Here is a 115,343-nt window from a genome sequence, read left to right as displayed (position 1 = left end):
GGCCTGATCGTTCACCCGCCGATGCTGTACATGGGTTATGTGGGCTTTTCGGTGGCCTTCGCCTTCGCCATCGCCGCGCTGCTGGGCGGGCGCCTGGATGCTGCGTGGGCGCGCTGGTCGCGGCCCTGGACCATCATTGCCTGGGCGTTTCTCGGCGTGGGCATCACCTTGGGCTCCTGGTGGGCCTATTACGAACTGGGCTGGGGCGGCTGGTGGTTCTGGGACCCGGTGGAAAACGCTTCTTTCATGCCTTGGCTGGTGGGCACGGCACTGATCCACTCGCTGGCGGTGACGGAAAAACGCGGCGTGTTCAAGAGCTGGACCGTGCTGCTGGCGATTGCCGCGTTCTCGCTGAGCCTGCTGGGGACGTTCCTGGTGCGTTCCGGCGTGCTGACCTCGGTGCATGCCTTCGCCTCCGACCCTTCACGTGGCGTGTTCATCCTGATCTTCCTGCTGTTCGTGGTCGGTGGTTCGCTGACCCTGTTCGCCCTGCGTGCCCCAGTGGTCAAAAGCCAGGTGGGCTTTGCCCTGTGGTCGCGCGAGACGCTGCTGCTGGCCAACAACCTGGTGCTGGTGGTGGCGGCTTCGATGATCCTGCTCGGCACCCTCTACCCGTTGGTGCTCGATGCCCTGACCGGGGCCAAGCTGTCGGTGGGTCCGCCGTACTTCGATGCCTTGTTCCTGCCGCTGATGGCACTGCTGATGGTGGTGCTCGGCATCGGTGTGGTGGTGCGCTGGAAGGACACCCCAGGCAAGTGGCTGGCGAGCATGATGACGCCGGTACTGATCGCGAGCGCAGTGCTGGCGCCAGTGGCCGGGTTCATCGTCGAGGACTTCGACTGGCCGACCCTTACCGCTTTTGCCCTGGCAGCCTGGGTAGTGCTCAGCGGGTTGCGCGACATTTTCGACAAGACCCGCCACAAGGGCCTGGCCAAAGGCGTGCGTGGCCTGACGCGCAGCTACTGGGGCATGCAGCTGGCGCACTTGGGGCTTGCGGTGTGCGCCCTTGGCGTGGTGCTGTCGAGCAACAACAGTGCCGAGCGTGACCTGCGCCTGGCCCCGGGTGAAAGCGTGGAGCTGGGTGGTTATCAGTTCCTGTTCCAGGGCGCCAAGCACTTCGAAGGGCCGAACTTCATTTCCGACAAGGGCACCGTCGTCGTCAGCCGCGATGGCCGTGAAGTGACCACGCTGCACCCCGAGAAGCGGCTCTATACCGTGCAGCAGTCGATGATGACCGAGGCCGGCATCGATGCCGGTTTCACCCGCGACCTGTACGTTGCCTTGGGCGAGCCGCTGGACAACGGCGCCTGGGCCGTGCGCGTGCATATCAAGCCTTACGTCCGCTGGATCTGGCTGGGCGGTCTTCTGACCGGCCTGGGCGGTTTGCTGGCGGCCCTCGACCGGCGCTACCGCGTCAAGGTCAAGACCCGGGTGCGTGATGTCCTGGGCGTGTCTGGAGCAGCTGCATGAAGCGTTGGATCATGGTGGTGCCACTGGCGGTATTCCTGCTGTTGGCCGTTTTCCTCTACAAGGGCCTGTTCCTCAAGCCCGACGAGCTGCCCTCGGCAATGATCGGCAAGCCGTTCCCGGCGTTTTCCCTGGCCTCGACCCAGGGCGATCGCACCCTGACCCAGGCCGACCTGCAAGGCCGCCCGGCGCTGGTCAACGTATGGGCCACCTGGTGCCCGTCGTGCAAGGTCGAGCACCCTTACCTCAACCAGCTTGCCGGGCAGGGCGTGGTGATCTACGGCATCAACTACAAGGACGACAATGCTGCCGCCCTGAAGTGGCTGGCCGAGTTCCACAACCCGTACCAGCTGGATATTCGCGACGAGCAGGGCAGCCTGGGCCTGGACCTGGGCGTCTATGGCGCGCCGGAAACCTTCCTGATCGACGCCAAGGGCATCATCCGCTACAAGCATGTGGGCGTCGTCGATGCCACCGTGTGGCGCGAGCAACTGGCACCGCTGTATCAGGGCCTGGTCGACGAGGCCAAGCCATGAGGCGCTGGCTTGCGGCCGTTGTACTGGGTTTGAGTGTTGCCGGCGTGGCCAGGGCGGCCATCGATACCTACCAGTTCCGCGACGACGCCGAGCGTGAGCGTTATCAGCAACTGACCAAGGAACTGCGCTGCCCCAAGTGCCAGAACCAGGACATCGCCGACTCCAACGCACCGATTGCCGCCGACCTGCGCCGCGAGATCTTCCGCATGCTGGGCGAAGGCAAGAGCAACCAGCAGATCGTCGACTTCATGGTCGACCGCTATGGCGACTTCGTGCGCTACAAGCCTGCCCTCACTGGGCGTACCTGGCTGCTCTGGTTCGGCCCGGGCATTCTGCTGGTCGGTGGCTTTGCGGTGCTGGCGGTGATTGTCCGCCGCCGCCGTGTGCCGGCTACCCAAGGCTCGCACGAGTTGTCTCTCGAAGAACGCGAGCGTCTCGCCAAACTGCTGGATAAAGAACAGAACCATGACTGAATTCTGGCTTGGTGCGGGCCTGCTGCTGCTCGCCGCCCTCGGCTTTCTGCTGATCCCGACCCTGCGTGGCCGTCGCCAGCAGCAGGAAGAAGACCGTACTGCGCTGAACGTGGCGCTGTATCAGGAACGTGTCGCCGAACTGGCTGCCCAACAGGCCGCCGGTGTGCTGGATGACGCGCAACTGGCCAGCGGCCGCGATGAGGCCGCCCGTGAACTGCTGGCCGATACCGAAGGCGCCGAAGCGCCGCGCCAGGGGCACTTGGGCAAGGTGCTGCCACTGCTGGCCGCAGTACTGGTGCCGGTGGTGGCGCTTGGTCTGTATCTGCACTTTGGTGCTGCGGACAAAGTGGAGCTGACTCAGGAGTTCGCTGCTGCGCCCAAGACGATGGAAGAAATGACCACGCGCCTTGAGCGCGCCGTCCAGGCTCAGCCGGATTCGGCCGAAGGCCTGTATTTCCTGGGCCGCGCCTACATGGCCGAGCAGCGCCCGGCAGATGCGGCCAAGGCCTACGAGCGCGCCGTGGCCCTGGCCGGTCGCCAGCCCGAATTGCTCGGCCAATGGGCCCAGGCCCTGTATTTCGCTGCCAACAAGCAGTGGAGCGCACAGGTGCAGGCGCTGACCGACGAGGCGCTCAAGGCTGACCCGAACGAAGTGACCAGCCTTGGCCTGCGCGGCATTGCGGCCTTTGAGGGCGAGCGCTACCAGGAAGCCATCGACTACTGGAACCGCCTGCTGGCGCAGTTGCCTGAGGGCGATGCCTCGCGGGCGGCTTTGCAAGGCGGCATCGACCGTGCGGCAGAGCGCCTGGGTGGCAATACCGGCAAGCCCGAGACCCCGGTGGCGGCACGCCTGAAGGTGCGGGTAGAGCTGGCCCCGGCGCTCAAGGACAAGGTCAAGCCCGACGACACTGTGTTCATCTTCGCCCGCGCCACCAGCGGCCCGCCCATGCCGCTGGCGGCCAAACGGGTGACCGTTGCCCAATTGCCGCTGGAGGTAGAATTGTCTGACGCCGATGCGATGATGCCGCAGATGAAACTGTCCGACTTCGCCGAAGTCCAACTGGTTGCAAGGGTATCGCGCGCCGGCCAGCCCACCCATGGTGAGTGGATCGGCCAGGGCGCACCGCTGCCCAGCAAGACCCAGGCCACCCAGCTCCTGACCATCGACAGCCCCGACCCGTAAGAGAACCCTGCCATGCGAAACGCCGTCCGCCTGACCCTGATCACCCTGGCCCTGGGTTTGTCTGCGTGTACGGTGCGTGAGCCGTACGAACAGCCGGCGCCACCGATCGAAACGGTGCCGCCGCACAAGGGGCCGGTGGTCAAGCCACTGCCTGGCGGCCAACCGGCCACGCAGCCGAGCAAACCGGCAGCGACCCCCAAACCGATGCCGCGGACCTCCGCAAGCTTTGCACCGCCGCCGGGGGGCGCCAGCCATTGGGATCCGAAACTGGGTGTTTATGTATTGGAGAAGAAGCCCAATACGTTCTATCGGCAGCGCACCTACTACCGTTATGACAATGGCTGGAGCTGGTCTTTGAGCCCGGATGGCCCGTGGCAGGAGACCGACAGCAGTGGTGTACCCGGTGGGCTGGGCCGGGCGTTCGCTCAGTAATGGTTTTGCCGTTTTCGGCCAACCGATACAGTACAGTTGACCCGCGATTTACAGATTGACTGTACCGCCCGCCGACTCCGCATAATGCCCCTTCGAATTTGAGCCGGAGGGGTGCATGAGCAAGACAGTCCTGGTGTTGGTGGAAACCGTCGATGATTACCTGCCCCTGCTCGAACAGGCCGGCTACCGGCTGATCCGTGCACCGTCCGCGCCACTGCGTGCCGACGCCATCCAGCGCCAAGGCGCTGAGATCGATGCGGTGCTTACCCGCGGCCCGCTGGGCCTGACCGCTGTGGAAATCCAAGCGTTGCCCAACTTGCAGATCATCTGCGTGATCGGCGCCGGTTACGAACACGTCGACCTGGCCGCCGCCGCTGCCCGTGGCATTACCGTCACCAATGGCGCGGGTGCCAATGCCGCCGCCGTGGCCGACCACACCCTAGCGATGCTGCTGGCCCTGCTGCGCGACATTCCCCGCGCCGATGCCGGTATCCGCCGCGGCGAGTGGCACCGGGTCATCAGCCCCTCGGTTAGTGGCAAGCGCCTCGGCATCCTCGGCCTGGGCGCAGTTGGCCTGGCTATCGCCAAACGTGCCAGCCTCGGCTTCGACATGAACATCAGCTACCACAGCCGCACACCGCGCCAGGGCGTGCCTTACACCTGGTACGACAGCCCGTTGCACCTGGCCGATGCCGTCGACATTCTGGTCGTGGCCACCCCGGGCGGTGCCAATACGCACCATCTGGTCGATGCTCGGGTGCTCGAGGCTTTGGGCCCCGAGGGCTATTTGGTGAACATCGCCCGTGCCAGCGTGGTGGATACCCAGGCCCTGGTCGGCGCGCTGCAGCGCGGGCAACTTGCGGGTGCAGCACTTGATGTGTTCGATGACGAACCGGCCGTGCCCGATGCCCTCAAGGCCCTCGGCAATACGGTGCTCACCCCGCATGTGGCCGGGCAATCCCCTGAAGCGGCGCGCGACACGGTGGCCTTGGTCCTGCGCAATCTACAGGCCTTCTTTGCCGGCGAACCGGTACTCACACCAGTCCATCCGTAACCTTCGTTTTAGTTTCTGCCCGGCGCTGCCCGGGCCACAAGGAGTGTTCGCATGCAACTCGAGATCTTCCAGGTCGATGCCTTTTCCGCCGAACCGTTCGGTGGCAACCCGGCAGCAGTGATCGCGCTTGAAAGCTGGCTGCCTGATGACGTGCTGCAGCGTATCGCCGAAGAGAACAACCTCTCCGAAACCGCCTATTTCGTGCGCAATGGCGAAACCTTCGACCTGCGCTGGTTCACCCCGGCGGTGGAGGTCGAGCTGTGTGGCCATGCCACTTTGGCGTCGGCCTATGTGCTGTTCGAGCAGTTGGGCGAGCAGGCAGAAGTACTGCGCTTCAACACCCGCAGCGGTGAATTGCGGGTTAGCCGCGGGGCCGACGGCTTGCTGGCCATGGACTTCCCGGCCAAGCAGCCGCTGGCCGTCGAGGCGCCCGCCGGTTTGCTGAAGGCGCTGGGGTTGAGCGGGGCGAGTGCGGTGTATCAGTCCGACGACTATGTCGTGATGATCGATGACGCCTCGCTTTTGGACCCGCTGCAGCCTGACTTCGTCGCCTTGTCGGCCTTCGATGTGCGTGGCATCGCCGTGACCGCGCCCGGGCGCGGATACGATTTCGTCACGCGCTGGTTCGGCCCGCGAGTCGGTGTCAACGAAGACCCGGTCACAGGTTCTGCGCACACCTCGCTTGCGCCTTTGTGGGCGCAGCGGTTGGGCAAGCGCACCCTGACCTGCGAGCAGGGCGGCGCGCGCAAGGGCCAGCTGCACTGTGAGGTGCCAGGTAATGGCCGAGTGATCATCAGCGGGCGGGCGGCGTTGTACCTGCGCGGTACTGTCTACATCTAGACGTTTGTGTAGTCCACTGTAGGAGCGGCCTTGTGTCGCGATGGGCTGCAAAGCAGCCCCCTGGTTTAATGATGATTGCGTAACTCGAGAGGCCGCGTTGCGGCCTGATCGCGACACAAGGCCGCTCCTACCGGGCATCTATAATTGCTGGCCCAATCCTCGCTAATGGAGCACCCCATGGTCATGGAGAAACAAGGCGCCTGCCTGTGCGGCGCCACGAAGCTCACGGTCACCCTCGACAACACCCATATCAGTGCCTGCCATTGCAGCATGTGTCGCAAGTGGACCGGTGGGCCGTTGCTGGTCGTTCACTGCAGCCAGCCGCCGGTCATCGAAGGGCGTTCGCCCGGCGTCTACGATTCATCCGACTGGGCCCAGCGCGGCTTTTGCGGGCGCTGCGGCACTCACCTGTATTACCGGCTCAAGGCCAACGATTTCTACGCGGTGCCGGTGGGCCTGCTGGACGGCGATGAGGCTTGGGATTTCGACCTGCAGATATTCGTCGAGCAGAAACCTGCCTGGTACTGCTTCGCCAACCAAACCAAGGAATTGACTGGACAGCAAGCCTTCGAGCAGTTGGGTTGAGCCTGGCGGCTTGCCAAACCCGTGCATTCCTGAGAAAAGGGCGGCCTTGAATTTCAGCGTTGGAGCATGCCCATGAGCAGCGAACTGCAAATCACCGACCTCGTCGAAGGCGACGGCAAGGCCGCCGTCAAAGGCGCCCTGATCACCACCCAGTACACCGGCTGGCTGGCCGATGGCAGCGAGTTCGACTCGTCCTGGTCGCGCGGCAAACCGTTCCAGTGCGTGATCGGCACGGGCCGCGTGATCAAGGGCTGGGACCTAGGCCTGATGGGCATGCGCGTGGGGGGCAAACGCACGCTGCAGGTGCCGGCGCACCTTGGCTATGGCGAACGAAGCGTGGGCGCGATCCCGCCGAATTCGGACCTGACGTTCGAGATCGAATTGCTCGAGGTGTTGACGCGGGATGACTGAGTGTCGGATGCGGCCGGCAGGCTTTACATAATTCGGCAACATGTATGCCTTAACGTAAGTCTTGCCCAGGGAGGAACCAAACGCGTTGAGGGCACTCTGACCCCTACTCGTTGGCCAGGGATGGCATTCACTACAAGGTTGCCTTGCGGCTTGAGCCTCAGGGCAATGTGGCGGGTCGACCCGAAACTGTCTGCCACAAGAGCCTGCCTACATGAAGTTGCCACCGTTTGTTCGCCGTAGTCGCCACCTGCTGCTGAGCCTCGCACTCGTCGCTGCGGCGGTGCCCTTGGCACTGGAAGTGGTCGAAAGCCGCGCTCAACCGGTCGACGGCACCCAGACCCTGGTGTTTCTGCGCCATGCCGAGAAACCCGGCGAAGGGTTGGGGCAGTTGAACTGTCAAGGCCTCAACCGTGCACTGGACTTGGCCACGCTGCTGCCCGAGCGCTTCGGCAACGCCGATTTCGTCTTCGCAGCCAACCCGACTCGAGAGGTCGAGGAAGGCAGCAGTGACCAGAGCTACAGCTACATCCGGCCACTGATGACCATCACCCCGAGTGCGATACGTCTCGGCCTGCCGGTGAATATCGATTACGGTGCAAACGACACCGATGAGCTAGCCGATGAATTGCTCAGTGGCAAGTACCGCAACGCCACCGTCTACACTGCCTGGTCCCATGGTTACCTGCCGGAGCTGATCAATACTGTCGCCGGCAAGGCGCTGGGTGAGGACCGGGTGATCACCGAAGATTGGCAGGGCGATGACTTCGACACCCTGTATGTTCTGACCTTGACCTGGCGCGACGGCAAGGCCAGCCTGCTCAGCCGCAACATACGCCAGGGCCTGGATGGCGGTGCGCATAGCTGTCCGACCTGATCTGCTGTTACTGTCTTGGCAAGCAAGCCGACTCCCACTGGGTTGAGCTGAATTTGAGAGCAGCGGGGCAACCTGTGTGAGCCGGCTTGCCGGCGATAGGGCCGGCGAAGACCCCTGAGGCTTTACCGCCCGAACCGCATCGGCCAGCCCACCACTTTCTTCGCCCGCGGGGTGGCATAGGTCCGCACCTTGGACGTGCTCAGCCCCATCCGCACCAACGATTCGGCAATGGTCACCGCCGCGCTCACGCCATCGACCACCGGCACCCCGGTACGTTGGCGAATCTGCTCGTCCAGCCCGGCCATGCCGCCACAGCCAAGGCAGATCACCTCGGCCTTGTCTTCGCGCACCGCCCGTTCGGCCTGTTCGACGATGGCCTGTACCGCACGCTGCGGGTCTGCCTCCAGTTCCAGCACGGCCAGGCCACTGGCGCGCACCGAGGCGCAGCGGTCGTATAGCCCCGAAAGCTTCAGGCGGTCTTCGATAAGTGGCACGGTACGGTCCAGGGTGGTCACCACCGAGTAGGCGTGGCCCAGGTACATCGCAGTGCTGGCGGCGGCATCTGTGATGTCCACCACCGGCACGTTCAGCAGTTCCTGCAGACCTTCGCGGCCATGTTCGCCGTAGCCGGCCTGGATCACGGCATCGTACGGGCCCTCGTAGGCCAGCACGCGGTCCATCACGGCAATGGCGGCCAGGTAGCTCTCGAAATTGCCCTCCACCGACTCGGCACCGAACCATGGGGTCAGACCGATGATCTGCGTGCCGGGCGACGCCACGCTGCGGGCCTGTTCGGCGATGGCCTCGGTGATGGCTTCGGTGGTGTTGACGTTGGCGATCAGAATACGCATGAACACTGCTCCTTGATCAGTGGCTGCTGTGGTCGACGGCGATGCATTCGCCGCTGACATCAGCGTAATGGCGGTTGCGCGGGGCGATCAGCAGGTACAGCGCAGCGGCGATGCCGGCACCGATCAGCCAGGAAAAAGGCGCGATGGCATGGAAGTTGGGCACCAGCGCCAGGACGATGGCCAGCAGCGCGGCCGGCAGGAACGCGGCGACCGCCCGCAGGTTGATGCCCTTGCTGTAGTGGTAGGCCCCGGCCGGGTGTTCGCTGTACAGCTCCGGCACGTTGATGCAGCCTTTGCGCAGCAGCCAGTAGTCGGCCATGATCACCCCGTACAGTGGGCCCAGCAGGGCGCCCAGGCCGGACAGGAAGTAGACGATCACCAGCGGGCTGTTGTAGAGGTTCCATGGCAGGATCAACACGGCGAGGGTGGCGCTGATCAACCCCGCGCGGCGAAAGTTCAGGTGCCGCGGCGCCAGGTTGCTCAGCACGAAGGCCGGGGCGACGAAGTTGGCCATGATGTTCACCGCAACGGTGACGATCAGGAAGGCCAGGCAACCGAGCACCAGGAAAGCGGTGTTGGGGATGCTGGCAACGATCTGGGTCGGGCTGTCGATGATCTGGCCATTGATCTGGAACTGTGCGCCGCACAGCACCACGGTGATGACCGCGAAGACCAGGATGTTCACCGGCAGGCCCCAGAAGTTGCCTACGCGGATGGTCTTGCGGCACGGCGAGGAACGGGCGAAGTCGCAGAAGTTGAGCACCAGGGTGCCGTAGATCGCCAGCCACAGCGCGCCGCCGGCGAATATGTTGCGCCACATCTCGTAACCGGTCAGCGGCTCGGCCACCGACCAGGCGATGCGCGCATCGGCCTTGAAGTACATGAACACCGCCAGGCTGGCCACGGTCAGCAGGATCACCGGGCCGGCGAATGCCTCGTAGCGGCGCACCATCTCCATGCCGTAGGCGAGGATCACCAGTTGCACCAGCCAGATCGCCACGAAGCACACCCAGCCCAGGCTCGACAGGCCGAGGATGCTGTCCTGGTCATAGCTGGCGAGTTGCGGCCACACGGCCGTGAGTAGCACGCGCAGCACTACAGAGGCCAGGTAGGTCTGGATGCCGAACCAGGCGATGGCAATCACTGCACGGATCAGCGCAGGGATCTGCGCGCCATGGATGCCGAAGGCGATGCGGCTGATCACCGGGAACGGCACGCCGGTCTTCTGCCCCATGTAGCCGGACAGGTTCATGAAGAAGTACACCAGCGCGGCGCCGATCGCCAATGACAAGAGTATCTGCCAGCCGCCCAGGCCCAGGGCGAACAAGCCCATGGCGAATGAGTAGTTGGCAATGTTGTGCACATCGTTGGTCCACAGCGCGAAGATACTGTAGCGCCCCCAGCGGCGGCCCTCTATGCGCGTCGGGGCAAGGTCGCGGTTATGCAGGCGCGGGCTCAGTTCAAGTTGTGGCGCATGGCCGGCCAGGGAGGAAGCGGGGGTGGTGCTGGCGACGGATAGTTCAGGGGCAAGGTCGAGGCTGGTACTCATTCCGGCAGGCTCCTGATGCACGTGGACTGCGATGAGCGGGCATGCGCACGGGCTCGCCATCTCGTCAGTGCAGCGTTGGCATCACTGGGTTCTGGGCGCGGCGGCCGGTTTGGGGCGGCGTCGCGGGTTCTTGTGTATTTATGTTCTGTTTAACTTGTATACAAAACACGAACACACAAAAGCGAGTTCCATGCCACTCAAAAACCGTACTTCGAGTTGTCACTATCTCGAATCTATCTCTCTGAAAGCTAAGTTGATGAATTAAAGAAACTATAAATTGACCAATTGAACAGGTTTAATTTTTTGTTCGGATAATTAGTTGATCATTTGGTCAGATTAAGTTGCGCGAACTGTGTAACGTAATGGGGCATTGCTAGCACTTATGCACACAAAAATGGCACCTAAGGTGACATTTATGTGTACAGAGGTGGGTCAGGTTTTCCAGGCGCCTCAGTCCATCGGCGGCAAGCGCCGCTTTACCGGGCTCTTCTTGATGATCGCCGTGTTGGTGTCAGCTAGCACATTGATACGGTCAAGCAGGGCGTCGAGCTGTTCCATCGACCGCACATGCAGCCGGGCAATGAAGCAATCCTCGCCCGTTACCTTGTCGCACTCGGTGAACTCGGGAATCGCGACAATCTGCCGTTCCACCTCCTGCAACTGCCCCGGCAGCGGGCGAATGCGCACGATGGCCTGCAATTGGTAACCAAAGCTGCGCGCATCGACATCCACGGTGTAACCCCGCAGCACGCCGCGCTCCTCCAGACGGCGCAGGCGCTCGCTGACGCTGGGTGCAGAAAGGCCACTGATCTGCGCCAGTGCTTTCAGTGAGCGGCGGGAATCTTCCATCAGGGCATTGATCAGGAGTTGGTCGATGGCATCGGTCATATACGCCTCATTAGGTTAAGGAGAGATTTCCCCTTGATAGTAAAGGCGCACTGGCCATTTTGCCTTGGTTATCCGCTGGTAGGCTAACCGTGAGCCTCTGCATACTGTGGCCATCATCAATGGGAGGTGTGAGATGGACAGTTCGTTGCGCCGTGGCTCGCTGGAAATGGTCGCTGCCATGCTGATTTCCGGGACCATTGGCTGGTTCGTGCTGGTATCCGGGCAGCCGGTGCTGGACGTGGTGTTCTGGCGTTGCGTGTTCGGTACTGGCACGTTGCTGGTGATCTGCGCGGCGTTCGGGTTCCTCAAGCCCGGCGTGATCAGCCGCACGGCTTTGCTCTTGGCCATTGCCAGCGGCGTGGCCATCGTCGGCAACTGGGTGTTGCTGTTCGCTTCCTATTCGCGGGCGTCGATCGCCATCGGCACAGCGGTGTACAACGTCCAGCCGTTCCTGCTGGTGGGGCTGGCGGCAGTGTTTCTGGGCGAGAAGATCACTATGGCCAAGCTCACCTGGCTGAGCGTGGCGTTCCTTGGCATGCTGGCCATCGTCAGCGCCCATGGCGCAGGGCAGGGCAGCGGTGAAGAGTACTTGGTGGGCATTGCGCTGGCGCTGGGGGCGGCGTTTCTGTATGCCATTGCCGCATTGATCATCAAGCACCTGAGCGGCACGCCACCGCATCTGATTGCCTTGATCCAGGTAGCGACCGGCGTAATGCTGCTGGCGCCGTGGGTCAAGCTGGGCGGGTTGCCTGGCGAGCCTTCGGCGTTGGCCAGCCTGGTGACGTTGGGCATGGTGCACACGGGGCTGATGTACGTGCTGCTGTACAGTGCCATCCAGCGCCTGCCCACGGCGTTGACCGGTGCCCTTTCATTCATCTACCCGATTGCCGCGATCCTGGTCGACTGGGTGGCCTTCGGGCACCGCCTGGCGCCACTGCAGTGGCTCGGTGTGGCGCTGATCTTGCTGGCGGCGGCGGGCATGCAGCAAGGGTGGTGGTTCCGTTCGGCGCCGATCATTGCCAAAGGATAGTGAGGACGCTGAATGACCTATCGCCGAACAAGCCGGCGATAGGGCGCGCAGCGGCCTCGCGGGGTAGAATGCTCCCTTTTATCTGCTTGCGACCCGCCATGACTTCGCCGATCCACACCCTCGAACAGCATCTGCTCACCGCCCTCGACCCCGCCCCGCAGGAAACCCGCCGCCTGTTCCATGGTCGCGGCCGTTGCTGGCCGGGGCTGGAGCAGGTCACCGTCGACTGGCTGCAGGGCGTGCTGTCGGTAGCGTTGTTCCGTGAGCCACCCGAAGGCCAGCTGGCAGAGCTAGAGGCCATGCTGCGCAACTTCGCCGAGCGTCCACAGTGGGCCGGCCAAGCGATCCTCATCCAGCACCGTTACCTGCCGGACAGCCCGGGCCAGTGGTTGTGGGGCGAGCCGTGCCAGCAGCGCGAGGTGGTCGAAGATGGCCTGACCTATCTGCTCGACCTGGGCGTGCGGCAGAACAACGGCCTGTTTCTCGACATGCGCTACGGCCGACGCTGGGTGCGTGAGCAGGCGGCGGGCAAGCGCGTGCTGAACCTGTTCGCCTACACCTGCGGCTTCTCGGTGGCAGCGATTGCCGGGGGCGCCGAGCAGGTGGTGAACCTGGACATGGCCAAGTCGGCGCTGTCCCGTGGCAGAGACAATCATCGCCTCAATGGCCACGATGCATCGCGGGTGGCGTACCTGGGGCATGAACTGTTCAAGTCGTGGGGCAAGGTGCGCAAGTACGGACCCTACGATTTGATCATCATCGACCCGCCAACCTTCCAGCGTGGCAGTTTCGTGCTGACCCAGGATTACGCGAAGATCTTGCGGCGCTTGCCAGAGTTGCTGACCGAGGGTGGGACTGTGCTGGCGTGCGTGAATGATCCGGCGATCGGGCCGGAGTTTCTGATCGAGGGCATGGCTGAGCAGGCCCCGGCGTTGGCTTTCGTCGAGCGTCTGGATAACCCGCCGGAGTTTCCGGATGCCGATCCGGCGGGGGGCTTGAAGGCCTTGGTATTCCGCAGTAAATCACCAGCCTGATGCTGGGGAACCTTCACTTGGGCGCAATGGTGGCGCACAAGTGAAGGTAGAACTCAATTACTGACCGGTATAGATCTGGTCGAACACCCCACCATCGTTGAAGTGGGTCTTCTGCACGGTGCGCCAGTCACCGAAGGTTTTCTCCACCGACAGGAAGTCGACCTTCGGGAAGCGGTCGGTGTACTTGGCCAGTACGGTTGCATCACGCGGACGCAGGTAGTTCTGTGCGGCGATTTCCTGGGCTGCCGGCGACCACAGGTACTTGAGGTATTCCTCGGCCACGGCCTGGGTACCCTTCTTCGCTACCACTTTGTCGACCACACTCACCGGTGGTTCGGCTTCGGCCGACACGCTCGGGTAGACCACTTCGAACTGGTCGCGGCCGAATTCGCGGGCGATCATTTCGGCTTCGTTCTCGAAGGTCACCAGCACATCGCCGATCTGGTTGGTCATGAAGGTCGTGGTCGCGGCGCGGCCACCAGTATCGAGTACCGGTGCCTGTTTGAACAGCTTGCCGACGAAGTCCTTGGCCTTGTTCTCGTCACCGCCCTGCTTGAGCACATAACCCCAGGCCGACAGGTAGGTATAGCGCCCGTTACCTGACGTCTTGGGGTTGGGCACGATGACCTGTACACCATCCTTGAGCAGGTCAGGCCAGTCTTTGAGTGCCTTGGGGTTGCCCTTGCGCACGATGAACACAGTGGCCGAGGTGAACGGGGCGCTGTTGTTGGGCAGGCGTGTAACCCAATTGTCCGGCACCAGCTTGCCGCTATCGGCCAGCGCATTGATGTCGGTGGCCATGTTCATGGTGATGACATCGGCCGGCAGGCCATCGATCACTGCACGTGCCTGTTTGCTCGAACCGCCGAAGGACATCTGCACGTTGACCTTCTCGTCGTGCTCGGCTTCCCAGTGTTTCTGGAACGCTGGGTTGTAATCCTTGTAGAAGTCGCGCATCACGTCGTATGAAACGTTGAGCAGGGTCGGAGCGGCCTGAGCGAGGGTGCCGAACGCCAGGCCGGCGGCCAGCAGCGAAGCAGTGAAGAGTTTTTTCACGATGCGTCCTTGTTCCGGAGTGTTTGGTAACTTATGCGCGACTATAGCGTTTCGTTATTGAACGACTAAAGACCAAATGGCTCTTTGCTTATTCTGTTTTCGGGAACAGCAGGTTACCGCAGCGCGAGCAAAATGCAGCGCCGTGTTCATGGGCCTTTTTGCTGCACCTTGGGCAGTCGTGCTGCAACTGTTCGGCGCGCATGGCATTGGCCAGTTCGGCGGTGAAAATCCCTGTGGGCACGGCAATGATCGAATAACCGGTGATCATCACCAGTGAGGACAGCACCTGGCCCAGCGGTGTTTTCGGCACGATATCGCCAAAGCCCACGGTCGTGAGCGTGACAATGGCCCAGTAGATGCCTTTGGGGATGCTGGTAAAGCCGTGCTCGGGGCCCTCGATTACATACATCAAGGTGCCGAACACAGTAACCAGGGTCGACACGCTGAGCAGAAACACGATGATCTTCTGCTTGCTGCCACGCAGTGCCGCCATCAGGTAATTCGCTTGGTTCAGGTACTGGCCGAGCTTGAGCACACGGAAAATCCGCAGCATGCGGATCACCCGGATGATCAGCAGGTACTGCGCGTCGCTGTAGTACAGGGCAATGATCCCCGGCACGATCGCCAGCAGGTCGACCAGGCCATAGAAGCTGAAGGCGTAGCGCATGGGCTTGGGCGAGCAGTAAAGGCGAGTGATGTACTCGGCCAGGAAGATCGCGGTGAAGCCCCATTCGATACCGGCCAGCAGGCCTGCGTAGTTCTGGTGAATCTCGTCGATGCTGTCGAGGATCACCGTGACCAGGCTGGCCAGGATGATCAGCAGGAGGGTCTTGTCGAAGCGCCGGCCGGCGACGGTGTCGGTCTGGAATACGATGACGTAGAGCCGTTCGCGCAGGCTCGCAGGGTTGTTCATGGGCTCGTTCCACAAAAGCGATGGGCTGAGCCTAGGGGTTGCGTTTCAGCTGTGCAAGCGCCTGGCATTGCGCTGCCTGGGCTGGGCCAGGTGGCTGCCCAAGTGCATCAGCCAGCAGGCGGCGACGAACGGGGCGGTCAGGCCGGGCACCGGTAGCAGCTTGAACAGCGGTTGCAGCAGTAGAGCCAGGGCAATCGCCAGCAGGGTCACCCAAGGCTTTTCACCCTGCCTGCTGAAGGCCAGCGCCGCCAGTGCCGCGTTGAAGCCGTACAGACCCAGCCAGGCAGATTGCGCTTCGGCAAACAAGGCTACGCTGCCACCGATGGCCGAGCCGATCACCGCCCACATCGCGGCATAGGGGTTGGCGATGAACATGCCTAAGATGATCAGCAACCCGGCCAATGGCTGGTCGAGCAGGAAAATCTGGCCTACGCCCCGCGCCAGAGCATACAGCGGGTCGGCTTCGACGAAGCCGCTGGGTGAGGGGCTGGCGAGCAGCAGTGTGCCCCAACCCAGCAGCACGAAAGGGGCGGTGTAGGCGATCAGCAGTTTGCCCCCGCGCTTGCGCCACTGGTGGGTAATGATGCTGGACAGCCCACCGGCAGCGATGATCAGCGGCGGCATGATTGCCGACCAGGGCAGTACCGCGCAGATCAGGATGCCGATCAGCACGCCGTTATAGCAGTAAAGCCCGGCCTGGCGGTCGGCGCGGTCATAGCCGCGGCGCTGGGCGGTGAGCAGGCCGGCGAGGGCGCCGAGCAGGGCGCCGCCGACCAGGTCGGGGGCGGTCAGCAGGATGGCCAGCAGGCAGCACAGGCCGCACAGGGGGCTGCGCAGCAGCAGTACCTGGCTGAAGCCGTTGAGTAGCGCCGTGGCCCAGTCGGGGCACGGGTTGACGAAATTTTTGGTGTACATGGGCAGTCGGTAAGGTTGATGGAAGAGCGGTGGGCCTCTTTGGGCCTCGGTTTTCCGCGTGTCTGTTGTTGGGGTGCAAGGGGAGGGCTTTGCCCTCCTTTCGCGACGCAAGGCCGCTCCTACAGGGTTTCGCGTTCGCCGGTAGGAGCGGCCTTGTGTCGCGAAAGGGGCGCAAAGCGCCCCCGGCAATCTCAGACCAAGGTCTCGATCCGCAGGCTGTTGGTCGAGCCTGGCTTGCCGAACGGCACACCGGCAGTGATCAGCAATGTGTCACCACGGCTGGCCATGCCTTGGGCCTGGGCAATTTCCAGTGCGGTGGAGACCACCTCATCTACCTGGCGCAAACGGTCATTGACCACCGAGTGCACGCCCCAGGTCACGCTCAGGCGGCGGGCAGTGACCAGGTTCGGCGTCAGGTTGAGGATCGGCGCCCGTGGCCGCTCGCGTGCGGCGCGCAGGGTCGAGGCGCCCGACTCGCTGTAGTTGACCAGCACCGCCACCGGCAGGATGCCGCTGATCCGGCGGATCGCGCAGCTGATGGCGTCCGACACGGTGGCTTCAGCTTTGGGCCGGCCAACGTCGAGCTGGGCCTGGTAGTCCGGGCCGTTCTCCACCTGGCGGATGATCTTGCTCATCATCTGCACGGCTTCCAGTGGGTAGTCACCCGAGGCGGTCTCGGCCGACAGCATCACCGCATCGGCACCTTCGGCAACGGCATTGGCGACGTCGGTGACTTCGGCGCGGGTCGGGGCTGGCGAGAAACGCATGGATTCGAGCATCTGCGTGGCCACCACCACCGGTTTACCCAGCTGGCGGCAGGTGCCGATGATGCGTTTCTGGATCTGCGGCACGCTCTCGGCCGGCACTTCCACGCCAAGGTCACCGCGGGCCACCATGATCGCGTCTGCCAGTTCGGCGATGGCTTGCAGCTGTTCGACTGCCGATGGCTTCTCGATCTTGGCCATCAAGTAGGCGCGATCGCCAATCAGCTGGCGTGCTTCGACGATGTCCTCAGGGCGCTGCACGAACGACAGGGCCACCCAGTCCACGCCCAGTTCCAGGCCAAAGGCCAGGTCGCGGCGGTCCTTTTCAGTAAGCGGGGAGAGGTCGAGTACTGCCTGCGGTACGTTGACGCCCTTGCGATCGGACAGCTCGCCACCGTTCAGCACTTCAGTGTCGATGGCGTCGTTGTGCTTGGCGGTTACGCGCAGCCGCAGCTTGCCGTCGTCCAGCAGCAGGTCCATGCCGGGCTCCAGCGCGGCGATGATCTCCGGGTGCGGCAGGTTGACCCGGCGGCTGTCACCCGGGGCCTTGTCCAGGTCCAGGCGCAGTGCTTGGCCGCGTTGCAGCTGCACCTTGCCTTCGGCAAAGCGGCCAACGCGCAGCTTGGGCCCTTGCAAGTCCATGAGAATGCCCAGCGGGTAGTTCAGCTGTTGCTCGACCTCGCGGATCCACTGGTAGCGCAGGGCGTGATCGGCGTGTTCGCCATGGCTGAAGTTGAGGCGGAAGATGTTCACCCCGGCTTCTACCAGCTGGCGGATATCGTCGATGCCGCTGATCGCAGGGCCGAGGGTGGCGAGGATTTTGACTTTTTTATCAGGCGTCATGATTGTGCAGTCTCAAGGATCAGGATGGCGCGGAAGTCGTTGACGTTGGTGCGGGTCGGCTCAGTGACGATCAGCGCATCGAGTGCGGCGAAATAGCCGTAGCCGTTGTTGTTGTCCAGCTCGTCACTGGCCGACAGGCCCAGTGCCTCGGCGCGGGCGAAGCTGGCTGGCGTCATGAAGGCGCCGGCGTTTTCTTCCGAGCCGTCGATGCCGTCGGTATCACCAGCCAGGGCGTACACGCCCGGCAGGCCCTTCAGGCTTTCGGTGAGGCTGAGCAAAAACTCCGCATTGCGCCCGCCACGGCCATTGCCGCGTACGGTGACGGTGGTTTCGCCGCCAGAAAGGATCACGCAAGGTGCTTTGAGCGGTTGCCCGTGCTGGACGATCTGCCGGGTGATACCGGCATGCACCTTGGCCACTTCACGCGATTCACCTTCCAGGTCGCCGAGGATCAGCGGGCTGAAGCCGGCCTGGAGGGCTTGCACTGCAGCGGCTTCAAGCGATTGCTGGGGCTTGGCGATCAGCTGGAAGTGGCTGCGGGCCAGGGCCGGGTCATCGGCCTTGACGGTTTCCGAGGCGGGGTTGTTGAGCCAGTCGATGACGGCCTTGGGCGCTTCGATGTTGTAGCGCTTGAGGATCGCCAGGGCGTCGGCCGAGGTGCTCGGGTCGGCCACGGTAGGGCCGGAGGCGATGACCGTAGCCAGGTCGCCGGGCACATCGGAAATGGCATAGGTGTAGACAGTGGCGGGCCAGCAGGCTTTGGCCAGGCGGCCGCCCTTGATCGCCGAGAGGTGCTTGCGCACGCAGTTCATCTCGCCGATGGTGGCACCGGATTTGAGCAGCGCCTTGTTGATCTGTTGCTTGTCGGCCAGGGTCAGGCCTTCGGCTGGCAGCGCCAGCAGGGCCGAACCACCGCCAGAGAGCAGGAAGATGACGCGGTCGTCTTCGTTCAGGTCGCTGACCAGTTCCAGCACACGTTTGGCCACGGCCAGGCCAGCGGCGTCGGGGACCGGGTGGGCGGCTTCGACCACTTCGATCTTCTGGCAGTTGGCGCCATGACCGTAACGTGTGACCACCAGCCCGGACACTTCACCCTGCCAGCTCTTCTCGACCACTTCGGCCATGGCCGCTGCGGCTTTGCCGGCGCCGATGACGATGACCCGGCCGCTACGGTCGGCGGGCAGGTAGGGTTCGAGGACTTGACGGGGGTGGGCGGCAGCGATGGCTGTGTCGAACAGGTCGCGGAGAAGTTTTTGCGGATCGACCGACATGGCAGGCTCCCAATTATTGTTGTTCTGCAGAATCGAAAACGCCCCTGGAACTGCCTCCGTGCAGGCCGAACCAGGGGCGGTCCCCAGAGCTGCAAGCTTCAAGCTACAAGCCGCAAGTAAAAGCAGACCTGCTTTTGCTTGCCGCTTGAGGCTTACAGCTTGAAGCTTATTTCTCGCCGCGGATCGAGAAGTTGGCCATGTGCTCCAGGCCTTTGATCAGCGCCGAGTGGTCCCAGTTGCCGCCGCCCAGTGCCACGCAGGTGCTGAACACTTGCTGGGCGTTGGAGGTGTTGGGCAGGTTGATGCCCAGCTCCTTGGCGCCTTGCAGGGCCAGGTTCAGGTCTTTCTGGTGCAGATTGATGCGGAAGCCTGGGTCGAAGGTACCTTTGATCATGCGCTCGGCATGCACTTCGAGGATCTTCGAGGAGGCGAAGCCGCCCATCAGCGCTTCACGCACCTTGGCAGGGTCTGCACCGTTCTTGGCCGCGAACAGCAGAGCTTCGCTGACGGCCTGGATGTTCAGGGCGACGATGATCTGGTTGGCGACCTTGGCCGTCTGGCCGTCACCGTTGCCGCCGACGCGGGTGATGTTCTTGCCCATGGCTTCGAACAGCGGCAGGGCGCGTTCGAAGGCGTTCGGGCAGCCACCGACCATGATGCTCAGGGTCGCGGCCTTGGCACCGACTTCACCACCGGACACTGGTGCGTCGAGGTAGGCGGCACCGGTGGCCTTGATCTTCTCGGCAAAGGCCTTGGTGGCGGTCGGCGAGATCGAGCTCATGTCGATCACCACCTTGTTCGGGCCCACGCCTTCGGCGACACCGTTCTGGTCGAACAGTACGCTTTCGACCTGCGGGGTGTCCGGCACCATGACGATGATGAACTCGGCTTCCTGGGCAACCTCTTTCGGGTTGGCCAGCGCCACTGCGCCAGCGGCGATCAGGTCAGCCGGTGCGGCCTCGTGGTGGGTGGAAACGAAAATGCTGTGACCTGCTTTTTGCAGGTTCTGAGCCATGGGCTTGCCCATGATGCCGGTGCCGAGGAAACCGATTTTAGCCATGAGAAATTACCTCTTTTATATTTATGTAAGCAGGCGACTCGGCCCCCTGTAGGGGCGGCCTTGTGTCGCGAAGGGGCGCGCAGTGGCCCCTCGATCTCAGTTGCGCAGGCAATCTGCCGGGGCTGCTTTGCAGCCCTTCGCGACACAAGGCCGCTCCTACAGCAGGTTCTGCGAGCGTTCTTAGATTGCGTTGTGTGTCTTCAGCCAGCCCAGGCCTGCTTCGGTGGTAGTCAGCGGCTTGTACTCCGCGCCTACCCAACCCTGGTAACCGATGCGGTCCAGGTGTTCGAACAGGAAGCGGTAGTTGATCTCGCCGGTACCCGGTTCGTTACGGCCCGGGTTGTCGGCCAGCTGGATGTGGTTGATCAGTTTCAGGTTGGCTTCCATGGTGCGAGCCAGGTCACCTTCCATGATCTGCATGTGGTAGATGTCGTATTGCAGGAACAGGTTGTCGCTGCCCACTTCGGCCTGGATTTCCAGGGCCTGCCGGGTGGTGTTCAGGTAGAAGCCCGGGATGTCGCGGGTGTTGATCATTTCCATGACCAGGCGAATGCCAGCGGCTTTGAGCTTGTCGGCAGCGAACTTCAGGTTGTCGACAAAGGTCTTGCGCACGTCGGCGCACTGCAGGCCTTGCGGGCGAATGCCGGCCAGGCAGTTGACCTGGGTGTTGCCCAGTACCTTGGCGTATTCGATGGCCTTGTCGACACCGGCGCGGAATTCTTCGACGCGGTCGGGATGGCACGCGATTCCGCGCTCACCTTTGCCCCAATCACCGGCCGGCAGGTTGAACAGCACCTGGGTCAGGCCGTGGGCGTCGAGCTGCTGCTTGATTTCGGCAGCGCTGAAGTCGTACGGGAAGAGGTATTCGACGCCGCTGAAACCAGCATCGGCGGCAGCCTTGAAGCGGGCCAGGAAGTCCTGTTCGGTGAACAGCATGGACAGGTTGGCAGCGAAGCGAGGCATGATGTGTCTCCTTGCGATGAAGGCCCCCGGCGCCCCCAGTTAGGGCGCAGCACGGGGGCGTCAGGCGATCAGTCCAGCATCGAGATGGCGGTTGGCGCGTCGTTGCCGACCAGCGCCAGGTCTTCGAACTCGTTGACCGCGTTGATCTCGGTGCCCATGGAAATGTTGGTCACACGCTCCAGAATCACTTCCACCACGACCGGTACACGGAACTCTTCGGCCATCTTCTGTGCCTTGAGCAGTGCCGGGGCGATTTCACCCGGCTCGAAGACACGGATGGCCTTGCAGCCCAGGCCTTCGACCACGGCGACGTGATCGACACCGTAGGTGGCGGCGTCGGTGGAGTTGATGTTCTCGAACGCCAGTTGTACACAGTAATCCATGTCGAAGCCACGCTGCGCCTGACGGATCAGGCCCAGGTAGGCGTTGTTCACCAGCACGTGTACGTACGGCAGGTTGAACTGCGCGCCCACGGCCAGCTCTTCGATCATGAACTGGAAGTCGTAGTCACCCGACAGAGCCACAACCTTGCGTTTCGGGTCGGCCTTGACCACACCCAGTGCCGCCGGGATGGTCCAGCCGAGCGGGCCGGCCTGGCCACAGTTGATCCAGTGGCGTGGCTTGTATACGTGCAGGAACTGCGCGCCGGCAATCTGCGACAGGCCAATGGTGCTGACGTAGCAGGTGTCCTTGCCGAACACCTGGTTCATCTCTTCGTAAACGCGCTGCGGCTTGACCGGCACGTTGTCGAAGTGAGTCTTGCGCTGCAGGCTCGATTTACGCTGCTGGCAGTCTTCCAGCCAGACCTTGCGGCACTGCAGCTTGCCGGCGGCTTTCCACTCGCGGGCCACTTCGATGAACACGTCCAGCGCCAGGCCTGCGTCGGAAACGATACCCAGGTCCGGGGTGAACACGCGGCCGATCTGGGTGGGCTCGATGTCGACGTGAACGAACTTGCGGCCTTCGGTGTAAACGTCAACGGAACCGGTGTGGCGGTTGGCCCAACGGTTACCGATACCGAACACCAGGTCGGACTTGAGCAGGGTGGCGTTGCCGTAGCGGTGCGAGGTCTGCAGGCCGACCATGCCGACCATCTGGGCGTGGTCGTCCGGGATGGTGCCCCAGCCCATCAGGGTAGGGATCACGGGCACGCCGGTCAGTTCGGCGAACTCCACCAGCTTGTCGCTGGCGTCGGCGTTGATGATGCCGCCACCGGCCACCAGCAGCGGGCGCTCGGCGTCGTTGAGCAGGGCCAGGGCTTTTTCAGCCTGTACGCGAGTGGCGGACGGTTTGTTGACGACCAGCGGCTCGTAGGCGTCGATGTCGAATTCGATTTCGGCCATCTGCACGTCGAACGGCAGGTCGATCAGCACAGGGCCTGGGCGGCCGGTACGCATTTCGTAGAAGGCTTTCTGGAAGGCATAAGGCACTTGGCCTGGTTCCAGAACGGTGGTCGCCCACTTGGTGACGGGCTTGACGATGCTGGTGATGTCGACAGCCTGGAAGTCTTCTTTGTGCAGACGGGCACGTGGCGCCTGGCCGGTGATGCAGAGAATCGGGATGGAGTCGGCCGATGCGCTGTACAGGCCGGTGACCATGTCGGTGCCGGCGGGGCCGGAGGTGCCGATGCACACGCCGATGTTGCCTGGGTTGGCGCGGGTGTAACCCTCGGCCATGTGCGAGGCGCCTTCAACGTGACGAGCGAGGACGTGATCGATGCCACCGACTTTTTTCAGGGCCGAGTACAACGGGTTGATGGCAGCCCCTGGGATGCCGAACGCGGTATCTACACCTTCACGGCGCATGACCAGAACGGCTGCATCGATTGCTCTCATTTTGCTCATGGGTTGTGCCTCATCGATTTTGTAATTGTATACAACTTGCTTTGTGCCAGAGTGTATTCACGGCTGGCGGTTCAGGTCAATGGGTTTTCATCGGGGGAGGTTGCTTTCGTCCGAGCGCCCATGAAAACGGCGATTTGCGTCATCGCATACGATCGTTTCAATTTATTGTATACAAAAGTGGTTGCGGTTGTGTTCTATTTGAGTGATCGATTTTCAACTGCCCTCGGGCTTCTCACAACAAGAAGAGGACCTTTCCATGAACGCTTTGAACCTGAAAGTCGCTGTCAGCCTGGTGAACGCGGCGCTGGCGGCGGGCCGCAAGATCAATGCTGCGCCGTTGACGGTGGTGGTGCTGGATGCCGGTGGGCATGTGCTGGCCCTGCAGCGCGAAGATGGCGCCAGCCTGATTCGCCCTGAGGTGGCCACGGGCAAGGCCTGGGGCGCGATTGCCCTGGGCAAGGGCTCGCGCTTGCTGGCGCTGGATGCGCAGCAGCGGCCGGCGTTTTTTGCCGCGTTGAATGGTGTGGGTGAGCGGCCGGTGGTGCCGGCGCCAGGTGGCGTGCTGATCCGCGATCAGGACGGCAAGGTGCTGGGTGCCGTAGGGATCAGCGGCGATACGTCGGATATCGACGAGCAGTGTGCGATCAGTGCGATCGAAGAGGCGGGGTTGACGGCGGATGCCGGTGTAGCTGCGTAAGGCTTTAAATTGCCGGGGCCGCGTTGCGGCCCTATCGCGACACGAGGCCGCTCCTACAGCGGCCTTGTGTCGCGAGAGGGCTGCAGAGCAGCCCCACTGGCCTTGTCAGGCCGCCTCGGGTTCACAGCCTTTGAGCACCAGCCGAATGATGGTCTCGGCTGCTGCTTCGTAATCACTGTCGGCCAGCTTGGCCTTGCCGGTGATCACCGAAATCTGCCAATCGAAATCGGCATAGGTCTGAGTCGCCGCCCAGATGCTGAACATCAGGTGGTGCGCGTCGACCTTGGCAATCTGCCCGCGCTCGATCCAGCGCTCGATGCACTCGATGTTGTGGCGGGCCTGCTCGTTGAGCTGTTCCACCTGGTTGGGCGAGAGGTGCGGCGCACCGTGCATGATCTCGCTGGCGAACACCTTCGAGGCATGCGGCAGGTCTCGCGAAATGCGGATCTTCGAGCGGATGTAGGCACTCAGCACTTCCTTGGGGTCGCCGTCGGCATTGAACGGCGTGGACGCCTGCATGATCGGCGCGATGATGCTCTCCAGGACCTCGCGGTAGAGGTTGTCCTTGGACTTGAAGTAGTAATACACGTTCGGCTTGGGCAGGCCGGCCTTGGCCGCGATATCGCTGGTCTTGGTGGCGGCGAAGCCCTTGTCGGCGAATTCCTCGCTGGCCGCGCGCAGGATCAGTTCCTTGTTGCGCTCGCGAATGGTGCTCATGGTCAGGGATCTTCCTCGTGTCTGGCCACCTCTAAGAGGGATCGGGCATGGTAGCACCGGGCTCGAGGGGCGCTCAAGGCAGCGACTTTGGGCTAGACTCCGGCCCATTCATTTCACGGGAAACAGGCAGACATGGCAGGAAGCAGTTTACTGGTACTGATCGACGACATTGCCACGGTACTCGACGATGTCTCGTTGATGACCAAGGTGGCGGCGAAGAAAACCGCAGGTGTGCTGGGCGACGACCTGGCACTCAACGCCCAGCAGGTCACCGGTGTGCGCGCCGAGCGCGAGATCCCGGTGGTGTGGGCGGTGGCCAAGGGCTCGTTCGTCAACAAGGCGATCCTGGTGCCGGCGGCGCTGCTGATCAGCGCGTTCATCCCATGGGCGGTGACGCCGCTGCTGATGATCGGTGGTGCGTACCTGTGTTTCGAAGGCTTCGAAAAGCTGGCGCACAAGTTCTTGCACAGCAAGGAGGAGGATGCTGCCGAGCACAGTGCGCGCAGCGAAGCCGTTGCCGATGCGAACGTCGACCTGGTGGCCTTTGAGAAGACCAAGATCAAGGGGGCGGTGCGCACCGACTTCATCCTCTCGGCAGAAATCATCGCCATCACCTTGGGCACTGTGGCCGATGCGCCGCTGACTCAGCAGATCATCGTGCTGTCGGGCATTGCGATCGTCATGACCGTGGGTGTCTATGGGTTGGTGGGCGGTATCGTCAAGCTCGATGACCTGGGCTTGTGGATGACTCAGAAAGCCTCGAAAGCGGCCCAGGTGGTGGGCAACGGCATTCTGCGGGCGGCGCCCTACATGATGAAAAGCCTGTCGGTGATCGGGACTGCGGCGATGTTCCTGGTCGGTGGCGGGATTCTGGTACACGGTGTTGCGCCGCTGCATCACGCCATCGAGGCGTTCAGTGAAGGGCGGGGCGGGGCGCTTACTGGCGCGTTGCTCAATGGTGGGGTGGGGATTGTTGCGGGGGCCGTGGTGTTGGCGGTGGTCAGCGGATTGGGCAAGTTGTGGCGAGTGCTGCGCCCGGCTTGATGAAGGTGAATTGGGCCGCTTTGCGGCCCTTTCGCGACACAAGGCCGCTACGACGATTGTAGGAGCGGCCTTGTGTCGCGAAAGGGCTGCACAGCAGCCCCCTGAATCAGAAGTGAACCTTGACCAGGAAGCTTGCAGTGTTCTGGTCGGTGGTGAACCCGTCGGAATCCTTGATGCCGTACTTGTTCTTCCAGTAGTCGTACTCAAAGCCCACATACAGCTGCTTCTCACCCAGGTGCAACGCCTTGCCCAGGTCATATTTGACCTGCGGGTTGAAGTGCAGGTTGGCCTGGTAGGTACCGCGGCGGTTCTCGTCGTTGTCGACCACCCAGTCCATGAAGCCGTCGATGAGGATGTCGGAGGAGCCCACAGGGATGGTGTACGACCACACCGGGGTGATCTGCCAGACGTTGTCACCGGCCCGGCTGCCGTCGGTGGTGCGCTGGTAGAAGTTCAGCTGGAAGTAGTCGAAGCCCGGGATGTCCAGGTCGAAGCCAGGGCCGATCAGGTAGGACTCGGTATCACCCTCGCCAAACTCATAGGTCATTGCCAGCAGCACGTCCTTGACCGGGCCGAATGCCAGCTTCTGGTCGAAGATCTTGCCGAACGACAGGCGCGGGCTGATTTCACCGTAGTAGGTGTTGTCGCCGTTACCCGAGTCCTTCTTGCCGTTGTAGAAGATCTTGTCGACGAAGACGAAGTTGTCGCCGTACTTCCAGCCATCGGCGTGCTCGAAGGTGACGGTTTGCTGGATCGCCGGGTTGACCTTGAAGTTCTTGCCCCACAGGTAGGTCAGGCTGTTGTTCTGCCACTGCAGCAGGTCATCGGCGTAGGTGGTGCCGCAGGCCAGCAGGCCGCCCGCGAGAATCAGGCTATTGATGGTACGCATTGCGAGTGTCGCTCCCTTGATTGGTCTGTTGTCAGCGCTCGGTATTGGCGCTTTTTTTGTCTTTTGAGTCAGCTTTTTTCGATTGGCCACAGTTGTTTGGCAAGAGCTGCGCCAACTTTCCGGATTGGCTACAACCTTCCTGCTCGACTCGTTCTGAACGGCTGAAAATGGGTATTTCCGGCTGGCAACGCGTTGGCCAACCGCCCGAATTCATTGACTGAGCGGTCAGTAAACGCGGGCAGGATCCATCCTGCCCTGTTCGAGGGGGCGCGCAGATTACTGGCTTGCGCGCCTGGCCTCAAGTGCTCCGTCCTGGAGCAGCGTGTATCAAACTTGGGCGTTTGATCAGGTTTTCAGAAATGTACCTTGATCAGGGCGCTGGCGACACTCTGGTTACTCTCCAGATTGCCGCGGCTGTCGATGCCGTACTTGTCCTTCCAGTAGCTGTACTCAAAGCCTACATACAGCTGTTTGGCGCCCAGGTTGAGCGCCTTGCCCAGGTCGTATTTGACCTGCGGGTTGAAGTGCAGGTTGGCGTGATAGGTGCCGCGGCTGTTCTGGTCGTTGTCGGGCACCCAGTCCATGTAGCCGTCGATCAGAATGTCCGATCTGCCCACAGGAATGGTGTACGACCAACCGGGGGTGATCTGCCAGACGTCGTCGCCAGGGCGGCCGCCTTCGGTGTTGCGCAGGTAGAAATTGAGGGTGAAATAGTTGAAGCCGGGAATGTTCAGGTCGAAACCGGGGCCGATCAGATAGGCCTCGTTGTCGCCTTCGCCACGCTCGTAGGTCATGGCCAGCAGCACGTCCTTGATCGGGCCGAAGGCGAGCTTCTGGTCGAAGATCTTGCCGAACGACAGTCGCGGGCTGAACTCACCGTAGTAGGTGGTCACGCCTTTGCTGGCATCGGGCTTGCCGTTGTAGAAGATCTTGTCGACGAACAGGAAGGTGTCGCCGTACTTCCATTTGTTGGCGTGCTCGAACGTGATGGTCTGCTGAATGTCTGGGTTGACCTTGAAGTCCTTGCCATACAGATAGGTCAGGCTTTCGCCGTGCCACAGCAGCCATTCGCCTGCATGCGAGGGGAGGGTGGCCAGCAGGCTGCTGCCCAGCAACAGGGTTGATGCGATGCGCTTCATGTTGTGATTCCCGGACTTATTGTTTTTGTTGGCGGATTTTTTGGCGCGCAGGCGCCCCGGGCGGCCCATTCCGGCGGGCCGACGGTGTGGCAGTTACAACGGACAAGAGCAGGGGCGACGCACGGCGCCGCCCCGCTTGGCTCAATGCTGGTGACAGGCGTCGTTGTGCGCCGCGCGGTCGGCACCACCGAGGATGTTGAACAGCACGTTCAGCACCAAGGCACTGACCGTGGCCATGGCGATACCACTGTGGGTGATGGGTTCCATCCACTGCGGCATCTGTGCGAAGAACTCCGGGCGGACCACCGGGATCAGGCCGAAGCCGACGCTGACCGCAACCAGCAGCTGGTTGCGGCGGTCGCCGATGTCTGCCTCCTGAAGGATCTTGATCCCGGTGGCGGTGACCATGCCGAACATGGCAATGGACGCACCACCCAGCACTGCAGGCGGAATCGAGGCGATCAGGTAAGCCGCCTTGGGCAGCAGGCTGAGCAGGATCAGCAGCGCGCCTGCCACCACGGTGACATAGCGGCAGCGTACCCCGGTCATCTGCACCAGGCCGATGTTCTGGGCGAACGAGGAGTGGGTGAAGGTGTTGAAGAACCCGGCGATGAACGACGCGCCGGCATCGCACAGCAGGCCCCGGCGCAGCATCCCTGGGGTGACTTCGCGATCGGTCACCTTGCCCAGGGCGAGGAACATGCCCGTGGACTCGACGAAGATGATCACCACCACCAGGCACATCGACAGGATCGGTGCCAGGCTGAAGGTCGGCATGCCAAAGTGCAGTGGCGTCACCACTTGCAGCCACGGTGCCTGGCTCAGGCCGGACAGGTCGACCATGCCGATGGAACCGGCCAGGATGTAACCCAGGCCCATGCCTACCAGCACCGATACGTTGACCCAGAAGCCACGCATGAAGCGGTTGATCAACAGGATCACGGCCAGCACCAGGCCTGCCACCATCAGGTAGATCGGCGAGCCGAAGGCTTCTGCCTCATGGCCGCCACCGGCCCAGTTGACTGCGACCGGGAACAGCGAGAGGCCGATCGAGGTGATCACGGTACCTGTGACCAGCGGCGGGAAGAAGCGTACGACCTTGGACATGAACGGCGCGATGAGCATGCCGAAGAACCCGGCGGCGATGGTCGCACCGAAGATCCCCTGCAGGCCTACGCCAGGCATGCCGGCCATGGCCACCATGCTGCCGACGGCAGCGAAACTGGCGCCCATCATCACCGGCATGCGGATCCCTACCGGGCCGATACCGAACGACTGGATGATGGTGGCTACGCCTGCGACCAGCAGGTCGGCGTTGATCAGGAAAGCGACTTCTTCACGGGACAATCCGGCTGCCTGGCCGATGATCAAAGGCACGGCAATCGCGCCTCCGTACATCAGCAGAACGTGTTGCAGGCCGACCAGGATCAGTTGGAACAGGGGCAGAGGTTCGCGCGGTGGCGCCACAGGAATGTACGCCTTGCGTGACTCGGACATGCAGCACCTCGAGTTTTGTTTTTATTCTCGGATCCAAGCGGCAAGCTCCAAGCGGCAAGCTTCAGGAAGAAGCTTGGTGATCCGCGTTGGAGCCTGACGCTCGATGCTTGCTTGTTACTTGGGACTTACAGCTTGAAGCTTGAAGCGTGCGGCTTCGATCAGTTGACCTGGGCACCTTTGGCGATCCAGTCACCGACGAGCTTGCGCTCCTCGACGGTCATCTGGGTGATGTTGCCCAGCGGCATGATCTGGCTGGCGACCGCTTGCGCCTGAATGCGCGCGGCCTGGGCCTGGATCTGCTGCGGGGTGTCGAACACCACGCCGCCAGGGGCGGTGCTGAACAGCGGGCTGGTCGGTTTCGACGAGTGGCACACTGTGCAGCGTTCCTGGATGACGGTGTGGATCTTGTCGAAGGCGCCGCCACCGGCCTGCGCAGTCGCCTGGGCTGGGGCTTGAGCCGGTGCGGCAGGCGCTTGGGCCGCCTTGGCAGCGTCCTCGGCGCGCTGTTCGGCAGCGGTCTTGCCACCTACTGCCGTCGCTGGCAGTGGCTGGTACTCGACCTTCGCTGCGGCCTGCTCAGGGGCAACAGCCATCGGTTTCGGGCCGGTGACGTAAGCCAGGCAGATCATCGCCAGGGCACCGGCCGGCAGGGTCCAGGCGTACTTGCTGCTGTCGTGGCGGGTGTTGAAGTAGTGGCGGATCAGTACCGCGGCTACGGCAATGCCGGCCAGGATCAGCCAGTTGTACTGGCTACCGTAGGTGCTCGGGAAGTGGTTGCTGATCATGATGAACAGCACCGGCAAGGTGAAGTAGTTGTTGTGACGCGAACGCAGCAGGCCTTTGGCCGGCAGGCGCGGGTCGGGGGTGGTGTTGTTCTCGATCGCTGCCACCAGCTGGCGCTGGGCCGGCATGATGATGCGGAACACGTTACCGACCATGATGGTGCCGATGATCGCGCCAGTGTGCAGGTACGCGCCACGGCCGCTGAACACCAGGCTGAAGCCCCAGCAGGCGGCGATGATCAGTACGAACAGCACGGCGCCAAGCAGTGCCGGGCGTTTGCCCAGTGGCGAATCGCAGAGCAGGTCGTAGATGAACCAGCCGGCCACCAGCGAACCGATACCGATGGCCACGCCCTCGGCACCGCTCAGGGTGCTGCCAGGGGCCAGCAGGTACAGGGTCGGGTTCCAGTAGAACACCACGCACAGCAGGGCGATACCGGACATCCAGGTGAAGTAGGCTTCCCATTTGAACCAGTGCAGGTTCTCGGGCATTTTCGGCGGCGCCAGCTTGTACTTCTCAAGGTGGTAGATACCACCGCCGTGGATGGCCCAAAGGTCACCCGACAGCCCGTCACGCGGATTGCTCCGGTTCAGGTTGTTTTCCAGCCAGACGAAGTAGAACGATGCACCGATCCAGGCCACGCCGGTGATCATGTGAACCCAGCGAATGCTCAGGTTCAGCCATTCGTGAAGGTGTGCTTCCACAGTATGTACCTCTGCCGATCACCGAACGATGATCGACCTTTTCTTATTGGTGGGGATTGAGGATCAGCATCTGTTCCTCGGTGAAGTAATGCTCATCGCAGTTGTTGCCGGAACCACTGCGATCAACCACCAGGAAATCATCCCGCTTTTCGATCGTAAGCACCGGGTGGTGCCAAACGCCGCGATGGTAATTGACGCCCTGCCTGCCATTACTGCGGAAGGCACGGACCAAGCCTGATACAGGTGCATCGCCAACGGGCGCGACCACGATCAGAAAGGGGTTGCCGAGCAGCGGGATGAAAGCCTGGCTGCCCAGCGGATGGCGTTCCAGCATGCGCACGGTCAGCGGCATGTCCAGCGCGTCGGCGCGGAAGATGCTGATGATCGCTTTGTCTTCAGGCTCGGCGGTCTCGACCGTGGCGAGCTTGTGGAAGCGCATGGTCGAGCCGTTGTTGATCATGAAGTGGTCACTGCCATCGGTTTCGATCACGTCACCGAAGGGGGCGAAGGCTTCTTTGGTCAGGGGCTCGATCATCAGGGTGCGCATGCGGTTATCTCTTCTATGTTCGTTGTTCTGGATAAGGCTCTAACGTTGCCGCGCCGGTTACAGCTGCAGCAGACGGAACAGGGCGATCAGGTTGATCTGCGCCAGGGCTTCCTTGAATTCGGCATCGGTGTCGTTGTGGATGCGCTTTTCGAAAGCGGCGAGGATCTGGTGCCGGTTGCTGCCCTTGACTGCCATGATGAACGGGAACTGGAACTTGGCCTTGTAGGCATCGTTCAGTTCGGTGAACCGGGCGAACTCTTCGGCGGTGCACTGGTGGATACCGGCGCCGGCCTGTTCGTTGGTGCTCGATTCGGTCAGCTCGCCCTGGATGGCGGCTTTACCGGCCAGGTCCGGGTGAGCGTTGATCAGCGCCAACTGGTCGGCGTGGTTGGCACTGAGCAGGATGTCGCTCATGCGCTGGTGCAGCGCTTCGATCTCGTTCAGCTCGTCCAGCTGGCCCAGGTCGTAGGCTTTTTCGGCGACCCACGGCGAATGCTCGTAGATGTCGGCGAAGACCTTGACGAAGGTGTCACGGTCCAAGGTCGATGGCTTGAGGGTCTTGAAGGCGGTCATCAGGCGTTCTCTTTCTTGTACGGGTGGGTGGCGTGCCAGTGGCGGGCGATGTCCGCGCGACGGGCGAACCAGACCTGGTCATGGCTCTTGGCGTAGTCGACGAAACGCTTGAGCGCGGCCAGGCGCGCCGGGCGGCCGACCAACCGGCAGTGCAGGCCGATGGAAAGCATCTTCGGCGCTTCGGCACCTTCGGCGTACAGCACATCGAAGGCGTCCTTGAGGTACTGGAAGAACTGCTCGCCGCAGTTGAAGCCCTGTACCTGGGTGAAGCGCATGTCATTGGTGTCCAAGGTGTAGGGGATCACCAGGTGCGGCTTGCCGGTCGGGTTGTTCGGTTCCCAGTAGGGCAGGTCGTCATCGTAGGTATCGCTGTCGTAGAGGAAGCCACCTTCCTCCATGACCAGGCGGCGGGTATTGGGGCCGGTGCGGCCGGTGTACCAGCCTACCGGGCGTTCGCCGGTCAGTTCGGTGAGGATGCGGATGGCCTCGAGCATGTGCTCGCGCTCCTGGGCCTCATCCATGTTCTGGTAGTCGATCCAACGGTAGCCGTGGCTGCAGATCTCGTGGCCGGCTTCGACCATGGCGCGGATCACGTCCGGATGGCGCTGGGCAGCCATGGCCACGGCGAACACGGTCAGCGGCACGCCGCTGTCCTTGAACAGCTTGAGCAGGCGCCATACGCCGGCCCGGCTGCCATATTCGTACAGCGACTCCATGCTCATGTTGCGCTGGCCCTGCAGCGGCTGGGCAGCGACCATCTCGGACAGGAAGGCTTCAGACTCTTTGTCGCCGTGCAGGATGTTGCGCTCGCCACCTTCTTCGTAATTCAGGACGAAAGACAGCGCGATGCGGGCATTGCCCGGCCATTGCGGGTGAGGTGGGTTGTTGCCGTAACCGATCAGGTCGCGAGGATAGTCAGCGCTCACTGCAGTCTTCCTTCTTGTGCGTTAGTGCGGGGGGTGGGCGGGCCGCGTCGGGATGTCGCACCACCGGATGGGCTGATTGTATACAACTTCTGAAATCATTTGTAAGCCTGTTTTTCCGCATTTCTTCCCTTTTGTCGCCTGAGAATCTGTTGCAAGAAACCTGCCTGATTGGTCAGTTAATGAGATTGGCGTCGGCACAGCGCCTGTATTTGCGACTATTGACCCGTTCGAGCGGGCCTCGACGGAAGGTCTCAAAAAATTGTGTACAATCTGCCGACGAAATGTCTTAATAACGGCATTCCCGCCCATCGCAGGTTCCTTGCCGTGCGAATGGCTGTGTATTTTTTGCCCACAGATTGAACAAGAGGCGACAAGCAATGGGACGTTTGACTACACACGTACTGGATGCAGCTCACGGCTGCCCGGGCAGCGCGATCAAGGTCGAGCTGTACCGTGTCGAAGGCCAGCAGCTTGAGCTGGTGAACACTGCCCTGACCAACAGCGATGGCCGCGTCGATGCGCCGCTGTTGCAGGGTGACGATTACCGTACTGGCGTTTACCAGCTGCAGTTCAGTGCTGGCGCCTACTACCGTGCTCGCGGCGTACAACTGCCGGAGCCGGCGTTTCTGGATGTTGTTGTGCTGCGCTTTGGCATCGACGAGAAGCAGGAGCACTACCATGTGCCGCTGCTGATCTCGCCGTATAGCTATTCGACCTATCGCGGGAGCTAGTTGGTCGCTAGAAGAATCTTCGTAGGTCCTTGGCCCGCTCTCACACTGGCGGGCTTTTTTTCGTCTGCTGTTTTGTGTTCTCTCCACTGGCTTCATCGCCGGCAAGCAGGCTCCCACAAAAGGTACGGCGCCGGCCTTATCGAATGGCATCCAAGCGATTTCGCCACTCTCCCGGGCACTGACCTATTCAACTTCTAAAGCTGACGCCACTCCAGTAGAAGCCGGCTTGCCGGCGATGAGGGCGGTGCTAACAGCACAAAAAGGGCGCCGAAGCGCCCTGTTCTGGTGCAATTGTCAGCTCAGAGGAACACGAACTTGGCAATGAAGATCGCGCACAGCACCCACAGGCTGGCCGAAATCTCTTTGTACCTGCCGGTACCGGCCTTCAGCGCCACATAGGTGATGAAGCCCATGGCAATACCGTCTGCCACCGAGAAGGTCAGCGGCATCATGATCACCGTGACGATCGCCGGGATGCTGTCAGTGGCTTCATCCCAATGGATGTGCGCCATGCTGCCCATCATCAGCATGGCCACGTAAATCAGTGCGCCTGCAGTCGCGTAGGCTGGAATCATCCCGGCCAGCGGTGCAAAGAACATCGCCGCCACGAACAGCAGGCCAACCACCACCGCGGTCAGGCCAGTGCGGCCACCTGCGGCAACACCCGCGGCACTTTCTACATAGCTGGTTACCGGCGGCACCCCGACCACGGCACCGAACACGCTGGATGCGCTGTCCGCCTTCAATGCCTTCGACAGGCCTTCGATGCGGCCGTCCGGTGCCACCAGGTTGGCCCGCTGGGCGACGCCCATCAAGGTGCCGGCGGTGTCGAACATGTGCACGAAGAGGAACGCCAGCACCACGCTGATCATGCTCACGTTGAACACGCCGGCCACGTCCATGGCCATCCAGGTGGGGGCCAGGCTCGGCGGCATCGACATCACGCCGCCAAATTTCACCAGGCCCAGGCCCCAGCCTGCCAGAGTGACGCCGATGATGCTGATCAGGATGGCGCCGAACACGCGTTTGTAGCTGAGGATGGCAATCGACAGGAAGCACAGGGCCGCCAGCAGCGGGCCTGGTTCATGCATGGAGCCCAGCTTGATCAGCGTGGCCGGGCTGTCGACGATGATGCCTGCGGTCTTGAGGCCGATCAGCCCGAGAAACAATCCGACGCCGGCCCCCATGGCATGTCGCAGGCTTACCGGGATGCTGTTGAGCAGCCACTCGCGGACCTTGGACAGGGTCAGAAACATGAACAGCACACCGGATACGAATACCGCGCCCAGCGCTGTCTCCCAGTTGTAGCCCATGGTCCCGACCACGGTGTAGGTGAAAAACGCGTTGAGGCCCATGCCCGGCGCCAGGCCCACCGGCCAGTTGGCGTACAGGCCCATCAGCAGGCAGCCCAGTGCTGCGGCAATGCAGGTGGCGACGAATGCTGCGCCGTGATCGATGCCGGCGTCAGCCATGATGTTGGGGTTGACGAAGATGATGTACGCCATGGTGATGAAGGTGGTCACCCCGGCGATCATTTCGGTTTTGACGGTACTGCCGTGTTGCTTGAGTTTGAAAATCCGCTCCAGCCAGCTCGTTTCGAGCGGCGGAGCGAGATCCAGCGTAGGTGCGTCGGATTTGCGGCTTTCCACAGCGGTACTCCTCAAGTCTTTCTTGTTGTTCTTGGAGCCAGTGACCTGCGCAATGCACTTGGTGGCTCCGCGAGGGATGGCAGACGTCTGACGCCGCTTTGTTGACTTACGGGTCAAGAAGTTGCTCGATGGATTATGCTTTTGTGTACAAAGAAAGCAAATAATGTTTTATCTTTTGTGCGCACAATATGCCGCGCATCGGCTATATAGCTAAAAGCCCACCTGCAGAAACGGCTCAGCCTGTGTACAATGCCGCCATACTTTCCTTCGTGCCTCGAGAGCCCATGAACGAACAGCTGCAACCTCTGAAGAAACCTGCACGTGCCGGCAAGGCTGGCCGCAGCGGTACCCAGGACGATATCGTCTATGCGCATATCTTCGAGGCGATCCTCGAGCAGCGACTCGCACCGGGCACCAAGTTGAGCGAGGAAGCGCTGGGCGAGATATTCGGCGTCAGCCGTACCATCATCCGTCGTGCCTTGTCGCGCCTGGCCCACGAAAGCGTTGTGCTGCTGCGGCCCAACCGCGGTGCCGTGGTGGCCAGCCCGACGGTCGAAGAGGCGCGCCAGGTGTTCTTCTCCCGGCGCATGGTCGAACGCGCCATCACCGAACTGGCCGTACAGCATGCCACCCTCGAGCAGCTCAACGAACTGCGGCACATGGTGCGTGAAGAGCGTGACAGCTTCTCGCGGGGCGACCGTGGTGCCGGCATCCGTTTGTCCGGCGAGTTTCACCTGAAGCTGGCCGAGGCGGCCGGCAATGCCCCGCTGGTCAGCTTCCAGCGCAGCCTGGTGTCGCAGACGTCGCTGATCATTGCCCAGTACGAAAGCGGCAACCGCTCGCACTGCTCTTACGACGAGCACATGCAACTGATCGATGCCATCGAGGCGCGTGATGCCGAGCAGGCGGTCAGCCTGATGATGCATCACATGGACCATATCGACAGCAAGCTCAACCTGGACGAGGAGAGTGCCTCGGACGATCTGCATGCGGTGTTTTCGCATCTGCTGAAAAAACCCAAGGTTTCGCTCAAGGGTTGATCGTTTGCCTGGCTGAATGAGTGGCCATAAACCAAACGTCTGCTAGATTCTTGTGAGCAAACCTTCATCAAGTAGTTGGGCTTGCGCAGTCTCCTGCGTTCAACTACATGAGGAAAGGTTCATGTCGACGTCTTTGGGTGTGCGCATGGGAGCCGAGCTGATCGGCACCTTCTGGTTGGTACTCGGCGGCTGCGGCAGTGCGGTAATCGCAGCCAGCTCTCCCCTCGGCATCGGCGTTCTCGGTGTCGCCTTCGCTTTCGGTCTTACCGTGCTGACGATGGCATTCGCCATTGGCCACATCTCCGGTTGTCATCTGAACCCTGCCGTTTCCTTCGGGTTGGTAGTGGGCGGGCGTTTTCCGGCCAAAGAGTTGCTGCCTTACGTCATCGCTCAGGTGATCGGTGCGATCTGCGCGGCAGCGGTGATCTACTTCATCGCCAGTGGCAAGGCCGGCTTCGAGCTGTCGGCGGGCCTGGCGTCCAACGGCTATGCCGACCACTCGCCAGGCGGTTACTCGCTGGGCGCAGGTTTTGTCAGTGAAGTGGTGATGACGGCGATGTTCCTGGTGGTGATCATGGGCGCAACCGACGCTCGGGCCCCGGCGGGTTTTGCACCTATCGCCATCGGCCTGGCCCTGACCCTGATCCACCTGATCTCGATCCCTGTGACCAATACCTCGGTCAACCCCGCGCGCAGCACGGGGCCGGCGCTGTTCGTCGGTGGCTGGGCCTTGCAGCAGCTGTGGCTGTTCTGGTTGGCGCCGCTGATCGGGGCAGCGATCGGCGGCGCACTTTACCGGGGCCTGGCGAAAGTGCCTTAGCGCTGGTGCACGCAGCACCCGGCGGCGTAGGTTTCGCGCACGGTGCGATCATCGCCCAAGGTGGTGAGCACGAACAGGGTCTCTTCGATGCTGCCTGATTGCTGGATACGGTAGTCAAGCAGCGGCGTGGCCTTGTAGTCGAGCACCACGAAGTCGGCATCGTTGCCGGGGCGCAGGCTGCCGATCCGGTCATCCAGGCGCAGCGCACGGGCACCGCCCAGGGTGGCCAGGTACAGCGACTTGTAGGGGTGCAGGCGCGCGCCTTGCAGCTGCATGACCTTGTACGCCTCGTTCAGGGTATTGAGCAGCGAGAAGCTGGTGCCGGCGCCGACGTCGGTACCCAAGCCTACGTTTACCTTGAAGCGTTCGGCCTGGGGCAGGTTGAACAGGCCGCTGCCCAGGAACAGGTTCGAGGTCGGGCAGAAGGCGATCGCCGAGCCCGTCTCGGACAAGCGCTGGCATTCGTCGTCGCACAGGTGCACGCCGTGGGCGAAAACGGAGCGCTCGCCGAGCAGTTCGAAGTGGTCGTAGACGTCCAGGTAACCTTTCTGCTCAGGGAACAGTTCCTTGACCCAGTCGATTTCCTTGAGGTTCTCGGACAGGTGGGTGTGCATGTAGACGCCCGGGTGCTCCTTGAGCAACTGCCCGGCAAGCTTCAATTGCTGCGCGGTGCTGGTGGGCGCGAAGCGCGGGGTTACCGCGTAGTGCAGGCGGCCCTTGCCGTGCCAGCGCTCGATCAGCGCCTTGCTGTCGGTGTAGCTGGTTTCGGCGGTATCGGTCAGGTAGTCGGGGGCGTTGCGGTCCATCATCACCTTGCCGGCGATCATGCGCAGGTCCAGGCGCTCGGCCTCCTCGAACAGTGCATTGACCGACTGCGGGTGCACACTGCCGAACACCAGCGCAGTGGTGGTGCCGTTGCGCAGCAGTTCCTTGAGGAAGATCTTCGCCACTTTGTCGGCATGATCCTTGTCGGCGAACTGCTTTTCACAGGGGAAGGTATAGGTGTTGAGCCAGTCCAGCAGTTGCTCGCCGTAGGAACCGATCATGCCGGTCTGCGGGAAGTGAATGTGGGTGTCGATGAAGCCCGGGGTGATCAGGGCGTCCTGGTAATGCACCACTTCGATGTCGGCATCCAGCGTCGGCAGCAGTTCGCTGGCATGGCCCAATGCACTGATGCGACCCTCGTCGATCACCAGCAGGCCGTCCTCGTAGTACTCATGGGAGGCGTCCAGGCCCACCTCGGCCGGGTCGGCGATGCTGTGCAGGATGGCGGCACGGTAGGCTTTGCGGGTAACGGTCATAACTCACTCGTCAATTGGCTTGGCTGCGCCGGGAGGGCGGCAGCAACTGGGCGATGGGGCCCGCATTGACGCCAGCGTCATGCTGGCCAAAGCAGGCGTTGTAGGTGGCAATGATTTCGCCGGCGATGGACACGGCGATCTCGATCGGCAGCTTGCCCTTGACCTCGGCGATGCCCATCGGGCAACGCATGCGCGCCATCACGGCCTCGTCAAAGCCGCGCTCGCGCAGGCGGTGTTCGAACTTGACCCGTTTGGTCTTCGAGCCGATCAGGCCGAACCAGGTGAAATCGTTGCGCTTGAGAATGGCGGCGGTCAGCTCCAGGTCGAGCTGGTGGTTGTGGGTCATGACGATGCAGTAGCAACCGGCTGGCAGCTCGGCCACTTCGTCGACCGGCTCTTCGCTGACCACCTTGGTCACCCCGTTGGGGATGAGCTCGGGGAATTCCTGTTCACGCGAATCGATCCAGCGCACCCGGCAGGGCAGGGCGGCGAGCAAGGGTACCAGAGCCCGGCCGACATGGCCCGCGCCGAACACGGCGATTTGCGCCTGCACAGCGGTCATGGGCTCGAACAGCAGCACGGTGACGCCGCCACAGCACTGTCCGAGGCTGGCGCCGAGGCTGAAGCGCTCCAGGTGCGGCGTGGTGCGGTGTTCTTCGAGCATTGCCCGGGCAATGTGCAGCGCCTTGAATTCCAGGTGGCCGCCGCCGATGGTGTCATACAGGGCTGTGGCACTGACGACCATTTTCGAGCCGGCATTGCGCGGGGTCGAGCCGCGCTCCTCGATGATGGTCACCAGTACGCAGGGTTCGCCGCGGGCCTGGTGGTCGGCGAGGGCGTTGATCCATTGGTGCATGATTCAAAATCCTCTATGGGCGACTCGGTCCTGTGGTAGGAGCGGCCTTGTGTCGCGAAAGGGTCGCGCAGCGGCCCCAAGAATCTCCATTGCTGCACAGATCTTGGGGCCGCTGCGCAGCCCTTTCGCGACACAAGGCCGCTCCTACACAGGTCTGCGGCGTCAGTGAGTGGAGGTTTCCAGTTCCTGCAAGGCAGGCTGCGCGGCAGTTACTTGCTTGCGCATCTGCTCGCACCCCCACAGCACCCGCTCCGGTGTCGCCGGTGCGTCGATGTTCGGTTGCAGCCGGTAATCGGCAATGCTGGCCACTGCATCCTTGATCGCGCACCAGGCGGCGATGCCGAGCATGAACGGTGGCTCGCCAACCGCCTTGGAGTGGAACACGGTGTCTTCCGGGTTCTTGCGGTTTTCCACCAGTTTCACCCGCAGATCCAGCGGCATGTCGGCCACGGCCGGGATCTTGTAGCTGGCCGGGCCATTGGTCATCAGCTTGCCCTTGGCATTCCACACCAGCTCTTCGGTGGTCAGCCAACCCATGCCCTGGATGAAACCGCCTTCCACCTGGCCAATGTCGATGGCCGGGTTCAGCGAATCGCCGACGTCGTGCAGGATGTCGGCGCGCAACATCTTGTACTCGCCGGTCAGGGTATCGACGACCACTTCCACGCAGGCGGCGCCGAAGGCGAAGTAGTAGAACGGCCGGCCGCGTGCCTGGCTGCGGTCGTAGAAGATCTTCGGCGTGCGATAGAAGCCGGTACTCGACAGCGACACCTGGGCGAAGTATGCCTGCTGCACCAGTTGTTCGAAGCTGACGATCTGGTCGCGCACGCGCACATGGCCGTTGCGGAACTCGACGTCCTCCTCGGTAACCTGATAATGCCGCGCGGCGAACTCGGTCAGGCGCTTTTTGAGAATCTCGGCGGCATTCTGCGCCGCTTTGCCGTTCAGGTCGGCGCCGCTGGATGCCGCCGTTGGCGAGGTGTTGGGCACCTTGTCGGTATTGGTGGCGGTGATCTGGATGCGGCTGAAATCAACCTGGAAAATCTGTGCAACGACCTGGGCCACCTTGGTGTTCAGGCCCTGGCCCATCTCGGTGCCGCCGTGGTTCAGGTGGATGCTGCCATCGGTGTAGATATGAATCAGCGCGCCGGCCTGGTTGAGGAAGGTGGCGGTGAACGAGATGCCGAACTTGACCGGGGTCAGCGCCAGGCCTTTCTTGAGGACCGGGCTGTTGGCGTTGAAGCGGCGGATCGATTCGCGGCGTTCTGCGTAGTCGCTGCTGGCTTCCAGCTCGGCCGTCATCTCCTCGAGCATGTTGTGCTCGACGGTCTGGTAATAGTGGGTGACGTTGCGCTCGGTCTTGCCGTAGTAGTTGGCCTTGCGCACTGCCAGCGGGTCACGGCCCAGGTGACGCGCAATGTGGTCCATCACCTGCTCGATGGCAACCATGCCTTGTGGGCCGCCGAAGCCGCGGTAGGCGGTGTTGGAGGCGGTGTTGGTCTTGCAGCGGTGGCCGTGCACGGTGGCATCGCCCAGGTAGTAGGCGTTGTCGGAGTGGAACATGGCACGGTCGACGATCGAGCCGGAAAGGTCGGGCGAGTAGCCGCAGTTGCCGGCCAGGTCCATGTTGATGCCTCGCAGGCGCCCGTCGTCATCGAAGCCGACGTCGTACTCGACATAGAAGGGGTGGCGCTTGCCGGTCATCATCATGTCTTCGACGCGCGGCAGGCGCATCTTGGTCGGTTGGCCGGTCAGGCGTGCGATCACCGCGCACAGGCAGGCCGGGCTGGCGGCCTGGGTTTCCTTGCCGCCGAAGCCGCCGCCCATGCGGCGCATGTCGAGCACCACCTTGTTCATCGGCACGTCGAGCACTTCAGCGACCAGCTTCTGCACTTCGGTAGGGTTTTGCGTGGAGCAGAAGACGATCATGCCGCCGTCTTCGGTGGGCATTACCGAGGAAATCTGCGTCTCCAGGTAGAAATGCTCCTGGCCGCCGATATGCAGGGTGCCCTGCAGGCGGTGCGGGGCGCTGGCCAGGGCGGTGGCCGAATCACCGCGCTGGTGGGTGTGGCTGTCGAGTACGAAGTGCTTCTTGCGTAATGCCTCGACCACGTCCAGTACCGGCTCCAGGTCTTCGTATTCGATGATCGCCGCCATTGCTGCACGGCGCGCGGTGTCCAGGTCGCGCGCGGCCACGGCGAGCACCGGCTGGCCGAAGAACTCGACCTTGTCGATGGCCAGCAACGGGTCACCGGCCACCACCGGGCCGATGTCCTTCAGGCCAGGAATGTCCTCGTGGGTGATGGCGATGCGCACCCCTTCGAAGGCATAGCAAGGTGTGGTATCGATGCGCAGGATGCGTGCGTGGGCACGGTCGGCGGTGCGCGCATAGACGTGCAACTGGTTGGGAAACTCCAGGCGGTCGTCGATGTACACCGCTTCACCTGCCACGTGCTTATCGGCGCTGTCGTGCTTGACGCTGCGGCCGACCCCGGTGGTCAGGTCCTGGCTGAACAGTTCGGCCATCTCGGCCTGGCTCTTGACGGCGTGATGGTTAGACATAGTCGGTCACCCGGGTTTCGATGTGCGGCGTTTGCTGTTCGATGAAGTACTTGCGCAGCAGGTTCTGCGCGGCCAGCAGGCGGTATTCCTTGCTGGCGCGGAAGTCGCTGAGCGGGGTGAAGTCCTCGGCCAGGGCCTGGCAGGCGCGCTCCAGGCTCGCCTGGTTCCAGGGCTTGCCGCGCAGGGCTGCTTCACAGGCGCGGGCACGTTTGGGGATAGCGGCCATGCCACCGAAGGCAATGCGCACCCCGCTGACCACGCCGTCTTCGATGCTCAGGTTGAAGGCGCCGCACACGGCCGAGATATCGTCATCCAGACGCTTGGAGACTTTATAGGCGCGGAAGGCCCAGTCATTGCTGGCACGCGGTACGATGATCTTCTCGATGAATTCGCTGTCCTGGCGGGCAGTGATGCGGTAGTCGATGAAGTAGTCCTCCAGTGGCATCGTGCGCTGGCGGTCGCCCTGGCGCAGCACGATCTGTGCATCGAGGGCGATCAGCAAGGGCGGTGAGTCGCCGATCGGCGAGGCGTTGCCGATGTTGCCGCCCAGGGTACCCTGGTTGCGGATCTGCAGCGAAGCGAAGCGGTGCAGCAGGTCGCCGAAATCGGGGTATTCCTCGTTGAGCGCGCCATAGCAATCGGTGAGCGGCGTGGCGGCACCGATTTCCAGGTGGCTGGCGGTCTTGTCGATGCGTTTGAGTTCGGCCACGTGGCCGACATAGATCATGACCGGCAAGGTCTTGTGGAATTGGGTGACTTCCAGCGCCAGGTCGGTGCCGCCTGCCAGCAAGCGCGCTTCGGGGTGCGAGCTGTACAGGTCGGCGAGGTCGGCCACGGTCAGCGGCACCAGGCAGCGCTTGTCGCCGCTGTTGAGCTCGCCGGTCTGGGTTGGTGTGATGGCTTTCAGGCGGCTGATGGTCAGCGCTTGTTGCGCGTCGAACTGATCGCGGCAGGGTTGGCGGCAGCTCTGTTCGGCAGCATCGAGAATCGGCCGGTAGCCGGTGCAGCGGCACAGGTTGCCCGCCAGCGCCTCCTGGGCCTGATGCAGGTCGTGGCCCTGGCTGTTTTTCTGCAGGGCGAACAGCGACATGACGAAGCCTGGGGTACAGAAGCCGCATTGCGAACCGTGGCAGTCGGCCATGGCTTGTTGCACGCTGTGCAGTTCGCCCTGGTGCTTGAGGCCCTCGACGCTGATCAGTTGCTTGCCGTGCAGCGACGAAACGAAGGTCAGGCAGGAGTTGAGGCTGCGGTAGCGCAGGCTGTCCTGGCCTTGATCATCCTGGGTCAGCTCGCCGACCACCACGGTGCAGGCGCCGCAGTCGCCGCTGGCGCAGCCTTCTTTGGTGCCGGGTTTGCCCAGGTGCTCACGCAGGTACTGCAGCACCGTCATGTTCGGGTCCAGGGCGTGCTCGCTGCGCAGCTCCTGGTTGACGAGAAACTGGATCACGGGGATGGCCTCGCAATGGTTTTATTGTTGTTGAGCGGACAATAAGCAGAGCTGACACGATGGTCAATAATTTTCTGACTTGAAGGTCAAGAAATTCTCCGCACGGTAGTCTGGCCGCCCAGCCTGCCCATATACAAAGCATAGATCGGGCCGCCTTGACCGTTGTCTGGCGGCTCAAATAAAGGCTGTCGCCCCTCTGCGCGACTGCTGGCCAAGTGCGCTACAATCGTCCGCTTGTGCCCAGTTCAATGATTTTGAAGGAAAACCATGACGTTCAAGGCGCCGGACAGCCTCTCCGAGCAGATTGCCGACTACCTGGCCGAACGCATCATCCGCGGCGAGCTCGAGCCGGGTGAGCGCATCCAGGAGCAGAAGGTCACCCAAGCGTTGAATGTCAGCCGCGGCTCGGTGCGTGAAGCGTTGTTGATCCTCGAACGTCGTCATCTGGTTGCGATCCTGCCGCGCCGCGGCGCCCATGTGACCAGGCTCGACGAGCGCAGCGTGCGCAGCCTGTGCGCCCTCATGGGCGAGTTCTACATTCTGCTGGGTAACGCCGTTGCGCAGAAATGGCGCACCGACGCAGACCTGCGCCCGTTCCTGGACATCCAGCAACGCCTGCAGCAGGCCCGTGAACAAGGTGACATCAAGGCCTTCGTCGCCGACAGTTTTGCCGTGATGCGCGCCGCCTATCCGTTTGCCGACAATCCTTACCTGCAGGAAACCGTCGAAAACCTGCAGCCGGCCATGAGCCGGGCCTATTATCTGGCCCTCGACCAGCGCCAGGCCAACATGCTCGATTACCTTGACCTGTTCGCCCACCTGCTCGACGCCGTGGTCGCCCGTGATCTGCCGCGCATCCGCGAGGTACTCACCGCCTATTGCCAGCGCAGTTGCGAGCTGGTGCTGGCGGCGCTGGCCCGAGGCTGACCGATGCGCCTGAAGTGCATTCGCCTGGCCGGTTTCAAGTCGTTCGTCGACCCGACCACCGTCAACTTCCCCAGCAACATGGCGGCCGTGGTCGGGCCCAATGGCTGCGGCAAGTCCAACATCATCGATGCGGTGCGCTGGGTGATGGGCGAAAGCTCGGCGAAGAACCTGCGTGGCGAGTCGATGACCGATGTCATCTTCAACGGCTCCACCAGCCGCAAACCGGTCAGCCAGGCCAGCATCGAGCTGATCTTCGACAACAGCGAGACCACGCTGCTGGGCGAATATGCCGCCTATGCGGAAATCTCCATCCGCCGCAAGGTCACCCGTGACGGGCAGAACACCTATTACCTGAACGGCACCAAATGCCGCCGCCGCGACATCACCGACATCTTCCTCGGCACCGGCCTGGGCCCGCGCAGCTACTCGATCATCGAACAGGGCATGATCTCCAAGCTGATCGAGGCCAAGCCCGAGGAGCTGCGCAACTTCATCGAAGAGGCGGCGGGCATCTCCAAGTACAAGGAGCGCCGCCGCGAGACCGAAAGCCGCATCCGCCGCACCCAGGAGAACCTGGCGCGCCTGACCGACCTGCGCGATGAGCTCGAGCGCCAGCTCGAACGCCTGCACCGCCAGGCGCAGGCCGCTGAGAAATACCGTGAGTACAAGGCCCAGGAACGGCAGCTCAAAGCACGCTTGGCGGCGCTGCGCTGGCGTGACCTGGATGAACGCGTACGCCAGCGCGAGTCGGTGATTGGCGATCAGGATGTGGCCCATGAGGCGCTGGTTGCCGAACAGCGCAATGCCGATGCGAGCATCGAGCGGCTGCGTGACGGCCATCACGAACTGTCCGAGCGCTTCAACCAGGTGCAGGGGCGCTTCTATTCGGTGGCCGGTGACATTGCCCGGGTCGAGCAGAGCATTCAGCACGGTCAGCAGCGCCTGCGCCAATTGCAGGATGACCTGAAGGAAGCTGAGCGCACGCGCCAGGAAACCGAGTCGCACCTGGGGCATGACCGCACCCTGCTGGCGACTCTCGGTGAAGAGCTGGCGATGCTCGAACCGGAGCAGGAAATGACCTTGGCCGCAGCCGAAGAGGCTGCCGCTGTCCTCGAAGAGGCCGAGTTGGGCATGCATGGCTGGCAGGAGCAGTGGGACAGCTTCAACACCCGCTCCGCCGAGCCCCGGCGCCAGGCCGAAGTGCAGCAGTCGCGTCTGCAGCAGCTTGAAGCCAGCCTGGAGCGCATGGCCGAGCGCCAGCGCAAGTTGGGCGAGGAGCGCGACCAGTTGGGCGCTGACCCGCAGGACAGCGCCATGCTTGAGCTGGCCGAGCAGCTGGCTGCCAGCGAGATATTGCTTGAAGAGCTGCAGCTGTCCGAAGAGCAGGTGGTCGAGCGCCTGGAGGGCGTACGCGCGCAATTGCAGCAGGCGACCCAGGCTCAGCAGCAACAGCAAGGCGACTTGCAGCGCCTGGGGGGCCGTCTGGCATCCCTGGAGGCATTGCAACAGGCCGCGCTCGAACCTGGGGCTGGTGCTGCCGACTGGCTTCGCGGTCAAGGCCTGGAGCAGCGGCCGCGCCTGGCGCAAGGGCTGCGTGTGGAGCCGGGTTGGGAGCTGGCGGTGGAAACCGTGTTGGGCGCTGACCTGCAGGCCGTGCTGGTGGAGGACTTCACCGGCCTGGATTTTGCCGAGCTGGAGCAAGGCGAGCTGCGTCTGTTGGTGGCGGGGCAGGAAGGTGCACGCCGGCCCGGCAGCTTGCTCGACAAAGTCGAGGGGCACACCGACCTGGCCCCTTGGCTGGCCCAGGTCCGGCCAGTTGAAGACCTGGCTCAAGCCCTCGCTGAACGCGCCGGGCTTGGCGAAGGCCAGAGCCTGGTCAGCCGCGATGGTTACTGGGTTGGTCGGCATTTTTTACGCGTCAGCCGGGGGGGCGAATCCCAGGGTGGGGTGCTGGCGCGGGGCCAGGAAATCGAGCGCCTCGGCCAGGAGCAACTGGAGCTGGAAGCTACGCTGGAGCAGATGGAGCAACAGCTGCAAGCCTTGCGTGAGCAGCAACTGGGCCTGGAAGAGCAGCGCGAGCAGCTACGCCGTAGCACCCAGGAAGAGAGCCGCCAGCATGGCGAGCTCAAGGCCAGCCTTTCGGCAGGCCGGGCCCGTGCCGAACAGGTGGAGCTGCGTCGGCGCCGGCTGCAGGAAGAATTGAGCGAACTTCAGGAGCAGCGCGCTCTGGAGCATGAGCAACTGGGCGAAGCCCGCCTGGTGCTGCAAGAGGCCCTGGACCTGATGGCCCAGGACACCGAGCAACGCGAACAGTTGATGGCCCGCCGCGATACCCTGCGCGAAGGCCTTGACCGGATCCGCCAGGAAGCTCGCCAGCACAAGGATCACGCTCACCAGTTGGCTGTGCGCCTGGGATCACTGCGCGCCCAGCACGACTCGACCCGCCAGGCCCTGGAACGTCTGGAGCTGCAGGCGGCACGCCTGAGCGAGCGGCAGGAGCAGCTGAGCCTGAACCTGGAGGAGGGCGAGGCACCGCTGGAAGAGCTGCGCCTGAAGCTGGAAGAGCTGCTTGAGCGGCGCATGAGCGTCGACGAAGAAATGCGCCAGGCGCGCCTGCACATGGACGAAGCCGATCGTGCCCTGCGCGACGCCGAAAAGCGCCGCACCCAGGCCGAGCAGCAGGCGCAGTTGCTGCGTGGCCAGCTCGAGCAGATGCGCTTGGAGTGCCAGGGGCTGGATGTGCGGCGCAAGACCTTGCAGGAGCAATTGCTGGCTGACGGCTACGATTTGCAGGGTGTGCTTGCCACCGTCGAGGCCGAGGCCAGCGAACAGGGTACCGAGCAGGAGCTGGAACAGATCGACGCCCGTATTCAGCGTTTGGGCGCGATCAACCTGGCCGCGATCGAGGAGTACGAACAGCAGTCCGAGCGCAAGCGCTACCTTGATGCCCAGGACGCCGATCTGGTCGAGGCGCTGGACACGCTGGAAAACGTCATCCGCAAGATCGACAAGGAAACCCGCAACCGCTTCAAGGATACCTTTGATCAGATAAATGCCGGATTACAGGCACTTTTCCCAAAAGTTTTCGGTGGTGGCAGCGCTTATCTGGAACTGACGGGCGAAGATCTACTCGATACAGGGGTGACGATCATGGCGCGCCCACCGGGCAAGAAGAACAGCACCATCCATTTGCTGTCCGGCGGCGAGAAGGCACTGACCGCATTGGCGCTGGTGTTTGCCATCTTCAAGTTGAACCCCGCACCGTTCTGCATGCTCGACGAGGTCGATGCGCCGCTGGACGATGCCAACGTCGGCCGGTATGCCCGGTTGGTCAAGGAAATGAGTGAAAGCGTGCAGTTCATCTACATCACCCATAACAAGATTGCCATGGAGATGGCGGATCAATTGATGGGGGTAACCATGCATGAGCCTGGGTGTTCACGTCTTGTTGCAGTGGATGTGGAGGAGGCATTGGCCATGGTCGACGCCTGATGAGCGAAGAGAAGGCGGATTGTGCAGGTAAATGCCCCCGCCATGTGCGACAGACGGTGTAAAGTTGTCTTTGGTCGTGCTAGCTTAATGTCACTCGTTTTTTGCGTGGGTAAAACGCCTGTCAGAACATAGAGTTGGCGCCACGTGTTAAAGGGCTTTGAAGCCTTTGTTTTCAAGCATATTTTTATAGAGGCACGGGATTACATGGAAATCGGTCTGCGCGAGTGGCTGATCCTCATCGGCATCATTGTCATCGCCGGTATTCTTTTCGACGGCTGGCGCCGTATGCGCGGCGGAAAAGGCAAGTTGAAATTCCGTCTGGATCGCAGTTATTCCAACCTCCCGGACGAGGAAGGCAGCGCTGAGGTGCTCGGCCCGTCGCGGGTGCTCGATACCCAGAAGGAACCGGAGCTGGACGAAAGCGACCTGCCGTCGCTCAGTGCGCCGGCGCGTGAACGCGAGCGCGAGCAGAAACCGGCCAAGGCCAGCAAGCGTGGCAAACGTGCCGCTGAACTGCAGCCGCAGGGCGACCTGGACCTGGTGGCCGAGCAGCGCGAGCCCGACCTGTTCGCCGATGCCGATGACGATTTTGCTGGCGACAACAACCGCAACAGTGGTTTTGCTGATGCGGGCGGTGCTGCCAAGGAGCTGCCGCCGGTCGAAGAGGTGCTGGTGATCAGCGTGATCTCCCGCGACGAAGGTGGCTTCAAGGGCCCGGCGCTGCTGCAGAATATTCTTGAAAGCGGTTTGCGCTTCGGTGAAATGGACATTTTCCACCGTCACGAAAGCATGGCCGGTCACGGCGAAGTCCTGTTCTCCATGGCCAACGCGGTCAAACCCGGCATTTTCGACCTGGACGACATCGACCACTTCAGCACCCGTGCGGTGAGTTTCTTCCTCGGGTTGCCAGGGCCGCGTCATCCGAAACAGGCCTTCGATGTGATGGTCGCTGCGGCGCGCAAGCTGGCCCACGAGCTCAATGGCGAGCTCAAGGATGACCAGCGCAGCGTGCTCACCGCCCAGACCATCGAGCATTACCGCCAGCGCATCGTCGAGTTCGAGCGCCGCGCGTTGACCCAGAAACGCTGATGTCATTGAGCGAGCGGACCATGCCTTGGTCTTGCTCGCTTCGTTTCAAGCGCAAGAGCAGCCTGGGGCTAATGCCAGTCAGTTAGCGTTACCAGGGCTGCTTCGCAGCCCATCGCCGGCAAGCCGGCTCCCACAGATACCATGCAGTTCTTGAGGTCTGCGCTGTGCCTGTGGGAGCTGGCTTCCCGGCGATGGCCGCAAAGCGGCCCCAAATCGTTTAACGGACTGGCATTGAGCCTAGGGCTGCTCTTTTGCTTTGCAAGAGAACCTGAAGAATGAACGCCGAATCCCGAATCCACGCACTGCGCGCCGAACTCGACCAGCACAACTACCGCTACTACGTACTCGACGAGCCCAGCGTGCCGGACGCCGAGTACGACCGCCTGTTCAACGAGCTCAAGGCCCTCGAAGCCGAACATCCTCACCTGATCACTCCCGACTCGCCCACTCAACGCGTCGGCGGCGCTGCCCTGGCCGCGTTCAGCCAGGTGCGCCACGAAGTGCCCATGCTCAGCCTGGGCAACGCCTTCGAGGAAGCCGACCTGCGTGAGTTCGGCCGCCGTGTGGTGGAAGGCCTCGACCAGCCGGGCGCGGTCGACTACAGCTGCGAGCCCAAGCTCGATGGCCTGGCGGTGAGCCTGCTCTATCGCGATGGCCAACTGGTCCAGGGCGCGACCCGGGGTGACGGCACCACCGGCGAAGACATCAGCGCGAACGTGCGTACCGTGCGCAACATCCCGCTCAAGCTGCAGGGCAAAGGTTGGCCGGCTGTGCTCGAAGTGCGTGGTGAAGTGTTCATGAGCAAGGCGGGTTTCGATCGCCTCAATGCCGCACAGGCCGAAGCCGGGGGCAAGACCTTCGCCAACCCGCGCAACGCAGCTGCCGGCAGCCTGCGCCAGTTGGACTCGAAGATCACCGCCAGCCGCCCGCTGGAATTCTGCTGCTATGGCGTTGGCCAGGTCTCGGCAAGCATTGGCGAGAGCCATATCGGTATCCTCGAGCAGCTCAAGGCATGGGGCTTGCCGATCAGTCGCGAGCTCAGGCATGCGGCTGGTATCGAGGAGTGCCTGGCTTACTACCGCGATATCGGCGAGCGGCGCAACAGCCTGCCGTACGAAATCGATGGGGTGGTGTTCAAGGTCAACAGCCTGGCCTCCCAGCGCGAGCTGGGCTTTCGCGCCCGCGAGCCGCGTTGGGCCATCGCCCATAAGTTCCCGGCCATGGAAGAGCTCACCGAGGTGCTGGATGTGGAATTCCAGGTCGGGCGTACCGGTGCGGTCACGCCGGTTGCACGCCTCAAGCCGGTCAAGGTGGCTGGCGTGACCGTGTCCAACGCCACCCTGCACAACATGGACGAGATTGCCCGGCTGGGCCTGCGCATCGGCGATACGGTAATTATCCGCCGTGCCGGTGACGTGATCCCGCAAGTCATGCAGGTGGTGCTTGAACGCCGTCCCGAAGACGCCCGACCGGTGCAGGTGCCAAGCGCGTGCCCGGTGTGTGGTTCCCAGGTTGAGCGTACTCAGCTGGTCAAGCGTAGCAAGGGCAAGGAAACCACCAGCGAAGGCGCGGTGTACCGTTGTGTCGGCCGCCTGGCCTGTGGTGCCCAGCTCAAACAGGCGATCATTCACTATGTTTCGCGGCGAGCCATGGATATCGACGGCCTGGGCGAGAAGAGCGTCGAGCAGTTGGTGGACGAAGGCCTGATCGGTTCGCCGGCGGACCTCTACAAGCTGCAATTCGACCAGATCGTCGGGCTGGAGGGATTTGCCGAAGTCTCCAGCAAGAAACTGCTGGATGCCATCGAGGCCAGCAAACGCCCGAGCCTGGCGCGCTTCATCTATGCCCTGGGCATCCCGGATGTGGGGGAGGAGACCGCCAAGGTACTGGCCCGCTCGCTGGGCAGCCTGGCACGGGTGCAGCAGGCGTTGCCGCAGGTGCTGACATACCTGCCGGACATTGGTCTGGAAGTGGCCTACGAGATCCACAACTTCTTTGAAGACGAACACAACTGCAAGGTCATCGAACAGTTGCTCGCTTGCGGCATGCAGTTGCAGGACGAAGGCGAGCTGGCGGCCGAGTTCGCTGCCAGCACCACCCTGGCCGGGATGATCGCCAAGCTCGACATCGCTTCGGTCGGGCCCACGGGCGCTGAAAAGCTGGTCGCCAAGCTGGACAGCCTGGACAAGATCATCGCGGCCGACGGCATCGACCTGCGTCAGGCGCTGGCAGCGAAACAGGCCGAAGCCGTGCGCGAATTTTTCAAGGACGAGGCCAACCAGAAGCTGGCCAGAGACATCGAAGCCCAGTTGCTGGCGTTCGGCATGCACTGGAACAGCGAAAAGAAGGTCGCCGAGGGCTTGCCCCTGGCTGGTCAGACCTGGGTGCTGACCGGCACGTTGGAGCGCATGAGCCGCGACATCGCCAAAGAGAAGCTGGAAAGCCTGGGGGCCAAGGTGGCCGGTTCGGTGTCGGGCAAGACACACTGCGTGGTCGCTGGCCCTGGCGCCGGTTCCAAGTTGGCCAAGGCCAGTGAGCTGGGGGTCAAGGTGCTGGATGAGGATGCGTTCGTCGTGTTCCTGGACGAGCAGGGCATTGCCATCTGATTGTACTGGCCTCATCGGTCTGGACAAGTCATTGAGAAATGATGACTTTTTCTCCGGTTAAAGGTTGTAACTTCGCCCCAGACCGGTACAATGGCGCGGCTCGCTGCTTGGCGAGCCGCGTAGTGGTGGCCCCATCGGTCCCCCCGCATTGATTACCCGTTAACCTGGTCAGGCCCGGAAGGGAGCAGCCATAGCGGGAACATCGAGTGCCGGGGTGTGGCTGGTGGGGCCGCCTCCATTTCTGGGGTTCAAAAACCTCAGCCTGTCACGATACGGCCTTTCCTCTGGCCCGTTTACCTCGCAGCGCCCCTGCTGCTGACAGCTTCATCAAGCGCTGAAATTTCGGACAGGCCAGGTGGTTTTCCTCTGAGCACTGCGCTGCATGCCGCAGCCCCTTGCCAAGTGCCTGCAAGCGTTTGACCTGTGCATCGATTTCGTCCGCCTTGGCCATCAGCCTCTGCCGATCGACCTGCTGGTCCACCAGCATCGCCCCGACTTCATCGAGGGAAAAACCTGCGGCCTGTCCCAAGGCGATCAGTGCCAGCCTGTCCGTAACATCGGCGGCGAACTGGCGCCGCTGGCCACGCCCGGCAAGTGACTCGAGCAGGCCTTTCTTTTCGTAGTAACGCAGTGTCGACGCAGGGACGCCTGTGCGTTTGGCGACATCGGCAATATCCATTGAGGGGCCTTGACTTGAAGTTGACTTCAACTTCTATGCTGCGTGGCAGGTTGCTTAATGTCAATTTCAGAGGGCTGAATCAATGACGCTTGCCATGCTACAAGCTGCTTTGCTGATCGGGGTCGGTGCTACCGTGATCATGGACCTGTGGGGGATGTTGCTGCGGCGCTTGGGTATCGCCACGCTGAACTTCGCCATGGTGGGGCGTTGGGTAGGGCATCTGCTGCGGGGGCGAGTACGGCATCAGGCAATTGCCAGGGCCGAACCGGTGGCGAACGAGCTGATCTGGGGGTGGTTGATCCATTATGGGATTGGTGTGTTGTTTGCGGTGGTGCTGGTAGGGGTGGCCGGCGAGGGCTGGTTACGCGCGCCGACGGTGTGGCCTGCATTGGCGTGGGGTGTGGTGACGGTGGCGGCGCCGCTGTGCTTCATGCAGCCATTGATGGGGGCAGGGTTCTTTGCCGCCAGGACGCCGACGCCTTGGCGTAATTGTCTGAAGAGTTTGGTTACGCACTTGGTATTTGGGATTGGGTTGTACTTGAGTGCCGGTTTTATTTCGGCTCTTTGAAGAAAGTGCTCGGGATTACAGGTGTCCCAGGATCGTGCGCCAGTTACTCAGCTTAGGCGAGCCATGCAGGGTGCAATTTCGGCCCCGCTCCGCTAGCATTAGCGATCTTCCGCTCGATCAGGCTACGATGGTTTTTCGATGAGTTATCAGGTTCTTGCACGTAAATGGCGTCCGCGCTCGTTCCGCGAAATGGTCGGCCAGGCCCATGTGCTGAAGGCCTTGATCAATGCCTTGGACAATCAGCGCCTGCACCACGCCTACCTGTTCACCGGTACCCGGGGCGTGGGCAAGACGACCATCGCCCGTATTATCGCCAAGTGCCTGAACTGCGAAACCGGCATCACCTCCACGCCATGTGGCACCTGTTCGGTGTGCCGGGAGATCGATGAAGGCCGTTTCGTCGACCTGATCGAGATCGACGCCGCCAGCCGCACCAAGGTCGAGGACACCCGCGAACTGCTCGACAACGTGCAGTACGCCCCCAGCCGCGGGCGCTTCAAGGTCTACCTGATCGACGAAGTGCACATGCTGTCCACGCACTCGTTCAACGCCTTGCTCAAGACGCTGGAAGAGCCGCCGCCCTACGTCAAGTTCATCCTCGCCACCACCGACCCGCAAAAGCTGCCGGCCACCATCCTGTCGCGCTGCTTGCAGTTCTCGCTGAAGAACATGAGCCCGGAGCGGGTGGTCGAACACCTGAGTCATGTCCTGGAGGCCGAGAACGTTCCGTTCGAGCCTGATGCCCTGTGGCTGCTGGGCCGCGCTGCCGATGGTTCGATGCGTGACGCCATGAGCCTCACCGACCAGGCGATCGCGTTCGGTGAGGGCAGGGTGTTGGCCGCCGATGTGCGGGCCATGCTCGGCAGCCTCGATCACGGCCAGGTCTATGGTGTGCTGCAGGCGCTGCTGGAAGGGGATGCGCGGGCGCTGCTGGAGGCGGTGCGCAACCTCGCCGAGCAGGGGCCGGACTGGAGTGGCGTGCTGGCCGAAATGCTCAATGTGTTGCACCGGGTCGCCATTGCCCAGGCGCTGCCCGAGGCGGTGGACAATGGTCAGGGTGATCGCGACCGAGTGCTGGCGCTGGCGTCGGCCTTGCCTGCCGAAGATGTGCAGTTCTATTACCAGATGGGCCTGATTGGCCGACGCGACCTGCCCTTGGCACCCGACCCGCGGGGCGGTTTCGAAATGGTCCTGCTGCGGATGCTGGCGTTCCGACCGGCCGATAGCGACGATGCGCCGAAACCGGTACTAAAGCCGGTGGGGATCAGCCAGGCCACAGCTGATCCTGCAACCCCGGTGGCAGCGCCCACGGTGGTCCCCGACGCGCCTGTCGTTGCTGCCGCAGCACCCGCTGCAGTGGTTGCGGCCCCGCAAGCCGAGCCTGCGGCTGCCGTCGAGGCAATGTCGGCTGCGCCACCACAACCTGAGCCCAAGGCCGAGCTGGCCGAGCCCGAGCCGGCACCGGAAGAGGAAGTCATCGACCTGCCCTGGGAGGAGCCTGCTGCCAAGCCTGCTCCCGTTGCCGTTGAGCCGGAGCCGGAGCCTGCGCCTGCGCCGGCTGCCGCGCCCCAGCCCTCAGTCGCTGAGCCGCAAGATGCCCAGCCGGCCTATGACGAGCCGCCATTCGATCCGTCTGCCTACGCCTCGGCGGGCATGGAGCGTGATGACGAGCCACCGATGGATGAGGACTACTATGGCGGCGAAAGCGACCCGGTGGGCTTCAGCTATCTGGACGAGCTGGTCGAGCACGTTCAGGAAGAGGCCCCCATCGCTGCGCCCGAGCCGCTGCCGGCCGCCAAGCCCGCCACCGGCCTGGCCCTGCAATGGCTGGAATTATTCCCACAGTTGCCTGTGTCCGGGATGACAGGCAACATCGCCGCAAACTGTACGCTGATGGCCGCAGACGGTGACGACTGGCTGCTGCACCTTGACCCGGGTCAGGGCGCCTTGTTCAACGCCACCCAGCAACGCCGGCTGAATGAAGCGCTCAACCAGCACCTGGGGCGCACGCTGAACCTGCGCATCGAGCTTATCCTGCCCGAGCAGGAAACCCCGGCCCAGGCAGCCTCGCGCAAGCGTGCCGAGCGCCAGCAGGACGCCGTGGCGTCGATCGAGCAGGATCCGTTGATCCAGCAGATGATCAAGCAGTTCGGTGCGACCGTGCGGCAGGATACTATTGAACCTGTAGAAGCCCTGGTCAGTCAGGGTCAGTAACGGATAACCATGCGGCCGGCCTGCGGCGGGCTGCATCACACGACCCAATCGAGGTATACCCCCATGATGAAAGGTGGCATGGCCGGCCTGATGAAGCAGGCCCAGCAGATGCAGGAAAAAATGGCCAAGATGCAGGAAGAGCTGGCCAACGCCGAAGTGACGGGCCAGTCTGGTGGCGGCTTGGTCAGCGTGGTGATGACCGGTCGTCATGACGTCAAGCGCGTCAGCATCGATCAAAGCCTGATGTCGACTGAAGAAGACGACAAGGAAGTGCTCGAAGACCTGATTGCTGCTGCACTGAACGATGCCGTACGCAAGGTCGAGCAGAGCAGCCAGGAAAAAATGGGTGGCATGACTGCAGGCATGCAGCTGCCGCCGGGCTTCAAGATGCCGTTCTAAGGCATTTGCAGTTGAAAAGCCGCCGCTGGGTTCCAGGGCGGCTTTTTTTGTGGTGTTGTTTACAGGTCGTTGCTGATGCGGCCGGGCGCATGCCTGGATGTTCTGGCGGCCTTTGGATCGAGCGCCGCTTGTGATAGGTGAGATTTGACGCTGTCAGGCTGCGCCGGTATAAACCGCCTCTCATAGAATTATCAGGCCTTTCCCATGAGCTTCAGCCCCCTTATCCGCCAACTGATCGACGCCCTGCGCACGCTGCCGGGCGTCGGCCAGAAAACCGCCCAGCGCATGGCCCTGCAGTTGCTGGAACGCGACCGCAGTGGTGGGGTGCGCCTGGCCCAGGCGCTTAGCCTGGCCATGGAAGGGGTTGGCCATTGCCGCCAGTGCCGCACCTTGACCGAACAGGAGTTGTGCCCGCAATGCGCTGATACGCGCCGCGACGATACCCAGCTGTGCGTGGTGGAGGGGCCGATGGATGTGTATGCGGTGGAGCAGACCGGCTATCGCGGTCGCTACTTCGTGCTCAAGGGGCACTTGTCGCCGCTTGATGGCCTGGGGCCTGATGCTATTGGCGTGCCGCAGCTGATGGCGCGGATCGAGGAGCAGGGCAGCTTTACCGAGGTGATCCTGGCCACCAACCCGACTGTGGAAGGGGAGGCGACAGCACATTACATCGCGCAGTTGCTGGCCGAGAAGGGGCTGGTAGCCTCGCGGATTGCCCATGGCGTGCCGCTGGGCGGCGAGCTGGAGCTGGTCGACGGCGGCACCCTGGCACATGCCTTTGCGGGGCGTAAGCCGATTTCCCTTTGATTTGAATTGCTGGGGCCGCTGTGCGGCCCTTTCGCGACATAAGGCCGTACGCGGTCCCCTGTAGGGGCGGCCTTGTGTCGCGAAAGGGGTGCAAAGCACCCCAAGAATCACTCAGTACTCGCTCAGCGAAAACTCGGTCAGGCAGAAGGTCGGCACACCCGCCGCCTGCAGCCGGCGCGAACCGTCCAGCTCAGGCAGGTCGATGATCGCCGCCGCCTCGAACACCTGTGCACCGGTGCGGCGCACCAGGTTGGCTGCGGCCAGCAGTGTGCCGCCGGTGGCGATCAGGTCATCGAAGATCAGCACCGAATCGCCTTCGCACAGGCTGTCGGCATGCACTTCCAGGAAGGCTTCACCGTACTCGGTCTGATACCCCTCAGATAGTACGTCAGCCGGCAGTTTGCCTTGCTTGCGGAACAGGATCAGCGGCTTGTTCAACTGGTGGGCGATGATCGAGCCGATCAGAAAGCCCCGGGCATCCATGGCGCCGATGTGGCTGAACTCCGCCTCGACATAGCGTTCGATGAACTGGTCGGCGACATAACGCAGCCCGCGTGGCGACTGGAACAGCGGGGTGATGTCGCGGAAGATCACACCCGGCTTGGGGAAGTCCACTACCGGGCGGATCAGGGCTTTGAGGTCGAAGGCTTCGCTGTGCATTGTTGCAGGTATCCTGAAAAACGAATGCGCCAGTATACCTTTTTCAAGCAGGCTTTCAGGCCTCCATCGCACCACCGGCCAGCGCACACAGCTGGATCGGGTCGAGGATGTGCACTTCCTTGCCCTCGGCGCGCAGCAGGCCGTTCTGCTGGAAGCGGGTGAACACCCGCGACACGGTTTCAACGGCCAGGCCCAGGTAATTGCCGATTTCGTTGCGCGACATGCTCAGGCGGAACTGGTTGGCCGAATAGCCGCGGGCGCGGAAGCGTGCCGACAGGTTGACCAGGAAGGTGGCAATGCGCTCATCGGCGGTCTTTTTCGACAGCAGCAGCATCATTTGCTGATCGTCACGGATCTCACGGCTCATCACCCGCATCAGCTGGCGGCGCAGCTGGGGTAGTTGCACCGACAGCTCATCGAGGCGCTCGAACGGGATTTCGCACACCGAGGTGGTTTCCTGCGCCTGGGCCGAGACCGGGTAGGCTTCAGTGTCCATGCCGGACAGGCCGACCAGTTCGCTGGGCAGGTGGAAGCCGGTGATCTGCTCCTCGCCGCTGTCGCTCAGGCTGAACGTCTTGAGGGCGCCGGAACGTACGGCGTAAACCGAGCCGAAATTGTCACCCTGGCGGAATAGGAACTCGCCCTTTTTCAGCGGGCGTCCGCGTTTGACGATTTCATCCAGTGCATCCATGTCTTCCAGGTTGAGCGAAAGAGGCAGGCACAGGGGGGCCAGGCTGCAATCCTTGCAATGGGCCTGGCCGTGGGCGCGCAGTTTGACTGGCTCGGACATTTGAATCGATCCTTGTGGGAAAGCACACATAAGTCGTAAGGGTAACCTACGGCATAGGGTGTAGGCCAGTGTGCGCGAGGATGATGCGCCTTGGCCGAACCCCAGCTGCATCATGCCGGGGGTCCGTTCTTGCCCATAGTGTGCCTGGCAAGCGGGCTTGTCCACACGGTCAACGATTCGCTTGGCTAGATCACCCGCGAGAATCGCTGACGGTCGTGCATCGCCAGATACGCGTCGAACACCATGCATACCGAGCGGGCCAGCAGGCGCCCGGCCGGCAGGATGCGGATGCCCTTTTCGTCGAGGCGGATCAGGCCGTCCTTTTGCATGTTCAGCAGCGCTGGCCAAAGATCGTTGAAATAGCCCCGAAAATCGATGGTGAAGGCGCTTTCGATCGGCTCGAAGTCGAGCTCGAAGTGGCAGATCAGTTGCTGGATCACTGCCCGTCGCAGGCGGTCATCGTGATTGCACAGCAGCCCGCGCTGGGTTGCCAGCTGGGAGCCGGACAGCGCGTCCTGATAGGTATTGAGGTCGCTGCTGTTCTGGCAGTACAGGTCGCCGATCTGGCTGATTGCCGAAACCCCCAGGCCGATCAGGTCGCAGTGGCCGTGGGTGGTGTAGCCCTGGAAGTTGCGCTGCAGGGTACCTTCTTCCTGGGCGACGGCCAGCTCGTCGTCGGGCAGGGCGAAGTGGTCCATGCCGATGTAGCGATAGCCGGCGGCGGTGAGCTGCTCGATGGTGGCCCGGAGCATCTCCAGCTTGGCTGCCGGGGCCGGCAGGTCGTTGCTGTCGATACGGCGTTGCGGCATGAAGCGCTCAGGCAGGTGAGCATAGTTGAAGACCGAGAGGCGGTCGGGCTGCAGGCGGATCACTTCCTCAACGGTGCGGGCGAAGCCTTCCGGGGTCTGCTTGGGCAGGCCGTAGATCAGGTCCAGGTTGACCGAGCGGAACTGCAAGGTGCGCGCCGCCTCGATCAGGGTGCGGGTCTGTTCCAGGCTCTGCAGGCGGTTGATCGCGCGCTGCACCGCAGGGTCCAGGTCCTGCACACCGAGGCTCACGCGGTTGAAGCCCAGTTCGCGCAATAGGCCCATGGTCGACCAGTCGGCCTCGCGCGGGTCCAGTTCGATGCCGTAGTCGCCGGAATCATCGTCCAGCAGGTTGAAGTGCTGGCGCAGGGTGGCCATCAGCTGGCGCAGTTCCACATGGCTGAGGAAGGTCGGCGTGCCGCCGCCCAGATGCAACTGTTCAACACGCTGTTTAGGGTCCAGGTGGCAGGCGATCAGCTGGATTTCCTGCTCCAGGCGCTGCAGGTAGGGTGCGGCTCGGCCACGGTCCTTGGTGATCACCTTGTTGCAGGCGCAGTAGTAGCAGATGTTGGCGCAGAACGGCACGTGTACGTACACAGACAGCGGGCGCACGGCCCGGCGGCTTTCGCGCAGGGCGTGGAGCAGGTCGAACGAGCCGACTTCGCTGTGCAGTTGCACCGCGGTCGGGTAGGAGGTGTAGCGCGGGCCGGCCAGATCGTAGCGGCGGATCAGGTCGGCATCCCAGCGTAGATCTTCGAGCATGTGGGCGGTCCCCGGAATGAGCAGCAGTGCCCCGGAGTCTATGGTCGTCTGTAGGAATCTGTGTTGATTTGTATCAAGAGCTAGGGGGCCGCTGCGCAGCAGCGCCTGTCAGTGCCCCATCAGCCAATGCTGGTGCGGCCCCGGCAGTGTCCACAGGCCGAACAGGATGACCAGCAGTCCTCCTGCCATACGCACGCTACGCCGCCGCAACAGGCTGTTGACCCGCTCCGCCGCCAGCCCTGTGGCCAGCAGCACCGGCCAGGTACCCAGCCCGAACGCCAGCATCAGCGCCGCGCTATACCCCGCATTGCCCTGGCTGGCTGCCCACAGCAAGGTGCTGTAAACCAGCCCGCATGGCAGCCAGCCCCACAGCGCGCCAAGCAGCAGGGCCCGGGGCAGGCTGGAGACCGGCAACAGGCGCGAGGCCACTGGCTGGATATGCCGCCAAAGCCCTCTGCCCAGTGCTTCGATGCGTGTCAGCCCGCTCCACCAGCCGGCCAGGTACAGGCCCATGGCGATCAGCAGCAACGCGGCCACCACCCGCAGTGCCAGGGCGGCAGGGCTGCTGGCTACCGCCCAGCCGGCCAGGCCCAGCAGCAGGCCGGCGCAGGCGTAGCTGAGGACCCGCCCAAGGTTGTACGCCAGCAGCAGGCGCAGGCGCCGACCGCGTTGCTCCCGCGGGATCGCCAGGGTGAGTGCGCCCATCAGGCCGCCGCACATGCCCAGGCAGTGGCCGCCGCCGAGCAGGCCGAGGACCAGCGCGGAGCCGAGCAGGGGAAGCAGGTCAGGCACGGGGTGGTTGGTCCTTGTCTTGCGGCTCGTCGGGCTCTTGTTTGACAGCAGCCTGGTGGCGTGGGTCCTGGTCGTCGAACAGGATGCTGTGGGCAGGGCTTTCAAGGTCGTCGTACTGGCCGCTGTCCACCGCCCAGAAAAAGATGTACACGGCGACGCCGACGAGCAGCAGGGCGGCCGGGATCATGACATAGAGGGCTGGCATGGGCGGCTCCTGATCAGGCAATGGCAGGTTGTGGGGCGCTGGCGGTGGCCGCCACGCCCGGCAGCCGGGTCAGGCGCAGGGCATTGAGGACCACGATCAGCGAGCTGACCGACATGCCGACGGCGGCCCATACCGGGGTGATCCAGCCGAGCGCGGCAAACGGCAGCATGAGGCCATTATACAGGGTCGCCCAAAGCAGGTTCTCGAGGATGTTGCGGCGGGTGCGGCGGGCCAGGTCGAAGGCGTGTACCAGCGCTTGCAGGCGGTTGCTCAACAGCACTGCATCGGCACTGGTCTTGGCAAGGTCGGTGGCACTGCCCATGGCAATGCTGATATCGGCGGCGGCCAGCACCGGCACATCGTTGACCCCGTCACCCAGCATCAGAACCTTGCGCCCGGAGGTCTGCAGAGCCTTGAGCCGGTCCAGCTTGTCGTCCGGGCGCAGGCCGCCAATGGCCTGGTCGATACCCAGCTGAGCGGCCACTTCAGCGACCATGGGCGAGCTGTCGCCCGATAGCAGCAGGGTGCGCCAGCCGCGCGCCTTACAGGCCGCCAGCAGGGCAGGGGCGTCCTCGCGCAGGCGGTCGTCCAGGCCGAACCAGGCCAGTGGGCCTTGGCGATCACCCAGCAGTAGCCATTGGCCGCGGGGCTCCGGGACAGTCGGGATTTCGGCGCCGCTGAGGGCGCAAACGAACGTGGGCTGGCCGATGCGCAGGCGTTGCCCGCCGACCAGCCCTTCCAGGCCCAGCCCAGGTACCGTTTGCACATCCTCCGCAGGCTCGGCATTGCGACCGAAGGCGCGGGCGATGGGGTGCTCGGAGCGGTTTTCCAGGGCGGCGGCAAGGGCCAGGCAGCGGTCGGCGGCCACCGCGCCCAGCGGGCGAATGCTGCGCAGCGTCAGGCGGCCCTCGGTGAGCGTGCCGGTTTTGTCGAAAATGACCGTGTCGATCTGGTTGAGGCCTTCCAGTACATGGCCGCGGGTGACCAGCAGGCCGAGCTTGTGCAGCGTACCGGTGGCGGCGGTCAGTGCAGTAGGGGTGGCGAGCGAGAGCGCGCATGGGCAGGTGGCTACCAGCATGGCCAGGACAATCCAGAACGCCCGTGTCGGGTCCAGGTGCCACCACCACAGGCCTATGACGATGGCGGCCACCAGCGTGAACAGCAGGAACCATTGCGATGCGCGGTCGGCAATCTGCGCCAGGCGTGGCTTTTCCGTCTGCGCGCGTTCCAGCAGGCGGACGATGGCCGACAGTCGCGACTCCTGGCCAAGGGCTTCGATTTCTACGTTCAGCGTGCTTTCGACATTCAGGGTGCCGCCGGTGACCCGGTCGCCGGCCCGCCGCGGTTGCGGCAGGTACTCACCGGTCAGCAGCGACTCGTCGACGCTGGAGCGGCCTTCGACAATGCGCCCGTCAGCCGGGATCACTGCGCCGGGCAACACCTGCACGGTGTCGCCGCGTTGCAGTTCGCTGAGCAGGATGCGCTCGCTGCGGCCAAGGCTGTCCAGGCGCAGGCAAGAGGCCGGTAGCAGGTTGACCAGTTGCGCGGTGGCCGCTGCCGTACGCTCGCGGGCGCGGCGTTCAAGGTAGCGGCCGGTGAGCAGAAACAGTGCGAACATGCCCACGGTGTCGAAATACAGTTCGCCACTGCCGGTGATGGCCGTCCAGATCCCGGCACCAAAGGCCAGGGCGATGGCCAGCGATACCGACACGTCCATGGTCAGGTGGCGGGTGCGCAGGTCGCGTGCGGCCCCTTTGAAGAAGGGCGCGCAGCTGTAGAACACGATCGGGATGGTGAGAAACAGCGCCACCCAGCGCAGGATGGTGTGCAGCTCGGGCGACAGGTCGATGTTGAATTCCGGCCAGGTGGCCATGGTCGCCATCATCGCCTGGAACCACAGCAGCCCGGCCACGCCCAGCCTGCGCAGGGCGCTGCGGTTTTCGCGGGCCAGTTGCTCGGCGGCCTGGTCTGGCTGGTAGGGGTGGGCGGCGTAGCCGATCTGGCGCAGCTCGGCCAACAATCGCGAGAGCGGCAGGCGTTGGTCTTCCCAACTGAGCAGCAGGCGATGGTTGGACAGGTTAAGGCGTGCGTCGGCCACGCCGGGCAGGTTGCGCAAGTGCTTTTCGATCAACCAGCCGCAGGCGGCGCAGCTGATGCCTTCGACCAGCAGGGTGGTTTCGGCCAGCTCGCCCTGGTGGCGGACGAAGGTCTGTTGCACGTCGCTGCGGTCGTACAGGGCCAGTTCGTCCTGCAACTGCTTGGGCAGGGCTTCGGGGTTGGCGCTATTGTCGCTGCGGTGCTGGTAGTAGTGTTCCAGCCCGCCGGCGACGATCGACTCGGCCACTGCCTGGCAGCCGGGACAGCAGAACTGCCGGGGCTGGCCGAGGACCACGGCGGTGAAGCGGCTGCCCGGGGGGACGGGCAGGGCGCAGTGGTAGCAGGGGGTGGGCTGGGTCATCACATCATTGCCTTACATATATCGGCTGGCCGGCGCGTTCCCCTGTAGGAGCGGCCTTGTGTCGCGAAAGGGGCGCGAAGCGGCCCCAAATTTTGAGCTTCGCAGCATAGATTGCTCAGCTTGGCAGCATAGGTTGCAGGGGCCGCTTCGCGCCCCTTTCCGACCGGTCCGGCGCCCCGGCAAGGCCGCTCCTACAAGTGTTCAGCGCCCTGGATGGCTTCATCGCCCAATTGCAAGGTCACACCATGCGCCACTTTTTCCTCCTCGAACAAGCGCCACACCTGGCCGCTTTCGCTACCCAGCAGCTCGACAAAGCGGCGCCCGTCCACCTTGTCTTCCAGTTGCCCCACATAGCGCCCTGCCTCGACCCGGCTCAGCAGCACCTTACGGTCCTTCTCTGGCTGGGTAGGTGAAATCAGGTTCAGCTCCAGGCTCTGCGGGTCGCTGCTGCCGGCCAGGCGCAGGTCCACTTCGCCCGTCAGCTCGTCCAGGTGCACGCTTGCCTTCAAGCCCAGGTTCTGCGCCAGCAATTCACGGTCCAGCGAGCGGTTGATGCCTTTGCCAGCCTCGTAGTAGTTGTCGTTGACCAGGTTGTCGGGGTTGTTCACGGCGATGCTGACCATGGTCAGGCTCAGGCATACCGAGGTGGTGAGGATGCCGATGATGATCCAGGGCCAGAGGTGCTTGTACCAAGGGCTGGTGGCGGTGGCGGCAGGCATGGTTCGCGTTCTCTCTCAGCGGATCTGTGGGCCGATGAAGCGGCTCTTGGCTTCGACCTCGGCAGCGCTGTCATCGGCGCTTTTGAGGGTGAAGGTGATTTCGTTGGTGGTCGAGGGCAGCTTCTCGGGGGCGACCGACAACTGCACCGGCAGGCTGACGATATCGCCGGCGGCCACGCGGATTTCCCGCTGGCCTTCGAGCCGCAGGTCAGGCAGGCCAGCGGCGTCCAGCACGTACACGTGATCACGCTGGTCCTTGTTCATGACCTTGAGGCTGTACACGTTCTCGATACGCCCCTGGGCGTTCTCGCGGTACAGCACGCGGTCCTTGCTGACGTCGAAGCCCACCAGCGAGCGGGTGGCGAAGGCGGTGGCCAGGGCGCCGATCATCACCAGCAGCACCAGTGCGTAGCCGATCAGCCTTGGGCGCAGCATGTGGGTCTTCTGCCCCGACAGGTTGTGTTCGGTGGTGTAGCTGATCAGGCCTTTGGGGTAGTTCATCTTGTCCATGATGCTGTCGCACGCGTCGATGCAGGCGGCGCAGCCGATGCACTCGATCTGCAGCCCGTCGCGTATGTCGATGCCGGTGGGGCAGACCTGTACGCACATGGTGCAGTCGATGCAGTCGCCCAGGCCCTGGGCCTTGTAGTCCGTGTCCTTCTTGCGCGGGCCGCGAGTTTCACCGCGGCGCGGGTCGTAGGAGACGATCAGGGTGTCCTTGTCGAACATCACGCTCTGGAAGCGTGCGTAGGGGCACATGTACACGCACACTTGCTCGCGCAGCCAGCCGGCGTTGCCGTAGGTGGCCAGGGTGAAGAAGCCGACCCAGAAGTAGGCCCAGCCATCGGCCTGGCCGGTGAAGAATTCGATGGCCAGTTCGCGAATCGGCGAGAAGTAGCCGACGAAGGTCATGCCGGTGACGAAGCCGATCAGCAGCCACAGGCTGTGCTTGGTGAACTTGCGCAGGAACTTGTTGGCGCTCATCGGGGCCCGGTCAAGCTTCATGCGCTGATTACGGTCGCCTTCGGTGACCTTTTCGCACCACATGAAGATCCACGTCCACACGCTTTGCGGGCAGGTGTAGCCGCACCATACGCGGCCGGCATACACGGTAACGAAGAACAGGCCAAAGGCGGCGACGATGAGGATGCCCGAGAGCAGGATGAAGTCTTGCGGCCAGATGGTGGTGCCGAAGATGTAGAACTTGCGCTCGGGCAGGTTCCACCAGACGGCCTGATGGCCGCCCCAGTTCAGCCAGACAGTGCCAAAGTACAAAAGGAACAGCGCTGCCCCGCCGACCATCCGCAACCTGCGGAACAGGCCGGTGAAGGCGCGGGTGTAGATTTTCTCGCGAGAGGCGTAGAGGTCGACGGAATCCTTCCCTTTGCTGGCAGGCGGGGTAACGTCATGTACCGGAATTTGCTTGCTCATCATCAAGTCCCACGGCAGTGGAGAAATGCCGCGGCCAGTGCGTGCCGGCCGCAGTCTCGCGCATTCTGCTAGCGCTGCGCCCCATGATACGCCGCTGATGGCACGCCGGGGTCGCTCTGCGACCTTTAGTCGCGTTGGGTTCGGGGTGTTGATCGTGTTAAGGCGGGTGTCAATTGATCCAGGTCATCTAGCGCTGAATCTACCGGCCCTATCGCCGGCAAGCCGGCTCCCACGCGGTGCGGGGGCCGGCTTGCCGGCGATAGGCCAGTGCAGGCATCACTCGGCCTTTTCAGGCTCCTGCTCCTGATGCGACAGGCTGTACACATAAGCCGCCAGCAGGTGAACTTTGTCATTGCCCTGCAGTTGCTCCTGCGCCGGCATCTGCCCCTGGCGACCATAACGGATGGTCTGTTGCAACTGAGCGAAGCTCGAACCGTAGATGAACGCCTGCGGGTGGGTCAGGTTCGGCGCGCCCATGGCGGGTGTGCCTTTGCCTTCAGGGCCATGGCACGCCACGCAGTTGGCGGCGAAGATCTTCTGCCCGTTCTCGACATCGGCCTTGGCGCCTTCAGGCAGGCTGCGACCATCGAGCTTGCTGATCACGAAGGCTGACACGTCGGCCACGCCTTGCTCGCCGATCACCTCCGCCCACGCCGGCATCACGCCATGGCGGCCGCCCATGATGCTGGCCTTGATGGTTTCCGGCTCGCCGCCCCAGCGCCAGTCGTTGTCGGTGAGGTTGGGGAAGCCGTAGGCGCCCTTGGCGTCGGAGCCGTGGCACACCGAGCAGTTGGACGCAAACAGCCGCGCGCCCATCTTCAGCGCTTGCGGCTGCCTGGCCACTTCTTCGATAGGCATGGCCGCATACTTGGCGAAGATTGGCCCGAAGCGGGCATCGGCCTTGGCCATTTCTTTTTCCCACTCGTGCACGCCGGTCCAGCCGGGCTGACCGTTGGTGAACTCGGTCTGCTTGTCGTTATCCAGGTACGAATACCCAGGCAGCACGCCTTTCCAGTTGCCCAGGCCCGGGTACAGCACCAGGTAGCCGAGGGCGAAAATGATGGTGCCGACGAACAGCCAGAACCACCATTTGGGCAGGGGGTTGTCGTATTCCTCGATGCCATCGAAGGCATGCCCGACGGTTTCGTCGGTGACCTCTTCGCGCTGGCCCTTGCGGGTCGACAGCAGTAGCCAGGTCAACGCGAAGATGGTGCCCAGGGTCAGGACGGTGACGTACAGACTCCAGAAGGTTGTCATTGTTGTTTGCTCCCAGAAGCTTTTGCTTGCGCTTGCTCGACGTGCGTTTTGGCCTCGGGGTCATCGGCGAACGGCAGTTGGGTTGCCTCGTCGAACTCCTGTTTGCGCCGTGGGTTGAACACCCACAGCGCCAGGCCCACGAAGGCCACCATCACCACGACGGTGCCCAGGCCGCGAATCATCCCGATATCCATCAGCGTCACCGTTTGCTTTTGATGATGGTGCCAAGACCTTGCAGGTACGCGACCAGTGCGTCCATTTCGGTCTTGCCCTTGACCGCGTCGCGGGCACCGGCGATGTCGGCATCGGTGTACGGCGTGCCCAGGGTACGCAGCACTTCCAGCTTCTTCGCGGTGTCTTTGCCGTCGAGCGTGTTCTCCACCAGCCACGGGTAGGATGGCATCTTCGACTCCGGCACTACGTTGCGCGGGTTGTACAGGTGTGCGCGGTGCCAGTCATCGGAGTAGCGGCCACCGACGCGGGCCAGGTCCGGGCCGGTACGTTTGGAGCCCCACAGGAACGGGTGGTCCCACACGCTTTCACCGGCCACCGAGTAGTGGCCGTAGCGCTCGGTTTCGGCGCGGAACGGCCGGATCATCTGCGAGTGGCAGCCCACGCAACCTTCGCGGATGTAGATGTCACGGCCTTCGACTTCCAGCGCGGTGCGCGGCTTCATGCCTTCGACGGGTTTGTTGGTGACGTCCTGGAAGAACAGCGGGACGATCTGGGTGAGGCCACCGACGCTCACGGCGATGACCATGAAGAAGGCCAGCAGGCCGATGTTCTTCTCGACAGCTTCATGCTTCATCAGTGGGCTCCCACAACGACGATCTTGGCGGCTTCATCCGCTTCTGCCGGGTTGGCGGCGCGTACGGTGCGCAACACGTTGTAAGCCATCAGCAGCATGCCGGAGGCGAAGAACGCACCGCCCAGTGCGCGGACGATGTAGCCCGGGTGGCTGGCCTGCAGGGCTTCGACGAAGGAGTAGGTCAGCGTGCCGTCATCGTTGATGGCGCGCCACATCAGGCCTTGGGTGATGCCGTTGACCCACATCGAGGCGATGTACAGCACGGTGCCGATGGTCGCCAGCCAGAAGTGCGCGTTGATCAGGCCCACGCTGTGCATCTGATCGCGGCCATACAGGCGCGGGATCATGTGGTACACGGCGCCGATCGAGATCATCGCCACCCAGCCGAGCGCGCCGGCGTGTACGTGGCCGATGGTCCAGTCGGTGTAGTGCGACAGCGAGTTCACGGTCTTGATGGCCATCATCGGGCCTTCGAAGGTGGACATGCCGTAGAACGCCAGCGATACCACGAGGAAGCGCAGGATCGGGTCGGTGCGCAGTTTGTGCCAGGCACCGGAGAGGGTCATCATGCCGTTGATCATGCCGCCCCAGCTCGGCGCCAGGAGGATGATCGACATCACCATGCCCAGCGACTGCGCCCAGTCGGGCAGCGCGGTGTAGTGCAGGTGGTGCGGGCCTGCCCAGATGTACAGGGTGATCAGCGCCCAGAAGTGGACGATCGACAGGCGATACGAGTAGATCGGCCGCTGGGCCTGCTTGGGCACGAAGTAGTACATCATCCCCAGAAAGCCGGTGGTGAGGAAGAAGCCCACGGCGTTGTGGCCGTACCACCACTGGATCATCGCGTCGGTGGCGCCGGAGTAGGCCGAGTAGGACTTGAACAGGCTCACCGGCAGCGAGATGTGGTTGACGATGTGCAGCATCGCGGTAACCACGATGAAGGCGCCGTAGAACCAGTTGCCGACGTAGATGTGCTTGGTCTTGCGCTTGACGATGGTGCCGAAGAACACCAGCCCGTAAGTCACCCAGACGATGGCCAGCAGGATCGCCAGTGGCCACTCGAGCTCGGCGTATTCCTTGGTGGTGGTGTAGCCCATCGGCAAGGTGATCAGCGCACCGACGATCACGGCCTGCCAACCCCAGAAGGTAAAGGCGGCCATGCTGTCGGAAATCAGCCGGGTCTGGCAGGTTCGCTGCACCACGTAGTAGCTGGTGCCGAACAACGCACAGCCGCCGAAGGCGAAGATGACCAGGTTGGTGTGCAAGGGGCGCAGGCGGCCGAAGCTGGTCCAGGGCAGGTCCAGGTTCAGTTGCGGCCACACCAGCTGCGAGGCGATGAAAACGCCCAGGCCCATGCCAAGGATCCCCCAGACCACCGTCATGATGGCGAACTGGCGGACGACCTTATAGTTATAAGCAGTCGGACTGATTGCTGTGCTCATTCTAAGGTTCCACGGTTTTGGTGTTCTTGTTGGTTGAAAAATCGGCGCCAGTATCGATAACCGCCAGGGTTATGGCAACGCAAGGAGCCCTGCGCCGACCCGTGTCCGGGCCCTTATGCCGGTGTCCCGCGGCAATAGGGTTCGGGCGATTGTACACAAATAAATATTTGTAATGTGTACCGTTTTTCATCTTTTTCTGATCGATCGGTCAAGCTTTTTTTCCAGGCGGCGTCAGGCGATGCACCGCGTCTGCTTCGCTGGATTGACAGCGAAGGCCACTGTGGCAACAAGCTTAGTTCTGTTCGGAGGGGGTGCAAGGCGGGGCTAGGGGCGGGGAGGTGCTGGGGCCGCTTTGCGGCCCCGGGGTGTTACTTGGCAGTCACGGTTGCAGGCATATCACCCTGCGAAAGGCTGTACACATAAGCCGCCAGCAAATGCACCTTGTCGTTGCCCTGGATATCCACCTGGGCCGGCATTTGCCCCTGGCGGCCATAGCGAATGGTCTGCTGCAGCTGGGCAAAGCTCGAACCGTAGATGAACGCCTGCGGATGGTTCAGGTTAGGCGCGCCCATGGCTGGGGTGCCATTGCCCTCGGGCCCGTGGCAGGCCCCGCAGTTGCCGGCGAAGATCTCCTTGCCCTTGGCCACATCAGCCTTGGCGCCTTCCGGCAGGCTGCGGCCATCGAGGTTGCTCAGCACGTAGGCGGCTACATCCGCCACGCCCTGTTCGCCGATCACCTCAGCCCAGGCGGGCATCACGCCGTGGCGGCCATTCATGATCGACGCCTTGATGGTTTCGGGCTCGCCGCCCCAGCGCCAGTCGTTGTCGGTCAGGTTGGGGAAACCATAGGCGCCTTTGGCGTCCGAGCCGTGGCACACCGAGCAGTTGGAGGCGAACAGGCGGCCGCCCATCTTCAATGCCTGCGGGTCCTTGGCCACTTCCTCGACCGGCATGGCCGCGTATTTGGCGAAGATCGGGCCGAACCTGGCGTCGGCCTTGTCCATTTCCTTCTGCCATTCGTTCGCGCCGGTCCAACCATTCTCGTAGCCGGGCAGGACGCCCTTCCAGTTGCCCAGGCCCGGGTAGAGGATCAGGTAGCCCACCGCGAACACCAGGGTGCCGACGAACAGCCAGAACCACCACTTGGGCAGCGGATTGTCATACTCCTCGATGCCGTCGAAGCTGTGCCCCATGGTCTGGTCGGTGGTGTTGCTGCTCTGGCCCTTGCGGGTCGACAGCAGCAGCCAGGTCAGGCCGATCAGGCTGCCGATGGTCAGTACGCAGATGTACGTACTCCAGAAGGTAGTCATTGGGGATTACTCCTCATGCCAGTGTCCTGCCCGGCAGGGGGCAGGCGGTCGTCGACGAAGGGCAGCAGGCGCGCTTCGGCGAAATCATGGTCGCGGCGGCGGTTGAACACCCACAGCGAAAGGCCGATGAAGGCAATCATCACCACCAGGGTGCCCACGCCGCGGATCATGCCGATATCCATTTCCATCGCACTCACCTCTTGTTCTTGATCGCGGTGCCGAGCACCTGCAGGTAGGCGACCAGGGCGTCCATCTCGGTCTTGCCCTTGACCGCATCACGCGCACCGGCAATGTCCTCGTCGGTGTACGGCACCCCCAGGGTGCGCAGGGTGCGCATCTTGGTGTCGGTGTGGCTGTTGTCGACCTGCTGGGCGACGAGCCATGGGTAGGACGGCATCTTCGACTCCGGTACCACGTTGCGCGGGTTGTACAGGTGCGCGCGGTGCCAGTCGTCGGAGTAGCGCCCGCCGACCCGGGCCAGGTCCGGGCCGGTACGCTTGGAGCCCCACAGGAACGGGTGGTCCCACACACTTTCACCGGCCACCGAGTAGTGGCCGTAGCGTTCGGTCTCGGCGCGGAACGGGCGGATCATCTGCGAGTGGCAGCCCACGCAACCTTCGCGGATATAGATATCGCGGCCTTCAAGCTGCAGCGCGGTGTAAGGCTTCATGCCTTCGACCGGCTTGTTGGTGACGTCCTGGAAGAACAGCGGGACGATCTGGGTCAGGCCGCCGATGCTGACGGCGAACACCATCAACAGGGCCAGCAGGCCGACGTTTTTTTCGATGACTTCATGTTTCATCAGGCAGGTCTCCTCAGGCCAGCTGGGCGTTGGCAGGGGCGGCCTCGGTGGCCGGTGCACGTACGGTGCGCCAAGTGTTCCAGGCCATCAGGAACATGCCACTGAGGAAGATCGCGCCACCGACGAAACGCACGATGAAGCCCGGGTGGCTGGCCACCAGGGTTTCCACGAACGAGTAGGTGAGCGTGCCGTCGCTGTTCACCGCGCGCCACATCAGGCCCTGGGCGATGCCGTTGACCCACATCGAGGCGATGTACAGCACGGTGCCGATGGTCGCCAGCCAGAAGTGCGCGTTGATCAGGCCGATGCTGTACATGCGTGCCTTGCCGAATACTTGCGGAATGGTGTGGTACAGCGCGCCGATGGAGATCATCGCCACCCAGCCGAGGGCGCCGGCATGCACGTGGCCGATGGTCCAGTCGGTGTAGTGGGACAGGGCGTTGACCGTCTTGATGGCCATCATCGGGCCTTCGAAGGTGGACATGCCGTAGAACGCCAGTGATACCACAAGGAAGCGCAGGATCGGGTCGCTGCGCAGTTTGTGCCAGGCACCGGACAGGGTCATCATGCCGTTGATCATGCCGCCCCAGCTGGGGGCCAGCAGGATCAGCGACATCACCATGCCCAGCGACTGCGCCCAGTCGGGCAGCGCGGTGTAGTGCAGGTGGTGGGGACCGGCCCAGATGTACAGGGTGATCAGCGCCCAGAAGTGGACGATCGACAGGCGATAGGAATACACCGGGCGTTCGGCCTGCTTGGGCACGTAGTAGTACATCATCCCCAGGAAGCCTGCAGTGAGGAAGAAGCCCACGGCGTTGTGGCCGTACCACCACTGCACCATGGCGTCGGTGGCCCCGGCGTAGACCGAGTACGACTTGGTCAGGCTGACCGGCAGTTCGAGGTTGTTGATGATGTGCAGCATGGCCACGGTCAGGATGAAGGCACCGAAGAACCAGTTGCCGACATAGATATGCTTGGTGGTGCGCTTGATCAAAGTGCCGAAGAACACGATGGCGTAGCAGACCCAGACGATGGTGATCAGGATGTCGATCGGCCATTCCAGCTCGGCGTATTCCTTGGAACTGGTGTAACCCAGCGGCAAGGTAATGGCCGCCAGCAGGATGACCAGTTGCCAGCCCCAGAAAGTGAACGCGGCCAGCCCTGGTGCGAAGAGGGTGGTCTGGCAGGTGCGTTGCACCGAATAATAGGAGGTGGCGAACAGAGCGCAGCCGCCGAACGCGAAGATCACCGCATTGGTATGCAGTGGGCGCAGGCGGCCGAAGCTGGTCCAGGGGAGGTCGAAGTTAAGGGAAGGCCAGGCGAGCTGGGCGGCGATGAAGACGCCGAGCCCCATCCCGACGATTCCCCACACCACCGTCATGATGGCGAATTGGCGGACCACCTTGTAGTTATAGGCGGTACTGCTGGTTGTGTTCATGTATGGGTTCCCATCCACGGTTATTGGCAGGCTTTACAGCGAGGCAAGCATGATTAATGGGCAATGTGCCGGTATTGACGGGGATCAATGGGCGAAGATCGCAAATGTCCCAGGCTTGCACTGCAATCCGGCGCAGAATCAGCAAGATGGCCATGCTGCGGCGTGCCTGATCCTGGCCCATGGCGCTGGCGCGCCGATGGACAGCGGGTTCATGGATGAAATGGCGCAAAGGCTGGCGGCGCTTGGCGTAGGGGTGGTTCGCTTCGAGTTCCCCTACATGGCCGAGCGCAGGGTTGGGGGTGGCAAGCGGCCACCCAATCCACAGAAGGTGCTGCTCGAATGCTGGCGCGAGGTGTACCGGCAGGTGCGACCTTTGGTCGCGGGCAAGCTGGTGATTGGTGGCAAGTCCATGGGCGGGCGCATGGCCAGCCTGCTGGCCGACGAGTTGGGTGCTGATGCGCTGGTGTGCCTGGGCTATCCGTTCTATGCCGTGGGCAAACCGGAAAAACCACGGGTCGAGCATTTGGCGGGCTTGCAGACACCGACGTTGATCGTGCAGGGCGAGCGGGATGCGCTGGGTAATCGTGAAGCCGTGCAGGGGTATGCGCTGTCACCGTCGATCGAGGTGAGCTGGCTGGTGGCAGGCGATCATGATCTGAAACCGCTGAAGGCTTCGGGGTTCAGCCATGAGCAGCATTTGCAGGCGGCGGCTGAGAAGGTTGCGGGGTTCCTCAGAGGCTGACTACCTGTAGGAGCGGCCTTGCCGGGGCGCCGGACCGGTCGGAAAGGGCTGCGAAGCAGACCCAGGATTCAGCAGCGCAACAACAATTGCTGGGTCTGCTTCGCAGCCCTTTCGCGACACAAGGCCGCTCCTACAAGCGACCGTGTGTGCAGCAACAGATCAGTCGCGGTACTCGCACAGGTAGGCAGTGTCCACCGCCACTTTCAGCTGGAACTTGCTGTCGGCGGCCACATTGAACTTGTCGCCGGCGTTGAAGGTTTCCCAGTTGTCGCTGCCCGGCAGCTTGACGGTCAGTGCACCGGAAACCACGTGCATGATTTCGCGCTTGGCGGTGCCGAACTCGTATTCGCCCGGTGCCATGACGCCGACGGTGGCCGGGCCTTCAGTGCCTTCGAAGGCGATCGACTTGACGGTACCATCGAAGTACTCGTTGACCTTGAACATGGGGCGACTCCTGAAAAAGAGGGGATGAAAAAGGGCTGGCCAGTATGCCCAAGCCCATCCGCCCCGTCATCTGCTTTCAGGCGGCCCAGAGCTCAAATGCCCGGCAGGCTCAAGGGCAATAGCCGCGCGGTATTGCGGGCATCCTCCAGCGCCCGGTGCTGTTGCCCGCAAAAATGCATACCGGCCAGTTGCAGGGCACCGTTGAGGCCCGTCGGACGCTGCAGGTGACGAGCCTTGGCGAAGCGCTGCTTGAGGTTGATATGCGGCAGGTCGCGCAACAGGCTGTCGAGCTCATGTTGCTGCCATTCCTGCAGTAACTGCTGGCGGTCGTAATCACCCCAGCTGACCCAAGCCTGCAATTGCCCGCGATGGTGCCCCAACCAGCGTTCGAAACGCGCCCATACCTCGGGAAATGGCGCTGCGCTATCCACATTGGCCTGGCTGATGTGCGTCAGTTCGCGGCAGAACGGCGTCAGTTGCGGCCGCCGCCTGGGCCGCACGAAGCGCTGGAAGTGGTCCACTTCGCGGCCTTCACGGGTCACCAGGCTGGCGCCGATTTCAATGATTTCCATCTCCGTCACCGGCCAGCCACCGTCATCGGTGGTAGCTTCCAGGTCGATCACCAACCAGTGGCCCATACCAGGCTCCCTCGCCATACATGCCAAAGCAGCGTAGCCAATGTCGGGCGTCACGGCATCCCCTGGCAAAATGCCCTCACTTTGGCATAACCAGCAGTTGTGCCTTGCCAGGAAAACGCCTAGCTTAGGCGCATCCAGGTATGAACCGTGATGAGTGTCCGTCTTGACTCCAGCGCCCGGCCTGAAGGCTTTGACCACCCTGTTGATGCTGGCCGCGGTATGGCTGGCGGCACCGGTCTGGGCTGCCGACGCCATCGAGGTAAAGGTCGGCGCTGCGCATTTTCCGCCTTATACGGTTCGCCCCGAGCAGGGTGCCGACACCGGGCTGCTGCCGCAACTGGTCGAAGCGTTGAACCGCCTGCAGCAAGATTATCGCTTCGTGCTGGTGCCCACATCGATTCAGCGGCGCTTTGGCGATTTCCAGCAAGGCCGTACCGATATGGCCATCTTCGAAAACCCGCAGTGGGGCTGGCAACGGATACCGCATCAGGCGGTGGATATGGGCCTGGAAGATGCAGAGGTGTTCGTGGCCAAACAGGCCGATGGCCGGGACCAGCATTATTTCGATGATCTCGCCGGCAAGCGCCTGGCGCTGTTCAACGGCTACCACTATGCATTCGCCCGTTTCAATCCGGACCCCAACTACCTGCGCAAGGCCTACAACGCCACGCTGACCTATTCGCACGACAGCAACCTGCTGATGGTCCAGGCTGGCCGAGCCGACATCGCGCTGGTGACGCGCTCTTACCTCAGTGATTTCCTGGCGCGCAACCCGGCCAGTCACAGCCGGTTGATCGCCTCCACGCGCATCGACCAGGTCTATCATCACTATGCTTTGCTGCGCCCCGGCGCGCCTATCAGCGATGCGCAATTGGCCGCGCTGCTGCGCCACCTGCGTGACACCGGCGAGCTGGCCCGCATCTTCCAGCCTTACCGGATCACCGTCCACGCTCCCCATGACTAAATTCCCCGATTGCAGTGACGTTTTCAGAAGTGAGCCTTTCTTTCATTTTCTGTGAGCCCTGACCATGCCGTTCGATGCCGCTTCGCAACCCTTGTCACAGCCTCGCTGGCGCAGCCTGAGCGCTGAAGAGGGCGATTGCTGGTTGAGCCTGACCCTGGAGGGCCGCCCGCTGATCCAGGTGCGCCTGGCGCCAGCCGCTACCCTGGCGGTGCATGTTGAACGCCTGTGCCCCGAACGCCCACAGCAGGCCCTGTGGGCCGCCTGTTATTGGTTGTTGTCGCGTGACCCAGCCTGCCAGCGCCTTGCCTGGCACCTGCCGCAGTCTGTACCTGAGGCCCTTGCCAGCGGCCTGCTGCTCACCACGCAACAGCCGGGCGTATACCTGTGCGAGCGCTCCATGTTCTGGCAATTGCCACAGCCCTGGCTCGGCCAGCCGGTCAGCGGCGCGTACCCGCAACAGATGCAGATCAGCAATGGCAAACGCCACCCGCGCCGCGCACCCAAGCCCCGTGGCGAGGTGTATCGGCGCTTCGATGCGCGCCTGGGGAGTTGGGTGTCGCTGCGCACCCTGGAGCTCGAACAGGACCTGGAGCGCTTCAATCGCTGGCAGAACGATCCGCGTGTGGAGCAATTCTGGCAGGAGGGCGGGTCGTTGGAGCAGCACAGGGAATACCTGGCCAAGCTGGAAGCCGACCCGCACACCGTGACCTTGATCGGCTGCTTCGACGATCAGCCATTTGCCTACTTCGAGGCTTATTGGGCCAAGGAGGACCGCATCGCGCCGTTCTATCAAGTTGACGACTACGACCGCGGCATCCACATGCTGGTGGGTGAGCAGGCGCATCGCGGTCCGCACAAGGTCGCCAGCTGGCTGTCGGCGCTGGTGCACTACCTGTTTCTGGATGACCCACGCACCCAGCGGGTGGTGGCCGAGCCCCGTGCCGACAATGGCAAGATGATCGGCTACATGCACGACCAGTGCTTCCATTGCGACAAGGAGTTCGATTTTCCGCACAAGCGCGCAGCGTTGATGATCCTGGGGCGGGAGCGGTTTTTCGATCGCTGCAGGCTGGCTTAGGGGGCGCTTCGAGCTGCAAGCTTCAAGCTGCAAGAGAAGGGCGCGTCGCCGCTGATTCATCTTGCAGCTTGCAGCTGCTTCAGGCCTGGCGGCTGGCGGTCTTGCGGCAATGAACCAGCGCATCACGGATCATGAAGTTGACCAGCGTGGGCGACACGCCCAGCTCCTTGGCGATGTCTTTCTGCGGCACGCCGTGCAGGCGGTACATCTCGAAAGCGTAACGGGTGCGCTGGGGCAGCTCGTTGAGCGCCTCGGCAATGTGCTCGAGGGCCGCCAGGTTGATGTGCGTGGCCTCGGGCGAGGCGTTCTGGATGACCACGTTCAAGCCTTCCTCTTCGCTGCCTGAGTACCTGAGCTCCATCGCCTGCTTGCGGTAATGGTCGATGGCCAGGTTGCGCACGATCTGGAACAAGTAGCTGAGCTGGGCCTTGAACGACGAGGTGATCTGGGGGGCGGCGCCGAGCCGGAAAAAAGCGTCCTGCACCACGTCTTCGGCCCGTGAGCGGCAGCCGGTGATGCGGGCTGCGATCTTGACCAGGATGCTGCGGTTGTCGACGAATGCCTGGAGTAATGGTGAATCGCACTTACTTGTGGATAGTTGTTCCGCCATGGAAATCACCTTGTCACAGAGGGGAATAGGAGCACCCCACTTGGGGAAGCTTCCTACGACGTGCGACAAACTATTCAGAATGATAATGATTGTCAAATACGAAAGTTAATGAGTATCTATTAGTTTCAGTTCTAAGCAGGCGATCGTGATGCGCGTCACTTTCCGTGCGCGTGGTCGCTGCGACTTCCCGGTAATTTCTTGCGTTGCCCATCCGTTCCCCTGTGTACATCCGGCCGCCGGACGCTGCCCGCCGAACCACGCGCGGCAGCCGGCCCGACTTACCCAGACACTGGCAGGAACACCCCATGATGGACGCCTTCGAACTCCCGCTCTCGCTGGTCCAGGCCCTGGCGCAACGTGCTGCGCACACCCCTGAGCGCATCGCCTTGCGCTTTTTGGCCGATGCGCCCGGCGAGCAGGCGGTGCTCAGCTACCGGGACCTGGACATGCGTGCACGCACCATCGCCGCAGCCTTGCAGGCCCGCGCCGCGTTCGGTGATCGCGCCGTGCTGCTGTTCCCCAGCGGGCCGGACTATGTGGCGGCGTTCTTCGGCTGCCTGTATGCCGGTGTCATCGCCGTACCGGCCTACCCGCCGGAGTCTTCGCGCCAGCATCACCAGGAGCGCCTGCTGTCGATCATCGACGACGCCGAGCCCCGCCTGCTGCTGACCGTGGCAGCGCTGCACGACAGCCTGCAGGGCCTGCAAGCACTCGGCGCAGACAGCGCCCCCGAGCTGCTGACAGTGGACGGCCTGGACCCGGCCCTGGCCAGTGACTGGCGCGAACCGGCGCTGGCCGGCGACGACATCGCCTTCCTCCAGTACACCTCCGGCTCCACCGCCCTGCCCAAGGGCGTGCAGGTCAGCCACGGCAACCTGGTGGCCAACGAGCAGTTGATTCGCCATGGGTTTGGCATCGACCTCAACCCCGACGATGTGATCGTCAGCTGGTTGCCGCTGTACCACGACATGGGCCTGATCGGCGGGCTGCTGCAGCCCATCTTCAGTGGCGTACCGTGTGTGCTGATGTCGCCAGGCTATTTCCTCGCGCGGCCGCAGCGCTGGCTGCAGGCGATCAGCGAATACGGCGGCACCATCAGCGGCGGGCCGGACTTTGCCTACCGCCTGTGCAGCGAACGGGTCAGTGAGGCGGCCTTGGCCGGCCTCGACCTGAGCCGCTGGCGTGTGGCCTATTCCGGCTCCGAGCCGATTCGCCAGGACAGCCTGGACACCTTCGCCGAGAAGTTCGCCCCCTGCGGTTTCACGCCCAGCAGCTTCTTTGCCAGTTATGGCCTGGCCGAGGCCACCTTGTTCGTCAGCGGCAGCCGCCGTGGCCAAGGCATCGGCGCGCTGGAACTCGACGCCGACGCTTTCGCCGCCAACCGTGCAGAAGCCGGCAAGGGCAGCGTGCTGATGAGCTGCGGCTACCCGCAGCCAGGGCATGCGGTCCGTATCGTCGAGCCACAGTGCCTGGACGTGCTGAGTGACAATCGGGTTGGCGAAATCTGGGCCGCTGGCCCCAGCATCGCTTCGGGCTACTGGCGCAACCCTGAGGCCAGCGCGCGGACCTTTGTCGAAATGGACGGCCAGACGTGGCTGCGCACCGGTGACCTGGGCTTCATGCGTGAAGGTGAAGTGTTCGTCACCGGGCGCCTGAAGGACATGCTGATCGTCCGTGGCCAGAACCTCTACCCGCAGGACCTGGAAAAAACCCTGGAACGTGAAGTCGATGTGCTGCGCAAGGGCCGTGTAGCGGTATTTGCCGTGGACGACCAGGGTGAAGAGGGGATCGGTGTTGCGGTGGAAATCAGCCGTAACGTGCAGAAGGCGTCCACCCCCGAGGCGCTGATCAAGACGCTGCGCCAGGTCGTCGCCGACGCCTGCCGGCAGGCGCCTGCCGTGGTCCTGTTGCTCAACCCGGGGGCCTTGCCCAAGACCTCCAGCGGCAAGCTGCAGCGATCGGCCTGCCGCCTGCGCATGGACGATGGCAGCCTGGACTGCTACGCACGCTTCCCGACGCCCGTCGAAACCGGTGAAACTGCCGCTGCCGGCGACGGCCTGCAGGCACGTATCGCGGCCCTCTGGTGCGAGGTGCTCAAGGCCGAATCAGTCGCCGCCGATGATCACTTCCTGCTGCTGGGCGGCAACTCCATCGCTGCCACCCAGGTGACTGCGCGTCTGGCCGATGAACTGGGTATCGCGCTGGGCCTGCGCACCCTGTTCGAAGCACCGACCCTGGCGCAGTACAGCGCTGCCGTGGCGGCAATCCTCGTCCAGGGGGGTGGCGAAACGGCGACCATTGCCCGCCTTGACCGTGGGCAGGCCCTGCCGCAGTCGTTGGCGCAAAACCGCCTTTGGCTGCTGTGGCAGCTGGCGCCGCAGTCGGCGGCCTACAACATACCTGCCGGCCTGCACCTGCGCGGCGAGCTGGACGAAGCTGCGCTTGATGCCGCATTCCAGGCCCTGGTGGCGCGCCACGAATCGTTGCGCACCGTGTTCAGCGAAGAACACGGCCAGGCGCTGCAGCGCATCCTGCCCCGGCAGGCGTTCACCCTGCTGCACCTGGACCTGCAAGGGCTGCCAGCCACCGACGTGGCCGAGCGCCGCGAAGCCGAAGCACAGCGACCGTTCGACCTGGGCCAGGGCCCGTTGCTGCGCGTGACCCTGGTGCGGCTGGGTGACGAAGACCATCAGCTGTGGGTTACCTTGCACCACATCGTCGCCGATGGCTGGTCGCTGAACATCCTGCTCGACGAATTCGCCAAACTGTATGCCGCCCGTTGCCAGGGCCTTGAGGCTTCGCTGGCGCCTTTACCATTGGGTTACGCCGACTATGGCAACTGGCAGCGCCAATGGCTGGCTGAAGGCGAAAGCACGCGCCAGCTTGAATACTGGAAAGCCCGGCTGGGCGATGCGCTACCGGTGCTCGACCTGCACCCGGACCGGCCGCGTTCCAGCCAGCAGGCAAACCGTGCGGCACGCTTGAACGTCAAAGTACCGGCCAAGCTGAGCGAAGCCCTCAAGGGCCTGGCCCGCGAACATCAGGCCAGCTTGTTCATGGTGCTGCTGGCAGCCTGGCAGGGCCTGCTGCACCGCTACACCGGCCAGCACGACATCCGTGTCGGTGTACCCAATGCCAACCGCCCGCGCCAGGAAACCCAGAGCATGGTCGGTTTCTTCATCAACACCCAGGTGCTGCGAGCGCAGCTCGATGGCCGCCAGCCGTTCGCGCAACTGCTGGCTCAGGTAAGGCAGGCGACCCTCGATGCCCAGGCCCACCAGGACCTGCCGTTCGAGCAACTGCTCGAAGCGTTGCCCGACGCCCGTGAGCAGGGCCTGTTCCAGGTCATGTTCAACCACCAGCAGCGCGACCTCTCGGCCCTGCGCCGCCTGCCGGGTTTGCTGGCAGAAGAGTTGCCGTGGCACAGCCGCGAAGCCAAGTTCGACCTGCAGCTGCACAGCGAGGAAGACCACTTGGGCCGTCTGAGCCTGGCCTTCGACTACGCCGCCGAGCTGTTTGCCGAAGATACCGTCACCCGCCTGGCACAGCACCTGCTGGCGCTGCTCGAGCAAGTGTGCGCGGACCCGCAACTGGCCCTGGGCGACGTCGCTTTGCTGGATGAGCAAGGCCGCCAACAATTGCTGGCCTGGGGCCAGGCGCCGGCGCCGGCACTGCAGCGCCTGGTGGTCGAGCAACTCAATGAACAGGCGCGCCAGACCCCTGAGCGCAGGGCGCTGGTTTGGGAAGGCGGCAGCCTGGATTACGCCGAACTGCACCAACAAGCCAACCGCCTGGCCCATTACCTGCGCGACAAAGGCGTCGGCCCCGACTGCTGCGTGGCCATCGCCGTGGAGCGCTCGCCGCAACTGCTGGTCGGTCTGCTGGCGATCCTCAAGGCGGGCGGTGCCTATGTGCCGCTTGATGTCGACTACCCGGCCGAACGCCTGGCCTACATGCTGCGCGATTGCCAGGCCAGCCTGCTACTGAGCAACAGCGGCATGCTGGCCAACCTGCCGCAAGTCGATGGCGTCAGTGCCATTGCCCTCGATCAGCTGCACCTGGACAGTTGGCCAAGCCACGCGCCTGGCCTGCACCTGCACGGCGACAACCTGGCCTATGTGATCTACACCTCCGGTTCCACCGGCCAGCCCAAAGGCGTGGGCAACACCCATGCAGCTTTGGCCGAACGCCTGCAGTGGATGCAGGCCACTTATGCGCTGGATGCTGGCGATGTGCTGATGCAGAAGGCGCCGATCAGCTTCGACGTGTCGGTCTGGGAGTGCTTCTGGCCGCTGATCACCGGTTGCAAGCTGGTGCTGGCCGGCCCCGGCGAGCACCGTGACCCGCAGCGCATCGCCGCGCTGGTGCAGCAGCACGGGGTCACCACGCTGCACTTCGTGCCGCCTTTGCTGCAGGTGTTCGTGCAAGAGCCGCTGGCCGCTGGCTGCAGCAGCTTGCGCCGGCTGTTCTGCGGTGGCGAGGCGTTGTCGGCGAGCCTGCGCGACCGCGTGCTGCAACGGCTGCCGCAGGTCCAACTGCACAACCGCTATGGCCCGACCGAAACCGCCATCAACGTCACCCATTGGCACTGCCGGGCTGAAGACGGCGAACGCTCGCCCATTGGCCGGCCGTTGGGCAACGTGATCTGCCGTGTGCTCGATGGCGAACTGCAACTGGCCGCACCGGGCGTGCCAGGCGAGCTGTACCTGGGAGGCGCGGGGCTTGCCCGCGGCTACCTCGGCCGCCCTGGCCTGACCGCCGAACGCTTCGTGCCGCAGGCCGATGGCAATGGCGAGCGCCTGTACCGCAGTGGCGACCGTGCCCGCTGGCAGTTACAGGCCCAGGCTCTGGAATACCTCGGCCGCCTGGACCAACAGGTGAAAGTGCGAGGTTTTCGCGTCGAGCCCGAAGAAGTCCAAGCCTGCCTGCTTGCTCAGCCGGGTGTCGAGCAAGCGCTGGTGCTGATCCATCAGGACGGCGTGGGCGCGCAGCTGGTCGGCTACTACAGCGGCCCGGGGCAAGCCGAGGCATTGCTCGCCAGCCTGGCCGAACGCCTGCCTGCCTACATGGTGCCAGCGCAACTGATCGCGCTTGAACACATGCCGCTGGGGCCCAGTGGCAAGGTCGATCGCAAGGCGCTGCCGGCACCGGTCTGGCAGCAGCGCGAACATGTCGCGCCGCAGACAGCGTTGCAGCAGCAGGTTGCGGCCATTTGGTGCGAGGTGCTGAACCTGCCGCGCATCGGCTTGCACGACGATTTCTTCGCCCTTGGCGGGCACTCGCTGCTGGCCACCCAGATCGTCTCGCGCACCCGCCAGGCCTGCGATGTCGAGCTGCCCTTGAAGGTGCTGTTCGAAGCCAGCGAGCTGGGCGCCTTCTGCGCCGAGATCGCCCGCATCCGCGAAGCCGGCGAACGCAACCTGCAGGGCGAGATCACCCGCGTCGACCGCCGCCAGGCTGTGCCGCTGTCGTATTCGCAACAACGCATGTGGTTCCTCTGGCAGATGGAGCCGGACAGCCCGGCCTACAACGTCGGCGGCATGGCGCGCCTGCGCGGCACGCTGCATGTGGATGCGTTCGAGCGCGCACTGCAGGCGTTGATCGTGCGCCATGAAACCTTGCGCACCACGTTCCCCGCCATTGACGGTGTGCCGTACCAGTGCGTGGCCGGCGAAGGCGCCGTACACCTGGACTGGCAGGATTTCAGCACCTTGCCAGCAGCCCTGCGCGAGCAGCGCCTGCAGCAACTGGCCGACGCTCAGGCGCACCAGCCGTTCGACCTGGAGCGTGGCCCGCTGCTGCGTGCCTGCCTGGTCAAGGCCGAGGAGCGCGAGCACTATTTCGTGCTCACGCTGCACCATATCGTCACCGAAGGCTGGGCCATGGACATCTTCGCCCGCGAACTGGGCGAGCTGTACGAAGCGTTCGTCGATGAGCGCGAGTCGCCACTGACGCCGTTGCCGGTGCAGTACCTGGACTACAGCGTCTGGCAGCGGCAGTGGCTGGAAAGCGGCGAAGGGGCGCGCCAACTGGCCTACTGGAAAGCCCGCCTGGGCGATGAGCACCCGGTCCTGGCCCTGCCGGCTGACCGGCCACGCCCGACCGTGCAGAGCCACCGTGGCGAGCTGTACCGCTTCGAGCTGGACCCGGCGCTGGTTGCCCGCGTGCATGCCTTCAACAGCCAGCGCGGGCTGACCTTGTTCATGACCATGACCGCCACCCTGGCCGCCTTGCTGCACCGCTACAGCGGCCAGCGCGACCTGCGCATCGGTGCGCCGGTGGCCAACCGTATCCGCCCCGAAAGCGAAGGGCTGATCGGCGCCTTCCTCAACACCCAGGTGCTGCGCTGCGAGGTGGACGGGCAGATGACCGCAGCCGCATTGCTCGACCAGGTGCGCCGGGCCGCCATCGAAGGCCAGTCGCACCAGGACCTGCCATTCGAGCAACTGGTAGAAGCCCTGCAGCCCCCGCGCAGCAGCGCCTACAACCCGCTGTTCCAAGTGATGTGCAACGTGCAGCGCTGGGCCTTCCAGCAAAGCCGTGAGCTGGCAGGCATGCAGGTGGATTACCTAGTCAACGATGCCAGCGCCACCAAGTTCGACCTGTACCTGGAAGTGACCGACCTCGATGGCCGTCTTGGCTGCTGCCTGACCTATAGCCGCGACCTGTTCGATGAACCGCGGATCGCGCGCATGGCCGAGCATTGGCAACAGTTGCTGGTCGGCCTGCTGGACAACCCGCAACAGCGCCTGTGCGAGCTGCCGATGCTGGCCGGGGCCGAACAGCAGGTATTGCTCGACCAGTTGCAGGGTGAGCATGGTCGCGCCCCTGAGCAGACCCTTCACGGCCTGTTCGCCGCCCAGGCTGCGCGCACGCCACAAGCCGGCGCGCTGACCTTCGCCGGCCGGCACCTGAGCTATGCCGAGCTCGACCAGCAGGCTAACCGCCTGGCCCGAGCCCTGCGCGAGCGGGGGGTCGGCCCGCAGGTGCGCGTGGGCCTGGCGCTGGAGCGTTCGCTGGAGATGGTCGTCGGCTTGCTGGCGATCCTCAAGGCCGGCGGCGCTTATGTGCCGCTCGACCCGGAATACCCGCTCGACCGCCTGCGTTACATGATCGAGGACAGCCGCATCGGCCTGCTGCTGAGCCAGCGCGCGCTGCTCGAAACCCTTGGCGAACTGCCCGACGGCGTAGCGCGCTGGAGCCTGGAGGACGACGCCGCAGGTTTGTCCGCCTACAGCGATGCACCCTTGGCCAACCTCAACCTGCCGCAGCACCAGGCCTACCTGATCTACACCTCGGGGTCCACCGGCAAACCCAAGGGTGTGGTGGTCAGCCACGGCGAAATCGCCATGCATTGCCAGGCGGTGATCAAGGCCTTCGGCATGCGCAGCGACGACTGCGAACTGCACTTCTATTCGATCAACTTCGACGCGGCCAGCGAGCGCCTGCTGGTGCCGCTGCTGTGCGGCGCCCGCGTGGTGCTGCGTGCCCAGGGGCAATGGGGCGCCGAAGACATCTGCCAACTGGTACGCGAGCAGCAGGTCAGTATCCTCGGTTTCACCCCAAGCTACGGCAGCCAGCTGGCCCAGTACCTGGCCGGGCAGGGCGAGCAACTGCCGGTACGCCTGGTGATCACCGGCGGTGAGGCGCTGACCGGCGAGCACCTGACGCGTATCCGTCAGGCCTTCGCCCCCCAGCAGTTCTTCAACGCCTACGGCCCGACCGAGACGGTGGTCATGCCCCTGGCTTGTCTTGCCCCTGACACCTTGCCCGCCGATGCCGGCAGCGTGCCGATCGGCCGGGTGATCGGTGCCCGCAGTGCCTATATCCTCGATGACGACCTGGCGTTGCTGCCACAAGGTGGCATCGGCGAGTTGTACATCGGCGGGGTAGGGCTTGCCCAGGGCTATCACGACCGCCCTGGCTTGAGCGCCGAGCGTTTTGTCGCCGACCCGTTCAGCCATGACGGTGGGCGCCTGTACCGCACCGGTGACCTGGTGCGCCTGCGCGCCGATGGCCTGGTGGAGTATGTCGGGCGTGCCGACCAGCAGGTGAAGATCCGCGGCTTCCGTATCGAGCTTGGCGAAATCGAGAGCTGTCTGCAGGCGCATGCCGATATCGAAGAGGCTGTGGTGCTGGCTCACGACTTGCCCGGCGGCAAACAGCTGGTCGGTTACCTGGTGTGCAAGCAGGCCAGCGCTGACAGTGAGGTCCAAGCCCGGTTGCGCGAAGCGGTCAAGGCGCACACCCGCCAGCACCTGCCCGATTACATGGTGCCAACGCACCTGGTACTGCTGGGCAGCCTGCCGCTGATGGGCAACGGCAAGCTGGACCGCCGTGCCTTGCCGCTGCCAGACCTGGAACAGGCCCGCGAACAGTACCAGGCACCTGCGAACGCGCTTGAGGAGCAACTGGCGCAGATCTGGCGCGAGGTGCTCAACGTCTCCCGCGTGGGCGTGCAGGACAACTTCTTTGAACTGGGCGGTGATTCGATCCTGTCCATCCAGGTGGTCAGCCGGGCCCGTCAGCTGGGCCTGCAGTTCACCCCGCGCGACCTGTTCCAGCACCAGACCATCCAGACACTGGCCGCCGTGGCCAGCCGCAGCGAGGTGGCGAACAGCATCGAGCAGGGCCAGCGCCAGGGCCGCAGCGGCCTGACGCCGATTCAGCACTGGTTCTTCGACAGTGAGGTGGCCCAACCGCAACACTGGAACCAGGCCGTCTTGCTTCAGGCGCGCGTGCCGCTGGACAGCGCCCTGCTGGAGCGGGCCCTGGCCACCCTGGTGGCACACCACGACAGCCTGCGCCTGCGGTTTACCCAGGCAGATGGCCGCTGGCAGGGCGAATACGCCGCAGCGCCTGGCGAGCAACTGCTATGGACTGCCACGGTGGCCGACTTCAATGCCTGTCAGGCGCTGTACACCGACGTACAACGCAGCCTGGATCTGGAACAGGGGCCATTGCTGCGGGCCTTGCTGGTCAACGACGGGCAGGGCGCCCAGCGGCTGTTGCTGGCGATCCATCACCTGGTGGTCGATGGAGTGTCCTGGCGCGTGCTGCTCGAAGACCTGCAGGCGCTGTACCGTGGTCAGCCGCTGGCGGCCAAGACCCACGCCATGGCCGACTGGGCTGCGCGCCTGGCAAGCTACGCCGGCAGCGATTCGCTGCGCGATGAGCTCGGCTGGTGGCAAGACCAGCTGGGGGATGTGCGCCATGAGCTGCCATGCGATCACCCGCAGGGCGGCAACCTGCACCGGCATGCCGATACCCTGGCCATCGCCCTGGATGTGGAGCAGACCCGTCAGTTGTTGCAACAGGCCCCCGCGGCTTACCACACCCAGGTCAACGACCTGCTGCTGACTGCCCTGGCGCGCACGCTGTGCCGCTGGACCGGTGACGACGAGGTGCTGGTGCAGCTAGAAGGCCATGGCCGTGACGGGCTGTTCGAAGACATGGACCTGACCCGCAGCGTGGGCTGGTTCACCAGCGCCTACCCGCTGCGCCTGAACCCTCAGGCGGGTGAGGACGACAGCGCACGCGCCACCTCGATCAAACGCATCAAGGAACAGCTGCGCCAGGTGCCGCACAAAGGCCAGGGCTACGGCGTGCTGCGTTACCTGGCTGATGACGCCGGGCGCGAAAGCATGGCCGCGCTGCCGCAAGCACGCATCACCTTCAACTACCTTGGCCAGTTCGACCAGCAGTTCGACAGCGCGGCGCTGTTCCAGCCGCTGGATGCCCCTGCGGGCCTGGCCCACGACCTCGACGCGCCACTGCCGAACTGGCTGAGCGTCGACGGCCAGGTCTATGGCGGTGCCTTGCAACTGCGCTGGACCTATAGCCGCGAACGTTTCGACGAGCAGACCATTGCGCGCCTGGCCGAGGCTTATCGCCACGAACTGCTGGCCCTGGTCGGCCACTGCCTGGCCCAGGGTACGGGCAGCTTCACGCCCTCGGACTTCCCACTGGCGCACCTGACCCAGGAACAGATCGACGCGCTGCCGGTTCCGGCTGCCGAAATCGAAGACGTCTACCCGCTGACCCCAATGCAGGAGGGCCTGCTGCTGCATACCCTGCTGGAGCCGGGTACCGGCATCTACTACATGCAGGACCGTTACCGCATCAACAGCGCCCTCGACCCGCAGCGCTTCGCCCAGGCCTGGCAGGCGGTGGTGGCCCGCCACGAGGCACTGCGGGCATCGTTCAGCTGGAATGCCGGCGAAGCGATGCTGCAGATCATCCACAAACCGGGGAACACTCCTGTCGACTACCAGGACTGGCGCGGCCTCGACGACACGGCCCAGGAACAACGCCTGCAAGCACTGCACAAGCAAGAGCGCGAGGCCGGCTTCGAGCTGCTGCGCCAGGCGCCGTTCCACCTGCGGCTGGTGCGGGTGGACGATGAACGTTACTGGTTCATGATGAGCAACCACCACATCCTCATCGATGCCTGGTGCCGCTCGTTGTTGATGAACGACTTCTTCGAGCTCTACCAGGCCCTCGGCGAAGGCCGCCAGGCCCAGCTGCCGATGCCGCCACGCTATCGCGACTACATCGGCTGGCTGCAACGCCAGGACCTGGGCGAAGCACGACGCTGGTGGCAGGCCAACCTGGCTGGCTTCGAGCGCGCCACGGCGATCCCAAGCGACCGCCCGCTGCGTCATGACCATGCCGGTGACGGCATGCTGGTCGGTGACTGCTACACCCGCCTGGAGGTGAGTGATGGCGTGCGCCTGCGCGAACTGGCCCAGGCTCACCAACTGACCATCAACACCTTCGCCCAGGCGGCCTGGGCCCTGGTGCTTGCCCGCTACAGCGGTGAGCGCGACGTGGCCTTTGGCGTGACCGTTGCCGGGCGGCCGGTGAGCATGCCGCAGATGCAGCGCACCGTCGGCCTGTTCATCAACAGCATCGCCCTGCGTGTGCAATTGCCCGAACCGGGCCATCGCTGCAGCGTGCGCCAGTGGCTGCAAGGCCTGCTGGAGCGCAACATGGAGCTGCGCGAGTACGAATACCTGCCGTTGGTGACGATCCAGGAGTGCAGCGAACTGCCCAAAGGCCAGCCGCTGTTCAACAGCTTGTTCGTGTTCGAGAACGCCCCGGTGGAAACCGCGGTGCTCGACCACGCCCAGCACCTCAACGCCAGCTCGGACTCAGGCCGTACTCACACCAACTTCCCGTTGACGGCGGTGTGCTACCCGGGCGACGACCTTGGCCTGCACCTGTCGTTCGACCAGCGCTACTTCGACCATTCAACCGTCGAGCGCTTGCTGGCCGAGTTCAAGCGCCTGTTGCTGGCGTTGGTGCAAGGTTTCGACGGGCAGGTCAGCGAGCTGCCGTTGCTGGGTGAGGCAGAGGAACGCTTCCTGCTTCAGGCGTGCAACCGCACCGAACGGGCCTATGCCCTGGAGCAGAGCTACGTCGCGCAGTTCGAGGCACAGGTCGCCGCGCACCCAGAGCGCACGGTGGCCCGTTGCATGGAGGCGAGCTATGACTATGCCGGGTTGAACCTGGCAGCCAACCGCCTGGGCCATGCGCTGGTCGCTGCGGGTGCTGGCATCGATCAGCCGGTCGCGCTGCTGGCCGAGCGGGGCCTGCCACTGCTGGGCATGATCGTCGGCAGCTTCAAGGCAGGTGCCGGTTACCTGCCCTTGGACCCTGGTCTGCCGTCGGCGCGCCTGCAGCGTATCGTCGAGCTCAGCCGCACGCCGGTGCTGGTGTGCAGCGCAGCCTGTGCCGAGCAGGCGCGCCTGTTGCTGGACGAACTGGCCGGCGTGGCGCGGCCGCAGCTGTTGATATGGGAGGAGGTGCAATCGAGCAACATCGCCAGCCACAACCCGGGTATCCACAGTGGGCCGGACAATCTTGCCTACGTGATCTACACCTCAGGCTCCACTGGCCTGCCCAAAGGCGTGATGGTCGAGCAGCGCGGCATGCTCAACAACCAGCTGAGCAAGGTGCCGTACCTGGCGCTGAGCGAGCAGGATGTGATTGCCCAGACCGCCTCGCAGAGCTTCGATATCTCGGTCTGGCAGTTCCTTGCCGCGCCATTGTTCGGCGCCAGGGTCGAGATCGTGCCAAACGCCATCGCCCACGATCCGCAGGGCCTGCTGACGCATGTTCAGGCCACCGGCATCACGGTGCTGGAGAGCGTGCCCTCGCTGATCCAGGGCATGCTGGCCAACGATCATCAGGCGCTGGGCGGCTTGCGCTGGATGCTGCCGACCGGCGAAGCCATGCCGCCGGAGCTGGCCGCGCAATGGCTGCAGCGCTACCCGGGCATCGGCCTGGTCAACGCCTACGGCCCGGCGGAGTGCTCCGATGACGTGGCGTTCTTCCGCGTCGACCTGGCCTCGACCCGTGGCAGCTACCTGCCGATCGGCACGCCAACCGACAACAACCGCCTGTATCTGTACGGCGAGGACCAGGCCTTGGTACCGCTGGGCGCGGTGGGCGAGCTGTGCGTAGCCGGTACCGGCGTGGGCCGGGGCTATGTCGGCGACCCGGTGCGTACCGCTCTGGCCTTCATCCCCCACCCGCATGGTGCGCCGGGCGAGCGCCTGTACCGCACTGGTGACCTGGCACGGCAGCGCCCGGATGGCGTGTTCGAATATGTCGGTCGCATCGACCACCAGGTGAAGATCCGCGGTTACCGGATCGAACTGGGTGAAATCGAAGCCCGCCTGCACGAGCAGGTCGAAATCCGCGACGCCGCCGTGGGTGTACAGGACGGTGTCAACGGCAAGCACCTGGTCGGATACCTGGTGGCTCATCAGGGCGTTACCGCCGATGCCGCGCTGCTGGAGCAGGTCAAGCAGCGCCTGCGTGCTGATTTGCCGGAATACATGGTGCCGCTGCACTGGGGCTGGTTCGACAGCCTGCCGCACAACGCCAACGGCAAGCTCGACCGCAAGGCTTTGCCGGCTATCGACATCGGCGGCCAGCATGGCCAGGCCTACCTGGCGCCACGCGACGAGCTGGAAGAGGTGCTCGCCGCTATCTGGGCCGACGTGCTGAAGGCCGAGCGGGTAGGGGTGCACGACAACTTCTTCGAGCTGGGCGGGCATTCGCTTCTGGCAACGCAGATTGCCTCGCGGGTGCAGAAACAGTTGCAGCTGAACGTCCCGCTGCGGGCGATGTTCGAGTGCAGTACGGTTGAGGAGCTGGCGGAGTATGTGCGTGGGCTGCAGGGCAGCGCGCTGGATGAGGGCAAGGTGGATCGGTTGAGTGATCTGATGGCGGAGCTGGAGGGGTTGTGACAGCCACAGCTTAGTCTGTAACGGCCTCTTCGCGGGCTACCCCGCTCCCACAGGTTTTGCGTTGTATCACATACAGCGGCGAGCCTGTGGGAGTCGATTTACCCGCAAAGAGGTGGCTGCGGTCACCCAGTATTCGATACGTTTCGGGAGGTTTTCTTCATTGTTTTGAATGGTGGCGTTGATGATCGTGTAGCCAATGAGCTGAGTGCACAATAATAGAGTGATGTTTGTCCTCTGGCATGGCCGAGGCGGGGAGGTCCGGTGCTTTGGGTTGTTGTTTGGGGGTGGTTCAAAGTTAAGTATTTCATAGTTGTAGGTTCTTATTGTTTTCATTTCGTCTCTGGGATGCAATTCAAGTGCTGTGACTGAAGCCAGCCAGGCTGCAGAGTAAGCCTGCGTCAAGAGTTGCTGTAGGGTTGGCAAATGTCAATCTGTGTTAATCCTGCCCTGAGCGAGCGAAACTGATGCGGCGGTTTATTGGGGTTTTTAAATGTAAGAATAATGCTTAGGTTTTTTCCTGCAGAGACTAAGTAGGAAGGGTAGATCTTGTCGTTTGTTGAGGTGTTCTGGCACGTTTTCTTGAGGTGGTGTAGTACTTTTCGCTTTTATTCTTTGAATTGATTGCGATGCGTTTATAGCGTTTTTTTTTGTGATTAGTGTTTCGTGATGTTTTCGGTGGGCAACTCAATAGCCGGGTGGAAGGGGACCTGCTTTGTCCCCCTTCTTTCAGGGAGGGGTATTGTTGCGCTTGCGAGATCGAGCGCCGCCCGCGCGGCGCTCGATCTCAGGAGCACCGAGAACCCGAAATCTGCAACATTTAACGCTTGCCGAGAATTTTCCCCAACAACTCCGGCCGCGGTGCCCCTTGCTGGCTCTGCAGGTTGCCCTGCTCATCCTGATAGAAGATTGCCGGGGTGGCCTGCAGGCCCATTTCTTCCATCAAGGCCAGGTTCGCCGCCAGTTTCTGCTGCACCGCCTCTGGCACCTTGTCCAGCGCTTTCAGCGTGCTGGCCTTGCCTGCTTTCTCATGCTGTTCCAGCGCTTTGGCCGGGTCCTTGGCGGCCAGCAGTGCCGCCGATTTGCCTGGGCTGTCCTCGCGGATGATGCCGACCATGATATGGCGCAGCTGCACCTTGCCCGACTCTACCCATGGCCGTGCCTGCTGCCAGAACATGTTGCAGTATGGGCAGTTCGGGTCACTGAACAGGTATACCTTGCGCGGTGCATCGGCTTTGCCGTCAGCGATCCAGCTGGTTTTTTCCAGCTTCGCCCAGATGGCCTTGGACATGGGCCCGTACACCAGCTTTTCCAGGGGGGCGGCACTGAGGTCCTGGCCCTGTTCGTCAAACAGGCTGCCGACCAGTACATGCTTGCCATCGGGTGTGAGGTACAGGGCGATGCCGTTGTTCTGGTACTCGGCGGCGTAACCGCGCAGGCCATCGGGTGCATCGAAGCGGCCTTTGATCACGGCGCCCTTGGCTTGCAGTTGCTCGATTGCCTTGGGCAGGGTTTCGGCATGCGCCAGCGGGGCGGTCAGCAGGGCCAGGGACAGGGGCAGCAGTGCAGTCAGTCGCATGTCATTTTCCTTGTGCGGCAGGGGCGGGCGCAGCGGCCCGTTCGAAAGGTTCCAGGGCATGGCGCAGGCTGGCCCGGGACAGCTCGCCCAGGTGGCTGCCGATCAGCCGCCCGTTGGCGTCGTAGAACAGGGTGGTGGGCAGGGCCATCGAACCTACCCGCTGGGCCAGGATGCCGGTGCCGTCGAACAGCACATGGGTCAGGCTCAGGCCGGTGGTGGCGAGGAAGGTGCTGACGTTTTCAGGCGTCTCGCCTTGGTTGACGAACAGGAAAGTCACGTGAGGGTACTCACCCTGGGCGTGTTGCAGCACCGGCATTTCCCGTCGGCACGGCGGGCACCAGGTCGCCCAGATGTTGATCACCAGCGGCTTGCCGCGGTAGCTGTGCAGCGCAACCGATTGCCCGCTGGCATTGCGCAGGCTCAGCTCTGGCAGCTCGGTGCCCTTGCTGTACAGATGGCTGCCAAGGCTGGCCAGCCCCCAGAACAGCGCGCCACTGAACAGTGCCCAGCCCAGCGGGCGGCGCAGCCCGGGGTGGCGCCAGCCTTGCCAGAGGCTGGCGAGTACGACGCCGATCAGCCCCGACCAGAGCAGGAAGCCACCGTCGCGGATGTCGATCACCTGCACCAGGTCATCGCGGTACATCGGCCAGTAAACCAGCACGAAACCCAGCCGAGCGCACAGCAGGCCGATCAGGAACAGGTTGAATAGCGCCGACTCCGGGCTTTCGCCGCCACGCCGGGCGACCCACCAGCCGACCACGCTGGCGATGCCCAGGGCGGCGAGCATCAACAGATGATTGAGGGCCATGGTCAGGGGCCCCAAGGTTACAGTCAGCATCAACCTTGGCTCCTGGTCTGGGCCCAATGTTGCAGGAATGCGGCCGCATCCACCTCGCCGGTGATGCGCCGTGCGCGGCGTTCCTCGCCTTCCGGGCCGAGCCAGATGATGCTGGGTGGGCCGGGTACCTGGTAGCGTTGCAGCAGCGCGCGGCTGGCGGGGGCATCGGCGGTCACGTCCAGGCGCAGCAGGTGCACGCCGGCCAGGCTGGCTTGCACCTCGTCACGGGCAAACACCTGCTTTTCCATGACTTTGCACGATACGCACCAGTCGGCGTAGTAATCGACCATCACCCATTGGCCACGGGCTTTGGCCGCATTGAGCTCACGTTGCAGGTCCTCCGGGCGGCTGACGGTGACAAACGCATCTTCGGCGTGCTGAGTGGCCGAAGGTGCGGGGCCACCGGCAAACGGGCGCAACGGCTGCCAGAGGTCATCGCCACCGGCGGCAGCGCCTATCAGCAGCAGCCCACCCCACAATGCGCCCAGCAGCGGTACGGCGCGCAAGGCAGGCAAGCGCTGCAGGGCCGGCCACGCGGCCCAGCCCAGTGCAATCAGCCACGCGCCGCTCAAGGCCAGCAGCAGCGGTGCGGCGAGCAGGCTGCGTACGGTGTACAGGGCCATGGCCAGGAACACGAAGCCGAACACCCCCTTGACCCGCTCCATCCAGGCGCCCGGGCGCGGCAGGTAGCGGTTGCCCAAGGTCACCAGCAACAGCAGTGGCACACCCATGCCCAGGCCTAGGCTAAACAGCACCAGCGCACCTTGCAGCACGTCGCCACTCTGCGCGATGTAAAGCAGGGCGCCGGCCAGCGGGGCGGTCATGCACGGCCCGAGCAGCAGGCCGGAGAGTGCCCCCAGGAGCGCCGCACCGTAGAGGTTGCCGCCCCGGGTGCTCTGCCCGGCACGGTCCAGGCGATCACGCAGGGCGGCTGGCAATTGCAATTCGAAAGCGCCGAACATCGGCAGGGCAAGTATCACGAATAGCGCCGCCAGGCTGCCCAAAAGCCAAGGCTGCTGCAGCCAGGCTTGCAGGCTGGCGCCAAGCAGCGCGGCGACCACGCCGAGCCCTGCATACACCAGCGCCATGCTCAGCACGTAGACCCCGGCCAGCACCCAGCCACGTCGTGCGCTGGCGCCGTTGCCCATGACCAGCCCGGCGAGGATCGGCAGCATGGGCAGCGAGCAAGGGGTGAACGCCAGCAGCAGGCCAAGGCCGAAGAACGCCAGCAGGCTCCAGCCAAGGCTGGCGCTTTGCAGGCCGCTGGCCAGGGCTTGGTCGCTGGCCTGGTCAGTGGCAGGCGCGGCGCTGCCGCCCAGGTCGATGACAGTGGTTTGCGGCGGGTAGCACAGGCCGGCGTCGGCGCAGCCCTGCCAGCCCAGGCGCAACTGGCCTTGGGCGTTGGCGGGCAGCAGCAGTTCGAGTTGGTCGCGGTACACCGCGCTGTCGCCGAAGAATTCATCGTGATGGTTGAGGGCCGGCGGCAGTTGCGGGTGCTGCTCGACGGGTAGGCCGTCGAATTTCAGGCGCTTCTGGTAGAGGTAGTAACCCTGTTTGATCTGGAAATAAAGGCGCATCTGGCCGTCGGCCTGGCGGTCGTGGGTCAGGACGAACGCCTGGTTCACCGGCAGGAAGTCGGGCTTTACGTCGAACGGGTTGGCCTGCAGCGGGCCGGCCATAAGGAATGTGAGGAAGAGCAGGAGGACGCGCATGTCTTCGCCTTGGCAGATTTGAACGGGGCCATGCTGGCCTGAGCCGATTAACCCAAGGTTAACCTGTGGCCCCGTTCGTGCGAGCTGAGCGTGGACATACCGCGACATACTGTCTGCTTGACTTTGCCAAAACCTACTTGAGTGCTGTAAAGTTGACGTGAAAGTCAGTTTTCTGTGGGCGCCCTGTGTCGGCGCTCACCTCCTTCCGCGTTTCCAGCACAAGAATCAAAAGATGGGCAGGCAGCGGCCTGCCCAGAGGATCAAGCATGTCCAACCGTGATATTTCCCGGCGCTCCTTCCTGCAAGGTGGCCTGATCGCCGGTGTCGGCGTGAGCATGGCGCCGCTCGGCAGCCAGGCCTTCGCCGCACTGATGGAAGATCGTGTCACCACCTCGCCGCAGAAGTGGATGAACCACGACGGCAAGGCGCGTTTCCGTAACGACGCGTTGTCCAAGGTGTGCGGCAACAAAGTCTTTGCCCGCGACATCCGCGCCAAGGACATGCCCGGCTGGCCCGAGCAGCAAGGGCACGCCATGTTGCTCAAGACCACCAAGGCCGACCGTATCTACGCCGGTTACGACCTTGAGTGGCTCGGCACCGGGTTGCAGCCAGACCGCATCGTCACCTCCGCTGACCTGGAAAAGGACGGCATTGCCTGGCCCGAAGCTCATTCGCCCGACCCGCTGCTGCCACCTGGCAAGGTGCCGATGTTCATAGGCCACCCGGTGGCGATCCTGATCTGGAACGACTTCGAGCGCTTCCGCCAGGCCAAGCGCAAGCTGCAGTTCAACGACAAGGCGATCCGCTACGGGGCCCAGGCCCCGCTGTATCAGCGCGACCCCTATGGCAGCTTCCGCTTCGTTCGCGTTGGCGGTGCCACGCCGTTCGACGACGATGAGTTCTCCAGCCTGAAGAACGCCATGCTGTTCCCCACCATTCTCAACCGTAAGCCGGTGTGGTCCAAGCAGCCCAACCAGCACGGCGACCTCACCGAGCAGGGCCTGTTCTACGCCAAACGCATCGGCGAGCAACTGGACAACCCGCCCGAAGACTGGCTGGTGTTCGATGAGCGCTACAAGACGCCTTCCATCGAGCCGGCGGCGCTTGAGCCCGACAACGGCAATGGCTGGTACGACGCCGGCACCGGCACGCTGCACTTCGTGGTCGCCACCCAGTGCCCGTTCGAAGTGGCGCAGGACTGCGTGCACATGATCAAGCCGTCGCGCTTCGCCCTCAAACACCTCAACATACACCCGGGTTACACCGTGGGCTATGGCTCCAAAGACAACAACATCTTCGTGTTCTATGCCGCGGTTGCCGCGCTGTATGGCGCTGGTGTGCCGGTCCGCCTGGCCAACGACCGCTATGAGCAGTTCCAGAGCGGCATCAAGCGTCATGCCTTCGACATCCGCTATCAACTGGCCGTGGACAAGAAGGACAACAGCTTCAGGATCTTCCGCGCCGACATGAGCTGTGACGGCGGTGGCCGCATCAACTACAGCCCGTCGGTGGCCGCAGTCGGGGCCACGGCGGCGCAGTCGATCTATTACATGCCGCAGAACGACCTGTCCGTCACCGCCTACCACTCGCGGGGCGTCGAGGCAGGGTCCATGCGTGGCTACGGTACCCTGCAGACCATGGCGGCCACCGAAATGATGGTCGACGAGGTCGCCCAACGCCTGGGTGTCGATGCCATCGACCTGCGTCGTGCCAATGCGTTGAAGTCAGGCATGAAGAACACCCAGGGCGCAGTGCCCGCCGGCGCCCTGCGCCTGCACGAGATCCTCGACAAGGCTGCTGCCCATGACTGGTGGCGCAACCGTGATGCGCGCAAGCGACAGATGGACGCCAAGGATCCGGACCACTGGTACGGCGTGGGCTTTGCCATCTGCCAGAAGGATTTCGGCACCGGTTCCGAAGCGCCGATGGCCAGCGTCGAGTTCACTGCCGATGGCCGCATCAGCCTGCGCCACATCGGCACCGAACTGGGCACCGGCATGTCCACTTCCCAGGCCCTGGTGGTCAGCGACTTCCTCGGCCGCTCGGCCGACGAGGTGAAGACCGCAGTGACCGAGTGGCCTGAACTGCAACTGGCCACCAGCGGCAACCCTTACCTGATCAGCCAGGCCGAGCAGGATGCGGCGCTGCGCAACCCGCGCTGGGTCGGCAAACTGGCATCGCCATCGTCGGCGACCAACTCGGCGTTCTATTTCAGCCACGCCACCCGGGAAGCGGCGCGCGTGCTGTTCAATCATGGCCTCTGGCCGGCGGCCATGGCACTGTGGCGCCAAGGCCCGTTCGGCGGGCAGGCCAACCCCTTGGTGGTGCGCCGCGAGAACGCGGTATGGGTCAATGGTGAGCTGACCGGCAACGGGCTGGCGCCTATTCCCTTCGCCGAGCTTGCGAAGAAAGCCCACGAAATGGGCCTGGTCACCGGCGTCAGCGTTCACGGTTTCAACCGTTGGAGCTGGGCAGAAGCCGACTTCGTCATCGACGGCGTGCGCGAGCGTTTCCCGCTCGATGCCGTGGCCGTTAAATACGGCGACGGTGCGCCAAACGCCAAGAAAGCGCAGATGAGCAGCAACGGCTACCACTTGCTCGACCGGCAGAACGCCGCCTACCCGGCCACCCAGTTGAACAACGCCATGGTCACTTACTACAGCCCGGTGGCCACTATCGTCGAAGTGAAAGTGAACAAGGGCACCCATGAAGTCCAGGTGCTCAACCATCACAGCTGGGTCGAGTGCGGCCGGGTGTTGGTACCGGAGCTGGTCAAGGGCCAGCTCGAAGGCGGCATCGCCATGGGCATTGGCCATGCGCTGACCGAAGAGATGCCACTGCATGAGGGTGGCCCGGGGGAGGGCGACTGGAACTTCAACCGCTATCGCCTGCCGCATGCCAAGGACGTGGCCGTCTGGAAGCAGACGTCCGAGATCCTCCCGCCGTTGTCGCCCACCGACCCGTCCAAGGGCATTGCCGAGGTGGTGATGATCCCGGTGGTCGGTGCCATCGGCAACGCCGTGGCCCATGCCATTGGCAAGCGTGTTCGCGATCTTCCGATTACTCCAGCCCGCATCAAGGAGGCCCTCAATGGCTAACCGTCCGCTTCAACTGACCCTCAATGGTCAACCTGTCGGTCCGGTCGAGGTCCCCGACGACCTGGCGATGATCGATTACCTGCACGAACACCAGAACCTCACCGGCTCGCGCCTGGGCTGCGGCCAGGGTATCTGCCATGCCTGCGTGGTGATCGTCGACAACCCCGATGGCACCAGTGAAGAAGTGCGCACCTGCATCACCGGTGCCCACTACTTCGCCGGCAAGAAGGTCCGTACCATCGAGAGCCATGCCAAGCAGGACGAGGCCGGCAACTTCACGCTGAACCCGATCCAGCAGAAGTTCGTCGACCTGTTCGCCTTCCAGTGCAGCTACTGTGCACCCGGCTTCGTCAACGCGGCGACCGTGCTGGTGGAAAATGCCCAGCGCCAGCCGGTGAAGAAGAGCGAACTTGAAGACCGCATCGAAGAGAGTCTGGGGCATCACATTTGCCGCTGCACCGGCTACGTACGCTATTACGATGCTACCCGCACGGTCCTCAACGACCTCGGCCTGGTCAAGGAGGGTTGAGCATGGCGTTCGTTCGTTCCGGTCTCACGCTGGCGCTGGGCCTTGCCGTCGCCATGGTTGCCCAGGCAGATGACCAGGCGCTGGTCAAACGTGGGGAATACCTGGCTCGCGCAGCCGACTGCATGGCCTGCCACACCGCCGAAGGCGGCGCGCCGTATGCCGGCGGCCTGCCGATCCACTCGCCGTTCGGGACCATCTATGGCACCAACATCACCCCGGACAAACAGTACGGCATCGGCAACTACACGGCCGACGAATTCTTTGCGGCCGTCACCGAGGGCAAGCGCAAGGACGGCGCCAACCTGTACCCGGCCATGCCCTACACCTCGTACCACCTGATCTTGCGGGAAGACTCGGACGCGATCCTTGCATACCTGATGACCGTGCCGCCGATCAACCGCCCGGCACCGCAGACCAAGCTCAGCTTCCCGTTCAACGTGCGCATGGGCCTGTCGGGCTGGAACATGCTGTACGGCAAGAGCGTGCAGTTGCAGCCCACCGACGGCAAGAGCCCGGCATGGCAGCGCGGGCAGTACATGGTCGAAGTCATGGGCCACTGCGGCGAGTGCCATACCCCGCGTAACCCGATTGGTGCGCTGCAGCAGGATCAGCGCCTGACCGGCGGGCTGCTCAATGGCTACCTGGCACCGAGCCTGCTGGCCAAGGACCTCGCCGAGCGTGGCTGGACCCACCCCGACCTCACCACCTTCCTCAAACACGGCATCAGCGCCCAGGGCAGCATGTTCAACGAGATGTACCCGGTGGTGCACCATAGCACCCAGCACCTCAAGGACGCCGACCTGGCCGCCATGGCCACCTACCTGTTGGGTGAACAGCCACCGCCTGCCAAGGTCATACAGGAAGTCCCCCTGGACCGGCTCAGCGACAGCGCCAAGCGCGGCCGACAGCAGTATCTCAACGTCTGCGCCGGTTGCCACGGTGTCGACGGCGAAGGCAAGCCGCATATCGCGGTGGCCATGCAGGGCAACACGGTGCTGCGTCAGGGGGACTCGCGCAACCTGGTCAAGGCCATCCTCGACGGTATCCGTGAGCAGCAATTCACAGGCTTCGAACGCATGCAGCCAATGCCAGGCTTTGCCGACAAACTCAGTGATGAGCAGGTCACGGATATGGTCAACTACCTGCGTCAGGCCTGGGGCGGATTGCCGGGTGATTTGAGCGTACAGCAGCTAGCTGAGCTGAAGGCGGAGTAATACGTGCAACATCTTGATCTGCAGGTCGTACACCAGGCGATGCAGTGGTCGGGCAACGGCCAGCGGGTCTGGTTGTGCACGGTGCTTGCCACTTACGGGTCGGCGCCTCGCGCGCCGGGCTCGCTGCTGGCGGTGAACGAGGCAGGGCAGTGGGTGGGCTCGCTGTCGGGCGGCTGCGTCGAGGAAGACTTCCTTGAGCGCGTGGCCCTTGGCGAGTTTCCCGAGCCGGTCGCGATCGTGCGTTATGGCGATGGCAGCGACCGGCGCTCGAGCATTCGTCTGCCCTGTGGCGGGGTGCTGGAGGTGCTGGTGGAAAACCTGCCGGCCGATTGCGAAGTGCAGGCGCATCTGCGCGCCTTGGCTGGTGCGTTGCAGGGCCAGCGGCGGCTCTTGCGCGAGGTGAGCCTGCCTGACGGCACGCGCCGGCTCAGCGACGACTCGTGCCAGGGCCCAAGGGTCGAACGTGATAGCACCCGTGTGCGTCTGCGTGTGGGCGCTGCCCAGCGGCTGCTGTTGGCGGGGTATTCCAGCGTTGCGCATTATTGCGCCGAGTTCGGCAAAGGGCTGGGTTTTGAAGTCATCCTCTGCGACCCGCGTGACGAGGTGCTCGAAGGCGTGGTGCTGGACGGCATCGAAGTGCGCCGCGAGTTGCCGTCGGAATTCATCGCCAACGGTGGTTGCCATGCCGACACGGCAGTGGTTGCATTGACCCATGACCCCAAAATCGATGACTTGGCCATGCTTGAAGCAGTACGTACCGAGGCGTTTTACATTGGCGTGATGGGCTCAAAGGCCACCTCCGACAAGCGTCGCGAACGCCTGCAGCGCATCGGTGGCCTGGGCACTGGCGAGCTGGCGCGCATCCACGCACCGATCGGCCTCAACCTGGGCAGCAAGACCCCAGCAGAGATCGCCCTGGCAGTGTTGGCCGATATCCTGCGCATGCGTAACGGCATCCAGCGGGCGGCGCTGTGAGGATCGTCGCGCTGGTGCTGGCGGCGGGCAGCAGCGTGCGTTTCGGTGGCGACAAGCGCCGGGCCACGTTGGGCGACGGGCGTAGCTTGCTGGTGCATAGCGTCGAGCGGGCTTGCTCGGTGTTCAGCGATGTTCGCGTGGTACTGCGCGATGGCGAGCGGGGCGAGGACCTGGGCTTGCCGGGCGCATGCCGGATCATTTCCAGCCCGGATGCCGGATTGGGGATGGGGCATAGCCTGGCGGCTGGGGCTGCGTCGTTGATCGATAGTGAGGCACAGGCAGTGGCGGTGCTGTTGGGCGATATGCCCTGGATCGCTCAGGCTACGTTGGGCCAGCTTGCCGCGGTTGCCGATTTGTCCAGGATCGTCTTGCCAGAACATGACGGACAACAGGGGCACCCGGTGTTGTTCGGGCGCGATTTCTGGCCGGCGCTTTCACGCCTGACGGGTGATGAGGGGGCGCGCTCGGTGGTGAAGGCGCACCCGGCGAGTTGCATCAGGCTTGCAGTGCAGGACGCCGGGGTGTTGCAGGATGTGGACCGGCCAGAGGCGGTAAACCGCTGAGCGCGGGCGGCACTCGATCTCACCGGCGTTAGAATTCATGCGTCGGGCCTCAAACAACCGACACACCCGCTACCGGAAAAAAGCCCATAATCCCCCCTTAATCCCCCAATAGTGCAATGCCAGCCATACCACTCCGGGAGCCCCCACCATGCACGTTCTGCTCTGCGAGGACGACGACCTGATCGCCAGCGGCATCTGCGCCGGCCTCACCGCCCAAGGCCTGACCGTCGACCGCGTAGCCAACGCCGGTGCCGCCCGGGCCATGCTCCAGGCCGCGCAGTTCGATGTGATGATCCTCGACCTTGGCCTGCCCGATGAAGACGGCCTCAAGCTGTTGCGCCGCTTGCGTCAGCAGGGCATCGATCTGCCGGTGCTGGTGCTCACCGCGCGCGATGCGGTCACCGACCGGGTCGACGGCCTGCAGGCCGGTGCCGACGACTACCTGCTCAAGCCCTTCGACCTGCGCGAGCTGGCCGCGCGCCTGCACACCTTGCTGCGCCGGGTTGCCGGGCGGGCGGTGAACGTGATCGAGCATGGCCCGCTGCGCTACGACCCCAGTAGCTGCGAAGCGACCCTGGCCGGCCAGCCGGTCGACCTGTCGCGGCGCGAGCAGGCCTTGCTCCAGGCGCTGCTGCAGAACCCGGGCCGGGTGCTGTCCAGTGAACAGCTCAAGGACTGCGTGTACGGCTTCAGCGACGAAGTCGAAAGCAACGCCCTCAACGTGCATATCCATCACTTGCGCCGCAAGCTTGGCAACAGCATCGTCGAGACCGTGCGCGGCCTGGGCTACCGCCTTGGCCCGGCGCAGGCGCCAGAGGAAGCCGCATCATGAGCCTGCGGGTACGCCTGAGCCTGATTCTGGGCAGCGCGTTCATCATCATTTGGGTGCTCGCTGCTGCCTGGATGCTGCGCGACCTGCGCCAGCAGATGATGTTCTCCCTCGACCAGCGCCTGGTGGCTTCGGCGCGCATGGTTGCCGGGCTGATCGACCAGTTGCCCAAGCCGCTGACCGCCAAGGGCGAAGAGGCGCACTTTTCCGCCGACCAGTTCACCGTGCCCGACGGCATGGCCTGCCAGGTAAGTTCGCTGCGCGGCGAGATTCTTGCCAGCAACCACAAGCATGATGGGGGCATGGACGATGAACAAAGCGGCTTCCGCGACCAGACCATCGACGGTGCACTGTGGCGTACCTTCACCTACAACCATGGCGATGTGCGCATCACCACTGCCGACCGTCACATGGAGCGCGAGGCACTTAACCAGTCGATCCTGCTGGCAGCTTCGGCGCCGGTGCTGATGGCCTTGCTCGGCAGCCTGGGGCTGGTGTGGATCGGTCTGGGCAAAGGCCTGGAGCCGCTCAATCGCATGCGTGACGCCTTGCGCAGGCGGCGTGCCGACAGCGTTGAGCCGTTGCAGGTGGCGGGCTTGCCCAGTGAGTTGCAACCTTTGCTCGACACCCAGAACCAGCTGTTTCTGCGCATCGCGCAGACCCTCGAGCGCGAACGGCGGCTGACCGACGACGCCGCGCATGAACTGCGCAGCCCGCTGACGGCGATCAAGACCCACCTGCAGGTGGCCCGCATGACCGATGGCGCAGTGCGCGAACAGGCGCTGGAACATGCAGAACAGGGCACCGACCGCATGCACCGGACCCTGGAACAGCTGCTGCTGCTGGCGCGGGTCGAAGGCAGCCTGTCGTTCGAAGATGGCGTGCAGTGCAGCGCCGAACAGGTCGCCCGGCAGGCCGTGCAGGATGCCGGTGGGGGTGACAACCGGCGCATCGTTCTGCGCCTGCCCGAGCAGGCCACGCAGATCTACCTCGGCATGCCGGCCCCGCTGGCGGTGGCGGCGCTGCGCAATCTGCTGGACAACGCTCTGCGCCATGGCGGTGATACTGAAGTGGAACTGGAGGTGCAGATGGCCGACGGGCAGATTGGTTTCATGGTGCGCGACCATGGGCCTGGTATTGCCGCTGATGACCTGCAGCACTTGACCGAGCGCTTTTGGCGCAACGGCCAGAGCGGTGGCTGCGGGCTGGGGTTGGCGATTGTTCAGGCGATCGTGCAGCGCTGTGCCGGCAGCTTGCGCTTCGACAGCCAGAGCGATGGCTTGCGGGTGGTGCTGCAAGTGCCGGCGCGCTCGGGGGCTTGATCTTCGCCGCCTGTACCGGCCCCATCGCCGGTACAGACCCCAAAAAATCCCATAACAAGCGCTAAATCCTCCCCCCAGCCAAGCGTTTTCCAAGCGACAACTACCCGCACATTCGCTTGCTTGCGAGGATTTACCCATGTCGACTGCTTCCAGCCTTGCCCAGGTCCCGCCGGCCAGTGCGCCGCAACCGCTGTACGAGTTCACCGAGTCGCCCCTGCTGCAACGCCAGCAGCAACAGGAATCCAACGCCCGCAGTTATCCGCGGCGCATCCCGCTGGCGCTCAAGCGCGCCCGTGGCATCCATGTCGAAGATGTCGAGGGCAGGCAGTTCATCGACTGCCTGGCGGGCGCCGGCACCTTGGCCTTGGGCCACAATCACCCGGTGGTGATCGAGGCCATCCAGCGTGTACTGGCCGATGAAATACCCTTGCACACACTCGACCTGACCACGCCGGTCAAGGACCGCTTCGTTCAGGACCTGTTCGGCATCCTGCCCGAAGCATTGCGCCGTGAAGCCAAGGTGCAGTTCTGCGGCCCGACCGGGACCGACGCCGTGGAGGCAGCGCTCAAGCTGGTGCGCAGCGCCACCGGGCGCAGCACCGTGCTGGCCTTCCAGGGCGCCTACCATGGCATGAGTCAGGGCGCGCTGAGCCTGATGGGCAGCCATGGCCCCAAGCAGCCGCTGGGTGCCTTGCTGGGCAACGGGGTGCAGTTCATGCCGTACCCCTACGACTACCGATGCCCGTTCGGCCTGGGTGGCGAAGCCGGGGTCAAGGCCAACCTGCATTACCTGGAGAACCTGCTGCTCGACCCTGAAAGCGGCGTGCCGCTGCCCGCTGCCGTGATCCTGGAGGTGGTGCAGGGCGAAGGTGGGGTGATTCCTGCCGATGTCGAATGGCTCAAGGGGGTGCGCCGTATCACCGAGCAGGCCGGTGTGGCACTGATCGTCGATGAGATTCAGAGCGGTTTTGCCCGTACCGGGCGGATGTTCGCCTTCGAGCACGCTGGCATCGTGCCGGATGTGGTCACCCTGTCCAAAGCCATTGGTGGCAGCCTGCCGCTGGCGGTGGTGGTGTACCGCGACTGGCTCGACACCTGGAAGCCGGGCGCCCATGCCGGCACCTTCCGTGGCAACCAGATGGCCATGGCGGCGGGTTCGGCGGTGATCAACTACCTGGTCGAGCATCGGCTGGCCGAGCATGCCCAGGCCATGGGCCAGCGCCTGCGTGATCACCTGCAGCGGCTGCAACGCGACTATCCGCAGTTGGGCGATATCCGTGGGCGTGGCCTGATGCTCGGGGTCGAACTGGTCGATGTGCAAGGCCCGCGCGACGTGCTGGGCCACCCACCGGCCAATCGCGAACTGGCACCCAAGGTACAGCGCGAATGCCTCAAACGCGGGCTCATTCTGGAGTTGGGTGGGCGCCACGGTGCGGTGGTGCGCTTCCTGCCGCCGCTGATCATCAGCGCGCAGCAGATCGATGACGTGGCGCAGCGCTTTGCCGAGGCACTGGCTGCGGCGGTCTGAGCTCACGAGGGGGCGCGTTGCGCCCCATTTCTCGGCAAGCCCGCTGCCACGGGAGTTGGCGCGGCATGCCTGTCGCGTCCTGTGCCGCTTACCAGCCGCGCCCGGAGTTGACCCAGAAATTCACCGACAGCGATGTCGACACCGACTCCACTTGGTGAAACCAGCCTTCGGGCAGGAACAACAGGTCGCCGGCTTGCAGCAGCACCCGCAGGAAGGTCACCCCGCGCGCGTCAGGGAAGCGCTGGTAATCCGGTGCATCGGGGTTGAAGTCGCACCCGTCCAGGCCGCCCTTGGGTGAGGTCGACCAGGTGCCGAGTGCCGGGCGATGGTGCGGCGCTGCCAGGATGAACGACTTGTCCCCCCACACCTGGGCGAACAGGTTGTCGGCATCGTCGCGGTGCAAAGGGGTGAGGGTGCCTTTGGGGCCGATCCAGATGCGCGGTGCGATGTACAGCGAGCGCTCGAAGTAGGGCGGGTACTGGATCAGCTCAAGCAACTGCGCAGGCACGATGTTGTTGCCCATGTAAGCCGGTGGCTCGCCGTTGCCGGTGCGTGGCTGCGGGTTGTCCAGCGAGTTGATGAAATCTGCCATGGAAGTGGAGCGAAAGTCGCGCTCGGTGGAGAAGGTCTTCTTCACATAGTCGCCATGGCGGGTGATGCCCTGCAGTTCGGCGAAGTGCTCCAGCGAAGCCTGGCGGTCGAGGTTGAACAGCTTCCACTCACGCAGGGCGTCACTGATCACCACCGGTGTGCCGTACGGCAGGAAGTTGCGCTGGAAGCGCTCGGCATCCAGCTGCGCGGCGGGGATTCTTTCTACCTCGGTCAGCTGTGGCAGGCTGGCCGACACACGTTCGCTGTAGCGCGGTGGCGTGACATGGCGCTGGTTCATGTCGGTCTTCTGCGCCGTCACCCCCTTGCGCGCCAGGTCGATGATTTGCGGCAGCAGGGTGGCCAGGCCCAGGTTGCCGCCGATTTTCAGCCGGCCGCCAGCAAACAGCTCTTCGACGTTGGCGCTGCCGGCCATGATGCCCAGCAGGTCTTGCTGGGTGACTTCGATGGTGACATCCGGCGTGGCATGCCGACCGGCCTCGGTGCGCGGCTGGGTACCAGCTTCGCACCAGTAGGCCTGCTGCGGGCCGAAGATGAATTGGAAGGTGCCTTCGACGCCGACGGCACCGGCATTGGCGAACAGCTTGCTCAGCAAAGGTTGCAGTTCCACGGCGCAGCCTCTTCGTGGGGGGAGGGGTGTGAGAACGGAACGAAGGGCGGGCTGCGAAATTTAGCGCGCCGCCCGGCGCTGGCCAGGGGGTTGGCGGTGTTAATTTTTTGCAGGTTGTATCCGTTTCGTAGGGATAGCCGGGCACTGCCCGTGGTACCCACTCGTACGGAAAGCAAGCTGATGAATCCCGAAAAGTCCCTGCAACTGGCCCGCCGTTTCATTGAATTGCCGCTGGAAAAGCGCCGCCTGTTCCTTGAAACCCTGGCCAGAGAGGGCATCGACTTTTCCCAGTTCCCTATTCCGGCCGGGGTGGCGGCGCAAGACCGTCTTGCACCCTCGTTCGCCCAGCAACGCATGTGGGTGCTCTGGCAGCTGGATCCGCACAGCGGTGCCTATAACCTGCCAGGTGCGGTCCGCCTCAAGGGAGCACTTGACGAGGCCGCCTTGCAGCAGGCGTTCAGCCACCTGCTCGAACGTCACCAGAGCCTGAGCTGTGTGTTCCAGCAGCAGGCCGATGAGCGCCTGTGCCAGGTGCACCGCCCGGGCGCGCCGCAGATCCAGCGCCTGGACCTGCGCGAGCTGGCCGAAGACGCCCGCCAGGCACGGGTGCAAGCCGAGGTCGAGGCCGAGTCGCTGTGCCCCTTCGACCTGGAGCATGGCCCGTTGCTGCGCATCCGCCTGCTGCAACTGGCTGAGCAGGACCACGTGTTGCTGCTCACCTTGCACCACATCGTCGCTGACGGTTGGTCGATGAATGTGCTGATCGACGAATTCAGCCGCTGTTATGACGCCTGCGCCGCTGGCACACAGCCGCAACTGCCGGCGCTGCCGATCCAGTATGTCGATTACGCCCTGTGGCAGCGGCGCTGGCTTGAAGCCGGCGAACTCGAACGCCAGCTGGCCTACTGGCAAGCCACGTTGGGTGAAGAGCAGCCGGTGCTGGAGTTGCCGCTCGACCGCCCACGCCCGGCCGCGCCAAGTTTCAAAGGCAGCCGCCAGGAGCTGGTGGTGGACACGGCGCTTGCTCAGCAATTGCGCAGTTTTGCGGCGCAGCACAACCTGACGCTGTTCATGGTTCTGCTCGGTGCTTTCGGCGTGCTGCTGCAGCGTTACACCGGCCAGTGCGACCTGCGCATCGGCAGCCCGGTGGCCAACCGCAACCGCGCAGAAGTCGAGGGGCTGATCGGCCTGTTCGTCAACACCCAGGTATTGCGCCTGCAGCCGGATGCCCAAGCTGACGCACTGGCCTATTTGCAGGCAGTGCGGCAAACCGTGCTGGGCGCCCAGGCCCATCAGGACCTGCCCTTCGAGCGCCTGGTCGATGCGTTGAAGGTGGAGCGCAACCTGAGCCACGCACCGTTGTTCCAGGTGATGTACAACCACCAGCCGCAGGTGGCCGACCTGGCTGCGGTCACGCTGGGCTCTGGCCTGGAGCTGTCCGCACTGGAGTGGCGCAGCCGCACCACCCAGTTCGATCTGAGCCTGGACACGTACGAGCAGGGTGGCGTGCTGCGCGCTGCGTTCACTTACGCGACCGACCTGTTCGATGCGGCGACCATCGAACGCATGGCGGGCCACTGGCTCACCGTGCTGCGTGAGTTGGTGGCTGACCCTGCACGCCCGCTGTGGCAACTGCCCATGCTCGACCCGGCCACCCGCCAACGGGTGCTGCAGGACTGGAACGCCACGGCTGCCAGCTACCCGCTGCAGTATGGCGTGCATGAGCTGATCGAGGCTCAGGCGCAGCGCACCCCGCACGCGCCGGCACTGCTGTTCGCCGACAGCCTGCTCAGCTACGCCGAGCTCGATGCCCAGGCCAATCGCCTGGCCCATTACCTGCGTGGTCAAGGTGTGGGCAGCGACAGCCTGGTCGGGGTCGCGGCTCAGCGCAGCATCGAGATGGTCGTCGCCTTGCTGGCGATCCTCAAGGCCGGTGCGGCCTATGTGCCCCTGGACCCGGAGTACCCTGAGGAGCGCCTGGCCTACATGATCGAGGACAGCGGCATTGGCCTGCTGCTGACCCAGCAGGCGCTGCTCGACAGCCTGCCGCTGCCGCACGGTGTGCAGTGCGTGGCGCTCGACGCCCTGGTGCTGGACACGATGCCGGACAGCACCCCGGGTCTCAAGGTCGAGCCGACGCAGCTGGCCTATGTCATTTATACCTCCGGCTCTACGGGGCGCCCGAAGGGCGCGGGTAACAGCCACCAGGCGCTGACAAACCGCCTGTGCTGGATGCAGCAAGCCTATGGCCTGGACGCCAGCGATACGGTGCTGCAGAAAACCCCGTTCAGCTTCGACGTGTCGGTGTGGGAGTTCTTCTGGCCGTTGATGACCGGCGCCCGCCTGGCCATCGCGGCGCCGGGCGAGCACCGCGATCCGCAACGCCTGATCCGCGCCATCGAGCACTACCGGGTGACCACGCTGCACTTCGTGCCTTCGATGCTGCAGGCCTTCATCCATGAGCCCGGTGTGCACGCCTGCAGCACCCTGTCGCGCATCGTCTGCAGTGGCGAAGCGCTGCCTGTGGACGCCCAGCGCCAGGTGTTCGCGCGTTTGCCTGCAGCGGGGCTTTACAACCTTTATGGCCCCACCGAGGCTGCCATCGATGTCACCCACTGGACCTGCGTCGAAGAGGGCAAGGACAGCGTGCCTATCGGCCAGCCGATCGCCAATATCCGCACCTATGTGCTCGACGCCGGCCTTGAGCTCGTCGCTGTCGGTGTGGCCGGTGAGTTGTACCTGGGCGGGGTGGGCCTGGCGCGCGGCTACCACCGCCGCCCAGGGCTGACGGCCGAGCGCTTCGTCGCCGACCCGTTCGGCACCGGCGAGCGCCTGTACCGTACCGGTGACCGTGTGCGCCAGCGTGCCGACGGTGTGATCGAGTACCTGGGACGCTTCGATCACCAGGTGAAAATCCGTGGTTTGCGCATCGAGTTGGGTGAGATCGAGGCGCGTCTGGCCGAGCATGCGCTGGTACGCGAGTGCGTGGTGCTGGCCCTCGATGGTCGCCGGTTGGTGGCTTACCTGGTGCTCAATGCAACGCCTGAGGGCTGGCAAGGGCAGCTCAAGGACTGGCTGCTGCAAAGCCTGCCCGAATTCATGGTGCCCAGCCAGCTGATGCCACTGGACGGCCTGCCGCTGACACCCAACGGCAAGCTCGATCGCAAGGCCCTGCCACAGCCCGAGGCCGGGGCACAGGGTACCCATGTTGCGCCTCAGAGCGCGGCCGAACGCCAGCTGGCAAAGGTCTGGTGCGAAGTGCTGGGCATCGCCCAGGTGGGCCTGGACGACAACTTCTTCGAGCTTGGTGGCGACTCGATCATTGCCATCCAGGTCGTCAGCCGCGCCCGTCAGGCCGGGCTGGCGCTCAGCCCGCGTGACCTGTTCCAGCACCAGACGCTGCGCACCCTGGCCCAGGCTGCGGGCTGCGTGGACAGCCGCCAGGCCGACCAGCGCCCGGCTGAGGGCGAGGCACGCCTGACCCCGGTGCAGCTGCAGTTTTTCGACACGCCCATGCCGGTGCGCCAGCACTGGAACCAGGCCGTGCTGCTGGTGCCCCGCGAACCGCTGCAAGCGGCGCAGCTGCAGCAGGCCCTGGCTCAGGTGGTGGCGCAGCACGACGCCTTGCGCCTGCGCTTCACCCAGGCTGATGGCCAATGGCAGCAGCACCACGCGCCGGCCTCTGCTGGCGTGCCGCAGCTCTGGCATCGCCAGGCAGGCAGCGAGCAAGCGCTGGCTGCATTGTGCGATGAGGCCCAGCGCAGCCTGCGGCTCGATCAGGGGCCATTGCTGGCGGCGATGCTGGTGGCCATGGCCGACGGCAGTCAGCGCGTGCTGCTGGTGATCCACCATCTGGTGGTCGACGGCGTTTCCTGGCGCATCCTGCTCGAAGACCTGCAACGTGCCTGCCTGGGCCAGCCGTTGCCTGCCCGGACCAGCAGCTACCAGGCCTGGGCCGAGCGCCTGGCCGGGCATGCCGACGCCTGTGCGGGGCAACTCGATTACTGGCTGGCACTTGGCGAGGCCGGGGCGCAGGCGCTGCCACGTGACCGTGCGGTAACGCAGACGCGCGTGGCGGATGAGCGCAAGGTACGGGTCAGTTTCCCGCCGGCCTTTACCCAGGCCCTGCTGCAACAGGCGCCGAGTGCCTACCGTACGCAGGTCAACGACCTGCTGCTGGCGGCCCTTGCCCGTGCCCTGTGTAACTGGAGCGGCAATCAGCAGGTGCTGGTGCAGCTCGAAGGGCATGGCCGTGAGGAGCTGTTCGAGGATATCGACCTGACGCGTACCGTGGGCTGGTTCACCAGCCTGTATCCGGTCGCCTTGCGTCCGCAAGCACAGCCCGGTGCCTGCATCGCGGCCATCAAGGAACAACTGCGCGCCGTACCCCAGCGTGGCCTGGGCTATGGGGTGCTGCGTTACCTGGGCACACCGGCGCAACGCGAGCAACTGGCGCGCCAGGCGCAACCGCGGGTGACGTTCAACTACCTGGGCCAGTTCGACAGCCAGTTCGAGAAGGGTGCGCTGTGGCAGCCCGACCCTCAAGGGGCCGGGCAGGGGCAGGATGGCGACGCGCCGCTGGCCAACTGGCTGAGCGTGGAGGGGCAGGTCTACCAGGGCGAGCTGGGTATCAGTTTCGGCTACAGCCAGGCGATGTACGACGAGGCCACCATCGATGCCCTGGCCAGCGATTTCGCCAGCCAGCTGCGCGCGTTGGTCGATCACTGCCTGCAACCGGGGGTTGCCAGTGCCACGCCGTCGGACTTCCCGCTGAGCAATCTGGACAGCACCGGGCTCGCCGCCCTGGCAGTGGACCTGGCCCAGATCGAGGACATCCTGCCGCTGTCTCCCTTGCAACAGGGCCTGCTGTTCCATTGCCTGCATGCGGCCGCAGCCGGCGACTACATCAACCAGTTGCGCCTGGATATCGACCAGCTCGACCCGCAACGCTTCCAGGCCGCCTGGCAGGCGGCGCTGGACACCCACGCGGGGCTGCGTGCCAGCTTTCACTGGCCGGTCGACGTGCAGCAACCCGTGCAGGTGATCCGCCGCCAGTTGCAACTGCCGTTCAGCCAGCTCGACTGGCGCGACCAGGCCGCGTCGGCCGACCACCTGCAAATCCTGGCCGAGCAGCAGCGCCTGGCCATGGCCGCGACTGATCAGGCGCCCTTGCTGGGCATCACCCTGGTGCGCCTGGGCGAACAGCGCTGGCACATGATCTACACCCATCACCACCTGCTGCTCGATGGCTGGAGCCATGCCCGGTTGCTGGCTGAAGTGATGCAACGCTACCGTGGCCAGGCACCCCGCCAGGCACCTGCGCATCCACGTACCTACCTGGCCTGGCTGGCCACGCGTGACCGCCAGCAGGACCAGTCGTTCTGGCAGGCGCAGCTGCAGGGCATGCAGGCGCCAACACTGCTCGCCAGCCAGCGCCGCAGCGTTGAAGCGGCTGGCTACGGCCTGTGGCAGCAACGCCTTGGCAGCGCTGCATCGGCGCAGATCAAGGCGGCGGCGCGGGCGCGCAAGGTTACCGTCAATACATTGGTGCAGGCGGCCTGGCTCTTGCTGCTGCAACGGCACTGCCGTCAGGACACCGTCTGCGTCGGTGTTTCGGTATCGGGGCGGCCTTCTCAGTTGCCGGGCATCGAGGCGCAACTGGGGCTGTTCATCAACACCGTGCCGTTGGTGGCCGCCCCGCGCCTTGAGCAGCGCCTGGACGACTGGCTGCAACAGCTGCAGGCCAGCAACCTGGCACTACGCGAGCACGAATACACACCACTGGCCGACATCCAGCGCTGGGCGGGCAGGGCTGGCGAGGCACTGTTCGACACCTTGCTGGCGTTCGAGAACTACCCCGTGGCCGAGGTGCTGCAAGGTGGCGGTGACGGGCCGCGCTTCGGTGTGCCGGACAGCCACGAGCAACCCCACTACGCCTTGACCCTGTCGGTGGGCATGGGTGAGCAGTTGCAGGTCGACTATCGCTTGCGCCACGACGCTTTCAGCCTGGCCGACGTGCAGCGCCTGGCCGACCAGTTTGGCCACCTGTTGCAGGCGATCGCTGGCGCTGGCAACCCATGCCTGGCTGAGCTGAGCCTGCTGGATGCCGCCAGCCATCAGCGTTGCCAGGGTCAATGGCAGGCCGCTGAAGGTACTGTTCCGGCACTGGGCGTACACCAGCTGATCGAGGCCCAGGCGGCGCGCAACCCGCGGGCCGTGGCGGTGGTTGCCGAGGACGGCACGTTGGATTACGGCCAGCTCAACGGCTTGGCCAACGCCTGGGCGCAACAGTTGATCGCGCGGGGTGTCGGCCCCGAGGACCTGGTAGGGCTGTGCAGTGAGCGAGGCCTGACGATGGTTGTCGGCCTGCTGGCGATCCTCAAGGCCGGTGCCGGCTACGTGCCGCTGGACCCGCAATACCCGCGTCAGCGTCTGCAGGACATGCTCGACGACAGCGCCGTCAGGCTGGTGCTGGGCACCCGTAGCGCCGCGCAGCCACTGGCGCTGGCAGGCACGGCCCAGTGGTTGTGGCTGGACCAGCCCCTGGCGCCGCAGGACGATAACCCTGCGCCGCGAGCCACCGCCGACAACCTGTTGGGGTTGATCTACACCTCCGGCTCCACCGGTCGCCCCAAGGGTGTGGCCCTGACCCATGGCGCCATCGCCGCGCACATCGCGACCATGGTCGGCCAGTATCAGGTGACGGCGCAGGACCGCTTCGTGCACTTCGCTTCGATCAACTTCGACTGGGGCACTGAGCAATGGTTGTTGCCGTTGAGCCAGGGCGCCTGCTGCATCGTGCGTGGCGATGAGATCTGGACCGCGGCCCAGGCATTCGAGGTGATCGAGCGCGAGCGCGCCAGCGTGGTCTACTTCCCCACCCAGTACGCCTGTCAGTTGGCCGAGTGGGCGCATCAGCAGGGCCGGGCACTGCCGGTGCGCTGCATGAACGTGGCCGGGGAGGCGCTGGCGCGTGAAGGCTTCGAGCGAATCCAGGCCCACTTGCAGCCGCAGCGTATCGTCAACGGCTACGGCCCTACCGAAACAGTGATCACCCCGCTGCTGTGGCAGGCCGACGGGTCTACCCGCATCGACACCGGCTATGCGCCGATCGGAACGCCGGTGCCGGGGCGTACCGCTTACCTGCTCGATGCAGCCTTGCAACTGCTCGATACCGGCACTGACGGCGAGCTGTATATCGGTGGCCCCTGCCTGGCGCGTGGTTACTTTGGCCAGGCGGCGCTGACCGCTGAACGTTTCGTGCCCGACCCCTACGACGCGGTCGGCGGGGGCCGCCTGTACCGCAGTGGTGACCTGGTGCGGCAGCAGGCCAATGGCGAGCTGGTGTTCATCGGCCGCCTGGACCACCAGGTGAAAATCCGCGGTTTCCGCGTCGAGCCCGGTGAAGTCGAAGCCTGCCTGCTGGCCCTGCCTGAGGTGCGCGAGGCCGTGGTGATGCCGGGCGGTCAAGGTGCCGACCTGTACCTGGCCGCCTGGTTGGTACCGGTCAGCGGTTCGCAGGCCGATGCCGGGCTGCGTCAGCGCATTCTCGACGCGCTGCGCGCCGTGCTGCCGCCCTACATGGTGCCGTCACGCCTGCAACTGCTCGATAGTTTGCCGCTGAACCCCAACGGCAAGGTCGACCGCAAGGCATTGCCGTCGATCGAGGTCGACACCTCTGAAGCAGCGTTCAGTGCGCCCCTGGATGCGCTCGAACGCGAGGTCGCCCAGGCCTGGGCCAGTGTGCTGGGCAGGCGCGAAGTGGGCCGTTTCGAGCACTTCTTCGAGGCTGGTGGCCACTCACTGCTGGCCACGCAGGTGGTGGCGCGGCTGCACCGCGACGGCCACACCGGGGTCGGTGTACGCGACCTGTTCAGCGCCCCGCGCTTGTGTGATTTCGCTCAGCGCCTGCGCCAGGCGCAGCCGGTAAGCGATGCCGGCCCGCAACTGCGCGCACTGGGCGTCAAGGCCAGCGCACCGCTGTCGCTGGCCCAGCGCCGGTTGTGGATTGCCGAACAGTTTGCCCTGGGTAGCGGGGCGTACGGCATGCCGCTGGGCCTGCGCCTGGACGGGCCGTTGCAGCCCGCATGCCTGAAGCAGGCCTTGCAGGTGCTGGTGCAGCGCCACGAAGTGCTGCGCAGCGCGGTGGCCTGTGACGACGAAGGTGAACCGCTGCTGGTGATCCAGGCGGCGGTCGACCTGGACCTGCCAGTGGACGACCTGAGCCTTTTGGCTGCCGCCGAGCAACAGCTGCGCGTGCTTGAAGCGCAACTGGCCAACGTGCGTCAGCCGGTGCCCCTGGACCAGGCGCCGATGCTGCGTGCACGCCTGCTGCGCCTGTCCGGCGACGCCCATGTGCTGCTGCTCAACATGCATCACATCATTTCCGATGGTTGGTCGATGGCGCTGATGGTCAACGAACTGATCGCCAGCTACAGCGCCCTTGCCCGTGGCCAGGCGCCCGTGCTCGCGCCGCTGGTGCTGCAGTACTCCGACTATGCGCTATGGCAGGCCGAGCGCGAGCGTGCCGGGCTGCTGCAGGCCCCGGCGCAGTGGTGGCGCACGGCCTTGCACGGTAGCAGCGGGCGCTTGCAGTTACCCACTGACTTGCCGCGCCCGGCCAAGGCGTCCCAGGCGGGGGAGAACCTCTATCACGAGCTGCCGCCGACTACGGTCGTGGCGGTACGCGAACGGGCCGCGCAATTGGGCGTGACCCCCTACATGCTGCTGCTGGCGGCGTTCCAGCTGCTGATGCACCGCGCCAGCGGCCAGCACGACCTGCTGCTCGGGGCGGATGTCGCCGGCCGCGAACACCCCGACCTTGAGGCGCTGATCGGCTTCTTCGTCAATGTTCTGCCACTGCGCTCGCAACTGGACGAACAACTGGACTTCGCCGCGTGGCTGGCGCGCACCCGCACCACCTTGCTCGATGCCAGCGAGCAGCAGGCGCTGCCGTTCGACCTGATCGTCGAGGCTGCTGGCGCGCCGCGCCACCCAGGCATGAACCCGCTGGTGCAGGTGCTGTTCGTGATGAACGACATGCCGGTGGCGCATGGCGGCCTGGCCGACCTGAGTGTGCAGGTGCTGCCGCAGGCGGGCGGCTATTCGAAATTCGACATGGCGCTGTTCATCGACCCGGTCGCGGACGGCTGGCGCGTCACCTGGCAGTACGCCACACAGCTGTTCAAGGCAGAACGGGTCCAGGCACTGCTGCGTGGCTGGCTGGACATCCTGGGCCAGGTGCTGGGCAACCCACACATCCAACTGAGAGAGATCACTATGGCGGTTCACAGTGAAATCGTGGCGGCGCCTGCCGCTGCCGGCGGGCAACCCAAAAAGGACAAGCTGGGCAGTTTCCTCAAGCGCGGCGCCGGCACGCCAAGCCGGCCGGCCAGCGCAGTGCGCGAGGCTGCGATGGTACCGGGGCAGGCGTTTCCGTTGCTGATCGAGCCGGTCGATCCCGGCGTGAGCCTGACCGACTGGGTGGTGAAGCACCGTGCCGAGATCGAACGCAAACTGGTGGCTCATGGCGGCATTCTGTTCCGCGGTTTCGGCTTGCAGACCCCGCAGGACTTCGAGGCCTTCGCCGAGGCTGTGCAGCCTGGGCTGTACGGCCAGTACGGTGACCTGCCTAAGAAGGAAGGCGGCAAGAACACCTACCGCTCTACGCCGTATCCGGAGCAGAAGATGATCCTCTTCCACAACGAAAGTGCCCACCAGGACCGCTGGCCGCGCAAACAGCTGTTCTTCTGTGAACTGCCTTCGCCGGTTGGCGGTGCCACCCCGGTGGTCGATTGCCGGCAGATGTATCAGCGCCTGCCCGCACCCCTGCGCCAGCGTTTCGAGGACAAGGGCCTGCTCTACGTACGTACTTTCACCGACAAGCTGGACGTGTCCTGGCAGCATTTTTTCAAGACCGACTCGCGTGCGGATGTCGAGCGCCGTTGCCAGGCGTCGGGTATCCAGTGGCGCTGGCTGGACAACGACGAACTGCAGATCCGCACGCCTTGCCCGGCGGTGATCGAGCACCCGGTCAGCGGTGAGAAGAGTTTCTTCAACCAGGTGCAACTGCACCACGTGTTCTGCCTGGATGCCGACGTGCGCGAGGACTTGTTGGCGCTGTATGGCCTGGAGCGCATGCCGCGTCAGGTGTACTACGGCGATGGCAGCCCGATCGAAGACGCCGACATGGCGTTGATCGGTGAGCTGTACGAGGCGTGCGCGGTGCGTTTCGACTGGCAGGCCGGTGATGTGATCCTGCTCGACAACATGCTGGCCGCACATGCCCGCGACCCGTTCCAGGGGCCACGCAAGATCGTCGTCGCCATGGGCGACATGATGCAACGTGCCGACCTTGAAACCCTCACCTTGAACCGCACAGGAGTGCAAGCATGAACATCACCGTTGAATCGAGCGGCCTGCCGTTGTTGCCCATGCAGGTGCTCGAGCTGACTGCACTGCCTGCCCGCTGGCAGGACGCGGCGCGCTGCATCACCTTGCAGCTCGACAGCGTCCCGGCGCCCGCCGCGCTGCGGGCTGCCCTGCAGCTGTGGCAGGGCCAGCACGACGCGCTGCGCCTGCGCATCGGCCAAGCCGCCGGTTATCGCGGCCTGCGTCAGTTTTTTCAGCGCGAGGCGGCAGCGGTGGACCTGACGTGGCTGGCGGCGGGCGATACCGCCGGCCGCCAGGCCTGGTTCGAGCGTGAGGTGGATGTGCAGGCCGGGGCGGGCGTCGCCGTGCTGGTGTGCGAGCAGGCCGAGGGGCGCTGCCAGTTGGTGCTTGGTGTGCTCGCTGCGCTGGTTGACGCTGCCAGCCTGCCGGCCCTGGCTGCAAGCCTTGCGGCGATCTGCCAGGGCACACTGGGAACAGCCGAAGACGGCGATTTCGAACAGTACCTGCAGTGGCGCAGCGAGGTGGTGGTGGATGAAGACGCCAGCACTGCGCGCAGCTACTGGAACGCGCTGAACGGCAAGCCCGCAAGCGCCC

Annotated in this window: 87 protein-coding genes and 1 other RNA gene (2 of these 88 running past the window's edge); 40 read left to right on the top strand and 48 right to left on the bottom strand. The window is 63.8% G+C overall.

Going from position 1 to position 115,343, the window contains the following annotated elements; genetic code table 11:
* The 10 genes from NGJ21_RS01410 to NGJ21_RS01365 form a co-directional block, all read left to right on the top strand.
* A protein-coding gene (locus tag NGJ21_RS01410) for a heme lyase CcmF/NrfE family subunit (RefSeq protein WP_174142120.1) crosses the window boundary here: on the top strand, positions 1-1,470 show its 3' portion. 504 nt of this gene lie to the left of the window's left edge; only the last 1,470 of its 1,974 coding nucleotides appear in the window; its start codon lies beyond the left edge, outside the window; the stop codon is at positions 1,468-1,470.
* A complete protein-coding gene (locus NGJ21_RS01405; protein WP_012315479.1) occupies positions 1,467-2,003 on the top strand; it encodes a DsbE family thiol:disulfide interchange protein in 537 nt (178 codons plus the stop codon). The genes NGJ21_RS01410 and NGJ21_RS01405 overlap by 4 nt, the downstream gene beginning before the upstream one ends.
* A complete protein-coding gene (locus NGJ21_RS01400) occupies positions 2,000-2,476 on the top strand; it encodes a cytochrome c-type biogenesis protein (RefSeq protein WP_251961714.1) in 477 nt (158 codons plus the stop codon). Before NGJ21_RS01405 ends, NGJ21_RS01400 begins: the two co-directional genes overlap by 4 nt.
* Positions 2,469-3,659: a c-type cytochrome biogenesis protein CcmI gene (gene ccmI / locus NGJ21_RS01395; protein WP_046785329.1), complete on the top strand. Its 1,191-nt coding sequence runs from the start codon at positions 2,469-2,471 to the stop codon at positions 3,657-3,659. Before NGJ21_RS01400 ends, ccmI begins: the two co-directional genes overlap by 8 nt.
* Before the next feature lie 12 nt (positions 3,660-3,671).
* Complete coding sequence (locus tag NGJ21_RS01390; RefSeq protein ID WP_039601243.1) at positions 3,672-4,091, top strand: lipoprotein; 420 nt, start codon at positions 3,672-3,674, stop codon at positions 4,089-4,091.
* A gap of 115 nt (positions 4,092-4,206) precedes the next feature.
* Positions 4,207-5,145 carry a 2-hydroxyacid dehydrogenase gene (locus tag NGJ21_RS01385; RefSeq protein WP_251961713.1) on the top strand — a complete coding sequence of 313 codons (939 nt, stop codon included), beginning with the start codon at positions 4,207-4,209 and terminating at the stop codon, positions 5,143-5,145.
* Between the two features lie 51 nt (positions 5,146-5,196).
* Positions 5,197-5,985, top strand: a complete 789-nt coding sequence (locus tag NGJ21_RS01380) for a PhzF family phenazine biosynthesis protein (RefSeq protein ID WP_046785327.1) — start codon at positions 5,197-5,199, stop codon at positions 5,983-5,985.
* A gap of 177 nt (positions 5,986-6,162) precedes the next feature.
* On the top strand, positions 6,163-6,570 hold the full coding sequence (locus tag NGJ21_RS01375) for a GFA family protein (RefSeq protein ID WP_046785326.1): 408 nt from the start codon (positions 6,163-6,165) through the stop codon (positions 6,568-6,570).
* A gap of 72 nt (positions 6,571-6,642) precedes the next feature.
* A complete protein-coding gene (locus NGJ21_RS01370; RefSeq protein ID WP_046785325.1) occupies positions 6,643-6,981 on the top strand; it encodes an FKBP-type peptidyl-prolyl cis-trans isomerase in 339 nt (112 codons plus the stop codon).
* Between the two features lie 211 nt (positions 6,982-7,192).
* Positions 7,193-7,855 (top strand): hypothetical protein, encoded by a 663-nt coding sequence (locus NGJ21_RS01365; RefSeq protein WP_046785324.1) that lies wholly within the window; start codon positions 7,193-7,195, stop codon positions 7,853-7,855.
* A 122-nt stretch (positions 7,856-7,977) separates the two neighbouring features.
* Here NGJ21_RS01365 and NGJ21_RS01360 read toward each other — a convergent pair whose 3' ends face one another.
* The 3 genes from NGJ21_RS01360 to NGJ21_RS01350 all read right to left on the bottom strand — a co-directional run bounded on the left by NGJ21_RS01360 (position 7,978) and on the right by NGJ21_RS01350 (position 11,143).
* Positions 7,978-8,706 (bottom strand): aspartate/glutamate racemase family protein, encoded by a 729-nt coding sequence (locus tag NGJ21_RS01360; protein ID WP_119687529.1) that lies wholly within the window; start codon positions 8,704-8,706, stop codon positions 7,978-7,980.
* 16 nt (positions 8,707-8,722) lie between these two features.
* Complete coding sequence (locus NGJ21_RS01355; RefSeq protein ID WP_046785322.1) at positions 8,723-10,255, bottom strand: NCS1 family nucleobase:cation symporter-1; 1,533 nt, start codon at positions 10,253-10,255, stop codon at positions 8,723-8,725.
* A gap of 450 nt (positions 10,256-10,705) precedes the next feature.
* The gene (locus tag NGJ21_RS01350) at positions 10,706-11,143 is read right to left on the bottom strand and encodes an Lrp/AsnC family transcriptional regulator (protein ID WP_039603292.1); all 438 of its coding nucleotides are present in this window, start codon (positions 11,141-11,143) and stop codon (positions 10,706-10,708) included.
* Positions 11,144-11,276: 133 nt separating this feature from the next.
* Between NGJ21_RS01350 and NGJ21_RS01345 the strand changes: the two genes are divergently transcribed.
* Complete coding sequence (locus NGJ21_RS01345) at positions 11,277-12,173, top strand: DMT family transporter (RefSeq protein ID WP_161872762.1); 897 nt, start codon at positions 11,277-11,279, stop codon at positions 12,171-12,173.
* A 98-nt stretch (positions 12,174-12,271) separates the two neighbouring features.
* Complete coding sequence (locus NGJ21_RS01340; RefSeq protein ID WP_251961712.1) at positions 12,272-13,207, top strand: class I SAM-dependent methyltransferase; 936 nt, start codon at positions 12,272-12,274, stop codon at positions 13,205-13,207.
* A gap of 57 nt (positions 13,208-13,264) precedes the next feature.
* On the opposite strand, the gene NGJ21_RS01335 is transcribed toward NGJ21_RS01340, so the two are convergent.
* The 8 genes from NGJ21_RS01335 to gcl all read right to left on the bottom strand — a co-directional run bounded on the left by NGJ21_RS01335 (position 13,265) and on the right by gcl (position 22,836).
* Complete coding sequence (locus tag NGJ21_RS01335) at positions 13,265-14,263, bottom strand: sulfate ABC transporter substrate-binding protein (protein ID WP_251961711.1); 999 nt, start codon at positions 14,261-14,263, stop codon at positions 13,265-13,267.
* Positions 14,264-14,351: 88 nt separating this feature from the next.
* Positions 14,352-15,176, bottom strand: coding sequence for an ion transporter (locus NGJ21_RS01330; protein WP_046785318.1), 825 nt, complete (start codon positions 15,174-15,176; stop codon positions 14,352-14,354).
* Positions 15,177-15,221: 45 nt separating this feature from the next.
* Positions 15,222-16,091, bottom strand: a complete 870-nt coding sequence (locus tag NGJ21_RS01325) for an urea transporter (protein WP_115274204.1) — start codon at positions 16,089-16,091, stop codon at positions 15,222-15,224.
* A gap of 191 nt (positions 16,092-16,282) precedes the next feature.
* Positions 16,283-17,698, bottom strand: coding sequence for a pyruvate kinase (pyk, locus tag NGJ21_RS01320; RefSeq protein ID WP_251961710.1), 1,416 nt, complete (start codon positions 17,696-17,698; stop codon positions 16,283-16,285).
* Positions 17,695-18,969: a glycerate kinase type-2 family protein gene (locus tag NGJ21_RS01315; protein ID WP_251961709.1), complete on the bottom strand. Its 1,275-nt coding sequence runs from the start codon at positions 18,967-18,969 to the stop codon at positions 17,695-17,697. The genes pyk and NGJ21_RS01315 overlap by 4 nt, the downstream gene beginning before the upstream one ends.
* A 166-nt stretch (positions 18,970-19,135) precedes the next feature.
* Positions 19,136-20,029 (bottom strand): 2-hydroxy-3-oxopropionate reductase, encoded by an 894-nt coding sequence (locus NGJ21_RS01310; protein ID WP_039603965.1) that lies wholly within the window; start codon positions 20,027-20,029, stop codon positions 19,136-19,138.
* A 180-nt stretch (positions 20,030-20,209) separates the two neighbouring features.
* A complete protein-coding gene (gene hyi / locus NGJ21_RS01305; RefSeq protein WP_012315455.1) occupies positions 20,210-20,992 on the bottom strand; it encodes a hydroxypyruvate isomerase in 783 nt (260 codons plus the stop codon).
* Positions 20,993-21,060: 68 nt separating this feature from the next.
* Positions 21,061-22,836: a glyoxylate carboligase gene (gcl, locus tag NGJ21_RS01300; RefSeq protein WP_251961708.1), complete on the bottom strand. Its 1,776-nt coding sequence runs from the start codon at positions 22,834-22,836 to the stop codon at positions 21,061-21,063.
* Between the two features lie 256 nt (positions 22,837-23,092).
* On the opposite strand from gcl, the gene NGJ21_RS01295 reads away from it, so the two are divergent.
* Positions 23,093-23,533 (top strand): GlcG/HbpS family heme-binding protein, encoded by a 441-nt coding sequence (locus NGJ21_RS01295; RefSeq protein ID WP_012315453.1) that lies wholly within the window; start codon positions 23,093-23,095, stop codon positions 23,531-23,533.
* A 105-nt stretch (positions 23,534-23,638) separates the two neighbouring features.
* Here the strand turns inward: NGJ21_RS01295 and NGJ21_RS01290 are convergent, their stop codons facing one another.
* On the bottom strand, positions 23,639-24,250 hold the full coding sequence (locus NGJ21_RS01290) for a TetR/AcrR family transcriptional regulator (protein WP_039604598.1): 612 nt from the start codon (positions 24,248-24,250) through the stop codon (positions 23,639-23,641).
* 132 nt (positions 24,251-24,382) lie between these two features.
* On the opposite strand from NGJ21_RS01290, the gene NGJ21_RS01285 reads away from it, so the two are divergent.
* Positions 24,383-25,294, top strand: a complete 912-nt coding sequence (locus tag NGJ21_RS01285) for a DUF808 domain-containing protein (RefSeq protein ID WP_119687522.1) — start codon at positions 24,383-24,385, stop codon at positions 25,292-25,294.
* 106 nt (positions 25,295-25,400) lie between these two features.
* On the opposite strand, the gene NGJ21_RS01280 is transcribed toward NGJ21_RS01285, so the two are convergent.
* The 7 genes from NGJ21_RS01280 to puuE all read right to left on the bottom strand — a co-directional run bounded on the left by NGJ21_RS01280 (position 25,401) and on the right by puuE (position 32,352).
* Positions 25,401-26,183: an outer membrane protein OmpK gene (locus tag NGJ21_RS01280; RefSeq protein ID WP_039601601.1), complete on the bottom strand. Its 783-nt coding sequence runs from the start codon at positions 26,181-26,183 to the stop codon at positions 25,401-25,403.
* 353 nt (positions 26,184-26,536) lie between these two features.
* On the bottom strand, positions 26,537-27,322 hold the full coding sequence (locus NGJ21_RS01275; RefSeq protein ID WP_012315449.1) for an outer membrane protein OmpK: 786 nt from the start codon (positions 27,320-27,322) through the stop codon (positions 26,537-26,539).
* A gap of 141 nt (positions 27,323-27,463) precedes the next feature.
* The gene (locus NGJ21_RS01270; RefSeq protein ID WP_039601600.1) at positions 27,464-28,819 is read right to left on the bottom strand and encodes a nucleobase:cation symporter-2 family protein; all 1,356 of its coding nucleotides are present in this window, start codon (positions 28,817-28,819) and stop codon (positions 27,464-27,466) included.
* A 158-nt stretch (positions 28,820-28,977) separates the two neighbouring features.
* A complete protein-coding gene (locus NGJ21_RS01265; RefSeq protein WP_046785311.1) occupies positions 28,978-30,306 on the bottom strand; it encodes a urate hydroxylase PuuD in 1,329 nt (442 codons plus the stop codon).
* A gap of 43 nt (positions 30,307-30,349) precedes the next feature.
* A complete protein-coding gene (locus tag NGJ21_RS01260) occupies positions 30,350-30,853 on the bottom strand; it encodes an ureidoglycolate lyase (protein WP_012315446.1) in 504 nt (167 codons plus the stop codon).
* Between the two features lie 57 nt (positions 30,854-30,910).
* Positions 30,911-31,426 (bottom strand): 2-oxo-4-hydroxy-4-carboxy-5-ureidoimidazoline decarboxylase, encoded by a 516-nt coding sequence (gene uraD / locus NGJ21_RS01255; protein WP_012315445.1) that lies wholly within the window; start codon positions 31,424-31,426, stop codon positions 30,911-30,913.
* The gene (puuE, locus tag NGJ21_RS01250) at positions 31,426-32,352 is read right to left on the bottom strand and encodes an allantoinase PuuE (RefSeq protein WP_012315444.1); all 927 of its coding nucleotides are present in this window, start codon (positions 32,350-32,352) and stop codon (positions 31,426-31,428) included. Before puuE ends, uraD begins: the two co-directional genes overlap by 1 nt.
* Before the next feature lie 377 nt (positions 32,353-32,729).
* Here puuE and uraH point away from each other — a divergent pair, with 377 nt between their 5' ends.
* Positions 32,730-33,083 (top strand): hydroxyisourate hydrolase, encoded by a 354-nt coding sequence (gene uraH, locus NGJ21_RS01245; protein WP_012315443.1) that lies wholly within the window; start codon positions 32,730-32,732, stop codon positions 33,081-33,083.
* Positions 33,084-33,382: 299 nt separating this feature from the next.
* Here uraH and NGJ21_RS01240 read toward each other — a convergent pair whose 3' ends face one another.
* A complete protein-coding gene (locus tag NGJ21_RS01240; protein WP_012315442.1) occupies positions 33,383-34,732 on the bottom strand; it encodes an NCS2 family permease in 1,350 nt (449 codons plus the stop codon).
* 284 nt (positions 34,733-35,016) lie between these two features.
* On the opposite strand from NGJ21_RS01240, the gene NGJ21_RS01235 reads away from it, so the two are divergent.
* Positions 35,017-35,772 carry a GntR family transcriptional regulator gene (locus tag NGJ21_RS01235; RefSeq protein WP_012315441.1) on the top strand — a complete coding sequence of 252 codons (756 nt, stop codon included), beginning with the start codon at positions 35,017-35,019 and terminating at the stop codon, positions 35,770-35,772.
* A 121-nt stretch (positions 35,773-35,893) separates the two neighbouring features.
* Entirely contained in the window at positions 35,894-36,592 is a 699-nt protein-coding gene (gene aqpZ, locus NGJ21_RS01230) for an aquaporin Z (RefSeq protein WP_119687520.1), read from the top strand.
* On the opposite strand, the gene guaD is transcribed toward aqpZ, so the two are convergent.
* From guaD to xdhA, 4 genes are all read right to left on the bottom strand, one after another.
* On the bottom strand, positions 36,589-37,893 hold the full coding sequence (gene guaD, locus NGJ21_RS01225; RefSeq protein WP_237860932.1) for a guanine deaminase: 1,305 nt from the start codon (positions 37,891-37,893) through the stop codon (positions 36,589-36,591). The genes aqpZ and guaD overlap by 4 nt on opposite strands.
* Before the next feature lie 10 nt (positions 37,894-37,903).
* A complete protein-coding gene (xdhC, locus tag NGJ21_RS01220) occupies positions 37,904-38,749 on the bottom strand; it encodes a xanthine dehydrogenase accessory protein XdhC (RefSeq protein WP_046785306.1) in 846 nt (281 codons plus the stop codon).
* Positions 38,750-38,911: 162 nt separating this feature from the next.
* On the bottom strand, positions 38,912-41,311 hold the full coding sequence (gene xdhB, locus NGJ21_RS01215) for a xanthine dehydrogenase molybdopterin binding subunit (protein ID WP_251961707.1): 2,400 nt from the start codon (positions 41,309-41,311) through the stop codon (positions 38,912-38,914).
* Positions 41,304-42,758, bottom strand: coding sequence for a xanthine dehydrogenase small subunit (gene xdhA, locus NGJ21_RS01210; protein WP_046785304.1), 1,455 nt, complete (start codon positions 42,756-42,758; stop codon positions 41,304-41,306). Before xdhA ends, xdhB begins: the two co-directional genes overlap by 8 nt.
* Positions 42,759-43,025: 267 nt before the next feature.
* Here xdhA and NGJ21_RS01205 point away from each other — a divergent pair, with 267 nt between their 5' ends.
* The 5 genes from NGJ21_RS01205 (at position 43,026) to ffs (ending at position 51,101) form a co-directional block, all read left to right on the top strand.
* Complete coding sequence (locus tag NGJ21_RS01205; protein ID WP_012315435.1) at positions 43,026-43,685, top strand: GntR family transcriptional regulator; 660 nt, start codon at positions 43,026-43,028, stop codon at positions 43,683-43,685.
* Between the two features lie 3 nt (positions 43,686-43,688).
* Positions 43,689-47,177, top strand: coding sequence for a chromosome segregation protein SMC (gene smc, locus NGJ21_RS01200; protein WP_115274214.1), 3,489 nt, complete (start codon positions 43,689-43,691; stop codon positions 47,175-47,177).
* 204 nt (positions 47,178-47,381) lie between these two features.
* Positions 47,382-48,266 (top strand): cell division protein ZipA, encoded by an 885-nt coding sequence (gene zipA, locus NGJ21_RS01195; protein WP_115274215.1) that lies wholly within the window; start codon positions 47,382-47,384, stop codon positions 48,264-48,266.
* 275 nt (positions 48,267-48,541) lie between these two features.
* Positions 48,542-50,872: an NAD-dependent DNA ligase LigA gene (gene ligA, locus NGJ21_RS01190; protein WP_251961706.1), complete on the top strand. Its 2,331-nt coding sequence runs from the start codon at positions 48,542-48,544 to the stop codon at positions 50,870-50,872.
* Between the two features lie 132 nt (positions 50,873-51,004).
* Positions 51,005-51,101: signal recognition particle sRNA small type (gene ffs, locus NGJ21_RS01185), an RNA gene on the top strand.
* A gap of 36 nt (positions 51,102-51,137) precedes the next feature.
* Here the strand turns inward: ffs and NGJ21_RS01180 are convergent.
* The gene (locus NGJ21_RS01180) at positions 51,138-51,551 is read right to left on the bottom strand and encodes a helix-turn-helix domain-containing protein (protein WP_119687518.1); all 414 of its coding nucleotides are present in this window, start codon (positions 51,549-51,551) and stop codon (positions 51,138-51,140) included.
* 82 nt (positions 51,552-51,633) lie between these two features.
* On the opposite strand from NGJ21_RS01180, the gene NGJ21_RS01175 reads away from it, so the two are divergent.
* From NGJ21_RS01175 to recR, 4 genes are all read left to right on the top strand, one after another.
* Entirely contained in the window at positions 51,634-52,119 is a 486-nt protein-coding gene (locus NGJ21_RS01175) for a DUF2938 domain-containing protein (RefSeq protein WP_046785300.1), read from the top strand.
* Between the two features lie 138 nt (positions 52,120-52,257).
* The gene (gene dnaX / locus NGJ21_RS01170) at positions 52,258-54,333 is read left to right on the top strand and encodes a DNA polymerase III subunit gamma/tau (RefSeq protein ID WP_251961705.1); all 2,076 of its coding nucleotides are present in this window, start codon (positions 52,258-52,260) and stop codon (positions 54,331-54,333) included.
* Positions 54,334-54,396: 63 nt separating this feature from the next.
* Complete coding sequence (locus tag NGJ21_RS01165) at positions 54,397-54,732, top strand: YbaB/EbfC family nucleoid-associated protein (protein WP_012315418.1); 336 nt, start codon at positions 54,397-54,399, stop codon at positions 54,730-54,732.
* A 204-nt stretch (positions 54,733-54,936) separates the two neighbouring features.
* Complete coding sequence (recR, locus tag NGJ21_RS01160; RefSeq protein ID WP_012315417.1) at positions 54,937-55,539, top strand: recombination mediator RecR; 603 nt, start codon at positions 54,937-54,939, stop codon at positions 55,537-55,539.
* A 111-nt stretch (positions 55,540-55,650) separates the two neighbouring features.
* Here the strand turns inward: recR and NGJ21_RS01155 are convergent, their stop codons facing one another.
* The 16 genes from NGJ21_RS01155 to ccoN (NGJ21_RS01080) form a co-directional block, all read right to left on the bottom strand.
* Positions 55,651-56,199, bottom strand: a complete 549-nt coding sequence (locus NGJ21_RS01155; RefSeq protein WP_003254303.1) for an adenine phosphoribosyltransferase — start codon at positions 56,197-56,199, stop codon at positions 55,651-55,653.
* A gap of 55 nt (positions 56,200-56,254) precedes the next feature.
* Entirely contained in the window at positions 56,255-56,989 is a 735-nt protein-coding gene (gene fnrA, locus NGJ21_RS01150; RefSeq protein ID WP_012315416.1) for a Crp/Fnr family transcriptional regulator FnrA, read from the bottom strand.
* A 185-nt stretch (positions 56,990-57,174) separates the two neighbouring features.
* Positions 57,175-58,557, bottom strand: coding sequence for an oxygen-independent coproporphyrinogen III oxidase (gene hemN, locus NGJ21_RS01145; RefSeq protein WP_115274246.1), 1,383 nt, complete (start codon positions 58,555-58,557; stop codon positions 57,175-57,177).
* Between the two features lie 108 nt (positions 58,558-58,665).
* Entirely contained in the window at positions 58,666-59,349 is a 684-nt protein-coding gene (locus NGJ21_RS01140) for a sulfite exporter TauE/SafE family protein (protein WP_115274247.1), read from the bottom strand.
* Entirely contained in the window at positions 59,342-59,554 is a 213-nt protein-coding gene (ccoS, locus tag NGJ21_RS01135; RefSeq protein WP_046785296.1) for a cbb3-type cytochrome oxidase assembly protein CcoS, read from the bottom strand. Before ccoS ends, NGJ21_RS01140 begins: the two co-directional genes overlap by 8 nt.
* A 13-nt stretch (positions 59,555-59,567) precedes the next feature.
* Positions 59,568-62,012: a heavy metal translocating P-type ATPase gene (locus NGJ21_RS01130; RefSeq protein WP_251961704.1), complete on the bottom strand. Its 2,445-nt coding sequence runs from the start codon at positions 62,010-62,012 to the stop codon at positions 59,568-59,570.
* 191 nt (positions 62,013-62,203) lie between these two features.
* Entirely contained in the window at positions 62,204-62,731 is a 528-nt protein-coding gene (locus tag NGJ21_RS01125; protein ID WP_046785426.1) for a FixH family protein, read from the bottom strand.
* Positions 62,732-62,746: 15 nt separating this feature from the next.
* The gene (ccoG, locus tag NGJ21_RS01120; protein WP_046785294.1) at positions 62,747-64,162 is read right to left on the bottom strand and encodes a cytochrome c oxidase accessory protein CcoG; all 1,416 of its coding nucleotides are present in this window, start codon (positions 64,160-64,162) and stop codon (positions 62,747-62,749) included.
* A gap of 276 nt (positions 64,163-64,438) precedes the next feature.
* Positions 64,439-65,419: a cytochrome-c oxidase, cbb3-type subunit III gene (gene ccoP, locus NGJ21_RS01115; RefSeq protein WP_046785293.1), complete on the bottom strand. Its 981-nt coding sequence runs from the start codon at positions 65,417-65,419 to the stop codon at positions 64,439-64,441.
* The gene (locus NGJ21_RS01110) at positions 65,416-65,613 is read right to left on the bottom strand and encodes a CcoQ/FixQ family Cbb3-type cytochrome c oxidase assembly chaperone (RefSeq protein ID WP_012315408.1); all 198 of its coding nucleotides are present in this window, start codon (positions 65,611-65,613) and stop codon (positions 65,416-65,418) included. Before NGJ21_RS01110 ends, ccoP (NGJ21_RS01115) begins: the two co-directional genes overlap by 4 nt.
* 5 nt (positions 65,614-65,618) lie before the next feature.
* Positions 65,619-66,227 carry a cytochrome-c oxidase, cbb3-type subunit II gene (ccoO, locus tag NGJ21_RS01105; RefSeq protein ID WP_046785292.1) on the bottom strand — a complete coding sequence of 203 codons (609 nt, stop codon included), beginning with the start codon at positions 66,225-66,227 and terminating at the stop codon, positions 65,619-65,621.
* Entirely contained in the window at positions 66,227-67,669 is a 1,443-nt protein-coding gene (gene ccoN, locus NGJ21_RS01100; protein ID WP_251961703.1) for a cytochrome-c oxidase, cbb3-type subunit I, read from the bottom strand. Before ccoN (NGJ21_RS01100) ends, ccoO (NGJ21_RS01105) begins: the two co-directional genes overlap by 1 nt.
* Positions 67,670-68,037: 368 nt before the next feature.
* Positions 68,038-68,979 (bottom strand): cytochrome-c oxidase, cbb3-type subunit III, encoded by a 942-nt coding sequence (ccoP, locus tag NGJ21_RS01095; protein WP_251961702.1) that lies wholly within the window; start codon positions 68,977-68,979, stop codon positions 68,038-68,040.
* A complete protein-coding gene (locus tag NGJ21_RS01090; RefSeq protein ID WP_012315404.1) occupies positions 68,976-69,167 on the bottom strand; it encodes a cbb3-type cytochrome oxidase subunit 3 in 192 nt (63 codons plus the stop codon). The genes ccoP (NGJ21_RS01095) and NGJ21_RS01090 overlap by 4 nt, the downstream gene beginning before the upstream one ends.
* Positions 69,168-69,172: 5 nt before the next feature.
* Positions 69,173-69,781, bottom strand: coding sequence for a cytochrome-c oxidase, cbb3-type subunit II (gene ccoO, locus NGJ21_RS01085; RefSeq protein ID WP_023381403.1), 609 nt, complete (start codon positions 69,779-69,781; stop codon positions 69,173-69,175).
* Positions 69,782-69,794: 13 nt separating this feature from the next.
* On the bottom strand, positions 69,795-71,219 hold the full coding sequence (ccoN, locus tag NGJ21_RS01080) for a cytochrome-c oxidase, cbb3-type subunit I (RefSeq protein ID WP_012315402.1): 1,425 nt from the start codon (positions 71,217-71,219) through the stop codon (positions 69,795-69,797).
* Between the two features lie 49 nt (positions 71,220-71,268).
* Here ccoN (NGJ21_RS01080) and NGJ21_RS01075 point away from each other — a divergent pair, with 49 nt between their 5' ends.
* Positions 71,269-71,961, top strand: coding sequence for an alpha/beta family hydrolase (locus NGJ21_RS01075; protein ID WP_251961701.1), 693 nt, complete (start codon positions 71,269-71,271; stop codon positions 71,959-71,961).
* Between the two features lie 159 nt (positions 71,962-72,120).
* Here NGJ21_RS01075 and ppnP read toward each other — a convergent pair whose 3' ends face one another.
* Entirely contained in the window at positions 72,121-72,405 is a 285-nt protein-coding gene (gene ppnP / locus NGJ21_RS01070) for a pyrimidine/purine nucleoside phosphorylase (RefSeq protein WP_012315400.1), read from the bottom strand.
* A 92-nt stretch (positions 72,406-72,497) separates the two neighbouring features.
* Complete coding sequence (locus tag NGJ21_RS01065) at positions 72,498-73,043, bottom strand: 3'-5' exonuclease (RefSeq protein WP_119687513.1); 546 nt, start codon at positions 73,041-73,043, stop codon at positions 72,498-72,500.
* A gap of 163 nt (positions 73,044-73,206) precedes the next feature.
* Here NGJ21_RS01065 and NGJ21_RS01060 point away from each other — a divergent pair, with 163 nt between their 5' ends.
* Complete coding sequence (locus NGJ21_RS01060) at positions 73,207-74,007, top strand: substrate-binding periplasmic protein (protein WP_251961700.1); 801 nt, start codon at positions 73,207-73,209, stop codon at positions 74,005-74,007.
* 64 nt (positions 74,008-74,071) lie between these two features.
* Positions 74,072-75,085 (top strand): GNAT family N-acetyltransferase, encoded by a 1,014-nt coding sequence (locus tag NGJ21_RS01055; RefSeq protein ID WP_115274251.1) that lies wholly within the window; start codon positions 74,072-74,074, stop codon positions 75,083-75,085.
* Positions 75,086-75,164: 79 nt separating this feature from the next.
* On the opposite strand, the gene NGJ21_RS01050 is transcribed toward NGJ21_RS01055, so the two are convergent.
* Positions 75,165-75,695 carry an RNA polymerase factor sigma-70 gene (locus NGJ21_RS01050; protein WP_119687510.1) on the bottom strand — a complete coding sequence of 177 codons (531 nt, stop codon included), beginning with the start codon at positions 75,693-75,695 and terminating at the stop codon, positions 75,165-75,167.
* A 305-nt stretch (positions 75,696-76,000) separates the two neighbouring features.
* Between NGJ21_RS01050 and NGJ21_RS01045 the strand changes: the two genes are divergently transcribed.
* The gene (locus NGJ21_RS01045) at positions 76,001-88,954 is read left to right on the top strand and encodes a non-ribosomal peptide synthetase (RefSeq protein ID WP_251961699.1); all 12,954 of its coding nucleotides are present in this window, start codon (positions 76,001-76,003) and stop codon (positions 88,952-88,954) included.
* Positions 88,955-89,771: 817 nt separating this feature from the next.
* Here the strand turns inward: NGJ21_RS01045 and dsbG are convergent.
* The 3 genes from dsbG to dsbD are packed head-to-tail and all read right to left on the bottom strand — an operon-like array spanning position 89,772 to position 93,080.
* Entirely contained in the window at positions 89,772-90,530 is a 759-nt protein-coding gene (gene dsbG, locus NGJ21_RS01040) for a thiol:disulfide interchange protein DsbG (protein ID WP_251961698.1), read from the bottom strand.
* 1 nt (position 90,531) lies between these two features.
* Positions 90,532-91,368 carry a TlpA family protein disulfide reductase gene (locus tag NGJ21_RS01035; RefSeq protein ID WP_046785283.1) on the bottom strand — a complete coding sequence of 279 codons (837 nt, stop codon included), beginning with the start codon at positions 91,366-91,368 and terminating at the stop codon, positions 90,532-90,534.
* Positions 91,368-93,080 carry a protein-disulfide reductase DsbD gene (gene dsbD, locus NGJ21_RS01030; protein ID WP_251961697.1) on the bottom strand — a complete coding sequence of 571 codons (1,713 nt, stop codon included), beginning with the start codon at positions 93,078-93,080 and terminating at the stop codon, positions 91,368-91,370. The genes NGJ21_RS01035 and dsbD overlap by 1 nt, the downstream gene beginning before the upstream one ends.
* Positions 93,081-93,346: 266 nt before the next feature.
* Here dsbD and NGJ21_RS01025 point away from each other — a divergent pair, with 266 nt between their 5' ends.
* The 8 genes from NGJ21_RS01025 (at position 93,347) to NGJ21_RS00990 (ending at position 103,138) form a co-directional block, all read left to right on the top strand.
* The gene (locus NGJ21_RS01025) at positions 93,347-96,178 is read left to right on the top strand and encodes a xanthine dehydrogenase family protein molybdopterin-binding subunit (RefSeq protein ID WP_251961696.1); all 2,832 of its coding nucleotides are present in this window, start codon (positions 93,347-93,349) and stop codon (positions 96,176-96,178) included.
* The gene (locus NGJ21_RS01020; protein ID WP_012315391.1) at positions 96,171-96,707 is read left to right on the top strand and encodes a (2Fe-2S)-binding protein; all 537 of its coding nucleotides are present in this window, start codon (positions 96,171-96,173) and stop codon (positions 96,705-96,707) included. The genes NGJ21_RS01025 and NGJ21_RS01020 overlap by 8 nt, the downstream gene beginning before the upstream one ends.
* A 2-nt stretch (positions 96,708-96,709) precedes the next feature.
* A complete protein-coding gene (locus NGJ21_RS01015) occupies positions 96,710-97,921 on the top strand; it encodes a c-type cytochrome (RefSeq protein WP_115274256.1) in 1,212 nt (403 codons plus the stop codon).
* A 3-nt stretch (positions 97,922-97,924) separates the two neighbouring features.
* Positions 97,925-98,896 carry an XdhC family protein gene (locus tag NGJ21_RS01010; RefSeq protein WP_251961695.1) on the top strand — a complete coding sequence of 324 codons (972 nt, stop codon included), beginning with the start codon at positions 97,925-97,927 and terminating at the stop codon, positions 98,894-98,896.
* Positions 98,893-99,459, top strand: a complete 567-nt coding sequence (locus tag NGJ21_RS01005; RefSeq protein ID WP_251961694.1) for a nucleotidyltransferase family protein — start codon at positions 98,893-98,895, stop codon at positions 99,457-99,459. The genes NGJ21_RS01010 and NGJ21_RS01005 overlap by 4 nt, the downstream gene beginning before the upstream one ends.
* 148 nt (positions 99,460-99,607) lie before the next feature.
* Positions 99,608-100,291, top strand: coding sequence for a response regulator (locus tag NGJ21_RS01000; protein ID WP_012315384.1), 684 nt, complete (start codon positions 99,608-99,610; stop codon positions 100,289-100,291).
* The gene (locus NGJ21_RS00995; protein ID WP_012315383.1) at positions 100,288-101,610 is read left to right on the top strand and encodes an ATP-binding protein; all 1,323 of its coding nucleotides are present in this window, start codon (positions 100,288-100,290) and stop codon (positions 101,608-101,610) included. The genes NGJ21_RS01000 and NGJ21_RS00995 overlap by 4 nt, the downstream gene beginning before the upstream one ends.
* Positions 101,611-101,746: 136 nt before the next feature.
* Positions 101,747-103,138: an aspartate aminotransferase family protein gene (locus tag NGJ21_RS00990; protein WP_115274259.1), complete on the top strand. Its 1,392-nt coding sequence runs from the start codon at positions 101,747-101,749 to the stop codon at positions 103,136-103,138.
* 88 nt (positions 103,139-103,226) lie between these two features.
* Here the strand turns inward: NGJ21_RS00990 and NGJ21_RS00985 are convergent, their stop codons facing one another.
* Complete coding sequence (locus tag NGJ21_RS00985) at positions 103,227-104,357, bottom strand: cupin-like domain-containing protein (protein ID WP_119687501.1); 1,131 nt, start codon at positions 104,355-104,357, stop codon at positions 103,227-103,229.
* 180 nt (positions 104,358-104,537) lie between these two features.
* On the opposite strand from NGJ21_RS00985, the gene NGJ21_RS00980 reads away from it, so the two are divergent.
* Both NGJ21_RS00980 and NGJ21_RS00975 read left to right on the top strand, forming a co-directional pair.
* Positions 104,538-114,752, top strand: a complete 10,215-nt coding sequence (locus NGJ21_RS00980; protein WP_251961693.1) for a non-ribosomal peptide synthetase — start codon at positions 104,538-104,540, stop codon at positions 114,750-114,752.
* Positions 114,749-115,343, top strand: the 5' portion of a protein-coding gene (locus tag NGJ21_RS00975) for a non-ribosomal peptide synthetase (protein ID WP_251961692.1). 2,495 nt of this gene lie beyond the right edge of the window; only the first 595 of its 3,090 coding nucleotides appear in the window; the start codon lies at positions 114,749-114,751; its stop codon lies beyond the right edge, outside the window. Before NGJ21_RS00980 ends, NGJ21_RS00975 begins: the two co-directional genes overlap by 4 nt.

It is taken from the genome of Pseudomonas sp. Marseille-Q5299 (assembly GCF_943737035.1).
GTDB classification, from domain to species: domain Bacteria; phylum Pseudomonadota; class Gammaproteobacteria; order Pseudomonadales; family Pseudomonadaceae; genus Aquipseudomonas; species Aquipseudomonas putida_E.
Note: the sequence above shows the minus strand (reverse complement) of the source record. Positions and strands in the feature narration are given on the sequence as shown.

Bases quoted from the DNA above. Each gene is read 5' to 3' on its own strand.
- NGJ21_RS01405 (WP_012315479.1), top strand. From the start codon at position 1,467: ATGAAGCGTTGGATCATGGTGGTGCCACTGGCGGTATTCCTGCTGTTG.
- NGJ21_RS01400 (WP_251961714.1), top strand. From the start codon at position 2,000: ATGAGGCGCTGGCTTGCGGCCGTTGTACTGGGTTTGAGTGTTGCCGGC.
- ccmI (WP_046785329.1), top strand. From the start codon at position 2,469: ATGACTGAATTCTGGCTTGGTGCGGGCCTGCTGCTGCTCGCCGCCCTC.
- NGJ21_RS01390 (WP_039601243.1), top strand. From the start codon at position 3,672: ATGCGAAACGCCGTCCGCCTGACCCTGATCACCCTGGCCCTGGGTTTG.
- NGJ21_RS01385 (WP_251961713.1), top strand. From the start codon at position 4,207: ATGAGCAAGACAGTCCTGGTGTTGGTGGAAACCGTCGATGATTACCTG.
- NGJ21_RS01380 (WP_046785327.1), top strand. From the start codon at position 5,197: ATGCAACTCGAGATCTTCCAGGTCGATGCCTTTTCCGCCGAACCGTTC.
- NGJ21_RS01375 (WP_046785326.1), top strand. From the start codon at position 6,163: ATGGTCATGGAGAAACAAGGCGCCTGCCTGTGCGGCGCCACGAAGCTC.
- NGJ21_RS01370 (WP_046785325.1), top strand. From the start codon at position 6,643: ATGAGCAGCGAACTGCAAATCACCGACCTCGTCGAAGGCGACGGCAAG.
- NGJ21_RS01365 (WP_046785324.1), top strand. From the start codon at position 7,193: ATGAAGTTGCCACCGTTTGTTCGCCGTAGTCGCCACCTGCTGCTGAGC.
- NGJ21_RS01360 (WP_119687529.1), bottom strand. From the start codon at position 8,706: ATGCGTATTCTGATCGCCAACGTCAACACCACCGAAGCCATCACCGAG.
- NGJ21_RS01355 (WP_046785322.1), bottom strand. From the start codon at position 10,255: ATGAGTACCAGCCTCGACCTTGCCCCTGAACTATCCGTCGCCAGCACC.
- NGJ21_RS01350 (WP_039603292.1), bottom strand. From the start codon at position 11,143: ATGACCGATGCCATCGACCAACTCCTGATCAATGCCCTGATGGAAGAT.
- NGJ21_RS01345 (WP_161872762.1), top strand. From the start codon at position 11,277: ATGGACAGTTCGTTGCGCCGTGGCTCGCTGGAAATGGTCGCTGCCATG.
- NGJ21_RS01340 (WP_251961712.1), top strand. From the start codon at position 12,272: ATGACTTCGCCGATCCACACCCTCGAACAGCATCTGCTCACCGCCCTC.
- NGJ21_RS01330 (WP_046785318.1), bottom strand. From the start codon at position 15,176: ATGAACAACCCTGCGAGCCTGCGCGAACGGCTCTACGTCATCGTATTC.
- NGJ21_RS01325 (WP_115274204.1), bottom strand. From the start codon at position 16,091: ATGTACACCAAAAATTTCGTCAACCCGTGCCCCGACTGGGCCACGGCG.
- pyk (WP_251961710.1), bottom strand. From the start codon at position 17,698: ATGACGCCTGATAAAAAAGTCAAAATCCTCGCCACCCTCGGCCCTGCG.
- NGJ21_RS01315 (WP_251961709.1), bottom strand. From the start codon at position 18,969: ATGTCGGTCGATCCGCAAAAACTTCTCCGCGACCTGTTCGACACAGCC.
- NGJ21_RS01310 (WP_039603965.1), bottom strand. From the start codon at position 20,029: ATGGCTAAAATCGGTTTCCTCGGCACCGGCATCATGGGCAAGCCCATG.
- hyi (WP_012315455.1), bottom strand. From the start codon at position 20,992: ATGCCTCGCTTCGCTGCCAACCTGTCCATGCTGTTCACCGAACAGGAC.
- gcl (WP_251961708.1), bottom strand. From the start codon at position 22,836: ATGAGCAAAATGAGAGCAATCGATGCAGCCGTTCTGGTCATGCGCCGT.
- NGJ21_RS01295 (WP_012315453.1), top strand. From the start codon at position 23,093: ATGAACGCTTTGAACCTGAAAGTCGCTGTCAGCCTGGTGAACGCGGCG.
- NGJ21_RS01290 (WP_039604598.1), bottom strand. From the start codon at position 24,250: ATGAGCACCATTCGCGAGCGCAACAAGGAACTGATCCTGCGCGCGGCC.
- NGJ21_RS01285 (WP_119687522.1), top strand. From the start codon at position 24,383: ATGGCAGGAAGCAGTTTACTGGTACTGATCGACGACATTGCCACGGTA.
- NGJ21_RS01280 (WP_039601601.1), bottom strand. From the start codon at position 26,183: ATGCGTACCATCAATAGCCTGATTCTCGCGGGCGGCCTGCTGGCCTGC.
- NGJ21_RS01275 (WP_012315449.1), bottom strand. From the start codon at position 27,322: ATGAAGCGCATCGCATCAACCCTGTTGCTGGGCAGCAGCCTGCTGGCC.
- NGJ21_RS01270 (WP_039601600.1), bottom strand. From the start codon at position 28,819: ATGTCCGAGTCACGCAAGGCGTACATTCCTGTGGCGCCACCGCGCGAA.
- NGJ21_RS01260 (WP_012315446.1), bottom strand. From the start codon at position 30,853: ATGCGCACCCTGATGATCGAGCCCCTGACCAAAGAAGCCTTCGCCCCC.
- uraD (WP_012315445.1), bottom strand. From the start codon at position 31,426: ATGACCGCCTTCAAGACCCTCAAGCCATCGACCTTGGACCGTGACACC.
- uraH (WP_012315443.1), top strand. From the start codon at position 32,730: ATGGGACGTTTGACTACACACGTACTGGATGCAGCTCACGGCTGCCCG.
- NGJ21_RS01235 (WP_012315441.1), top strand. From the start codon at position 35,017: ATGAACGAACAGCTGCAACCTCTGAAGAAACCTGCACGTGCCGGCAAG.
- aqpZ (WP_119687520.1), top strand. From the start codon at position 35,894: ATGTCGACGTCTTTGGGTGTGCGCATGGGAGCCGAGCTGATCGGCACC.
- guaD (WP_237860932.1), bottom strand. From the start codon at position 37,893: ATGACCGTTACCCGCAAAGCCTACCGTGCCGCCATCCTGCACAGCATC.
- xdhC (WP_046785306.1), bottom strand. From the start codon at position 38,749: ATGCACCAATGGATCAACGCCCTCGCCGACCACCAGGCCCGCGGCGAA.
- xdhB (WP_251961707.1), bottom strand. From the start codon at position 41,311: ATGTCTAACCATCACGCCGTCAAGAGCCAGGCCGAGATGGCCGAACTG.
- NGJ21_RS01205 (WP_012315435.1), top strand. From the start codon at position 43,026: ATGACGTTCAAGGCGCCGGACAGCCTCTCCGAGCAGATTGCCGACTAC.
- smc (WP_115274214.1), top strand. From the start codon at position 43,689: ATGCGCCTGAAGTGCATTCGCCTGGCCGGTTTCAAGTCGTTCGTCGAC.
- zipA (WP_115274215.1), top strand. From the start codon at position 47,382: ATGGAAATCGGTCTGCGCGAGTGGCTGATCCTCATCGGCATCATTGTC.
- ligA (WP_251961706.1), top strand. From the start codon at position 48,542: ATGAACGCCGAATCCCGAATCCACGCACTGCGCGCCGAACTCGACCAG.
- NGJ21_RS01180 (WP_119687518.1), bottom strand. From the start codon at position 51,551: ATGGATATTGCCGATGTCGCCAAACGCACAGGCGTCCCTGCGTCGACA.
- NGJ21_RS01175 (WP_046785300.1), top strand. From the start codon at position 51,634: ATGACGCTTGCCATGCTACAAGCTGCTTTGCTGATCGGGGTCGGTGCT.
- dnaX (WP_251961705.1), top strand. From the start codon at position 52,258: ATGAGTTATCAGGTTCTTGCACGTAAATGGCGTCCGCGCTCGTTCCGC.
- NGJ21_RS01165 (WP_012315418.1), top strand. From the start codon at position 54,397: ATGATGAAAGGTGGCATGGCCGGCCTGATGAAGCAGGCCCAGCAGATG.
- recR (WP_012315417.1), top strand. From the start codon at position 54,937: ATGAGCTTCAGCCCCCTTATCCGCCAACTGATCGACGCCCTGCGCACG.
- NGJ21_RS01155 (WP_003254303.1), bottom strand. From the start codon at position 56,199: ATGCACAGCGAAGCCTTCGACCTCAAAGCCCTGATCCGCCCGGTAGTG.
- fnrA (WP_012315416.1), bottom strand. From the start codon at position 56,989: ATGTCCGAGCCAGTCAAACTGCGCGCCCACGGCCAGGCCCATTGCAAG.
- hemN (WP_115274246.1), bottom strand. From the start codon at position 58,557: ATGCTCGAAGATCTACGCTGGGATGCCGACCTGATCCGCCGCTACGAT.
- ccoS (WP_046785296.1), bottom strand. From the start codon at position 59,554: ATGCCAGCCCTCTATGTCATGATCCCGGCCGCCCTGCTGCTCGTCGGC.
- NGJ21_RS01130 (WP_251961704.1), bottom strand. From the start codon at position 62,012: ATGACCCAGCCCACCCCCTGCTACCACTGCGCCCTGCCCGTCCCCCCG.
- NGJ21_RS01125 (WP_046785426.1), bottom strand. From the start codon at position 62,731: ATGCCTGCCGCCACCGCCACCAGCCCTTGGTACAAGCACCTCTGGCCC.
- ccoG (WP_046785294.1), bottom strand. From the start codon at position 64,162: ATGAGCAAGCAAATTCCGGTACATGACGTTACCCCGCCTGCCAGCAAA.
- ccoP (WP_046785293.1), bottom strand. From the start codon at position 65,419: ATGACAACCTTCTGGAGTCTGTACGTCACCGTCCTGACCCTGGGCACC.
- NGJ21_RS01110 (WP_012315408.1), bottom strand. From the start codon at position 65,613: ATGGATATCGGGATGATTCGCGGCCTGGGCACCGTCGTGGTGATGGTG.
- ccoO (WP_046785292.1), bottom strand. From the start codon at position 66,227: ATGAAGCATGAAGCTGTCGAGAAGAACATCGGCCTGCTGGCCTTCTTC.
- ccoN (WP_251961703.1), bottom strand. From the start codon at position 67,669: ATGAGCACAGCAATCAGTCCGACTGCTTATAACTATAAGGTCGTCCGC.
- ccoP (WP_251961702.1), bottom strand. From the start codon at position 68,979: ATGACTACCTTCTGGAGTACGTACATCTGCGTACTGACCATCGGCAGC.
- NGJ21_RS01090 (WP_012315404.1), bottom strand. From the start codon at position 69,167: ATGGAAATGGATATCGGCATGATCCGCGGCGTGGGCACCCTGGTGGTG.
- ccoO (WP_023381403.1), bottom strand. From the start codon at position 69,781: ATGAAACATGAAGTCATCGAAAAAAACGTCGGCCTGCTGGCCCTGTTG.
- ccoN (WP_012315402.1), bottom strand. From the start codon at position 71,219: ATGAACACAACCAGCAGTACCGCCTATAACTACAAGGTGGTCCGCCAA.
- NGJ21_RS01075 (WP_251961701.1), top strand. From the start codon at position 71,269: ATGATTAATGGGCAATGTGCCGGTATTGACGGGGATCAATGGGCGAAG.
- ppnP (WP_012315400.1), bottom strand. From the start codon at position 72,405: ATGTTCAAGGTCAACGAGTACTTCGATGGTACCGTCAAGTCGATCGCC.
- NGJ21_RS01065 (WP_119687513.1), bottom strand. From the start codon at position 73,043: ATGGGCCACTGGTTGGTGATCGACCTGGAAGCTACCACCGATGACGGT.
- NGJ21_RS01055 (WP_115274251.1), top strand. From the start codon at position 74,072: ATGCCGTTCGATGCCGCTTCGCAACCCTTGTCACAGCCTCGCTGGCGC.
- NGJ21_RS01050 (WP_119687510.1), bottom strand. From the start codon at position 75,695: ATGGCGGAACAACTATCCACAAGTAAGTGCGATTCACCATTACTCCAG.
- NGJ21_RS01045 (WP_251961699.1), top strand. From the start codon at position 76,001: ATGATGGACGCCTTCGAACTCCCGCTCTCGCTGGTCCAGGCCCTGGCG.
- dsbG (WP_251961698.1), bottom strand. From the start codon at position 90,530: ATGCGACTGACTGCACTGCTGCCCCTGTCCCTGGCCCTGCTGACCGCC.
- NGJ21_RS01035 (WP_046785283.1), bottom strand. From the start codon at position 91,368: ATGCTGACTGTAACCTTGGGGCCCCTGACCATGGCCCTCAATCATCTG.
- dsbD (WP_251961697.1), bottom strand. From the start codon at position 93,080: ATGCGCGTCCTCCTGCTCTTCCTCACATTCCTTATGGCCGGCCCGCTG.
- NGJ21_RS01025 (WP_251961696.1), top strand. From the start codon at position 93,347: ATGTCCAACCGTGATATTTCCCGGCGCTCCTTCCTGCAAGGTGGCCTG.
- NGJ21_RS01020 (WP_012315391.1), top strand. From the start codon at position 96,171: ATGGCTAACCGTCCGCTTCAACTGACCCTCAATGGTCAACCTGTCGGT.
- NGJ21_RS01015 (WP_115274256.1), top strand. From the start codon at position 96,710: ATGGCGTTCGTTCGTTCCGGTCTCACGCTGGCGCTGGGCCTTGCCGTC.
- NGJ21_RS01000 (WP_012315384.1), top strand. From the start codon at position 99,608: ATGCACGTTCTGCTCTGCGAGGACGACGACCTGATCGCCAGCGGCATC.
- NGJ21_RS00995 (WP_012315383.1), top strand. From the start codon at position 100,288: ATGAGCCTGCGGGTACGCCTGAGCCTGATTCTGGGCAGCGCGTTCATC.
- NGJ21_RS00990 (WP_115274259.1), top strand. From the start codon at position 101,747: ATGTCGACTGCTTCCAGCCTTGCCCAGGTCCCGCCGGCCAGTGCGCCG.
- NGJ21_RS00980 (WP_251961693.1), top strand. From the start codon at position 104,538: ATGAATCCCGAAAAGTCCCTGCAACTGGCCCGCCGTTTCATTGAATTG.